This window comes from Paraburkholderia sp. FW306-2-2C-D06C (genome assembly GCF_058781505.1).
This window is the reverse complement of the sequence record NZ_JBYSWU010000016.1, coordinates 13,813-129,155: the sequence shown is the minus strand read 5'-3', so window position 1 is coordinate 129,155 and position 115,343 is coordinate 13,813. Positions and strand designations below refer to the sequence as shown.

Genomic DNA, 115,343 nt, shown 5'->3' with positions numbered 1-115,343 from the left:
AGCAGGGGCGTACAAGGTCGCACGAGGCACCTCCCATGGCACTTTCGTTACACGGCATTGCATTGCGCTACTTCGTCGAAGTCGCGCGTACCGGCTCGATCAGCGACGCATCCGCGCGGCTGCATGTGGCCGTCTCCGCGATCAGCCGGCAGATTGCCCGGCTCGAAGGCGAGCTTGGCGCAGCGCTGTTCGAACGGCGGCCGCGCGGCATGGCGCTCTCAGAAGCCGGTGAGCGGCTGCTTGCCTACGCGAAGCGCAGCCTGCTCGAGGCCGAGCATGTGATCAAGGAGATCGGCGGCCTCGAGGCTTTGCACGGGAGCATGATCAAGGTAGCCAGTTCGGAGGGTTTCGCCGCGGACTTCCTGCCTGCCGCGATGGCCGGCTTCCGGCGCAGCTATCCTGGGATCGACTTCACGCTGTCCGTGATGTCGCCGGGCGAGGCGACCCGCCGGGTGCGCGACGGCGACGCCGATCTTGCGCTGACCTTCAGCCTTGCGCCGGAAAAGGGTGTCAAGGTCGAGCATACGGAGCGGGCGCCGGTACTGGCGCTGCTGCGGGCCGATCATCCGCTGGCCGCGCGCGCAAAGGTGTCGCTCGCCGACTTGCGCCGCTATCCAGTGGTACTGCCCGAGCCGGGCACGACGATTCGCCAGTTGATCGACATCACTTGCGCGCTCGAAGGCGTGCTGCTGGAACCCGATCTCGTGTGCAACAACAGTGGCGCGATGTACCGTTACGCGCAGAAGTCCGGCGCGATCATGTTCACGGGTTTGCTGTCGGTGCGAGACCGTTACGCGGACGACGGTTTTGTCGTGATGCCGCTGACGCATCCGCAGATGCGCCAGCGCAGCATTCAGGTGCAGACGATGGCGGGGCGCGAGTTGCCGCCGTCGGTCAGAGCATTCCGCGACCATCTGATCGCGGAGATCGGCGCACCGAAGCCGGCCGATGCCGCGACGCCGAAGCCAGCTCGAAGGCGCGCAAAAGACTGATTGTCAGTGATTGTCAGCATGGATTGGGGCGTTTGAAACGAAGCCCGGATGCCACGGCGAGCGGGCGGGACGATTGAAGATTTGACGGCGGGCTTGATTGCGGACTTGACGGGCGGAGTTGGCGGCGGGCGGCCGATTGGAAGGCAAATCTCCCTGCCGGAAGGCAAATCACGACCTAAACTGTGGGGACGGGGCGGGCTGTGTCGGTTGGACTGCGCGGCGAGTGATGCTGCGGTGCACACCGGTGGTACGATTCAGCCGAAAAATGGAGAGGGGTACGCAGTTGATACGGCGTGCCGTCCACAACAGAACGATAGGACTCAGGAAATCGAATGGCGCAACAAAAAACCAACCCAAAACTTGAACAGGCGCTGACGCGCGGGGATCTTGCAATTCGCCAGGCCAATTCGGCGCGGGCGACTGCGTTGCTGCGTGCGTTGGGCAAGATGATCGTGGACGCGTCGGCGACGATCGGCGTGGAAGCGTTCACGCTGATTCCTGACGGCGACAAGATTTACGATCCCGCCGATGGGTTGTGGCCGCAGGAATTGCTGGTGTCTCTCGACGGTCCTGTCGAGGATGCGGATCCTGACGAGGTTCGCACCGTGAGGTTGATTGCCGACGATCCTGGCACGGTGTTTCGCGTTGAGTGGCAACGGGCCGATGGGAAGATTGGACGTCAGGATGGCGGGCCGTTCGCGACGGTGGCGTTTATTTCCGACGTGGATATTCCCTGGACGGATGACGAGGACTGATTCCTGTTCTTCGGCAACGCCGCATGGTGGCGGCCTGGTGGCGGCCTTTTGGCGGCGTTTTTTATGGCGCCGCGCACGCAAACAAAAAAACCTACTTCATCATCCTTCTTCGAAACAGAACGGCAGAAACAAGAAACCCTGCAACAACATACGCAAGCAGCACAGCAACGTGCAAAACAACCTCCTGAAGAGGCCGCCCAAGCATGGCGGGGCGAATCAGATCGACTGCATGCGCCAGCGGTAAAACTTCAGTAAAACCACGCGCGGCAGAGGGCAACTGCGAAACAGGAAAAAACACCCCGGACAACAGCAGCATCGGCGTCAATACCAACGTCTGATAAAACATAAAAAAATCATACGACGGCGCCAATGCCGTCACCACCATCGCGATACTCGCAAACGCGAGTCCGGTCAGCACGATCACCGGCAACGCCAGCAACATCGACGGAAAACTCGCATACCCCAACGCTCCCGCGACCAGCATGATCGCCACGCCCGACAACATCGACTTGCTGCCGGCCCACATCACTTCGCCCAGCACGATGTCGCCGAGCGTCAGCGGCGTATGCATGATCGCTTCCCACGTGCGCTGCACATGCATTCGCGAGAAGCCGGAATACATCGACTCGAAACTGGCCGACATCATCACGCTCGATGGGACTGTGCCCGCTGCCAGAAATGCAATGTACGACACGCCGTCGACGTGCCCGACCATCAGCCCGAGCCCGAAACCCAGGCCGAATAGATAGATCATCGGATCGGCAAGATTGCCGAACATCGAAGCAATCGCAAGCTTCCTCCACACGAGATAGTTGCGGCGCCATACGGCAATCCAGTTCACGGTGTTCGCGGGCAAAGCGGCGAAAGGTTCCTGCCTGGACGGCGTGTCGTCGGGCGTGTCGTAAGTGCGTGCGTCCATTGCTTGTCTCTTGCGTTGTCTTATAGCTATAGAGGTAGGCGGCCAGCGCCGGTCCCGGCTCGTATCAGTCCTGCATCTCGCGGCCTGTTAGCCGCAGGAAGACATCTTCCAGATTCGCCGGACGATGCAGATAGCGCAAACCGGCGCGCTGCTTCAGACGTGCGTGCACCGGCTGCGCGTCGTTCACGTAGCAGAACAGCGTCTCGCCACTGATCTCGGTTCGCTCGACCAGCGGCGCCAACTCGTCGCGCAACGCAACCGGATCGGCGCCGAAGATTTCGATCACGTCGCAGCCGATCTCGGATGCGATCAGATCGTTCGGCGCGCCTTCAGCGATCTTGCGGCCTTCCTCGATCACGCACAGACGGTGGCAGAGCCGTTCGGCTTCTTCCATGAAGTGCGTGGTCAGCAGGATGGTCTTGCCGCGCGCGAGCAGCGAGCGCAGCCGTTCCCAGATCAGATGGCGCGCTTGCGGATCGAGCCCGGTGGTCGGCTCGTCCATGATCAGCACGTCGGGATCGTTGACGAGCGCGCGAGCCAGCGTGAGGCGCCGCTTCATGCCGCCCGACAGTTCGCTCACGCGCGCATCCGCCTTGCTTTCGAGGCGCGCGAACTCGAGCAGCGACGGCACCATCGCGCGGCATTGCGCGGCGCTCAGGCCAAAGTAGCGGCCGAACACAAGCAGATTTTCGCGGACCGTGAAATCGGGATCGAGATTGTCGAACTGCGGCACCACACCGACGCGCGCTCGCGCCACCCGCGCGCGGCGAGGAATCGGTTCGCCGCACAAGCGGATCGAGCCGGCATCCGGGGCCGCAATGCCCAGCAGCATGCGCAGCGTGGTGGTCTTGCCCGCGCCGTTCGGTCCAAGCAGACCAAAACATTCGCCGACGTTGACATGAAACGACAATCCGTCGACGACCGTCTTCTCGCCGTAGCTTTTTTTGACGTGGTGGAATTCAATGGCGGCTTCAGACATGGATCGAACGAGGCTCCGGGAAAAAACGCGAATGGCCGGTAAGGTCGCTCATTCTATGGCATCGGCAGCCTGGCGTTGATCTGCGCTTCGCCACTCACGCGGCGTTTCTTGCGCTGCCGCATAGCCTCGCACCTGCCTGGGGCGCACTTAGCGTTTTCCATCCCTTGCAACCTGAATTGCGGCGCACCATGATTCATTTACGACCGCGTTCCCCGCGGTAAGGGAGAAAACCATGGCGAGCTACAAAAAAATCCTGCTTTGCTACGACGGCTCGCGCGAGGGCCGCAAAGCGCTGCGCTGTGGCGCCGATCTGGCGCTGGACCTGAAGGCGGAAACGCATCTGTTGTCGGTGGTGGACATGCGCTCGAGCATAGCGCAAAGCGCGGGCCTGCTCACCGACGTGGCCTGCGGCAGCTTCGAGAAGACAGCGCGTGACATCCTGCAGGAAGGGGTGGACTGGCTCACCGAGCGCGGCGTCAACGCGCAAGGACATTTCGCGTTCGGTCATCCCATCGACGAGATTGCCAATCTCGCCAACGAACTGCACGTCGACCTGGTGGTGGTCGGCCACCGTTGCCGCACGGGTCTGTCACGCTGGTGGATGGGCGCGGGAAATACGCCGCTGCTCGACCGGGTCTCGTGCAGCATTCTGGTGGCATGTTCGTCCGCCCAGGAGCAGCAGCAAGCGGCGGCTTGACGCCAGCCCCATGAACCGCGTCGACCGGAAGATCAGTCGTTCAGGTCGACCGCGGCGAACTTCCATGTGAGCAAACCTTCGCGCCGAAAGATCGCCGCGTAGCGCGCGTCGCCCGCGCCGTGCTGATACCTGATGACGAATTCGTTGATGCTGCGATAGCCCGCCGTGGTTTGCGGCGGTTGTGGCGGTGTGGCGCTGTTGCCCGCGTTGTTAGCCGCGCTGTGCGCTGCGGTGTTAGCCGCGTTGTTAGCCGTTTTGCCGTCGGCAGGGGACGCAGGCGCATTTTCCGCGGCAGGCGGCGCGGGCGGCCGCTCGCCCGGTTCGCCACGCGGCGGCATGCCGTTCAGCAACGCGGCTACGCCGTCCGGCGTCGCGTACGCATCTACTAGCGGTCCGATCAGCGCAACGCCGATCATCGCGCCAATGGCGGCAAATGGATTGCCGTTGCCATGTGCGTCGAGCCGGCGCGTCAGCAAGCCGGTGACCTGTTGCTTCAGGCTCTCGCGCAACGCCGGAAAGTCGACATACTGATTGACGGTCTCCGCATCGCGCGCGTCTGCCGCGCGTTTCAGATTGTTCAGCGCGATATATGGCGATGCATAGCCGAATCCCAGGGCGGCCACCACTGCAATCACAATCAGAACAACGATCAGCGGCCGTGCGGCGCTGCGTTTGGTGCGTGTCGAAACTGCCATCGAGTGGAACTCTCTATCAAGGGTGGTCTAACGTGGACCGCGGCCACACGAAAACGATCCCACGCGATGCAATATCTGAAGAGATCTGGAGAGGCGCGCGCAAGGCACCAGCAGGGCAATGACAGGTAAATGACAGGTTAATGACAGGTCAACAGCAGAGCAACTACACGCACGCCCCGCTCCTGATTACTCGAACACCGCCCCGTGCACGTTGGCTTCTTCAGCGATGCAGCGGTCGATCATCCGGCATACGGCGTCTACCGTGCCGACCATGATCAGCCGCGACGGCCCGTGATAGACGCGCACCGGTGCCCGTCGCGCCGGCTCTGCCGTATTCAGCCCTGAATTCAACGACACTCGAGCGAAAGCCGGCAACGACGACGGCAAGCTCGGCGCCCGCGATGCAGGTTCGTCGAACAGCGATGAAGCGCTGGCCGTGGACGCCTCGATCAGCGAACAGGGCACCAGCTTGCGCAGATGGCGCAAACGACCGAACTGGCGAAAAGGCAGCAGGCGGGCAAGGCGTTCCATGAGTCTCTCCAGGCGATTCAACGTAGGGGCAGCGGCGCGTTAGGCGTCGGGCAAGCGTTGGTAGAAGCAGGCGCTCAGAACTCGCCGGGGCGGATCAGCCCAACAGCGATGCCTTCCAGCGCGAAATCCGCACTGCCGGTCTGAACGAAGATGTTTTCGTAATCGGGGTTTTCCGCGATCAGTTCGATGCCGTTTGGCCGACGCTTCAGGCGCTTGACCGTTACGTCGTCGCCGAGCCGCGCGATGATGATCTGGCCGTCTTTCGCTTCGCTTTTCTTTTGCACCGCGAGCAGGTCGCCGTCGAAGATGCCGGCGTCGCGCATCGACAACCCGCGAACCTTCAGCAGGTAGTCCGGTTTGCTCGAGAACAGCGCCGGGTCGCACGCATAGTGCTGCGAGATATGTTCCTGCGCGAGGATCGGGCTGCCGGCCGCGACGCGGCCGATCAGCGGCAGCGACAGCTGCATGATGCTGGGGTGCGGCAACGTGAACTGGTGCGGCGAATCTTCGGGACCCGCCAGCAGACGAATGCCGCGCGACGCACCTGCCGCGAGTTCGATCACACCCTTGCGGGCCAAGGCACGCAGATGTTCTTCGGCCGAATTGGCCGAGCTGAAACCCAGTTCGGCGGCGATCTCCGCGCGGGTGGGCGGAAAGCCGGTACGTTCGATAGCCCGTCGGATCAGATCGAAAACCTGCTGCTGTCGTGCGGTGAGTTTGGTCATGGCGCTACTGTATGTATGAACAGGTGACTGTATTTTTATACAGTATTCGATGCAATTCAAGCTTTACTTTAAGTTCGTCGTCTGGGGTGTCGCTCCGGCGTCGCAAAAGGACGCTTAAACAACCGTTTTCGTGTCGCAACGCCTTATCCAGCTGCCATTACCACTTTTACGTATTAAAGAATGAAGAAACATTATTTTTAATGATGAAAGCCCTTCGATAGACTGGCCTCCGAGTTGACGCGCTGCAGACGCAAAAACAAGACGCCGTAACGGCAACCACAACGCGGAGAAGCTGGATGAACCATCGGGGCACGGGGCTGGCAGGCAAGACCAAAAAACTCATCGCGGCGCTCGCGTTCGGCGCGGCAACCGCTGTCGGCGTGATGGCGCAGGCGCACGCCGCCGACACGACGCTGCTGAACGTGTCGTACGACCCGACGCGTGAACTGTACCAGGACGTCAATCAGGCATTCGGCAAGGAATGGAAGGCCAGGACCGGCGAATCGATCACCTTCAAGCAGTCGCACGGCGGTTCGGGCGCTCAGGCGCGCTCGGTGCTCGACGGTCTGCAGGCGGATGTCGTGACGCTGGCGCTCGCCTACGACATCGACGCGCTGGCTAACAAGGGTTTGCTGGACAAGGGCTGGCAAAAGCGTTTGCCGGACAACGCGTCGCCGTACACGTCGACGATCGTGTTCCTCGTGCGCAAGGGCAACCCGAAGCACATCAAGGATTGGGACGATCTGACCAGGCCGGGCGTGTCGATCGTCACGCCGAATCCGAAGACCTCGGGCGGCGCGCGCTGGAACTATCTGGCCGCATGGGCCTACGCCGAACATCAGCCGGGCGGCAGTGACCAGAAGGCGAAGGAATTCGTCGGCAAGCTCTATAAGAATGCCGGCGTGCTGGATTCGGGGGCGCGCGGCGCAACGACCAGCTTCGTGCAGCGCGGCATCGGCGACGTGCTGATTGCATGGGAAAACGAAGCGTTCCTGTCGCTGAAGGAATTCGGTCCGGACAAGTTTGAAATCGTCGTGCCGTCGGTGAGCATTCTGGCCGAGCCGCCGGTTGCCGTGGTGGACAAGGTGGTCGACAAGCACGGCACGCGCAAGCTGGCCGAAGCGTATTTGAACTTCCTGTATAGCGAGCAGGGTCAGGAGATCGCCGCGAAGAACTTCTACCGTCCGCGTTCGAACAAGGTGCCGGCCGAGCTGACCGCGAAGTTTCCGAAGCTGAAGCTGTACACGGTGGACGATTCGTTCGGCGGCTGGGCGAATGCGCAGAAGACCCACTTTGCCGACGGCGGCGTATTCGATTCGATCTACCAGCCGCAGTAAGACTGCCAATGCCAGAAGCCGCTCAGGCGGCGAGAGGCGGCAACACCTGGCCAGAAAGCGCGCCCAGTGGGCGCGCTTTCTGGCTAGCCGGACGACCGCAAAAGCACGGCAAGCATCAACCCTGAAAGAGTATCCAGCATGACGACGTGGACCTTCCGAAAACCGAGCGCCTTGCCCGGTTTTGGCCTGACACTCGGCATCACGGTGGCGTATCTGAGCCTCGTGGTGCTGATTCCGCTTGCGGCAACTTTTCTGAAAACCGCCACGCTCGACTGGAGCCAGTTCGTGCGCGCGGTGAGCTCGCCGCGCGTGCTCGCGTCGTACCGGCTGACGTTTTTCTCGGCGCTCGGCGGCGCGCTGATCAACGCGGTGTTCGGCTTCCTCGTGGCGTGGGTGCTGGTGCGCTACACGTTCCCATTCAGGCGGCTCGTCGATGCGGTGGTCGATCTGCCGTTCGCGCTGCCGACGTCGGTGGCCGGCATCTCGCTTGCGGCGGTCTATGCCGGCAACGGCTGGATCGGGCAGTTCCTCGAGCCGCTCGGCATCAAGGTCGCCTTTACGCCGGCCGGCGTGCTGATCGCGTTGACCTTCATCGGTTTGCCGTTCGTCGTGCGGACCGTGCAGCCGGTGCTCGAAGAATTCGAGCGCGAGCAGGAAGAAGCGGCCGCGTGCCTCGGCGCGTCGCGCTGGCTGACGTTCCGGCGCGTAGTGCTGCCTGCGGTGTTTCCGGCTCTGCTGACCGGTTTCGCGCTGGCGTTCGCACGGGCGCTCGGCGAGTACGGCTCGGTGATCTTCATCGCCGGCAACGTGCCGATGAAATCGGAAATCACCTCGCTGCTGATCATCACCAAGCTCGAACAATACGACTACGCGGGCGCAACCGCATTGGCGGTGGTGATGCTGGTCGTGTCGTTCCTGATGCTGTTGTTCATCAATACCTTGCAGTGGTATCTGCAGCGGCGCACGAGCCGCGGTGCAGCGGGCCCGGCGCCTGCGGCCGCGAGCGTTACGGCAAGCGGCGCAGGTGTGCAATGAGCCGCGATACTGTGGATACCGTCGCGCTTGCCGCCGCGCCGCGCGCGCCGCGCGAGGTGGCGCGCCGGCCTGATCCGGTCACCGAGCCGCCCGTCGTGCGCTGGCTTCTGACCGGCGTCGCGTTGCTGTTTCTCGCGCTGTTTCTGGTCGTACCGCTGGTCGCCGTGTTCTATCAGGCATTGAACAAGGGCATTGGTTTCTATCTGGAATCGCTCGCCGATCCGGATGCGCTGTCGGCCATCAAACTGACGGTGATTACCGCCGCGATTGCCGTGCCGCTGAACCTCGTGTTCGGCCTTGCCGCGTCATGGTGCATCGCCAGGTTCGAATTCCGCGGCAAGGCGCTCCTGACCACGCTGATCGATCTGCCGTTCTCGGTCTCGCCGGTAATCTCCGGTTTGATCTACGTGCTGATGTTCGGCGCGCAAGGCTGGTTCGGGCCGTGGCTGCAAGCGCATAACGTGCAGATCATCTTCGCGGTGCCCGGCATCGTGCTGGCGACGATCTTCGTCACGTTCCCGTTCGTCGCGCGCGAACTGATTCCGTTGATGCAGGCGCAAGGCAACGACGAAGAAGAAGCCGCGCACGTGCTCGGCGCGTCGGGCTGGCAGATCTTCCGCCGCGTCACCTTGCCGAACGTCAAATGGGGCCTGCTGTACGGCGTGATTCTGTGCAATGCGCGGGCGATGGGCGAGTTCGGCGCGGTGTCGGTGGTGTCCGGCCACATTCGCGGACAAACCGACACGATGCCGCTGCACGTCGAAATTCTCTACAACGAATACAACTTCTCGGCGGCGTTCGCCGTGGCGTCGGTGCTGGCCTTGCTCGCACTCGTGACGCTCGGTCTGAAGCTGCTCGCCGAACGCCATATGTCGGCGGAACTGTCGGACGCGCGCGATGTGCCCGCGTACGCAGGTCCCGCGTACGCAGATCCTGTCACGCAGCCGTCGTCGTCAGCGCCGTCCGTGAAGGCGGCGCATCGGCCCCCGGTCAAGCAAGGAGAGCTGTAATGGGTATCACCGTTCGTAACCTGCAAAAGCGCTTTGGCGATTTCGTCGCGCTCGATAACGTTTCGCTCGACTTTCCGCCGGGCGAACTGGTTGCGCTGCTGGGGCCGTCGGGCTGTGGCAAAACGACCTTGCTGCGCGTGATCGCCGGACTCGAATATGCGGACGGCGGCCAGGTCGTGCTGCAAGGCCAGGACGTCGAGACAGTCGGGGCGCGCGAACGCGAAGTCGGCTTCGTGTTCCAGCATTACGCGCTGTTCCGTCATATGACGGTGTTCGAGAATGTCGCGTTCGGCCTGCGCGTGAAACCGCGCAAGGCACGGCCGTCGGAAGCGGTGATTCGCGAGAAGGTGCATGAACTGCTGAAGCTCGTGCAACTCGACTGGCTTGCGCAACGCTATCCGTCGGAACTGTCGGGTGGTCAGCGGCAGCGGATCGCTCTCGCGCGCGCGTTGGCCGTCGAACCGAAGGTGCTGCTGCTCGACGAACCGTTCGGCGCGCTGGATGCGAAGGTCCGCAAGGAGTTGCGCAGCTGGCTGCGGCGTCTGCACGACGATCTGCATATCTCGACGATTTTCGTCACGCACGATCAGGAAGAAGCGCTCGAAGTGGCCGACCGGATCGTCGTGCTCAATCGCGGGCATGTGGAGCAGGTCGGCAGTCCGCAAGACGTGTACGACCATCCGCAGACCTCGTTCGTCTACGAGTTTCTCGGCGCGGCGAACCGGCTGCACGGCAACGTCGATTCGAGCGGCTTCGTGGTCGACGGCGCGGCGCTGCCGGTTGCGATCAAGGCCGACTTCAGCGGGCCGGCGTTCGCCTATGTGCGTCCGCACGATCTGCAGTTGTATCCTGCGGCAGCAGGCCATCGCGAAGGCATCGTCGTCGATGTGCGGCGCGTGGTGACGCTCGGCGGCTCGGTGCGTGTCGAACTCGCCGGGCGCGAGGGCAATCTGCTCGAAGCGGAACTCGATCGCGAGGCGTGGCGCGATCTGCAACTGGCGGTCGGCGACGGCGTCACCGCGGTGCCGCGTGCGTTGCGCGTTTTCCCCGCGCAGTGAGCGGCCTCGCCTTGAGGAAACCCATTCGATTAACCTAACTCTGGCTGAACCGGAGACATAAAGATGAACTTCCAGCAATTGCGCTTTGTGCGCGAGGCCGTGCGTCAGAACATGAATCTGACTGAGGTGGCGAACGTGCTGTACACGTCGCAGTCGGGCGTATCGAAACAGATCAAGGATCTCGAAGACGAACTCGGCGTCGACATTTTCATCCGGCGCGGCAAGCGTCTGACCGGCCTCACCGAGCCGGGCAAAGCGGTGCATCAGCTGATCGAGCGGATGCTGCTCGACGCGGAAAATCTGCGCCGCGTCGCGCGCCAGTTTGCCGACCAGGACAGCGGCCACCTGGTCGTGGCGACCACTCACACCCAGGCGCGTTACGCGCTGCCGAAGGTGATCCGCCAGTTCACCGAGGTGTTCCCGAAGGTGCACCTGGCGCTGCGCCAGGGCAGCCCGCAGCAGATCGCGCAGATGATCATCAACGGCGAGGCGGACATCGGCATTTCGACCGAAGCGCTCGACCGCTTCCCGGATATCGTCACGTTCCCGTGCTATTCGTGGCATCACATCGTGGTCGTGCCGAAGGACCATCCGCTGGTGGGCCGGCCGAATCTGACGCTCGACGAGATCGCCGAATTCCCGATCGTCACCTACGACCAGGACTTCACGGGCCGCTCGCACATCGACCAGGCGTTCGCGAAAGCGGGGGCATTACCGGACGTAGTGTTGACCGCGATCGACGCGGACGTGATCAAGACCTATGTCGAACTCGGCATGGGCATCGGCGTGGTCGCGGCGATGGCCTACGATCCGAAACGCGACACGGAACTGGTCGCGCTGGATACGCAGCATCTGTTCGAAGCGAGCACGACGCGGGTCGGTTTGCGCAAGGGCGCGTTCCTGCGCGCGTATGCGTACCGGCTGATCGAGATGTTCGCGCCGCAGTTGAGCGAAGCGGAAATCGCCGCGCAGTTGCGCGAAGCGGTTTGACGGGAGCGGGCCGTCGCGGCCCGCTTTGACGTGCGCTTATGTGTGCGCTTAAATGTGTGCTCAGGTGCGAGATTCGGCGCGCGCCTTGATGCGGTCTAAATGAGCATAAAACGAACGGCAATGCGTTTTTAAACGCATTGCGGCGGGCGGCGCATCGCTTACAATCGCCGCCATGAATACTTTGACTTGCTCTTCCGCAACGCCTTCCGACGAAGGCAAGACGCCGCCGCCGTTGCCGCTGTTGCCTTGTATCGCCGTGCTGGCGACCGGCGGCACGATTGCCGGGGCGGCCGCGGACGCCACCAATACGTCCGGCTATCAGGCCGGCGTGGTCGGCGTCGATCAACTGCTGGGCGCGGTGCCGGCCTTGTCCGGCGTCGCGCGCATTCAATCCGAGCAGATTGCCAGCGTCGACAGCAAAGACATGGCGATGCCGCTATGGACCACGCTCGCGCAACGCATCAACACGCTGCTGGCGTCCGACGACATCGACGGCGTGGTGGTGACGCACGGCACTGACACGCTCGAAGAAACCGCCTATCTGCTGCACCTCACGATCAAATCCGCCAAGCCGGTCGTGCTGACCGCGGCGATGCGCCCGGCATCGGCGCTCTCCGCCGACGGCCCGCTGAATCTGCTCAACGCGGTGACGGTCGCCGCGCATGAGGCGTCGCGCGGGCAGGGCGTGCTGGTCGCGTTCAACAACAGGATTCACAGCGCACGCGACGTGGTCAAGACGAGCACTTACGCCGTCGATGCGTTCCATTCGCCGGAGATCGGCGCGCTTGGCTGGGTGCAGGACGGCCGTGTCGAATTCCAGCGCAGCGTGGTGCGCCCGCACACGGTCGCGACCGAATTCGTGATCGGCGCGAAGTGGCCGCATGTGGAGATCGTCGCGAGTTATGCGGGCGTATCGCGGATCGCCGTGGATGCGCTGGTCGCCGCCGGCGTGCGTGGCATCGTGGTGGCGGGCACGGGCAACGGCTCGATTCACGCGTCGATGCAGCAGGCTTTGGCCGATGCGGCTTCGCAAGGGGTCGCGGTGGTGCGTTCGTCGCGTGTCGGCTCAGGCCATGTGATGCGCAACGGCGCAGCCGCGGACGATGCGCTGGGTTTCGTCAGCGCGGGGTCGCTGAATCCCTACAAGGCGCGCGTGCTGCTGATGCTGGCGCTGGCCGCGGGCGGCACGGGTGCGGTGGCATTGCAGAAGGTGTTCGATACGTATTGACGCGGCGCTGACCAGGTCGCGCGTATGACGTCAAGCGAATGACGGCTCAATGAAAACGCAGCGCTCGCGGCATCTGCCCTGAGCGCCGCGTTGTCGTTTCCGCGTACGGCGATTGAATTGCCAGATTATTGAACCGGCGGAATCGCCAGTGCCTGACACGGTGGGGAAGAGGGCGGGTAGGTGCAAGCAGGCGGCGTGCATGAAACAGCCGCTGGGAGAAATTGGCGGCAAAAGCCTGTAAATGAGCCTGTACATGAGCCTGTAAATGAAATCCGACAGCCGGACACCCGACGACGACGTCTGACCGACCAAGGCTTCCCCGGCGCCGCCGGGTGCCGCTGCGGACCCCACTTGCCGCTCTCAGCCCAGAGCGGCACGATTTGCCCGGTCCGCCGCGCATGCCGCACGACTGACCGGGCGCCCCACCTGCGGTCGCCGTGACGATGACGATGCAACGGTCACGGCAACCTGTATGACATGCTTCATGTTGTGCTTCATGTCGTCTTTATGCGCTGCGTATGACGCTCGCTGCAGACTCCCCAATTGGCCTGTCGCGATTCGCTCCGATACGGCGGGTCGCATCTGCGACCCGTGCAACCGGCCTTTGCAGCAATGCGCGTCAAGCAGCCTTCGCTTCGCTGTCCGGCGCTTGCGCGACTTCGTAGTTCGCCATGATTTCGAGTGCGCGCACCATCGCCGAGTGATCCCATGCCTTGCCGCCGTTCGCGGCGCACACGCTGAACAGTTGCTGCGCGCTCGCCGTATGCGGCAGGGCGATGCCCAGCTTGCGCGCGCCGTCGAGCGCAAGGTTCAGATCCTTCTGGTGCAGTTCGATGCGAAAGCCCGGGTTGAAGGTGCGCCGGGTCATGCGTTCGCCGTGCACTTCGAGAATCCGCGACGAAGCGAAGCCGCCCATCAATGCCTTGCGCACGCGTTCCGGATCGGCGCCCGAACGCGAAGCGAACAGCAGCGCTTCCGCGACCGCTTCGATGTTCAGCGCGACGATGATCTGGTTCGCGACCTTGCACGTTTGACCCGCACCGTTGTCGCCGATCAGCGAGATGTTCTTGCCCATCAACTCGAACAGCGGCAAGGCCAGCGCGAAGGCTTTTTCCGGACCGCCGACCATGATCGTGAGCGACGCTTCACGTGCGCCGACTTCACCGCCGGATACCGGCGCGTCGAGGTAGTCGACGCCGAGCGCGTTGATCTTCTTCGCGAACGCCTGCGTGTCGAGCGGCGAGATCGAGCTCATGTCGATCACCAGCTTGCCCTTCGTGAGACCGGCGGCGACGCCGTCGTCGGCGAACAGCACGTTGGCGACGTCAGGCGTGTCCGGCACCATGATGATGACGATATCGGCGGCTTGCGCGACGGCGGTTGAATTGGCGACCACGCTGGTCGTCTTGCCCAGATCTTCCGGCACCGGATACGCGCCGTTCACGAACAGCGAGTGACCGCCCTTGATGAGGTTGCGCGCCATGTGCGCGCCCATGATGCCGAGGCCGATGAAACCGATCTTTGCCATGTTTCTGAATCTCCAGTGTTGTTGGGGTGGTGTGCCTGAGTCCGGCCAGACGGTCGACAACGCAGTCGGCCAATCGGTCGATCAGGCGGGGGCGTGGGCTGCGCCGCGGGTTTGCCCGGCCACGCTCTGCACCCAGCCGAGGCCGGCCGTGGTGGTCGTGCGCGGCTTGTATTCGCAACCGACGTAACCGTCATAGCCGAGCGAGTCGAGCAGATCGAACAGGAACGGGTAGTTGATTTCGCCGGTGCCCGGCTCGTTGCGGCCCGGATTGTCGGCGAGCTGGATGTGCGCGATCTGCGGCAGGTTCTTTTTGATCGTTGCCGCTAGCTCGCCTTCCATCCGTTGCATGTGATAGATGTCGTATTGCAGGAACAGATTGTCCGAACCTACTTCACGAATCACGTCGAGGCCTTCGCCCGAACGGTTCAGCGCGAAGCCCGGGATGTCGTACGAATTGCACGGCTCGACCAGCAGCTTGATGCCGGCCTTTTTCAGTTCTCCCGCGGCGAAGCGCAGGTTGTCGACGATCGTCGTGCGCGCCTTGTCCGCCTCCACGCCCGCGGTCGGGATGCCGACGAGGCAGTTCAGTTGCGGCACCTTCAGCGCCGTCGCGTATTCGATCGCGCGGCCGACGCCTTGCTGGAACTCGCCCACGCGATCCGGCAAACACGCGATGCCGCGTTCACCGGCTTCCCAGTTGCCCGCGGGCAGGTTGTGCAGCACGAGCTTCAAGCGGTTTTGTTGCAGGCGCTCGCTCAATTCGGCGATCTGATACGGATACGGAAACAGGAATTCGACGGCGTCGAAGCCCGCGTCGGCTGCCGCGGCAAAGCGGTCGAGGAACGGTACTTCGTTGAACAGCATGGTTAGATTCGCTGCAAATTTCGGCATGGTGCGTAGATCTCGCTGGTCGGTCAGTGGAGTAACTTCATGAGGCGCTTCAGCGGCGTTCAGCCGCTGCGCTGCTTAACGTTGCTGAACGTTGCGGAAGGTTGCTGAACCGCGCTCATGTGCTGCAAAGTCAGGAAGCTCAGTCGAGCATGCTGATCGCGGTCGGCGCGTCGGCGTGCTTTTCGGCCAGCTCCTCGAACTCGTTGATCGCGTCGATCTCTGTGCCCATCGAAATATTGGTCACGCGCTCGAGAATCACTTCGACGATCACCGGCACGTTGAACTCGGACAACATCGATTGCGCTTTCAACAACGCCGGCTTGAGTTCTTCCGGCTTGAACACGCGGATCGCCTTGCAACCCAGGCCTTCGGCGACGGCCACGTGATCCACGCCGTAGCCGTTCGTTTCCGGCGAGTTGATGTTCTCGAAGCCGAGCTGCACGCAGAAGTCCATGTCGAACGCGCGCTGTGCCTGGCGGATCAGGCCGAGGTACGAGTTGTTCACCACCACGTGCACGTACGGCAGCTTGAATTGCGCGCCCGCGGCGAGCTCTTCGATCATGAACTGGAAGTCGTAGTCGCCCGACAGCGCGACGATCGGACGTTGCGGATCAGCTGCACGCACGCCGAGCGCTGCCGGAATCGTCCAGCCGAGCGGGCCTGCCTGGCCGCAGTTGATCCAGTTGCGCGCTTTGTAGACGTGCAGGAATTGCGCGCCGGCGATCTGCGACAAACCAATCGTGCTCACGTAGCAGGTATCGCGGCCGAACACCTGGTTCATCTCTTCGTACACGCGCTGCGGCTTCATCGGCACGTTGTCGAAGTGCGTCTTGCGATGCATCGTGCGCTTGCGTTGCTGGCAGTCTTCGACCCATGCGCTGCGGTCCTTCAGCTTGCCGGCGGCCTTCCATTCCTGCGCCACTTCGACGAACAGTTCGAGCGCGGCCTTGGCGTCCGACACGATGCCCAGATCCGGACCGAACACACGACCGATCTGCGTCGGCTCGATATCGACGTGCACGAACTTACGGCCCTTGGTATACACCTCGATGCTGCCCGTGTGACGGTTCGCCCAGCGGTTGCCGATGCCGAGCACGAAGTCGGAGGCGAGCATCGTCGCGTTGCCGTAGCGGTGCGAGGTTTGCAAGCCGACCATGCCGGCCATCAGCGGATGGTCGTCGGGAATCGCGCCCCACGACATCAGCGTCGGGATTACCGGCACGCCGACGGTTTCGGCGAATTGCACGAGCAGGTCTTCCGCGGCTGCGTTGAGCACGCCGCCGCCGGAGACGATCAGCGGCTTGTCCGAATCGTTGAGCAGCGTGAGCGCGGCTTCGATCTGCTTTTTCGTCGCTTTCGGCTTGTACACCGGCAGCGGTTCATAGGTGTCGATGTCGAACTCGATCTCGGCGAGCTGCACGTCGATCGGCAGGTCGATCAGCACCGGACCCGGGCGGCCCGAACGCATCAGGTGGAACGCCTGCTGGAAGACGCGCGGCACCAGCGCCGGTTCGCGTACGGTGACGGCCCACTTGGTGACGGGCTTGGCGATCGATTCGATATCGACGGCCTGGAAGTCTTCCTTATACAGACGCGCGCGCGGCGCCTGGCCCGTGATCGCCAGAATTGGAATCGAGTCGGCCTGAGCGGAGTACAAACCGGTGATCATGTCGGTGCCGGCGGGGCCCGACGTGCCGATACACACGCCGATGTTGCCGGGCCGGGCGCGCGTATAGCCTTCGGCCATGTGCGAAGCGCCTTCGACGTGACGCGCCAGTACGTGGCTGATGTTGTCTGCCTTGCGCATGGCCGAGTAGAACGGGTTGATGGCTGCGCCCGGAACGCCGAATGCGGTGTCGATGCCTTCTTTTTCGAGCACCAGCACGGCTGCGTCGACGGCTCTCATCTTGGCCATGAATGTCTCCTGAATGTCTGGGGATGGGCTAAATAGGGTGTTGAATGCACTTTAGGGCCCACCTGAAGGTTTGATAAGATCAGTCCAGGTCGCTTATTTCGAAACAAAAAGTATGGAATGCCCGTGGGCTTTGGCTTCAGCGCGCGGCAGCACCCGAAAGACCGGCAGGAGACAGAAATGGACCGCTTCAAACAGATCGAAACCTTTGTGCGCGTCGCGGACGCGGGCAGCCTCGCCGCTGCCGCGCTGGAAGAGGGCGTGTCGCCGGTGATTCTCGGACGCCGCATCGACGCGCTCGAAAAGCGCCTGGGCGTCAAGCTGATGTACCGCTCGACGCGGCGCCTCGTGGTCAGCGAGGACGGCGCGGCGTTTCTGGAGCGCTGCCGCGGCTTGCTCACCGAATGGGATCAGGCGGAAAACGAATTGAGCGCGGGGCGGCGCGCGATCAATGGCCATCTGATCGTGTCGGCGCCGGCCGCGTTCGGGCGCAAGCACGTTGCGCCGCTCGCACCGGCCTTTCTCGCCGACAAGCCGGAACTCCAGGTGTCGTTCAATCTGACCGACCGGGTCGTGGATCTGGTGCGCGAGGGCTACGACCTGTCGATCCGCATCGGCGGCGCGGTCGATCCGAATTTCGTCGCGGTGAAGCTGGCGTCGAACCGCCGTGTGGTGTGCGGCACGCCGGAATACTTCCGCAAATACGGCAAGCCGAAAACGCTCGAGGACCTGCCGCACCACAACTGCCTCGCGTTCAACCTGCAAGGCGGCCAGAACCGCGGCTGGTACTTCCGCCGCAACGGCAAGCTGGCGACGGTGCGGGTGGGCGGCACGCTCGATTGCAACGACGGCGAGCTGCTGCATCGCTGGGTGTCCGAAGGGCTCGGGCTCGGCTGGCGCTCCACGTGGGAAATCCAGCAGCAGCTGGCGCGCGGCGAACTCGAAACCGTGCTCGACGAGTTCGCGTTGCCCGATTACGACATTCTCGCGGTCTATCCGCAGCAGCGTTATGTGCCGGCCAAGGTGCGCTACTTCATCGATTACCTGAAAGAGGTGTACGCCAGCAAGGATTACTGGAACCGCGCGACCTATTAGCGGCGCGGGAGCGTTTGCAGCCTCGGGCGCTCCTCGTGAGGCGTGGGCGGGGACCGGCGAGCGCCATCCCATTCCTTTTTCGCATTTTTCTGGCGGGGCGGGAATAAACTCGGAGCGTGGCCGGTCTTGTGGTGAGAGACGGTCATCACGCGTCAGCCAACCTGGTCACATCGCCTGGCCGCAATGCCCTGGAGGGCCGAGGTGGTCCAAACCGATTCACATGCCGTTCGCGCGCGCGACGATGCCGATGCCGACGCGATGAGGAGCCGCCGTTTCCAGCAACTGGCGCTGCCGCACCTCGACGCGGCGTATAACCTTGCGCGCTGGTTGTGCGGCAACTCCAACGATGCTGACGACGTCGTGCAGGAAGCGTTCATGCGCGCGTTCCGTTTCTTCGACACCTTCCGCGGCGAAACGGCCCGGCCGTGGCTGCTGGCGATCGTGCGCCGCACCTGGTACACGGAATGGCGGCGGCGTGCGTCGTCGCATGAAGTCGTCGAGTTCGACGACAGTATGGACGACGCCACCTTCGACGGCTGGAGCGCCGGCGGCGCCGATCCGCAGACACTGCTGATCCGCAACGAGGACGCGAAGCTGGTGCACGAAGCGCTGGCGCAGTTGCCGGTCGAATACCGCGAGGTGCTGATCCTGCGCGAACTGGAAGAGATGGGTTATCGCGAGATCGCGATGGTGGCCGACGTGCCGATCGGCACGGTGATGTCGCGGCTTGCGCGAGGGCGCCGCAAACTGGCCGCGCTGCTGACGGCGCTGCAAGGCGGCGGCCAGCCGGTGTCTGGCCTTCCGGCGTCCGCGCCGTCCGCGCACGGGGCGCCGCGGCCACCGCCGCATGCATGTCAGGCCGATCCGAACGACAGCGCCCCCGCCGCAGGCGAGGGCGGGACCGAGCCGGGCGGGCCGCCGCGCGCTGCCATGTCAGCCGCGCGCGCAGCACCGACGGCTTCCGTATCACCGCTCCGGGCGGTCTCCAACGCCCGGCCGTCCAATGCCCCCGGCGCGAGTGCCGCCGGCCTCACTCAGGAGACGCCAGATGGACTGTAACGAAGCGCGGCCGCTCCTCGATGCGAGCGCCGACCGCGAACTGCCGGCACCGGACGCATTGCGCGTCCAGCAACACATCGACGGCTGCGACGCCTGCCGGCGCGAAAGCGAAAGCCTGCGCGCGTTGAGCGAGTCGCTGCGCGCAGCGCCGTATCACCGCGCACCGGACTGGCTGCGCGACCGGATCGTCGCATCGCTGCCGGCCACCGACAATACCGTCTCCGCGACCGCGGCCCGCAAGCCGGCACCGCGCAAACCGCGCTGGCTAGCCAGGCTGCATGGCTGGCTGGATAGCCGGCGTGGTCCGCAAGGCGGCTTGGGCCGGCCGGTGCAGGCGGGCGCTCCGGGGCGTCTGATCGCGCAAGGCTGGCTGGTGGCGCTGGTCGTCGCCCTATGTGCGGTGGCGGCGGGCGTCACGATGAGTCTGCGCCGTCCGGCGGAGTTCGCGCCGTTCGCCGACGAATTGGTCGAAAGCCATGTGCGCGCGCAGTTGTCCGGCCACGACATCGATGTGATTTCGACCGACCGGCATACGGTCAAGCCCTGGTTCAACGGCCGGCTCGACTATTCGCCACCGGTCGAGGATCTGGCCGCGAGCGGTTTCGCGCTGGAAGGCGGGCGGCTCGACTACATCGCGCATCAGCGGGTAGCGGTGCTGGTGTACCGCTATCGCAAGCATGTGATCGACGTGTACGTGTTTCCCGAGGGCGGCGCGGCGGCCGCGGGCCTGCGCGGCAACGGGCCGGCTTCGCCGGCGCCGACCCGCGAAGGCTATGCGATCGCCCACTGGAACGCGGAGGGCATGACCTGGTGGGCGATTACCGACGCCGCGCCCGATGCGTTGAGCGGGCTGGAAACCGCGTTGAAGGCGCGTCTGCAAGGCGGCAGCGAGCGCACGGAAGGCGGCTGAGACGGTGGAAAAGGCGGCAAAAGGCGGAAAAAGGACGCAAAAGGACGCCGGGAGGGACGCCGGAAGGGCGCCAGAAAGACCGCGGGCGAGCTTCGGACTTGCCGGCCGCCTTGGGCCGCCGCTGCCCGCCACCGCCTAAACCCTTGAAAACACACCCGAATCACGCGTCGCATTAACGGGATATCTTGCAACCCGGCCCCAATCGGGTTACACTCTTTGGCTTCTCGCTTGCCACACCGGTTCCGACGCCCGGGTGGCTTTAATCCACAAGGAGTGTGTATGCGTCATTATGAAATCGTCTTTATCGTGCATCCCGATCAGAGCGAGCAAGTGCCCGCCATGATCGAGCGTTACAAGAGCACGATCACGTCGCACGGTGGTCAGATCCATCGCATCGAAGACTGGGGCCGTCGCCAACTGGCCTACATGATCGAGAAACTCGCGAAGGCTCACTACGTCTGCATGAACATCGAATGCGACCAAACCACGCTCGACGAGCTGGAACACGCATTCAAGTTCAACGACGCTGTTCTGCGTCACCTGATCGTCAAGATGAAGAAGGCCGAAACCGGCCCGTCGCCGATGATGAAGGAAGTGCAGCGCGAAGAAGCCAAGAAGTCGGCCGCTACGCAGCCGTCCGAAGCGCAGGCTTAAGACACACTATTTAAGCTACCAGACCAAGCGTCGTTCTCGCCAAAGGGTACATGAACCGGCTGCAACTCACAGCCAGCGTCGTCGAACGCGAACCGGTGCGGTATACCCCCGCCGGCGTTCCGATTGCAGGCTGCACGTTGCACCACCGTACGGAAGTCGTCGAAGCCGGCATTGCCCGGCAAGTCGAACTGACCATGCCGGCGGTAGCCGCGGGCGAGGCGAGCGGTAAGCTGGAAAGCTGTCCGATGGGCGTGGAAACGCTCTTCACAGGCTTCCTGGCAAAGAAACACCGCAACGCAAGAACTCTGGTATTTCACATCACAGCATTGCAGGACATTGGAAAGGACTGAACATGGCCCGCCCGACTGGTAAGAAATTCGACAAGCGTCGTCAGCAACAAAATCCGCTCTTCAAGCGCAAGAAGTTCTGCCGTTTCACGGCCGCAGGCGTCGAGTACATCGACTACAAGGACCTCGATACGCTGAAGGACTTCATCGGCGAAAACGGCAAGATCACGCCGGCGCGTCTCACGGGTACGAAGTCGCACTATCAACGCCAGCTGGATACGGCAATCAAGCGCGCACGTTTTCTCGCGCTGGTGCCGTACACCGACCAGCACAAGGCCTAACCCGACGACGCGATAAGGAGCATCCGAATGCAAATCATTCTTCTGGAAAAAGTCGTCAATCTGGGTAACCTGGGCGATATCGTGAAGGTCAAGGACGGTTACGCACGTAACTTCCTGATCCCGAACAAGCAAGCTCGCCGTGCAACGAAGGAAGCCCTGGCTGAATTCGAAGTCCGCCGCGCTGAACTCGAAAAAATCGCCGCTGAAAAGCTGGCTGCCGCTCAAGCTCAAGGCGAAAAGCTGGCAGGCTCGACGGTTCAGATCGGCCAGAAGGCCGGCGTCGACGGCCGTCTGTTCGGCTCGGTGACGAACGCCGACATCGCTGACGCACTGGTCAAGCAAGGTTTCACGGTTGAAAAGGCGCAAGTGCGTCTGCCGGAAGGTCCGCTGAAGATCGTTGGCGACCATCCGGTGCAAATCTCGCTGCACACCGACGTGCTCGTCGATGTGACGGTGTCGGTGCTGGGCGAACACGTCTAAGACGACCGCGTCCAGGCATCAGATAGCATCTGCCAGGTTGTTGCTGGCAAAGGGCAGGGGCCGGGTGACCGGCCCCTGCCTTTTTTGTGCCCGGTTTTGGTGCCGGTCCGGCTGCAATGAAGTATCGGTTTTTGATTTCCTCCGCGCGCATTTACCCCGATAATTCCTCCCCATGAACGCACCGTCCAAAGATCCCCAACTCGAGTCGCTGAAAGTCCCGCCGCATTCGATCGAGGCCGAGCAATCGGTGCTGGGCGGCTTGCTGCTCGATAACGCCGCATGGGACCGCATCGCCGACTTCCTGTCGCAGAGCGATTTTTACCGCTACGACCATCGGATCATCTTCGAACACATCGGCAAGCTGATCGCGGCCACGCGTCCGGCCGACGTGATTACGGTCTACGAGGCGCTCGGCACCTCGGGCAAAGCGGATGAGGTCGGTGGTCTTGCCTACCTGAACGCGCTGGCGCAGAACACGCCGAGCGCGGCCAATATTCGTCGTTACGCGGAAATCGTGCGCGATCGCGCGGTGTTGCGCCGTCTCGTGTCGGTGGCCGACGAAATCTCGGCCGACGCGTTCAATCCGCAAGGCAAGGAAGTCCGCCAGTTGCTGGACGAGGCGGAGTCGAAAGTGTTTTCGATCGCCGAAGACGGCGCGCGCGGCACTCAGGGCTTCCTGGAAATCGGGCCGCTGCTGACCGAAGTAGTCGAGCGGATCGATACGCTGTATCACACCGCCAATCCGAGCGACGTGACCGGCACGCCGACCGGTTTTGTCGACCTGGACCGGATGACCTCCGGCATGCACGGCGGCGAATTGATCATCGTCGCGGGCCGGCCGTCGATGGGTAAAACAGCGTTTTCGATGAACGTCGGCGAATACGTGGCGGTCGAGTACGGTCTGCCGGTCGCAGTGTTCTCGATGGAAATGCCGGGCACGCAACTCACCATGCGTATGCTCGGCTCGGTTGGCCGGCTCGACCAGCACCGCATGCGAACCGGGCGTCTGACCGATGAGGATTGGCCGAAGCTCACGCACGCGGTGCAAAAAATGAGCGAGGCGCAGATTTTCATCGATGAAACCGGCGGCCTGAATCCGATGGAATTGCGCTCGCGCGCGCGCCGGCTGTCGCGCCAGTGCGGCAAGCTGGGCCTGATCATCATCGACTATTTGCAGCTGATGAGCGGTTCGTCGTCGGGCGAGAACCGCGCGACCGAAATCTCGGAAATCTCGCGTTCGTTGAAGAGTCTCGCCAAAGAACTCGATGTGCCGGTGATCGCGTTGTCGCAGCTGAACCGGGGCCTGGAGCAGCGTCCGAACAAGCGGCCGATCATGTCGGACCTGCGCGAATCCGGCGCTATCGAGCAGGACGCGGACGTGATCCTGTTCATCTACCGCGACGAGGTCTACAACCCTGACAGCCCGGACAAGGGTACGGCGGAAATCATCATCGGTAAGCAGCGGAATGGTCCGATCGGACCTGTTCGCCTCACGTTCCACGGTCAATTCACGAAGTTCGACAATTTTGCCGGTGCGCAGAATTTCTACGGCGGGGACTGACGCGAGCAGTAAAGCGATATCGGCGCCGGTGTTGTAACGACGCTTTCAAAAGTGCGACATCGATCCCGGAACGGTACAATGTGGCGGTTTTATGTCAGCCATTACGTGGCCAATTTCCGGGATCCCAATGTTCGGTCGTTTCATGCCCACCGAGGGCAAGTTCTTTGAAATTTTCAATGCGCACGCAAAGTGCATCGTCTCGGCGAGCCGCGAACTCGAGCTGCTGATCGACAATCTGCAGGACGCCGAGACTCATAAGCAAAACGTGCAGAAAGCCGAGAAGGCCGCTGACAAGCTCACGCACGAAACCATCGACCTGCTGCACAAGACTTTCATCACGCCGCTGGACCGCGACGAGATCCACAAGCTGATCACCACGATGGACGACATCCTCGATCTGATGGAGGACGTCGCCACCGCTATCTCGCTGTACGACGTGCAGGCGGTGACCTCGGAAGCGAGCCAGCTGGCGCACATCTGCACGGCCACGTCCGAGCGCGTGCAGTTCGCCGTCAGCCTGCTGTCGGACATGAAGCAGGCGAGCCAGATTCTGAAGGCGTGCGAGGAAATCGACCGTCTGGAATCGGAAGCCGACCGCGTGCTGCGCTCGGCGATGTCGAAGCTGTTCCGCGAAGAAGACAACGTCAAGACGCTGATCAAGCTGAAAGCGATTTACGAACTGCTCGAAACGATCACCGACAAGTGTGAGGACGTAGCGAACATCATCGAAGGCATCGTGCTGGAAAACGCATAATGCAATCGATACAACTCGCTATCTGGGCGGTCGCCGCCCTGGTCGCCGTCGCGCTGATTTTCGACTTCATGAACGGCTTCCACGACGCGGCGAATTCGATCGCCACAGTCGTGTCGACCGGCGTGCTGAAACCGCAGCAGGCCGTGGCGTTCGCGGCGGCATTCAACGTCGTCGCGTATTTCGTATTCCATCTGAAAGTGGCGCAGACGGTCGGCAAGGGCACGATCGATCCGGCTATCGTCGATCACTACGTCATTTTCGGCGCGCTGGTCGGCGCGATCGGCTGGAACGTCATCACCTGGCATTACGGCATTCCGTCCAGTTCGTCGCACGCGCTAATCGGCGGGCTGGTGGGCGCGGCGCTCGCCAAGTCGGGCTGGAGTTCGCTCAATCTCGACGGTTTGATGAAGACGGTGGCTTTCATTTTCATCTCACCGCTGCTCGGTTTCGTGCTCGGATCGTTCTTCATGCTGGCGGTGTCGTGGGTCTATTTCCGCACGCCGCCGAGCAAGGTCGACCGGCGTTTCCGGCGCTTGCAACTGCTTTCCGCGGGTTTGTATAGCCTTGGCCACGGCGGCAACGATGCGCAGAAAACCATCGGCATCATCTGGATGCTGCTGATCGCGACCGGCTATGCGTCGTCGATTGCCGATGCGCCGCCGTTGTGGGTGATCGGCGGCTGCTATCTGTCGATGGGTATCGGCACACTGTTCGGCGGCTGGCGGATCGTGCGCACGATGGGACAGAAGATCACCAAGCTGAAGCCGGTGGGCGGTTTTTGCGCGGAGTCGGGCGGGGCGATCACGCTGTTTACCGCATCGTGGCTCGGCATTCCGGTGTCCACCACGCATACGATCACCGGCGCGATCGTCGGTGTCGGCGCTACGCAGAAGCTGAGCGCGGTGCGTTGGGGCGTGGCCGGCAACATTGTCTGGGCGTGGATTCTGACGATTCCGGCCTCCGCGGCGCTCGCCGCGGCAGGCTGGTGGCTCGGCCACCGCTTCCTGTAAGCGCGGGCAAAGCTGTCCGCGCTGTAAAAGCTGTCAAGCGCGCCGCTCAGATCAGCGGCGTGTTGCCTCCATCCATCGGGACGATTGCGCCCGTCACATAGCTCGCACGGCGGCTCGCCAGAAACAGCGCGACGTCGGCGATTTCCTCCGGTTTTGCATAGCGTCCGAGCGGCACTTTCGCCTGGCCGCGCGCCAGTGCGTCCGCGCTGTCGATGCCTTGCTGCGACGCTTCCAGCTTGACCGCTTCCTCGACGCGCTCGGTCAGCGTCGAACCCGGATTGATCGCGTTGATGCGGATGCCGTAGCGCGCATAGTAGTGCGCGAGGCCGACAGTCGCGAGCATCAGCGCCGCATTCGCTGCGCCGCCGGCGATGTGGATATCGCTCGCGATCTTGCCGCCCATACCGATGATATTGACGATCGTGCCGGGCTCCGTGCTTTCCCCGGTCTTTATCCGCGCGGTCATCCGGCGCAGCACTTCCTGCTGCGGATAGATGTACGGGAAATACTTCGCTTCCATGGTCGCCCGGAAAGCGTCGGCGTCGAGCGTTTCCGGGTCGTAGCGGCGGGCCGCGCCGGCGCTGTTGATCAGCACGTCGATCGGGCCGACCGCGGTCGTGACTTCCTCGACGATATCGGCGGCGCTGTGCGGCTCGTGCAGGTCGGCGCGCGTCCGATGCACGTGCAGGCCTTCCTGGCGCAACTCTTCGTAGGCTCGCGCGAGATTGGCGGGGTCGCGCGAGACGATCGCGACCTTGGCGCCTTCCATCGCGAACGCGCGCGCACAGGCGAGTCCGATGCCTTTGCTGCCGCCGGTAATCAGCACCACCTTGTCTTTCAGCCCGAGATCCATCGTCGTTACCCGCTGTCGGAAGAATATCGAAGACGATAGCAGATCGGAGGCGTTACAGCAGGGACGGACGCGGAAGATGGCAACTGCCGCGCGGTCCGCCGCGGCGTCAGAAATTGCCGTTGGCGAAGCGTGCGATGGGGTCGTCGGTGGTTTGCGTGGGTGCGGCGACGCCGCGCGAGGCGGAGGCGCGCATGATCTGCACCCCTTCATTCGCATCCGCCTGCCGTGCCTGCTGTGCCTGGCGTACTGCGACCGACGCAGGTGGGGGCGGTTCGAACGCATCGGCGGCGGCGTCGATCGGGTCTGGAGCGCGGGCGATGGCGGCAGGCGCAGCGGACGCGCGAGTGCCGGTGGCAGTGCCAGCGCGTGGAGCCGGTACTTCTTGAGCTATCGAATTGGCGGGACCGCTGTCCGGCATGCCCGGCTGGGCGGCTTGCTCCGGTGTCGGCGCTACCGCGCCTGCTGCGCGCGCCTGCATTTGCGCGGCGCTCATGCCGGGCGGCGGCGGTTCAAACGGATCGGCTTGCGCTGCCAACGCTGTGTTTGGCGCTACGGCCGGCTGGGTTGCCGCGGTCAACGGAGCACGAGGGGGCGCCGCAATGCGTGTCGCTTGCTGCGGCGCCGGCGCGCCCGCCGCATAGACCGGCGGCTGCGGCACCGCTTTCGCTGCCGGCGCCAGGTTTGCCGCAGTGTTCGCGTACGCCGGCGCGGCCCGCTCCTGCGGCGCCGAAGCCTGATAGCCCGGCGTATCGAACGGCGTTGGTGCCGCGGTCGGCGCCGCCACGCGCCGGATGCCGTCGAAGCGCTTGGCCCAATACGGATTGGTCAGATAGTCGAGCCGCACCGTGCCGCCCGTCGACGGTGCATTGACGAAGCGCAGCTTGCCGACGTAGATGCCGACGTGCGAATGCGGGCGGCCGGTCGTGTTGAAGAAAATCAGATCGCCAGGCGCGATTTCGTCCGGTTCGATCGACTCGCCGCGCCCGCTCATGTCCGCGGTGGTCCGGGGCAAATTCACGGACGCCGCGCGCGACACCACATAGCGAACCAATCCGCTGCAATCGAAGCCGCTATCGGGCGTATTGCCACCCCAGCGGTATGGAATGCCGACCAGACTCATCGCCTGAATCGAGATTTCCTCACGGCCGATGCTGTGATCGACGAAAGTCGGGAAGCCCGCCGGCGGCGTGCGATAAGCGCCGTTCGCCACGGTGACCGAGCTGCCAGACCCGTGCGACGTCTTCTGCGGTGCGTCGGCACAGGCGGCGAGCAGCGAAACGATCAGCAACGAAAAGGCAAGTCGGCGCATGAAGGCGGGCGAGCGGTAAACGTTCGTTTAAAGGCAGAGGATGTCCGGATGGTAGCCGGTCGAACATGGCTCCGGCAAGAATTCTTGACAAATTACTTGAAGTTCGTGCGCTAAGTGTTGTCCGCCGGGAACGCGCGGGCAATAAAAAAAACCGCGTCCGGCGCAAACCGGACGCGGTTTCGAGAGAAACGCTAAATCGTTGAAGCTTAAAGAATTTCAGACGCGTAATCCGCGAGGCGCGAGCGTTCGCCGCGCGCCAGCGTCACGTGCCCGCTGTGCGCCCAGCCCTTGAAACGGTCGACCACGTACGTCAGCCCCGAGCTGCCTTCCGTCAGGTATGGCGTGTCGATCTGCGCGATATTGCCGAGGCAGATGATTTTCGTGCCTGGACCGGCGCGCGTGACCAAAGTCTTCATCTGCTTGGGCGTCAGGTTTTGCGCCTCGTCGATGATCAGATACTTGTCCACGAACGTGCGGCCGCGCATGAAGTTCATGCTCTTGACCTTCAGGCGCGAGCGGATCAGCTCCTGAGTCGCGGCGCGCCCCCATTCGCCGGCGGCGTCGTCGGTTTTCTGCAGCACTTCGAGGTTGTCGTCGAATGCACCCATCCACGGCTGCATCTTTTCCTCTTCCGTGCCTGGCAGAAAGCCGATGTCTTCACCGACCGGCACCGTCGCGCGCGTCACGATGATCTCGTTGTAGCGCTTGTCGTCGAGCACCTGCGCGAGACCTGCGGCCAACGCGACCAAAGTCTTGCCGGTACCGGCCTGACCCAGCAGCGTGACGAAGTCGATTTCCGGATTCATCAACAGGTTCAGCGCGAAATTCTGCTCGCGATTGCGCGCCGTGATACCCCACACGTTGTTCTTGTGGTGGCCGTAGTCGCGCAAGGTTTGCAGGAGCGCCGTCTTGCCGTTCAACTCGCGCACCAGCGCATGAAAGGTCGGCTCGCCGTTCTGCGGTTCCAGATAGACGAACTCGTTGACCAGCATCGACGCGCACAGCGGACCGGTCACGCGGTAATACGTGGTGCCCGTTTTGGTGTCCTGCCAGCTCTCCATGCCCTTCGCGTGCCTGGTCCAGAAATCCTGTGGCAGCGCGCGAATGCCTGAAAACAGCAGATCGCTGTCCTCGAGCACCTGGTCGTTGAAGTAATCCTCGGCGGGCAGGCCGAGCGCATGCGCCTTGATGCGCATATTGATGTCTTTCGACACCAGCACGACCTGGCGGTCCATCCGGTCGCGCTGCAATGCGCGCACGACGCCGAGAATCTGGTTGTCGGCCTTACCTTCCGGCAGACCTTCAACAGGCTCGATGGCGGTGAGCTTGGTCTGGAAGTACAGACGCCCGGATGCCTCGCGGCTGCCCAGACGCGCGAGCGAAATGCCGTCCGACATGTTGCCGGCATTCGCCACCAGCGCGTCCAGCGTGCGGCTCACCTGGCGCGCGTTGCGGGCGACTTCCGACATGCCTTTCTTGTGGTTGTCGAGTTCTTCCAACGTCATCATCGGCAGATAGACGTCGTGTTCCTCGAAACGGAACAGGCAGCTCGGGTCGTGCATCAGCACGTTGGTGTCGAGCACGAAGAGCTTCTGGACTTCGACCTGCTCGGCGGCTGTGCCGCGTTGCTTGCCCGTGCCGCGCGTGCTGGGTGCTACGGCCGCAGGTGCGCTGGCAGCGGGTTGCTTCGCGCTCGGCGTGCGTGCGACAGCCGGCTGCGGCTGTGCAGCGGGTGTGGCGGACTTGGCATGCCCCGCCTCGGCTTGCGGACGGGCGGCAGGCACGGGCTGCAGCAGCGCGGCGGCCTGCTTCGATTTTCGGCCGCCACGCGCCGGTGCGGCTTGCCCGGCAACGGCAGACGCAGCAGCGGATGCGGACGACGCCGGCACGGGCCGCAAAGTGGTCGCGGCATTGGCGGCATGCGCCATCGGCGTGGCGACGTTCGCGCGGCCGTAATCGGCCGACTCTGCGGTGTCCCCTTCGCTCGCCTGTTTCTTCGCGGCGGAGCGCGCCGGCGTGGCGGCTTTGGCCTTGTATTCGTCAGGCGGCAGGAGATTGCCGAGCTTGCTGGGGGGGGTAGGCAAAGGCATGGTTTCCCTCGAAATAATCGGGTCACATATCGTGCGCCGCCTGTCGCATTCTGCCGATGCCAGTGAGTGCGCACGCAGTTTGCGCCCGGAGGCGCGCATTCGGTCTAGAGATGCCGGTTCGCCTGGTCTTCGATCGGCTCCTTAACGGAAGCGCCTGGCCGAGTGAACGAACGGCTGTGCGCAATTAAAAAAGCCGCCGCCCCGGCGTACGGGGCAAGCGGCTCGCCTACGGTTATCGAGTTGCGCCTCACGGCTTCGACGGAACCGGTAAAACGGCCGTGAAGTCTGGCGCAGCTGCGGAAAGAATGGGGTGGACAGGCACTCATTGCAACCCAATATAACGCGCCTCAAAGCGCTTGTACAGCCTCCAGAATGTCATCGACATGCCCCGGCACTTTCACGCCGCGCCACTCCTGACGCAGCACGCCTTCGCCGTCGATGAGGAACGTGGAGCGCTCGATTCCCCGTACTTCTTTGCCATACATTTTCTTCATTTTCATGACATTGAAGAGCGTGCACAGCGCCTCTTCCGGATCCGAGATCAACGGGAACGGCAGTTCGAGCTTCGCCTTGAAATTGTCATGCGAGCGCAGGCTGTCGCGCGACACGCCGAGAATTTCCGCGCCGGCTTTCTTGAACTTCGGATACAGATCGCGGAATTGCAGGCCTTCGGTCGTGCAGCCCGGCGTGTTGTCCTTCGGATAAAAATACAGCACCACCTTTTTGCTCCGCAGCTTGGACAGCGTGATCTCGCCGCCGGTAGCAGGGGCGGTGAAGTCGGGGACGGGTTGGTCGACTGCGATGGGCACGAGGTTCTCCGGTTGTTATGGCCGGCGCCGGATTGTTGCGGCAGCGTCGGCCTGGCATAGAGGCATTCGGGGAGGTCGACCGGTGCGCGGAACATGGACGCGCGGCGGTCGGGTCGGTCAGGGCCGCCTATGATGGCTGGACAATCAACTCGCCGGAGCGGCCTGGAATTTCACCCCATGTAACAGGGTACGATGGCAGCGTGCTGCGGTCTAGCGTGGCGTAGTAGTCGCCCATCGTCGCGAAGCTGTGGCCTTGCGCGCGCCAGCCGTCCAGCAGCTGTTCGAAAATCGGCGCGAGCTTTTGCCCTTCGAGTTCGGCGTGCAGCGTGAACACCTGATCGTGCGGATTGTTTTCGGTGTGCTTCAGCATCCACGCGGCGACGTTGTTCAGATCGACGCCGTCCACGCCGAGCACTTCGTCGAGGGTCGGCAGCGTGGTGGGCATCTGCACATGCGACAGTTGCCGGCCGTCGACTACCGGCAGATACGGCGAGTGGCCGCGCCCGTCGGACGCGTAGCGCATGCCCCACGCGTCGATCTGTTCGAACGCGTGGCCGTTCATCTGCCAGCCGGCCGCGCCGTGCGTGACGGGCGGCGCGCCGAAGATCTCGATGAAGCGGTCATGGCTTTTCTGCATCTGCGCCGCGGTCCATGCGCGGTCGCGCGTGCGCACGTTGTCCTGCCAGTACACGTGATCCCACGTATGAATGCCGCATTCGAAGCCGGCTTCATGGATCGCCCGCATTTCCGCCGACGCCTTCGCGCCGATGTCCGGACCGGGCAGCAGCACCCCGTACATCAGTTGCTTGACGCCATAATGTTCGACCACCGAAGTGCGCGACACCTTCTGCAGAAAGCCCGGCCGCAATACGCGGCGCATCGCCCAACCGGTATGGTCGGGGCCGAGGCTGAAGAGGAAGGTGGCGCGCGCCTTGAAGCGGTCGAAGATACGCGCGAGATTCGGCACGCCTTCGCGGGTGCCGCGCAGCGTGTCGACGTCGATCTTCAGAACGATACGAGGCAAGGATCAGCCCTTATTACTGTTCGACGAGCGCGCGTGCTTCGGCGACGTGGCCGCGGTACGCTTCGAAAATCTTGCGCAGCGCTTCGTCGAAGGTCGACTTCGGCGCCCAGCCGAGTTCCTGCATCGTGTTGTCGATCTTCGGCACGCGGTTTTGCACGTCCTGGTAGCCCGCACCGTAGTACGCGCCCGACGACGTTTCGACCAGTTGCACCTGCTTGGCCGTCTGCGCGTATTCCGGGAATTCGGCGGCCAGCGTCAGCATCTTGTGCGCGAGCTCGCGCACCGAGAAGTTGTTGGTCGGATTGCCGATGTTGTAGATCTTGCCCGTCGCCACGCCGTTCCTGTTCTCGATGATCTTCATCAGTGCGCCGATGCCGTCGTCGATATCCGTGAACGCACGCTTTTGCGCGCCGCCGTCGACGAGGCTGATGTTCTCGCCGCGCACGATATGGCCGAGGAACTGCGTGACCACGCGCGAGCTGCCTTCCTTCGGCGTATAGATCGAGTCGAGGCCCGGGCCGATCCAGTTGAACGGACGGAACAGCGTGAAGTTCAGGCCTTCCATGCCGTAGCCCCAGATCACGCGGTCCATCAGCTGCTTCGAGCACGCGTAAATCCAGCGCGGCTTGTTGATCGGGCCGTACGACAGTTGCGATTCTTCCGGGTCGAACTGCTCGTCCGTGCACATGCCGTAGACCTCGGACGTGGACGGAAACACGAGATGCTTGCCGTACTTGACGGCCGAACGCACGATCGGCAGATTCGCTTCGAAGTCCAGCTCGAACACGCGCAGCGGCTGCTTCACGTACGTGGCGGGCGTAGCGATCGCGACCAGCGGCAGAATCACATCGCACTTCTTGATGTGATATTCGACCCACTCCTTGTTGATCGTGATGTCGCCTTCAAAGAAGTGCATCCGCTCATGATTGACGAGGTCGCCGAGACGTTCGGTCTGCATGTCCATCCCGAAGACTTCCCAATCGGTCGTTTCGAGAATGCGTTTGGACAGGTGATGGCCAATGAAGCCGTTCACACCCAGAATCAGGACTTTTTTCATGAATGACGGGGAGTTTGGATGAGCTGGGCGAATTCGGCCGGGGTGACGACGGTTTCGTTGCCGTCATGCTGGCGCCGCAATTCGTGGATGGCGATCGCGCGGCCGTCGCCGCATATCGCGAAAACGGCATTATCGCTTACGTGCAGGCCCGGGGGCAAATCCGAGCGAAGCGCGCCGGGCGTGGCCAGACGTGCACGGGCGATGATGAAACGCTGGTCGCCGATATCGGTGAACGCGCCGGGATAGGGCGGCGCGACGGCGCGGATCAGGTTGTAGACCTGCTGCGCCGGCTGCGCCCAGTCGATGCGGCCGTCGTCGGGCTTGCGCCCGCCGTAGTAACTGCCGTGCGACAGATCGTTCGGCAGATGCGGCGCTTCGCCCGCCAGCAGGGCCGGCAGCACGCGCCACAGGGTTTGCTCGGCGGCCACCGTGACTTTGTCGAACACTTGCGCGGCGGTGTCGTCGGGCAGGATCGGCACCGGCGTTTGCGCGATGATCGCGCCCGCGTCGGGCTTGGCGGCCATTTCGTGCAGCGTCGCGCCGGTCTCGGTTTCGCCGTTGAGCACCGCCCAGTTGGTCGGCACGCGGCCGCGGTACTTCGGCAGCAGCGAGCCGTGCATGTTGTAAGCGCCCCGTGCGGCGAGCGCCAGCAGGTCGACCGGCAACATGTGGCGGTAGTAGAACGAGAAAATGAAGTCCGGCCGCGCGGCGCTCACCGCGGCGCGCAGTTCGGCGCTCTTCGGATCGGCCGGCGTGACGACCGGAATGCCGTGCCCGGCCGCCACCGAGGCGACGCTGCCGAACCAGATGTTTTCGGTCGGGCTGTCTTCGTGGGTGACGACCAGCGCCACGTCGACGCCGCGTGCGAGCAGCACCTGCAGGCAGCGCACGCCGACGTTGTGATACGCGAATACGACTGCGCGCGGTTTCATGGAGTGGGTCCCTGATCGATCAGCGGCGCGGTTTGCACCGCCTGCACAACGGACTGACGCGGCGCTTCGGTGACGGTGGCTCCGTCGCGCTGTTCGAGAATCGTCTGCACCAGATAACGCGGACGCGCGCGCACCTGCTGATAGATCCGCCCGATGTATTCGCCGAGCAGGCCAAGCGCGAAGATGATCACGCCGAGCAGGAAGAAGGTGATGGCGAACAGCGTGAACACACCTTGCACTTCCGCGCCGATGATGAAGCGGCGAATCAGCAGCAGCACGAACAGCGCCGCGGAACCGAGCGACAGAATCACGCCGATGAACGACAGCCATTGCAACGGCACGACCGAGAAGCCGGTGACCAGGTCGAAATTCAGACGGATCAGGCTATAGAGCGAGTATTTCGATTCGCCGGCAAAACGCTCTTCGTGCGCGACTTCGATTTCGACCGGATTCTGCGCGAAGGTGTACGCGAGCGCCGGAATGAAGGTGTTGATCTCGCCGCAGCGATTGATCGTGTCGATGATGTGCCGGCTGTACGCGCGCAGCATGCAGCCCTGGTCGGTCATCTTGATACGCGTGATGCGCTCGCGCAGGCGGTTCATTGCGCGCGATGCCTTGCGGCGCCACAAGCTGTCCTGGCGTTGCAGGCGAATCGTGCCGACGTAGTCGTAGCCTTCGCGCATCTTCGAGACCAGCTTGCCGATTTCTTCAGGCGGATTCTGCAAGTCGGCGTCGAGCGTGATCACGATCTCGCCGCGCGATTGCTCGAAGCCCGCCAGAATCGCCATGTGCTGGCCGTAGTTGCCGTTCAGCAGAATCACGCGGGTGGTGTCGGGCCGCGCGCGGAACTGCCCGGCGAGCAGGGCGGCGGATTTGTCGCGGCTGCCGTCGTTGATGAAGATCACTTCATAGCCGGTGCCGAGCGCGTCGAGCGCCGGATAGAGGCGCGCGAACAGCGCGGCCAGCCCGGCTTCCTCGTTGTACACCGGGATGATGATCGACACTTCCGGTGCGACGGCGCCATGTTCCGTATAACTCATTTCCGCTTATTTTCCGTATTGTTCGCAAATTTCATTGACCGCGCGGCAGACCCGCTCCACGTCGCCATCGTTCATCAGTGTGAACAGCGGCAGTGTGACGTTGGTGGAGCCGAAGCGCTCCGCATGCGGGAACATCCCTTCCTTGAAGCCGCGCGCACGGTACAGCGAGAACAGGTGGATCGCCGGGTAGTGCACGCCCGAGCCGATGCCGCGCTCTTTCAGCGCGCCCATGAAACCGGCGCGGTCGATCGAGAGTTTCTCGAGCGGCAGCGTGATCTGGAACATGTGCCAGTTGCTGTTTTCGAAGTCGGCAAACGGCAGGCCGATACCCAGCTTCACCGCCGCGCCGCCTTCGAGGCCGGCGAAATAGGCGCGCACGAGCTTCTTGCGCTGCGCAATGAAGCGCTCCAGATGCGGCAACTGGCCGAGGCCGACGCGCGCGGCGACGTCCGTGAGGTTGTACTTGCCGCCGAGCACGTCGCAGTCCATGCCGTCGAAGCCGGTGCGGGTGATGCCTTGCAGCCGGTACTTCTGCGCGAGGATCGCTTCTTCTTCGTTGTTCAGCACCAATGCGCCGCCTTCGATCGAAGTCAGGTTCTTGTTCGCGTGGAAGCTGAACGAGACCATATCGCCGAGCTTGCCGATCCGCTCGCCCTTCCACGTCGAACCGAATGCCTGCGCGGCGTCTTCGATCACACGCAGCTTGTGGGCGCGGGCGATGGCGTAGAGACGGTCCATGTCGACCGGCAGGCCCGACAGGTAAACCGGAATAATCGCCTTGGTGCGCGGTGTGATCGCCTTCTCGAGCAGATTCAGGTCGATATTGCGGGTGACCGGATCGATGTCCACGAACACCGGCGTCGCGCCGACTTCATAGATCACGTTGCTGGTCGCGACCCACGAGGCGGGCGTGGTGATGACTTCGTCGCCTTCGCCCACGCCGGCAATGCGCAGCCCGATTTCGAGCGTCGCCGTGCCCGAGTTGAACGTGCGCACCGGACGGCCGCCGCAGAATTCGGACAGCGCCGCTTCGAACTTCTGGTTCTGCGGGCCGGTGGTGATCCAGCCGGAGCGGAGCACGTCGGCGACGCCCTGGATCGTTTCTTCATCGATTTCGGGTTTGACAAACGGCAAAAACGGGACTGTTGACTGGCTCATGAATGCTTCGCTCGATTGAAAGAGGCGTAACCAGTGGGTGCGAAATGACGTGCAATTGCGAATGTGCAACCGCAAACGTGCGAACTGCGCGCAAACCCAAGGCCACGGCTAAAAAAGGGCGCAACCGCGAAGGATACCGCGGCCATCCTTACGTTTTGCTTAGCCGGCGTCGAGGCTCGCTTACGGCATCTTTGCCGCGAGCATCCTTGCCGCGTGCGCCGGCGCGGCAATAAACGGTAATAAATCGTGCCCGGCATGCTCCGCCGGCCGCGTGGCGCCTAGCTTCGCGCCAGGATGAACACGCCGATCAGGATGATGCCGATTCCCACCAGTTTCTGCACCGATAGCACTTCGCCGAACAGATACCACGCCGCGAACGCGTTGACGATGTAACCGAGCGACAGCATCGGATAGGCAATCGACACATCCACGCGCGACAGTCCGATCACCCACACGGCGACGCTGATCACATAGCAGGCCAGTCCGCCGATGATCGGCGGCTGGGTCGCGAGCCGGGAGGCGATGGGCAGGATATTCGCACGTGTGAATTCGAAGTGTCCAACGGCATTCGTTCCGGCTTTGAGCAGCAACTGCGCGCCGGCGTTCAACGTGACACCGGCGAGAATGCAAAAGAGGGAAATCGGGTTCATCGAACGTTCAGATCCTGATCTGGGGTCATTGTTGTGGTTTGTCTACGGGCGCCATTGCAGCGGGCGTCGATGCAGCGGGCGCCGATGCTGGCTTCATCACCACCACACGGCGCGCATCGCGAGCGATGACCTGCATCGGCAGGTGCTGCGCGAGCAGCTTGTCGTAAGTGGACGGCGGGATCAGCGCGAGCGCGTAGCGATCGGCCTTCCAGCGTTCGATCCAGGCGTCGACCGACGGCACCCACTTCTGCGGTTCGACGGAAATGCCGAAGGCCAGCTCGTCCGGATGCTCGACCATGATCATCGTATGGCCGACGTAGAACGGCAGCGTGTGATCGAGCACGCCGACCGAGTAGAACGGCGTATCCGCCGGCAGTTGGGCGATCTCGGCCTTGATCGGGGGCGCGAGCGGCGCGCCGGAGCTCAGCCGCCCGAACACGTCGTGGCCGGTGCCGGCGATCGTGCCGAGCAGCAGCCACGCCGCGCCGAAGGCGGCGACGGCGCCGAGGATGCCGGCCCGGCTGCGGCGGTTCAGCCACAGCGCCGCCAGCGTCAGCACGAAGCCGACGGCGAGCGCCGCCAGCACCCACGTGCGGTATTCGACATACAGTTCGGTGGGATTGCGCGCGCTGCCGAAGCGCGACAGGAACAGCGCGGCGAATGCCGCCACCACCAGAAACAGCGCGTAGCCGGCCAGGTGGCGGCGCAGCTGGTCGCGCGTGACGAGCGGCAGATACATGCCGATCAGGAGTGCGATGGCGGGGGCGATCGGCAGCGTGTAGGACAGCAGCTTCGAGTGCGACGCGCTGAAGAACAGGAAGATGAACACGATCCACACCAGCATCAGCACGACCGGTGCGAAGCCGTTCGGCTGACGCGGCAGGCGCCATGCGTGGCGAATGCTCTGCACGCTGACCGACAGCCACGGCAGGAACCCGACCAGCAGCACCGGCACGAAGTAGTAGAACGGCCCGGGGCGGTTCTGTTCAGGCGTCAGATAGCGTTTGAATTGCTGGACGATGAAGAAGAAGTTCAGGAACTCCGGATTGCGCTGTTGAACCAGCACGAACCAGGGCGTGACGATCACGAAGAACACGATCAGGCCGCCGATCAGGTGCAGGCGTTTCCAGACTGCCCAGTCGCGCGCGATCAGCGTATACAGCACCAGCACCGCGCCCGGCAGGATCACGCCGACGAGGCCCTTGGACAGCACCGCCAGCGCCATCGACGCCCAGCACAGCCACATCCACCCGCGCACGCTGGCGTTCGGCAGGTTGGGGCGCTGCGCAAGCAGCAGCGCGCACAGCGCGAGCTCCATCCAGAGCGACAGGCCCATGTCGAGCGTATTGAAGTGGCCCATCAGGTTCCAGTACGGCGAGGTCGCCAGCACGAGCGCCGCGAACACGCCAGTCGCCGCGTTGAACACGCGCGCGCCGGTGAAGCCGATCAACAGCACGCCGGCGAAGCCTGTCAGCGCGGTGTAAAGCCGCGCCTGCCATTCGCCGATGCCGAACCACGCGAACGTGAGCGCGTTCGCCCAGGTTTGCAGCGGCGGTTTCTCAAAGTACTTGTAGCCGTTGTAGCGCGGCGTGATCCAGTCGCCGGTGACGAACATCTCGCGCGCCATTTCGGCGTAGCGGCCTTCGTCGCTCGGCAGCAGATGGCGCCAGCCGAGCGGCACGAACCAGATTACGGCGAGGGTCAGCAGGAGCAGCAGGATCGCGGTGCGATTGAGCGGTAGCCGGGACGGCGTATCGTTCATGGATTTCAACCTGTTGGGCGACGCCGCATGGGACGGCGTTGCGATGTTGTTCGGAAATGACGGCTGGTGCTTCAGGGCCGGTGCTGTGGCTGATGGCCTCGTGACAGCAGGGCCCAAGGCGACGCTTGCCGCCGGGCGCCGGCGCGGCACCAATGGCGCGCAGTGTACGTTATCGGCTGTGACGCGGCCAGGGTGTGCGGCGAATTCGGCGGGTTGCCGCAGTTTCCATACGCAGCGGGAGCCCCCGTGCCGGCACGGCATCTGCGCGGCACCCCGCGGCACCCTTACGGCGCTGTTACGCTTCGATCAGCAACGCGGCCGCAACCTTGCGGCCCTCGGCCATCAGAATGTTGTAGGTGCGGCAGGCGGCCTTGAAGTCCATCGTTTCGACGCCGATGCGTTTGGCGGTGAGCGCGGCGGTCAGGCGCGGATGCGGAAAACGCAGCCGTTCGCCGCTGCCGAACACGACCACCTCGGGCGCCGACTCCACCAGCATGGCGAAGTGCTCTGCGCTCAGTTGATCGAACGAGGAGACGGGCCAGGGGATGACGGGCGCATCCGGCAGCACGAGAATGCTGCCCGAATGGCGTACCAGATTGATTTCGACATAGTCGGCGCCGTAGCCGGTGACGGTGTTCAGGGCGCCGCTGGAATCCTGATGTAATTTCAAATTCGTTTTCCGAAGTCGTCGTGAGACATCATGCGTGTTCGCGGCCTGACCAGGCGGATGCCGAACAGGGCGGTTTGACGCGAGTGGGACACGCGAGTGGGACAGAAGCGGCCGAAAAGGCTTGCCGTTGCGGTTGGCGCATTGCGGAAGTCGGCCAAAATCCGCTAAATTATAGCTTTTTAGCCGGAGAGCGGCGCCCCTCGCTTCATGGGTCGCCTCGTGGGCCGCTTCATAGGCGACCTCATGTGCCGATTCATGTGCCGCCACGAGCCGCACGCGAGAGCCGGGCACGGTCGGCTACCCGCCTTCGTTGCGCGCGCTGTTTTGTTCGTTGTTCCGCCCGGCGGCTCGTTGTTTGGCTCGTTGTCTCGCGCGGTCTTTGCCCGGCGGTCGCCCGGCGTGTGTCCAGCGGTTGCCGCAGCGTTTGCCCGGCGGCTTTTCGTTCGGCGGCTTCACCGGTGCGATCTGCCGGTTCTGTGGCCGGATCTGCGCAAAGCCGGCTCAACCCGCGTCTGTCAGCCGTCGCCGGCCGCGCCGCGTCAGCATTCCCCATATCGGCGGATTTGCCCGGCCCGGCGTTTTTTCGCCCCCGCTTGTTTGCCCAAGCCCATCAACCAGGATGAAGTGCCCGCCGTGAAACAGATTCTCAAGTCCAACAAGTTGCTGAACGTCTGCTACGACATTCGCGGGCCCGTCCTCGAACATGCGAAGCGGCTCGAAGAAGAAGGCCATCGCATCATCAAGCTGAACATCGGCAACCTCGCGCCGTTCGGCTTCGACGCGCCGGATGAAATCATTCAGGACATGATCCTGAACCTGCCGGGCTCGTCTGGCTACTCGGATTCCAAGGGTGTGTTCGCCGCGCGCAAGGCGATCATGCATTACACGCAGCAAAAGGGCGTGCACGGCGTCGAACTCGACGACATCTATATCGGCAACGGCGCCTCCGAACTGATCGTGATGGCGATGCAGGGGCTGCTCAACGACGGCGACGAAGTGCTGCTGCCCGCACCGGACTACCCGCTGTGGACCGCGGGCGTGAGCCTGTCGGGCGGCACGCCGGTGCATTACATCTGCGACGAAGCGAACAGCTGGATGCCCGATCTCGACGACATCCGCTCGAAAATCACGCCGAACACCCGTGCGCTCGTGGTCATCAACCCGAACAACCCCACCGGCGCGCTGTATTCGGACGAATTGCTGCTCGGCCTGATCGAGATCGCCCGTCAGCACGGCCTGATCATCTTCGCCGACGAGGTCTACGACAAGATCGTCTACGACGGCAAGGTGCATACGTCGATGGCCGCGTTGTCCGAGGACGTGCTCACCGTCACGTTCAACAGCCTGTCGAAGAGCTACCGTTCATGCGGCTACCGCGCCGGCTGGATGTTCATCTCGGGCCTCACCGGCGAGAACCGCCGTCACGCGAAAGACTACTTCGAAGGGCTCGGCATTCTGGCCTCCATGCGCCTGTGCCCGAACGTGCCCGGCCAGTACGCGATCCAGACCGCGCTCGGCGGCTATCAGAGCATCAACGACCTAATCGTGCCGAACGGCCGCCTGTACAAACAGCGCGAACTCGCGTATGACATGCTGACGGCCATTCCCGGCGTGACCTGCGTGAAGCCCGAAGCGGCGCTCTATATGTTTCCGCGCCTCGATCCGAAGCTGTATCCGATCCATGACGACCAGCAGTTCATCCTCGACCTGCTGCTGGAAGAACGTGTGCTGCTCGTGCAGGGCAGCGGTTTCAACTGGAAGACGCCGGATCACTTCCGCGTCGTGTTCCTGCCGAACGTGGACGATCTCGCGGATTCGATCAACCGGATCGCGCGTTTCCTCGACGGTTACCGTAAGCGTCACACAGCCTAGCGCACAATGTGGCGTACGGCGCGGCACTCACCGCGCCGTACATGGCGCGCCACACCCGACACCCGTTTCCTTTTAATCATCTACTCGAAAACACACGCTGCATGGAACCGATCAAAGTTGGACTGCTGGGCTTCGGCACGGTAGGCAGCGGCACCTTCACGGTACTGCGCCGCAATCAGGAAGAAATCAAACGCCGCGCGGGCCGCGGTATCGAGATTGCGCGCATCGCCGTGCGCAATCCCGCCAAGGCGACCGCGGCGCTCGGCAGCGTTGCCGGCACCGTGGCGCTGACCGATGACTTCAACGCGGTGGTCGACGATCCGTCGATCGATATCGTGGCGGAAATGATCGGCGGCACGGGCGTGGCGCGCGACCTCGTCCTGCGCGCGATCAGGAACCGCAAGCACGTGGTCACGGCCAACAAGGCGCTGCTCGCGGTGCACGGCACGGAGATTTTCGAAGCGGCGCGCGCCAACGGCGTGATGGTGGCGTTCGAAGCGGCGGTGGCGGGCGGCATTCCGATCATCAAGGCGCTGCGCGAAGGGCTCACGGCGAACCGCATTCAGTACATCGCCGGGATTATCAACGGCACGACCAACTACATCCTGTCGGAGATGCGCGACCGCGGTCTCGACTTCGCGACCGCGCTGAAGGCCGCCCAGGAACTGGGCTACGCCGAAGCCGATCCGACTTTCGATATCGAAGGCGTCGACGCCGCGCACAAGGCGACGATCATGAGCGCGATCGCGTTCGGCGTGCCGGTGCAGTTCGACAAGGCTTATGTCGAAGGCATCAGCAAGCTCGCCGCGATCGACATCAAATACGCCGAAGAACTCGGCTATCGCATCAAGCTGCTCGGCATCGCGCGCCGTACCGACAAGGGCATCGAACTGCGCGTGCACCCCACGCTGATTCCGGAAAAGCGCCTGCTGGCGAACGTGGAAGGCGCGATGAACGCGGTCGTCGTGCACGGCGACGCGGTCGGCACGACGCTCTACTACGGCAAGGGCGCGGGCGCGGAGCCGACGGCCTCCGCGGTGGTCGCCGATCTGGTCGACGTGACGCGTCTGCATACAGCCGATCCGGAGCATCGCGTGCCGCATCTGGCGTTCCAGCCGGACAGCCTGTCGAGCACGCCGATCCTGCCGATCGACGAGGTGACGAGCGGTTATTACCTGCGTCTGCGTGTGGCTGACGTGACCGGCGTGCTGGCCGACATCACGCGCATTCTCGCGGACACCGGCATCTCGATCGACGCGCTGTTGCAGAAGGAATCGGAGCAGGTCGACGCGAACGGCAAGGGCGAGACCGACATCATCCTGATCACGCACGAGACGGTCGAAAAGAACGTCAACGCCGCGATCAGAACGATCGAAGCGCTGAAGACCGTTGTCTCGCAAGTTACGAAGCTGCGCATGGAAGCGCTCAACTAGGCCGACATATGAACTACCTCTCCACGCGCGGCGCCGGAGCCGGCGAGCGCCATACGTTTTCCGACATCCTGCTGGGCGGTCTCGCGAAAGACGGCGGCCTGTACCTGCCCGCCGCATATCCGCGCGTTTCCGCTGACGAACTGACGCGCTGGCGCACGCTGCCGTACGCCGATCTCGCCTTCGAGATCCTGTCGAAATTCAGCGACGACATTCCCGCCGAAGATCTGCGCGCGCTGACGCGCAAGACCTACACGGCCGAGACCTACTGCAACGTCCGCGACGACGAAAGCGCCGCACAGATCACGCCGCTGAAGACGCTGGGTGTCGAGAACGGCGCGCCGCTGTCGCTGCTCGAACTGTCGAACGGTCCGACGCTCGCGTTCAAGGACATGGCGATGCAGCTGATCGGCAACCTGTTCGAGTACGCGCTGGCGAGGCACGGCGAGACGCTGAACATTCTCGGCGCGACCTCGGGCGACACCGGCAGCGCGGCCGAATACGCGATGCGCGGCAAGCAGGGCATTCGCGTGTTCATGCTGTCGCCGCACAAGAAGATGAGCGCGTTCCAGACCGCGCAGATGTACAGCTTGCAGGACCCGAACATTTTCAACCTCGCGGTTGAAGGCGTGTTCGATGACTGCCAGGACATCGTCAAGGCTGTGTCGAACGATCACGCGTTCAAGGCGAAGTACAAGATCGGCACGGTCAATTCGATCAACTGGGCGCGCGTCGTGGCGCAGGTCGTGTACTACTTCAAGGGCTACTTTGCCGCGACGAAGTCAAACGACGAGCGCGTGTCGTTCACGGTGCCGTCGGGCAACTTCGGCAATGTTTGCGCGGGTCACATTGCGCGGATGATGGGCTTGCCGATCGAGAAGCTGGTAGTGGCGACGAACGAAAACGACGTGCTGGACGAGTTTTTCCGCACCGGCATTTACCGCGTGCGCAAGGCGGCTGAGACGTATCACACGAGCAGCCCGAGCATGGACATTTCGAAGGCATCGAACTTCGAGCGTTTCGTGTTCGACCTGCTCGGGCGCGATCCGGCGCGGGTGCTGCAACTGTTCCGCGACGTCGAAGAGAAGGGTGGTTTCGATCTGGCGGCGAGCGGCGATTTTGCGCGCGTGAAGGAATTCGGTTTCGTGTCGGGCCGCAGCAGCCACGAAGACCGGGTGGAAGCGATCCGCGACGTATTCGAGCGCTACGACACGATGATCGACACGCACACGGCCGACGGTTTGAAGGTCGCGCGTGAACATTTGCAGCCGGGCATTCCGATGGTCGTGCTGGAGACGGCGCAGCCGATCAAGTTTGGCGAAACGATCCGCGAAGCGCTGCTGCGCGAACCGGAGCGTCCGGCCGCGTTTTCGGGTTTGGAGTCGTTGCCGCAACGTTTCGAGGTGCTGCCGGCGGACGTGCAGCGCGTGAAGGACTTCGTGATGGCGAACACCGGCGATTAAACGGGCGATTAAACGGGCGATTAAACGGGCGATTAAACGGGCGATTAAACGGGCGATTAAGCGGGCGATTAAGCGGACGACTAAACGGACGACTAAACGGGCGACTAAACGGGCGACTAAACGGGCGACTAAAGCCATGAGCATCGGGCGCGACGGGGGGCGCGCTCCCCAGGGCACCCCCATCGACCGCTACAATATTCTTTTAACCTGCGGCTCCGAACCTCGATGTCCACCCCAACGCCCCGCGCTCCGATGCTCTCAACCGCCGACGCCTTGGCGACATTGCTTGGCGCCGCGAGCCCAATCGCCGGTACAGAATCGATCCCGACGCTGGAAGCGCTAAGCCGCGTGCTATCGGAAGACGTCGTCTCGCCACTGGACGTCCCTCCAATGAACACAAGTTCAATGGACGGTTACGCACTAAGCACCGGGGACCTGGCGCATGGCAACCGCCGGTTCCCGGTCTCCCAACGTATCCCGGCGGGCCACGCCCCGGAACCCTTAAAGGCAAACACAGCAGCCCGCATCTTCACGGGCGCAACGGTGCCGCCTGGCGCCGACGCAATCGTGATGCAGGAGCAAACCGAAGCCGCTGGCGACGATGTCACGATCCTGCACAGCCCCAAACCAGGCGAATGGATCACAGCCCAGGGCGCGGACATCCGCAGCGGTTCGATCATCCTGCCCGCGGGCACACGCCTGACACCGCAAGCACTGGGACTCGCCGCCTCGGTCGGTTGCGCGGAATTGCACGTGCGCCGCCGTGTAAAAGTCGCCGTTTTCTTCACCGGAGACGAACTGACGATGCCCGGCGAGCCGCTGAAACCGGGCGCGATCTACAACTCGAACCGCTTTACGCTGCGCGGGCTGCTGGAAAACCTCGGCTGCGAGGTCACGGACTACGGCATCGTCCCGGACAAGCTCGATGCGACCCGAGCGACATTACGCGAGGCCGCCCAGGCGCATGATCTGATTCTGACCTGCGGCGGCGTGTCGGTGGGCGAGGAGGATCACGTGAAACCCGCGGTCGAAGCCGAAGGGCGCCTGTCGATGTGGCAAATCGCGATGAAACCCGGCAAGCCGCTCGCCTTTGGCGCGGTGCGCCGCACGCCGCCGCAAGCCGATGCCGTCACGTCGGACGAAATTTTCTTCATCGGTTTGCCGGGCAACCCGGTGTCGAGCTTCGTCACCTTCCTGCTGTTCGTACGCCCGTTCGTCTTGCGCCTCGCCGGTGTGCGGACAGTCGCGCCGCGCGCGCTGTCGCTGCGCGCCGACTTCACGCAGAACAAGGCCGACCGCCGCAACGAATTCCTGCGCGCACGCGTCAATCCGGCCGGCGGTCTCGATCTGTTCCCGAATCAGAGTTCGGCCGTGCTGACGTCGACGGTATGGGGCGACGGCCTGATCGACAATCCACCGAATCACGCGATCAGCGCCGGCGAGACCGTGCGTTTCATTCCCTTTTCCGAATTGCTGAACTAAGGCCGGCAACGGCCGGTGGCATCCCGATGAAGATTCAACTCAGATATTTTGCAAGTGTGCGCGAAGCGCTCGAGACGGCCGACGAAATGGTCGACCTGCCCGACGGCATCGCCACGGTCGGCGATGTGCGCGCGTGGCTGCGCGTGCGCGGCGGCATCTGGGCCGACACCCTTGCCGAAGGCCGCGCGCTGCGCATGGCGTGCAATCACGTGATGACCGGCGCCGGCACACGCATCACGGAAGGTTGCGAAGTCGCGTTCTTTCCGCCCGTCACCGGCGGCTGAACTGCGCTGAAGAGCCGCTCGACCGCACAGGAGCCTGCCATGCCCGTTCGTGTACAAACGGAAGACTTCGACCTCTCTGCCGAGGTTGCCGCGCTGCGCGCGCTCAATCCGAAGATCGGCGCGGTGGCCTGTTTCGTCGGCACCGTGCGCGATCTGAACGAAGGCAGCGCAGTCGAAACGATGGAGCTCGAACACTATCCGGGCATGACGGAGAAGTCGCTGGAGGCGATTGTCGTGAGCGCGCGAGAGCGTTGGCCGGGGATCGAGGTGCTGATCGTGCATCGGGTCGGCAAGCTCTATCCGCTCGACCAGATCGTGCTGGTGGCGACGACTGCCGCGCATCGCGGCGACGCTTTTGCGTCGTGTGAATTCGTGATGGACTATCTGAAGACCCAGGCGCCGTTCTGGAAGAAAGAGAAGACCGAGGAGGGCGAACGCTGGGTCGATGCGCGCGTCACCGACGACGCCGCGCTCGCCCGTTGGGGCATCGAATCGGCTAACCGGACGGCGGAGTAATCCGCGGCACCGTTCGGATTCGCCGAAGGGCGCGCTTCACGCGCGTCGTTCAATCGTCCTGCGTTTTGCCGATGATCCGGGCCGGAAACGGCTCGCCGCGTGGCCGCGCCGATGCGCGCGGGTCATGTGAGTCGTGCGGCTCATCGTCGCGTGGATGCCGCCTGGGCGCGATGCGCTCCAGCAACGCCTGCTGTTCCGCCGGAATCGTGTAATCCCAGCCGAAGCGGCTCAACTGCAAACTCTGTGCGATGCGCAGCGCCGGCTCCATGAAGCGGATCGCCGCAGCCGGTTCATAGCGCGATTCCACCGTGTCCAGGAACAGATACAGCCAGCGGCTGAAATGTTGCGGCTCGATCCCCTCGAGCGGCTGATGCGCCTGCTGCACGTTGCCGCGGTATTGCTTCGCACCCAGCACAAGGCTCGCCCAGAACGTGCACATCTTTGGCAGATGGTCGTCCCAGCGGCCCGCCAGCGTTGTTTCGAACACGGGACCGAGCAGCGGATCGGCGCGCACGCGGTCGTAAAAACCGTAGACGAGGCCGCGGATATTCGCGTCGGTGGGCGCGGCGGCGCGCTCGACAACCGGCGCTGCGAGGAAGGATGGATTCATGCAATTTCCATAAGATGCCGCCATTCGTCGCGGATCGCCACAGCGCGCCACATGGCGCCACAGACAGTCACGAATGGCCTCAAACTGAGTCGATACGGAAGGAACTAGGCCGCGAATGCCCCGCTTTTCGCATGAATGGCCCAAGCGGGAAACGTTACCATTACTGCCGAAAGACAAATACCGCCAGTCAACGCACAAAAATATGCGTAGCGCCTGCATCTTATGGCGAAGCGACGGCCCCCGGCAACCCTTGCATCGACGCGGTTATCTCCCGGATCGCGGCTTGCGCTCATTGTGGCATTAGTACTTATGAGACTGACCGACTATACGGACTATTCGCTGCGCGTCCTGTTGTATCTCGCCGTTCGCGGCGAGGGATTATCGACGATCCAGGACATTTCCGAGGCCTATGGGATCTCCCGGAATCACCTGATGAAAGTCGTGCAGCAGCTCGGCGAACTCGGCTGGGTCGAGACTGTGCGCGGGCGCAACGGCGGCTTGCGTCTGGCCGAGCAGACCAGCGCGCTGACGGTCGGCGAAATTGTGCGCGCCACCGAAAGCGACTTTGCGTTGGCCGGCTGTTTCCCGGACGAGCACGGCGAGCGCCGCGCCTGCGTCATTACGGCGCAATGCCGTCTGAAAGGGGCGCTCGAAGCGGCGCGTAATGCGTTCTTTGCCGAACTCGACCGTCATACCATCGGCGAAGTCGCGCAGCCGCACGGTCCGCTGGCTGCGGTGCTCGGCCTGAGTACAGCAATTCCGATCGTGCCGATCGCACCGGCCACGCCCGCCGGCGGCGGCGCGGCGCCGGCGGGCTGAAGCCGGCGCGGCAGATCTCGCGCATCAAATGTTAAATAGTTGTCGCTTGATGCAAAAAAGCGCTTGAAACCCGCGCAAAACGCCTCATTTTGGTGGTAATCGAAATTGGAGGTCTCTTGATGAGAATCGACAAACTCACCACTAAATTCCAGGAAGCGCTGGCTGATGCGCAGAGTCTGGCCGTCGGCCACGACAATCAATACATTGAACCGGTCCATGTCCTTTCGGCGCTCGTCGCCCAGCAGGACGGTTCGGCGCGCTCGCTGCTCTCGCGTGCCGGCGTGCATGTCCAGGCGCTGCAAACCGCGTTGAACGACGCGATGACGCGCCTGCCGCAGGTGCAGGGCACCGACGGCAACGTGCAGATCGGCCGCGAGCTGACCGGCTTGCTGAACCAGGCCGACAAGGAAGCACAAAAACTCAACGACACGTTCATTGCGAGCGAAATGTTCCTGCTCGCCATCGCCGACGACAAAGGCGAGGCGGGCCGCCTCGCGCGTCAGCACGGCCTGTCGCGCAAGTCGCTGGAAAGCGCGATTGCCGCGGTGCGCGGCGGCTCGCAGGTGCATAGCCAGGACGCCGAAAGCCAGCGCGAAGCGCTGAAGAAGTACACCATCGATCTGACCGAGCGCGCGCGTGCGGGCAAGCTCGATCCGGTGATCGGCCGCGACGACGAGATCCGCCGTTCGATTCAGATCCTGCAGCGCCGCACCAAGAACAATCCGGTGCTGATCGGCGAGCCGGGCGTGGGAAAGACCGCGATCGTCGAAGGCCTGGCGCAGCGCATCGTCAACGGCGAGGTGCCGGAAACGCTGAAGGGCAAGCGCGTGCTGTCGTTGGACATGGCGGCCTTGCTGGCCGGCGCCAAGTATCGCGGCGAGTTTGAAGAACGCCTGAAGGCCGTCTTGAACGACATCGCGAAAGACGAAGGCCAGACCATCGTCTTCATCGACGAGATTCACACGATGGTCGGTGCGGGCAAAGCGGAAGGCGCAATGGACGCGGGCAATATGCTCAAGCCGGCGCTCTCGCGCGGCGAACTGCATTGCGTCGGCGCCACCACGCTCGACGAATATCGCAAGTACATCGAGAAGGATGCTGCGCTCGAACGCCGTTTCCAGAAGGTGCTGGTCGACGAGCCGACTGTCGAGGCCACCATTGCGATCCTGCGCGGTTTGCAGGAGAAGTACGAGCTGCATCACGGCGTCGATATCACCGACCCGGCGATCGTCGCGGCAGCCGAACTGTCGCATCGCTATATCACGGACCGTTTTCTGCCGGACAAGGCGATCGACCTGATCGACGAAGCCGCTTCGAAGATCAAGATGGAAATCGACTCGAAGCCGGAAGAAATGGACCGGCTCGACCGTCGTTTGATCCAGTTGAAGATCGAACGCGAAGCCGTCAAGAAGGAAAAGGATGAAGCGTCGCAAAAGCGTCTGCAATTGATCGAGGAAGAAATCGAGCGGCTGGATCGCGAATATTCGGACCTCGAAGAAATCTGGACCGCGGAAAAAGCCGCGGTGCAGGGCAGCGCGCAACTGAAGGAAGAGATTGAGAAAACGCGTGCGGAAATCACGCGTTTGCAGCGCGAAGGCAAGCTGGAGAAGGTCGCCGAGTTGCAATACGGCAAGCTGCCGGGGCTCGAGGCTCAACTGAAGGAAGTGACCCAGGCCGAGGCGAAAGAGCAGAACAACCCGACCCGGCCGCGCCTGTTACGCACGCAGGTCGGCGCGGAGGAAATCGCCGAAGTCGTGTCGCGTTCAACCGGCATTCCGGTGTCGCGCATGATGCAGGGCGAGCGCGAAAAGCTGCTGCAGATCGAGGAGAAACTGCACGACCGCGTGGTGGGTCAGGACGAGGCGATCAGCGCGGTCGCCGATGCGATCCGCCGTTCGCGGGCAGGTCTGGCGGATCCGAACCGGCCGTATGGTTCGTTCCTGTTCCTCGGGCCGACCGGCGTGGGCAAGACCGAGCTGTGCAAGGCACTGGCGTCGTTCCTGTTCGATTCGGAGGATCATCTGATCCGCATCGACATGAGCGAATTCATGGAGAAGCATAGCGTCGCGCGTTTGATCGGTGCGCCGCCGGGGTACGTCGGTTACGAGGAAGGCGGTTATCTGACCGAAGCCGTGCGCCGCAAACCGTACAGCGTGATCCTGCTCGACGAAATCGAGAAGGCTCATCCGGACGTGTTCAACGTGCTGCTGCAAGTGCTCGATGACGGCCGCATGACCGACGGCCAGGGCCGTACCGTGGACTTCAAGAACACGGTGATCGTGATGACGTCGAACCTCGGCTCGCAATTGATCCAGTCGATGGTCGGCGAGCCGCAGGAAACGGTGAAGGATGCGGTCTGGGAAGAAGTGAAGCTGCATTTCCGGCCCGAATTCCTTAACCGGATCGACGACGTCGTGGTGTTTCATGCGCTCGACCGCTCGAATATCCAGTCGATCGCGCGGATTCAGTTGCAGCGTCTGCATGAACGGCTTGCCAGGCTCGACATGCAACTGGTGGTGTCGGACGCGGCGCTCGAGCACGTCGGAAAGGTCGGCTACGATCCGCTGTTCGGTGCGCGGCCGTTAAAGCGTGCGATCCAGCAGGAGATCGAAAATCCGGTCGCGAAGCTGATTCTGGCCGGCAAGTTCGGCCCGAAGGATGTGATTCCGGTCGAAGTGGAAGACGGCAAGCTGGTGTTCGAACGCGTCGTGCATTAAGCGACCGGCGTTCGGCAGGGAACGGCTGAGGTGCGGGCCGAATCTGCCAAAGTCCTTTGCCAAACGCATCTGGCAAAATCAAAAGCGGCAACGAAGGTGACTTCGTTGCCGCTTTTTTTCACCCTTTGACGGGCGGTCAGGATGCCTGACGAGCCCGCGCATGAGGTCGACGACGAGGCCGACGACGAGGCCGATGATGGGGCCCGCTTACGCGTTGCCCTTGCCGAACAACGCCGACAGGCCGCCGAGCGCGCCGAGCACGGTCGGCGCATTCAGTTGGCCTTCGGCGGGCACTTCGCCTTCCGGTGTGGCCGCGTTGACGACGTGCGGCAAAATCTGCGACAGGAGTCCGGTGACCTGATCCGGCTGCACGCCGGCTTTCTCCGCGAGGCTGGCGACGGCATCCGAGCCGAGCACGCTGTGCAGTGCATCCGGTGCGATCGGCTGGTTCTCGCCGTTACTGACCCACGACGAAACGACGTCGCCGAGGCCCTTTTCCTTGAAGCGGTCGATCAGGCCGTTCAAGCCGCCCGGCTGGTTATTGACGAATTCGAGTGCGGCGGAAACCAGGGCTTGCTGGCCGCCGCCCTCGGGCGATTTGCCAACCAGGGAACCAATAGTGTCGAGTAGGCTCATGACGGTATCTCTTGAATGCCGACGCGTGCTTGACGGGTCGGCGGGTTGAAAACGCCGCGCGGTTGCGCGGCGCCGGGGAGGCGAGGCGGACGGCGGCGTAAGCGCGGCCATCACGTTGCCGATGCTCAAGCCGATATTACGCGCCGCCGGAGGCCGCAGCAGCCGACGCCGCCTTGCTCTTCTTCGCCTTTTTCTTCGAAGCCTTGGTGCCGGACGCGTCGGCCGGCGCGCTGGCTGCTGCCGCAGTAACCGGTGCCGAAGCCGCTGCCGCATCGGACGCCGCGGCTTTGCTCTTCTTGTTCGACTTCGAGGCTTTCGTGCCCGATGCTGCGGTCGGCGTTGCGGCCGGCGCTGTGGTCGGCGTGGTAGCCGCAGGTGCAGCCGCCGGCGCTGCCTTGGTGCTTGCGGCGCTGGTCGACTTCGCGGCCGGCTTGGCGCCGGTCGGCGGTGCGGACGAGCCGTTGATCGTCAGGCCCGCCGCCTCGAGGTTGGTCACCGATTTGGTGCCGATGCCTTTGACGCGGGCGGCGAGATCGTCAGCGTCCTTGAAGGGGCCGTTCCTGGTGCGTTCGTCGATGATCGCTTTTGCGTGAACCGGGCCGATGCCCTTGACCGATTCGAGCGTGGCCTGGTCGGCGGAATTCACTTCGACGGCCGCCGCGAATCCGGCCGACAGCGACAAAGCCAAAGCAACGCAAAGCATGAGAAGCTTCTTCAGCATGGCAAGCACTCCATTGAGGGCAAAAAAAGTTAGCCGGGAACGGACGACGCATCCTGTCAGCAGGCGCTGCGCTTAAGGATAGGACAAATTGCGCGCCCTTATTTGCGAACGCCGTCGATTTATACCGATCGATTCATGACAAGTAAATCAGTCTCGACAATATTTAAACCTTTTGCCTCGCACATAAGCCGTTGTGCGCTTATCGATCAACGCGTCGCTGAATGACAGCGCAATTCACTTGACTTAGAGTGCACTCGAAGTCCTAACCTGAGTACCGTCATGTCGAAAATGTCGAAAGCACTCACCATCGGCCAGGTCGCGCAAGCGCTGGGCGTCTCGACTCACACGCTGCGCTATTACGAACAGGCCGGTCTGATTCGGGCCGTCGGGCGTACGCAGGCGGGGCATCGCCTGTATTCGCCTGCCGATCTCGACTGGCTGCAGTTCGTGATGCGCCTGAAGGCGACCGGTATGCCGATCGCCGGGATGCAGGCATTCGCCGCATTGCGGGCCGAAGGTCAGCCCACGATACGCGAGCGGCGCGAGATGCTGATGGCGCATCGGGATGAGGTTCTGGCGCGGATCGCCGAGTTGCAGACCAACCTCGGCGTTATCGTCGACAAGATCGCGTACTACGAAGCGGCTGGGCGGCATCCCGCTGGGCAGCATCCCGCTGCACAGCATCCGACACGACAAATCGACGAAACTCAATCGCATTCGGAAAAGGACTCACCATGGAACACGCACAAAACGATCGCTACACCCGAGGCTGGAACAAACTGAAGGAAATCGACGGCTCGGCCGGCGAGCAGGTGATCGCCGCACTCGCGCCGATTGCGCCGGATTTCGGACGCCTGTTGCTCGAATTCGGCTTCGGCGATATTTACAGCCGGCCGCAACTCGATCTGCGCGCGCGAGAGATCGCGACGATTGCCTCACTGGCAACGCTCGGCTGCGCGCAGCCGCAGTTGAAAGTGCATATCGAGGCGGCGCTGAACGTCGGCTGCACGCGCGAGGAGATCGTCGAGGTCTTCATGCAGATGGCGCTCTACGCGGGATTCCCGGCGGCGCTGAACGCGCTGTTCGCGGCGCGGGAGATTTTCGAGCGGCACGATCAGGCATCGAGCGAAGCGCAAGCGGCTTGAGATGACGGCAGGGTAGGGTGGAGCGGCTGCTGGGTGCAGCCGCTTTTTATCTGGAGCCAAATGCAACTAACGGTCAATTTCAGCAGCCAACTTGCACGACGCGCCGGCGGCTAACCCAAAAGCATGGTTTTCCAGGAAGGGGCGCTTTCCTATTCGTGCGGCCATCCGCTTCGCGTCAAGCCGCCGAATCCGCCCTGACCACTGTCTCGACGCGCAAATACCGCTCACTGACAACCCGCCAGTACAGCAGCAAGCCAATACCGGCAATCACCAGGCTCGCCGTATTCGCGACCCAGAACCCTCGCGCGCCCGTCAGCCACTCGGGTATGGCGCCGCTCACATTGAAGCCGAGCAGATAGCCGCCGCCCAGCCCCACGCCCCACAACGCAATCGCATAGATCACGGTCGGCACGATCGCCACCTTGTAGGCGCGCAGCACGAACGCGGTGGTGATCTGCAATGCATCGAACAGGTGATAGCACACGACGATCAGCACCAGCGGCATCGCAGCCGCGGCCACCTGCGCATCCGGCGTGTAGCCTTCGATCACGTACGGTCGCAGCACCAGCACGATCGCGCCGTAGCAGAGCGCAATCGTCACGGCCATCATGATGCCGTGACGCGACAACGTGCGCGCCGCTTCGTGACGATGCGCGCCGAGCGCCTGGGCGACCAGCGTGGACGATGCGATGCCGATCGACAGCGGCGTCATATATAGCACCGCGCCGATGTTGCCCGCGATCTGGTGGCCGGCAAGCGTCGTCGTGCCGAAGCGCGCAATGAAGAGCGCCATGAACGTGTACGAGGTGACTTCGATCAGATACGACAGGCCCATCGGAATGCCGAGCCGCAGCTGCGCCGCCTGGCGCCGCCAGACCGGCCAGCAGAAGCGCGCGAAAATCGCGAGAGGGGTGAACACGTCGACGCGCGTCAACAGCAGCATGCCGACCAGCGCGAGCCCCCAGTTGATCGCGATACTGGCGAGCGCGCAGCCCGGGCCGCCCATCGCCGGCACGCCGAGGCCGCCGAAGATGAACCACGTGTTGAGCGGAAACTTGAGTAGCAGCGCGCCGATCTGCAGGATCATCACGAGCCGCGGTTTGCCGACGGCATTGGTCAGCGAACTGTAGACGCGAAACGCAAGGCTCGCCGGCAAGCCGAACGACAGAATCCGCAGGTAGGCGACCGTGCGTTCGTGCAGCGCGTCAGGTACGCGCGCCAGCCGCAGCATCGGCCCCGGAAAATAGAGAATCAGGAAACCGATCACGGTCAACGCGAGTGCGAGCCATAGCGCCTGTCGAACTTCCTCGCCGATCTCGATGTAGCGGCGCGCGCCGTAGAGTTGCGCGGTGATGGGTTGCAGCGCGGTCAGAATGCCGGTCAGGCCGATGTAGACGGAAATGTAGATCGACGAGCCGAGGCCGAGCGCGGCGAGATCGACGGCCGAATAGCGGCCGACCATCGCCGTATCGATCACTCCGAAGGCGATGATCGCCAACTGGCCGATCAGCACGGGCCACGCGAGCCCGGCGATTTTCCGTACGTCGGCGAACATGCTCAATCCGGCTTCTTGCGCCAGTTGCGGCGTTTGACGACCGGCGGCTTCGGACGGTCGATGCGCACGTACAAGCGGAAGCGTTCGTCACGGTCGGCCACGCGGCGGCCTTCCCACACCAGCTTCCAGACGAAGTCCGACATCGCGCTGGGCTCGCCGAAATCCTGGGTGTCCTGGCGCAGGATCACGTCGCAATCCTGATCGAACGAGAAATGCATGTCGCCGAAATAGGCGAAGGTCGCGATCTGCGCATTGCCGAGGCGCACCGGCGAGATGCAGGTGTAGTCCTCCGGCAGATGGCTCGCGATCTGTTCGGCGACGTCCTTATAGGTCCGGCTGTAGTTGACGACCGGCAGCCACAGCGTCATCAGCAGTACCCACATCAGCGTGGTGCCGGCGCTCGACAGCACCACGCTGCGCCACAAGACTTTCGGATGACGCGCGAGACGCCACTGCACCAGCACGAACCAGCACACGGTCACAGCGACCGCGCACACGAACGACAGAATCTTGAACTGGGGCGCGAAACCCGGCGCGAGCCGCGCGAGATTGCGTGCAAGCGGATGCGGGAAGCCGGTTAGTCCGGCCACGTACACCAGCCAGACGAAACTGCCGAGTATCGTGAAGCTCAGCAGCGCGAACCAGTCGATCGCGTTGATTGCGCCGCGTTTGAGCGTGGGCAGCGCGAACGTGGCCAGTACCGCGAGCGGCGGCAGCAACAGCATGTAAAGCCGGTTCGACTGATGGCTTTGCAGCACGACGAGCACCAGCAGCGGCCCGATCACCGACAGCGGAATCGCCACGTGCGGCGCGCGCCGCAGGCCCGACCAGCTGAGCCACGCCCAGATCGCCAGCGGCCACGCCGGCCATGTGAACAGCGGCAGGTTTTTCAGCGCGTATTTCGCCACCGAGCCGGGCGGCCCGGCAAACGAGCTCACGCTCACGTGCACCCATTGATTCAGGTACCAGACGGCGTCGTCGGGAAACGTGGCGAGCGCCGCGATCGGCCACGCGACCGACAGCGCCAGTGCGACCGGCAAACCGGCCAGCAGCAGCCAGCGCGAACGCGCCTCGCGCACGATCAACGTCATCGCCAGCGTGCCGAGCAGCAATGCGCCGACCAGCACCGGACTGCTGGCGAGCGTCACCAGTCCGAGCGCGAGGCCCCAGATCAGCGCGCCCTGAATCGGCTTGTCGATCATCCGCACGAGCCCGTACACGAGCATCGCGATGCCGACGAACTGCGCCAGTTGCGGCGTGGTTTCGTGGCCGCGTTCGGCGAGGCCGAAGCACGCGAGCAGGATCAGCAGTGCGCCGTCGGCGAGGGTGCGGCCGTAGTCGCGCGGTTCCGGCTCGCCGCCGAACGCATACTTGAACGGCTGGACTTCGGCGCGCCGGCCGAGCAGGTAGGCCGCATACCAGACGAACGCGCAGCCCGCGCAGAACAGCAGGCCGGTGAAGACCCGCGACGCGTTGCTCGCATCGACCCACGGCGCCAGCACGCGGATCGCGCTGGCGCCCAGCCAGTAGCCGAGCGGGCCGTCTTCCGTAAGGTATTTGCCGAGCAGATTCGGCAGCAGCCAATCGTGGGCGCCGCCGTTGGCCATCGTCCACATGACGCCGAAGCCGGCTGCGTCCTCGTTCTTCCACGGGTCGCGGCCGAAGAGGCCAAACGATGCGTAGACGATACAGATGGTCAGCAGCAGCCAGCGCGGCAATGCGCTGGTCGCAGAGGCTGTGAGGCGAACGGCAGGTCTCATGCGGTGTGTGGATATCGGATAAGCGGTGCAGCCGGCACCGGACGGAATGTCCGGTGGAATGGCCGATTCGGAGCATCCGGCATTGTAGTCGTGCGGTGCGAGGCGCGTCACGGCCGGTAATGGCTCGCAACGTCGTCGGGGCGCTGGTAACAATGCCGCTGGAACGGGCGGCGCCGTCAGCGCTATGTACGAGCGCCCGGCATGAGGTGACAAAAAAGGGCAGCTCGCGCTGCCCTTTTTTGCTGCTGCTTCGCAGCCGGCCCATGGCCGGCGACGAGGCGCGTATTACTTCGCTGCTGCCTTGCCGGTAGCGCGCGAGCCGAACTTCTTGTTGAACTTTTCGACGCGGCCAGCCGTGTCCATGATCTTTTGTTGGCCGGTGTAGAACGGATGCGATTCCGACGACACTTCGATCTTGGCGAGCGGGTAAGTCTTGCCGTTGAATTCGGCGGTTTCACGCGTCTGGATGGTCGAGCGCGTCACAAACTTGAAGTCGTTCGACATATCGATGAACAGGACTTCGCGGTAATCCGGGTGAATACCTTCTTTCATGGTCTTTCCTTTAATCTGGCGGTAGCCAACCCGCGTGCAGCCGCGTAAAGAACACATAACGCTAACCGCATCTTGGCGCGAGCCACTTGCCTAGGGTCGAAAAACGGCGATTATGCCAGAAAATCAGACGGTTGGCGAGCTTTCTGCCCCCTGGTTCTGATTGCCCGGGCTGCACGGCGGCCCTTATTGGGCGGGCCTCGGCCATTGTTATGCCGGTGTGAACGCTACGCCCACGCGCGCCGGGTCCTGCCGGTAATAGCGGGCCAGCAGCCGGTACAGCTCCGGGTACTCGGCCTCGAACGCCTGCGGTTTGACGAACAGCGCCTCGCTGCAAACGGCAAAAAATTCCGATGGATGATCGGCCGCGTAAGGATCGATCAGCGAATCACGCTCGAAACGCGCCCAGCGGCGCTCCGGCACTGCGTCGACTTTGGCGCAGAAGTGGTCGTAGGCGTGGTCGAAGACGTCTGCCCACGCCTGTGAATCGAGCGGCGCATGCCAGCGGCGCAAGAGCGGCGGATGGCCGTCCGCTTCGCCGGTCAGCATGTCGATCTTGTGCGCGAATTCATGAATCACGACGTTGTACGCATCCGTGCCGTCCGTCATCTGCGCGTCTTCCCACGACAGCACCACCGGCCCGCCTTCCCACGCTTCGCCGCTCGCATCGTGTTCGACTTCGTGCACCACGCCGTCTTCGTCCTCGACCGTTTTGCGGATCACGAACTCGCCCGGATAGACGATCACGCCGACCCAGCCGCGATACAGGTCGAGGCTCAGGTTCAGCACCGGCAAGCAGGCTTGCGCGGCGATCGCAACGGTCATCGCGTTGGTCAGCTCGAGCTCGTGCGCGGTCGAAAACTTCTTTTGCGCGATGAACAGGCTCGTCAGTTCGCGCAGGCGCACGAGATCCTGCGCGTCGAGGTGCGCGAGGAACGGCAGGCCGTCGAGCGTGGCTTGCCAGAGCGCGTCGTCGATTGCGTACTCGCGCAGCGCGCGGTCGCGGCGGCGCGTGCCGAGCCATTGAGTGAGTTTCGAAAGCATGGCCTGATGAAACCCCTAGTCGATCTGATTTTGCCACGCGGCAAAAATGCCGCCGCATATCGCTATGCCGATCAGGAAGTAAAAACCGTCCAGCGACGTCAAAAAGCTCGCCTGCTGCATGATCGTCCGGCTGATTTCCACCACCGCGAGCGAGTGCGCTTCGGACGGCGAGCGGCCCGCGGCGGCAAAGCTGTTGGTCAGCGCGGCTAGCGAACCCTGGAAGGCTGGATTGTACGGATTCACGAACTCCGCGAGCCGCGTTTGATGCAGCGCCTGCCGATGCTGCTCGACGATGATCACCGAGGCCGTCGCAAACGAGATCGTCAATTGCCGCACGATGTTTTTCAGCCGGTAGCCGTGCGTGAACTCTTCAATAGCGAAGATTCTAAACGTCAGATTGGCAACCGGCAGCACGATGAACAACAGCAGTAAGCCGCGCAGCAGCAGCGGCACGATCAACGCCGCCTCGCCGACGCCCGGCGACATGCGCGTCATCCACGCCGCGGTGAACGCCGCCACCGCGAAGCCCGGCACGATGATCCATTTTTTGCGCGGCAGGAGCTTCGCGTAGCGCAGGTAGACGAACAGCGCGCTGGCTGAAATCAGCGACGTGACGCCGACCAGTTGACCCGTGTTTTCGACCGGATAGCCGAGACCGCTTTCGAGAAAGCGTGAGATCAGATAGCTGAAAACGGTCGAGACGTAATAGTAGAACATGTACAGCACGAGCCCGACCTGGAAGACTTTTTCGCGCAGCGCATGCAGGCGCACGAGCGGAGCCGGATGATGCCATTGGTGGTGGGCAAACCAGCCCAGCGCGACGATCCCCGCGACCGTGAGAAGAATCAGCCCCGGCGACGCGCTGAACAACTGGAAGCGCACTTGCTGCATCACGATTTGCAGTGCACCTTGCGCGAACGCGAAGATGATGTACGGCCAGAAATGTGCCGAACCGCGTTCCTCCGGTAGGCGATTGCCCGAGTCGGGCAGCGCGAGCATGGCCAGCACGGCGAACAGCACGCCCACCGGCGCCGTGCAGGCGAACAGCGCGCGCCAGTCGAAATGCGCGACCAGCTGGCCGCCGATCAACGGCGCGAGCGCGCTGCTCAACACGATCAGTATGAGAAACGCACGTGTCGCCGCCGGCCGTTGTTGCGGCGTGAAGCTCATCTGGATCAGGATGCGGCAGGTGCCCATCATCGGGCCGACAAAGTAGCCTTGAAAGCCGCGCGCGAACGCGAGTTCGATCGACGACTCGCACAGCGCGGCGGCGACCGCGCCGACTGAATAGAGCAGCATGCAGCCGGCCACGTAGCGCCGGTAACCGAAGCGTTCGACCCACCACTGTTGTTGCAGGATGCCGAGCACGGCCGCAACCGCGTACGCGCTCGACGCCCACACGAGTTCGTCGGGCGAAGCATTGATGCCGCCCGCGATGTGGCTGGTGAAGAACGAAAAGATCGAGTTGTCGAAATAGTCGAGGCCGGTGACGACGGCCAATACCCAGGGGAAAAAATCGCCGCGCAGCTTTTCGACGCTGAACAAGGGGACGCGGGACGACGTCGCACTCATGTGGATTCGCCCGGCTTTCTGGGGCGCTTCGCGAGTGGCGGCGTGTTCGTGCTCCCGGCTTTGGCGAGTGCGTTGCGGCGCTGTTCCAGCAGCGTGTCGGCATTCTCGCCGGCGAGACGCCGTTCGAGATAGTCCAGATCGGGGCTCAGTTCGGCTCTGAGCCTTTGCGCTTCCTTGAGTTCACGGCGCATCGCTTCGATGCGCGTGTCGAGCGCGTCGACCTGTTGCGCGATGGCGTCGCGAATCTGCTGCAGCGATTCGTTGGAATAGCGGTGGGTGCCGCCGACCGCTTCGAGCGGACGTTTGAGCATTTCCGTGATGCCGTGCAGCGAGAAACCAAGCGAGCGCAGACGCAAAATCCGGCCGAAGCGCTTGAGGTCTTCTTCGTCGTAAAGCCGGTAGCGGCCCTCGCTGCGCGTGGGCGAGACGAGGCCGCGTTCCTCGTAGTATTTCAGCGTGCGCGGCGTGACGCCGAGGCGTTCGGCGGCGTCGCGCACGGTCAGCAGGGCGGGTGAGTCCTTCGACATAAGCGGCGAGAGGCATGACTGAGTGTTCGCATTATAGCGAAACGTGTACGTTCACGTACATGTTTTCGGGATAGCGTGCAGCGGCGTGCATGCAGTGGCGTGCATTTCTTGCAGGCGAAAAAAAGCCGCTCGTTTGCGGCGAGCGGCTTTCTTACGCGATGCGGCTAGCGCGGGACCAGGTTTTAGCCGCCGCCACCACGACGCATCATGTCGAAGAACTCAGAGTTGCTCTTCGTCTGGCGGATCTTGTCGAGCAGGAATTCCATCGATTCGACTTCGTCCATGTCGTGAATGAACTTGCGCAGCACCCAGATCTTTTGCAGCACTTCGGGCTTGATCAGCAGTTCTTCGCGGCGCGTGCCGGACTTGTTCAGGTTGATCGACGGATAGACGCGCTTTTCAGCAAGGCGGCGTTCCAGGTGCACTTCCATGTTGCCGGTGCCCTTGAATTCTTCGTAGATCACGTCGTCCATGCGGCTGCCGGTTTCGATCAGCGCCGTGCCGATGATGGTGAGCGAGCCGCCTTCTTCGATATTGCGCGCCGCGCCGAAGAAGCGCTTCGGACGTTGCAGCGCGTTCGCGTCGACGCCGCCCGTCAGCACCTTGCCCGAGGCCGGCACCACAGTGTTGTATGCGCGCGCGAGACGCGTGATCGAGTCGAGCAGAATCACCACGTCGTTCTTCATTTCGACGAGGCGCTTGGCTTTTTCGATCACCATTTCGGCGACTTGCACGTGACGCGCAGCCGGTTCGTCGAAGGTGGAGGCGATCACTTCGCCGGCCACCGAACGCTGCATTTCGGTCACTTCTTCCGGGCGTTCGTCGATCAGCAACACGAACAGCACGACATCCGGATGGTTCTGTTTGATCGCATGCGCGATGTGCTGCAGCATCACGGTCTTGCCCGACTTCGGCGACGCGACCAGCAAGCCGCGCTGGCCCTTGCCGATCGGCGCGATCATGTCGATGATGCGGCCCGTGACGTTTTCTTCACCGCGCATTTCACGTTCGAGCAGCAGCACCTTGTTCGGGTGCAGCGGCGTCAGGTTTTCGAACATGATCTTGTGTTTCGAGGCTTCCGGCGGCTGGCCGTTGACCTTGTCCACCTTCACCAGCGCGAAATAGCGTTCGCCGTCTTTAGGCGTGCGCACCTCGCCTTCGATCGTGTCGCCCGTATGCAGGTTGAAGCGGCGGATTTGCGACGGGCTGATGTAGATATCGTCCGTGCTGGCGAGATAGGAGGTTTCCGGGGATCGCAGGAAACCGAAGCCGTCCGGCAGCACTTCGAGCGTGCCGTCGCCGAAGATCGTGTCGCCCGTTTTGGCTCGTTTTTTTAGAATGGCGAACATCAATTCCTGCTTGCGCAGGCGGTTCGCACTTTCGATCTCGAGGCCGTTGGCCATCTCGATCAATTCGGACACGTGCAGAGTCTTAAGCTCGGATAAATGCATACGGAGAACCCGCAGGAGAAGATGCGACGAAATGAAATCTGGGAGGAGAGTGAGCGGAACCGCTCAAGGACTTACACGTCTTTTCGACGTTTTGCGGATTCTAGCATAGCACACGCCAATTTCCGCCAGTGCGGCGGCATGGCATCTTTCTTATTGAGCGTGTTGCCGGCTGACAACACGCTCAAGGCGATGCGCCTCAAGTTTCCGAGGGGTCTCGAGGCGCGCCGACGCGCTCCGCTTTACAGGTTGCCGTCGAGGAACGCGGTGAGTTGCGATTTCGACAGTGCGCCGACTTTCTGCGCGGCGACAGCGCCGTTCTTGAACAGGATCAGCGTGGGGATGCCGCGCACGCCGAACTTGACCGGCGTCGATTGATGCTCGTCGACGTTGATCTTGGCGATTTGCAGGCGATCGGCGTAATCCTTCGCGACTTCGTCGAGGATCGGCGCGATCATCTTGCACGGACCGCACCATTCAGCCCAGAAATCGAGCAGCACGGGTTTATCGGATTTCACGACGTCCTGTTCGAACGATGCGTCGCTAATATGCTTGATTTGTTCGCTCATTGTATGAATACCTCTATCGGTTCGAGGCCCGCCTGAATTGCTCGCCACGATACACCAAAACCTAAGGAAACTTCCGTTCGCTTTGCCGCAATTGGAGTCTGCCGGCACACGCCTGAAAAGGCCAAAAACCATTTCAGGAATGTGCGGAAGGCTCGCGTTTGCGGGTCATCCGTACGGCAGTTTAGCTTAATTCGCTATGCGTTGCCGGGGGTGATAGTACTCATCAAGGGCAGTGGGGCCATTGGCTGCCGGTGAAGTTCCGCTACGTTCCATGCACTGCTACGCACCTTATCTGGTGGCTCGGACGGCAAACACAAGTGGCTCGCGCACGTGCGGCCGGTGCGGTGCCTATATTGAGCGAAGGCCCTGATTCGGCGCTCCGGAGGAGCTTTGGTCGTATTAACAGTCGCGCGACGGGCCAAGCGGTGATAGAATGTTTCGTGACGGGCCTCCTCGCATGGAGGGATGGTCAACCTGGTCAGGTCGGGAACGAAGCAGCCACAGCCGTTTTCCACCAGTGCCGAGGGTCGGGCTCGTCACCTTCCTTTTTCTTCCGCTTTGCTTCCTGTTGTTCTTCCCAGATCCTTTGTTGTTGTCGGCGTGAATTTTGCGCGGCCCATCTATTTTTTTCTATCAGTTCGTTAGCCAATTTCAATGAAGCGACAACACGCGTTCGTGCGCTGTCGATTCGGCTTTGCGCGGCATCGTTACTGATACAATTTCCGGATGACCTATCAAGTTCTCGCACGCAAATGGCGGCCGAAGGATTTCGCTTCGCTCGTCGGACAGGAGCACGTGGTGCGCGCGCTCACGCACGCGCTCGACGGTGGCCGTCTGCATCATGCCTATTTGTTTACCGGCACCCGCGGCGTCGGCAAAACGACGCTGTCGCGCATCTTCGCCAAGGCGCTGAATTGCGAAACCGGTGTGACCTCGACGCCGTGCGGCGTGTGCCGCGCGTGTCGCGAGATCGACGAAGGCCGCTTTGTCGATTATGTCGAGATGGACGCAGCGAGTAATCGCGGCGTCGACGAAATGGCCGCGTTGCTGGAGCGGGCGGTTTATGCGCCGGTCGATGCGCGCTTCAAGGTCTACATGATCGACGAAGTGCACATGCTGACAAACCATGCGTTCAACGCGATGCTGAAGACGCTGGAAGAACCGCCGTCGCACGTCAAGTTCATTCTGGCCACCACTGACCCGCAGAAGATTCCGGTCACGGTGCTCTCGCGCTGTCTGCAGTTCAATCTGAAGCAGATGCCGGCCGGGCACATCGTCTCGCATCTCGAACATATTCTCGGCGAAGAGCAGGTGCCGTTCGACGCCCAGGCGCTGCGCCTGCTCGCGCGCGCGGCCGATGGTTCGATGCGCGACGCGCTCTCGCTGACCGATCAGGCGATTGCCTATTCGGCCAATCAGGTCAGTGAAGATGCGGTACGCGGCATGCTCGGCGCGCTCGATCAGAGCTATTTGATTCGTCTGCTCGGCGCGCTTGCCGACGGCGACGGCGCCGCGGTGCTGGCGGTCGCGGACGAGATGGCGTTACGCAGCCTGTCGTTTTCGACAGCATTGCAGGATCTGGCGAGCTTGCTGCATCGGATCGCGTGGGCGCAATTCGCGCCGTCGTCGGTGCTGGACGAGTGGCCGGAGGCGGGCGATTTGCGTCGTTTTGCCGAAGCGCTGAGCGCCGAGCAGGTGCAGTTGTTTTATCAGATCGCGACGGTCGGCCGAAGCGAGCTGGGTCTCGCTCCCGACGAATATGCCGGCTTCACGATGACGCTGTTGCGCATGCTGGCGTTCGAACCGGCGCCCACCGGCGGTGGCGGCGGGGCGGCGGGTTCAGGCCGCGCGGCGGGACCGTCGAATTCGAGCGGCGCTAAACGCGCCGATACGCCGGCGGTGGCTGCGTCGCCGGCGGCGGCGTCCGCGCGTCCGCCGGCGGTGCGTCCGGCAGATGCGGTTGCGCCGCAAGCTGCATCGATTCCTGCGGCGCCGGCAGCGGGTGCTGCCTCATCAGTGCGCGAGCCGCGCATTGATGAGGCGACAGCAGCGAAGAGCGCTGAGCCTGAGGTAGCGGAGGCGTCGGACAAGCCCGCTGTGGAAAACGCGAGCGTGGCTGATGCGCCAAACGCAGCGGCTGAGGTCCGACCGGTTGACGCCGAAGCCAAGGGCCAGAAGCAACCGGAAGCCGCTCAAGTTACGGCGTCGATGGAGTCGGCATCTGCGGCAAGCGAACCTGCCTCCCAGGCGTCGCAAAGCAATGCGTCCACGCTCGAGGCATCAGACGGCGTAGCGCCGGAATCGTCCGCCCATGTCGTCGCGCAGAACGCCACCCAGCCGGACGCTGTCGAAATGGCCGCGGCGCCGAGCGAAGCGCCGGTGCAGCCCGCTCGCGAAGTAGCAGCCACGCAAGCCGAACAGGCCGCCGAGCCCGTCGGCAACGAACCATCCGCCGCAGACAGCGGCGCCGACGAAGCGCCCGCGCAACCGCCCGCCGCACCGGCCGCCGCACCGGCCGCCGCACCGGCCGCCGCACCGGCCGCCGCACCGGCCGCCGCACCGGCCGCCGCCGCGACGGCAGGCGGCGAGGAAAGTTCGGTGGAGGCCGCAGCCGCAGCCGATATCCCGCCGCGCCGCGCGGGCGGCGCCAGCGCGGCGCTAGACGTCTTGCGCAGCGCCGGTTTGAAGGTCTCATCGGACCGTGGCCGCGCCTCTGCCGCGCCGATCGCCAAGCCTTCCACGCCGAAACCCGCCGCGCCGCGCGTCGTCGTGCCCGTGCCTACGCCGGGCGCCCCGCGCCGCGCGCCGCAGCAGGACACCGCACCCGCCGCGCGGGCGTCTTCGTCGCCGGCGCAAAGCAGCGGCGCGGCGCAGAGCGGCTCGTCGGTCCCGCCGTGGGACGACATGCCGCCCGACGATTACCTGCCGCTCTCGCCAGCGGACGAAGGCTATTACGGCCTGCCGGAAGACAATGATGTGCCTGTGTTCGACAGCGGCCCTGACGACGTCCGCGTAAGCGCCGCGGCGCCGTCCGCGCCCGCGCCGGTGGTCGACAAACGCCCGCTGCCGCCGGCCGTGCCGCTCGACCCGCTGGGCTTCGAAGGCGACTGGCCCGCGCTTGCCGTCGGCCTGCCGCTCAAAGGCATTTCGTACCAGTTGGCATTCAACAGCGAACTGATGGCCCTCGAAGGCGCCACGCTCAAGCTGAACGTGCCGGTGCCGCAGTACGCGGAAGCCTCGCAGGTCGCTAAACTGAAAACCGCGCTCGCCGAAAAGCTCGGCCGGAACGTCGAAGTGCTGGTCGAAGTCGGTCCGGCACGCCGCACCGCGGCCGCGCACGACGCCGCCATGCGCGCCCAGCGTCAGCAGGAAGCGGAGCGCGAGATCGGCGCCGATCCGTTCGTGCAGTCGCTGATCCGCGAGTTTGGCGCGAGCATCGTGCCCGGCTCGATCCGCCCGATTACGCAGGACGCCGGCCCGAACGGCGCGCCGTCCGCTCACTGATTCGCCGCGCCGTGGAGCGCCCGATTTCCGGATTTCACGCTATCAAGAAGGAGCATGTCCATGATGAAAGGCCAACTCGCCGGGCTGATGAAGCAAGCCCAGCAGATGCAGGAAAACATGAAGAAGATGCAGGAGCAACTCGCGCAGATCGAAGTCGAGGGGCAGTCGGGCGCCGGTCTCGTCAAGGTGACGATGACCTGCAAGAACGACGTGCGCCGCGTATCGATCGATCCGAGCCTGCTCGCGGACGACAAGGACATGCTGGAAGACCTCGTCGCCGCTGCGTTCAACGACGCCGTGCGCAAGGCCGAAGCCACCGCCCAGGAAAAGATGGGCGGCATGACCTCGGGTCTGCCGCTGCCGCCGGGCTTCAAGCTGCCGTTCTGAGCGCAGTCGCTGCAAGGCGGGACGAGCGCGGCGGCAGCTGCCGCCGCGGCGTCCGCTGAACGCACGAGTCACGTTCTTTGTGTGCTCGTCCCAGTTCGTCCTGGCTTGTCAGTCAAGCGCGCCCGCCTGATTCGCCTGCGCGCCGACGGAGCCGCATCGCTCCCGCTCTCTGGCAACATGACGGGCAACACCCACTTCGACGCCGCCGATCCGCATGAAACAACCTTCCGCCTTGTCGGCGCTTGTCGAAGCGCTGCGCGCGCTGCCCGGTGTCGGGCCGAAGTCCGCGCAACGCATGGCGTACCACCTGATGCAGCACGACCGCGACGGCGCCGAAAAGCTCGGCCGCTCGCTGCTGTTCGCGACCGAGCATCTGCAGCACTGCGAGAAGTGCAACACCTTTACCGAAGCGCAGATCTGCGAGGTCTGCCTCGATCCTGAGCGCGATCCCACGCTGCTGTGCGTCGTCGAGACGCCCGCCGACCAGATCATGCTCGAACAGACGATGACCTATCGCGGCCTCTATTTCGTACTGATGGGGCGGCTCAGTCCGCTCGACGGCATCGGCCCGAAGGAGATTCATTTCGACCGGCTGGTCAAACGCGCGTCGGACGGCATCGTCAAGGAAGTCGTGCTCGCGACCAATTTCACCAACGAAGGCGAGGCCACCGCGCATTACCTCGGGCAGACGCTCAAGGCGCGCGGGCTTGCCGTAACGCGCCTCGCGCGCGGCGTGCCGGTGGGCGGCGAACTCGAATACGTCGACGCCGGCACGATCGCCCGCGCGATGCTCGACCGGCGCTCGATGTAGCCGAGGCACGTGCTGCGCCCGCCGCGCCGACCAACCGCGCGCACCGCCGCGCACACCTTAAACGACGCCGCCGGAATAGAACAAAGGAGACCCCATGAGCGCCATCCCCGAATCGAGCGCAACCGCCGCGCCCAAAGGCCCGCTCGCCGGCGTCAAGGTGCTCGAACTCGGCACGCTGATCGCCGGCCCGTTCGCCGCGCGCTTTCTCGGCGAGTTCGGCGCCGACGTCATCAAGATCGAAGATCCCAAAGGCGGCGACCCGCTGCGCAAATGGCGCAAGCTCTACCCGGAAGTCGGCGGCACGTCGCTGTGGTGGGCCGTGCAGGCGCGCAACAAGAAATCCGTGACGATCAATCTGAAAGCCGAAGAGGGCAAGGAGATCGTGCGGCGTCTCGCGAAAGAGGCGGATATCGTCGTCGAGAATTTCCGGCCCGGGCTGCTCGAGAAGCTTGGGCTCGGCTACGACGTGTTGTCCGCAGAGAATCCCGGCCTCGTGATGGTGCGTTTGTCCGGCTACGGCCAGACCGGACCGTATCGCGACCGGCCCGGATTCGGCGCGATTGCCGAATCGATGGGCGGCTTGCGCCATATCACAGGCTATCCCGACTTGCCGCCGCCGCGCATCGGCATTTCGATCGGCGACTCGATCGCCGCGCTGCATGGCGTGATCGGCGCGTTGATGGCGTTGCATCACAAGCAGGTGAACGGCGGCAAAGGGCAGGTCGTCGACGTCGCGCTGTACGAGGCCGTGTTCAACATGATGGAAAGCGTGGTGCCGGAATACGGCGTGTACGGCATGGTGCGCGAGCGCACCGGCGCGTCGCTGCCGGGCATCGTGCCGTCGAACACGTATCCGTGCCGCGACGGCAGCATCGTGATCGGCGGCAACAGCGATCCGATTTTCAAACGGCTGATGCTGGCGATCGAACGCGATGATCTGGCGAACGATCCCGCGTTGGCGCACAACGACGGCCGCGTGCCGCGCACTCAGGAAATCGACGGCGCGATCGCCGCGTGGCTCGCCACGCGCACCATCGACGAAGCGCTCGCCGTACTGAATGCCGCCGACGTCCCGGTCGGCCGCATCTACAGCGTTGCCGACATGTTTACCGATCCGCAGTTCATCGCGCGTCAGATGATCCAGCGCTTCAAGTGGCAGGACGGCCAGGAAATCACGTTGCCGGCGGTCACGCCGAAGCTCTCGGAAACGCCCGGCGAAACCCGCTGGCTCGGCCCGGAACTGGGTGAACATACCGATGAAGTCCTGCAATCGCTAGGTTATGATGCAGACCACATTGCACGGTTGCATGCGCAACAGATAGTCTGAGTGAGTGTGGTTCGAGAGCGTTCGCCGCACGTGATTTGCCACCGTTCTGCAGGTCACGCGCCGCAAGCAGAGAGGCAAAGCCAGACGCAGACCAGGGACGTACACCAGGACGCAAGCGCCGCGCCCCCTGAACGCCGCGGCAAAAGACAAAAATGCTGAACAAAAAAGCTGGACAACAAAAGTCGGAGACTACGGACCATGCAACGCAGAACCTTCCTCGCCGGTAGCGCCGCCCTCGCAGGCGTCACGCTTGCGGCCACGCCGCTCGCCTTCGCGCAGGGCAAACCTGAAACCACGAAGGTGGCGATTGCTGTCGGCGGCAAGAATCTGTTCTATTACTTGCCGCTCACCATTGCCGAGCGCCGCAATTACTTCAAGGACGAAGGCCTCGAAGTCGAAATCTCCGATTTCGCCGGTGGCTCGCAAGCGCTGAAGGCGGCGGTCGGCGGCAGCGCGGACGTGGTCTCAGGCGCGTTCGAACACACCTTGCTGCTGCAGGCGCAAAAGCAGTCGTTCCGTGAATTCGTGCTGCAAGGACGCGCGCCGCAGATCGTGCTCGCCGTGTCGAAGAAGGCGATGCCGAACTACAAGTCGATCGCCGATCTGAAGGGTAAGAAAATCGGCGTGACCGCGCCGGGTTCGTCGACCTCGATCATGGCGAGCTTTGTGCTGGCGAAGGCCGGGCTGACCGCGAAAGACGTGTCGTTCATCGGCGTGGGCGCCGGAGCGGGCGCGATCGCCGCGTTGCAGTCGGGCCAGATCGATGCGATCGCCAATCTCGACCCCGTGATGACCAGGCTCGAACGGACCGGCGAGATCCGCGTCGTGTCGGACACGCGCACGCTCGCCGATACTCGCAGCGTATTCGGCGGCGATATGCCGGCAGGGTGCCTGTACGCGTCGCAGAGCTTCATCACGAAGAATCCGAACACCACGCAGGCGTTGACCAACGCGATGGTGCGCGCGCTCAAGTGGTTGCAAACGGCGACCGGCAGCGAGCTGATCAACACGGTGCCGGAAGGCTATCTGCTCGGCGACCGCGCGGTATATCTGGACGCGTGGCAGCACGTGAAGGAGGCGATGTCGCCGGATGGACTGATGCCCGCCGACGGCCCGGCTACCTCGCTGAAAACCTTGCAGGCGTTCGATCCGGCGGTGCAGGGCAAGCCGATCGATCTGTCGAAGACGTGGACCAACGACTTCGTCAAGAAAGCGTTGGCCACCGTCAAGGCGTAAGCCTTTACCTGCGGGGGCAAGGGTGGCCGCGCAGCGCGTTCGCCTTGACCACCGCAGGCGCGATAACAGACAAACCGAAACCGATCTTCGAAGCGAGTCGAATGATGACCGTTGCCGCGCTGGCGCTCGAGAACATCACCTGCACGTTTGCCGCACGCGATAACCGCGCGCAGCGCTACACGGCAGTCAAGGACACCACCTTGCGCATCGCGCCGGGCGAATTCGTTTCGGTGGTCGGTCCGACCGGCTGCGGCAAATCCACTTTGCTGAATGTCGGCGCCGGTTTGCTGGACCCGTCGTCAGGCGTGGTCAACGTATTCGGCGAGCCGCTCAAGGGCATCAACCGACGCGCCGGCTACATGTTCCAGGCCGATGCGCTGATGCCGTGGCGCTCCGCAATCGACAACGTGATGGCCGGCCTCGCCTTCCAGGGTGTGCCGCCGGCCGCAGCGCGCAGCAAAGCTGACGAGTGGCTCAAACGCGTCGGCCTCGGCGGTTTCGGCGACCGCTATCCGCATCAGCTGTCGGGCGGCATGCGCAAGCGCGTCGCGATGGCGCAGACGCTGATTCTCGACCCTGACATCATCCTGATGGACGAGCCGTTTTCCGCGCTCGATATCCAGACGCGTCAGTTGATGGAAAACGAGCTGCTCGACCTGTGGGTCGCCAAACGCAAGGCGGTGCTGTTCATCACGCACGATCTCGACGAAGCGATCGCGATGTCCGATCGCGTGGTGGTGCTCTCAGCCGGACCAGGCACGCGTCCGATCGGCGAGTTTACGATCGACTTGCCGCGTCCGCGCGACGTCGCCGAGATTCGCGCGCATCCGCGTTTCGTCGAGTTGCACGCGCAGATCTGGAGCGTGCTGCGCGACGAGGTGCTCAAGGGTTACCAGCAACAACTCACGGCCGTTTAACCGCGTCCGGGCGGTTGTGTCCTGTAGTTGCGCTTCGCAGTTACGTCAATTAACCGTGTAAGGCAATCGATCCATGTGGAAGACGTTGCGCCCGAACCGGGCGAACCTGGTGATCTGGCAGTGGCTGCTGCTCGTGCTGTGCTTCGTGCTCTGGTACGTGCTGACCAGCCCGACGCTGCTGCCCGCGCTCTATTTCGACGACCCGAACAAGGCCGCGTTCTTCTTCGGCGAGCCGCAGAGGGTGCTGCAGCGGATCTGGGAATGGTTCACGGGCGGCGAGATCTATCTGCATCTGTGGATCACGCTGATCGAAACCGTGCTGGCGTTCACACTCGGCACTGCGCTGGGGCTGGGCGTCGGCCTGTGGCTCGCGCTGTCGCCGCTCGCGAGCGCGCTGTTCGACCCGTACATCAAGGCCGCCAACTCGATGCCGCGCGTGATTCTCGCGCCGATCTTCGGCGTGTGGTTCGGTCTCGGGATCTGGTCGAAGGTCGCGCTGGGCGTCACGCTGGTGTTCTTTATCGTGTTCTTCAACGTCTATCAGGGTGTGAAGGAAGTCAGCCCGGTCGTGCTCGCCAACGCGCGCATGCTCGGTGCGAACCGCAAGCAGTTGCTGCGCTTCGTGTATCTGCCGAGCGCGATGAGCTGGGTGTTTTCGAGCCTGCATACATCGGTGGGGCTCGCGTTCGTCGGTTCGGTGGTCGGCGAGTATCTCGGCTCGGCACGCGGCGTCGGTTATCTGATCTTGCAGGCCGAAGGCACCTTCGATATCAATACCGTGTTCGCCGGGATTCTGGTGCTGACCGCGTTCGCGCTGATTCTCGATGCCATCGTCGGGATCGGCGAGCGGCGTCTGATGAAATGGCAGCCGAAAACGGGCGAGACGGAAAAGCTCTAACGCGGGCACGCGGTCCAGATAACAAAGCGCGCGGTTCGCAAGCCGCGCGCTTTTGTTCGCATCTTCCACAAGTGCTTCGTAAGCGCACCGTGGCGCACCGTGGTCAAGGCGTAATCACCACCTTGCCGATCACGCGGCGCTCCGCCATGTCGCGCAACGCGCGGCCGGTGTCTTCGAGCGAATAGCGCGCCGACACGTAGGGCTTGAGCTTGCCTTCGCCAATCCAGCCGACCATCTGCTCGAACGCGGCATGATTGTGTTGTGGCTCGCGTTTCGCAAAGTCACCCCAGAACACGCCGACGATGCTCGCGCCTTTGAGCAGCGTCAGATTGAGCGGCAGCTTCGGAATCTCGCCGTTCGCGAAGCCGACCACCAGATAGCGCCCGCGCCAGCCGATGCTGCGAAACGCCGGTTCTGCGTACACGCCGCCGACCGGATCGTAGATCACGTCCGGACCTTTGCCGCCGGTGAGCGCCTTGATGCGTTCGCGCAGATCTTCGGTGCTGTAGTTGATGGCGGCGTCGGCGCCGTGCTCCACGCAGACGGCGAGCTTTTCATCGCTCGACGCCGCCGCGATCACGCGTGCGCCGAGCGCCTTGCCGATTTCGACCGCCGCCAGTCCAACGCCGCCTGCCGCGCCCAGAACCAGCATCGTCTCGCCGGCCTTCAACTCGCCCCGGTCGACCACCGCATGGTGCGACGTGCCATAGGCCAGCGTGAACGCGGCTGCCAGCTCGAATTCGACGCCATCGGCAAGCGGCACGCACGCCGCTGCGGGCGCCAGCGCCTGCTCGGCAAAGCAGCCAGAACCGGTGAACGCGACCACGCGCGAACCCGGCTTGAACTGGGTGACCTCCGCGCCGACCGCACGCACGATACCCGCGACTTCGGAGCCCGGCGTAAACGGTAGCGGTGGTTTGAACTGGTATTTGTTCTCGATGATCAAGACGTCGGGAAAATTGACGGCCGCGGCTTTGACGTCGATCACGACGTGACCGGGCGGCGGTTCGAGGTCCGGCAGATTTTCGACGACCAGGCTCTCCGGCGGCCCGTACTGATTACAGCGAATCGCGCGCATCGTGTCTCCTTATCGATCAGGGTCCCCCAAGGGGACTTCCTTCGGGGCGTCGCAAGTAGTCTGAGTGTAAAGCAAGCAGCACGACCGTGCGTTTTTATTGCGTGAGGCCGGCTCGTTGCGTCCCCGATGAGTGCCCGCCGGGTGCTCGACGCGTGCTCGACGCGTGCGCTTTGCATGCGCCGTGCGCGCCGCCTGCCGTGTCGTTCGCGCGTCTTCTTTCCTCGGTTACAATCGCCGCATGCGAATCCTACTCAGCAATGACGACGGTTATCTGGCGCCCGGCCTTGCCGCGCTTTACGAAGCGCTCAAGCCGATCGCGGACGTCACCGTGATGGCCCCCGAGCAGAACTGCAGCGGCGCGTCCAATTCATTGACGCTGTCGCGGCCGCTCTCGGTGCTGCGCTCGGCGAACGGTTTCTATTATGTGAACGGCACGCCCACCGACTCTGTGCACATCGCGCTGACGGGCATGCTGGACCACACGCCGGACCTCGTCGTCTCGGGCATCAACAACGGCCAGAACATGGGCGAGGACACGCTCTATTCGGGCACCGTCGCCGCCGCCACTGAAGGCATCATGTTCGGCGTGCCGGCCATCGCGTTCTCGCTGGTCGACAAGGACTGGGTGCATCTCGAAGACGCGGCTCGCGTCGCTGCGGAGATCGTCGCGCATTACCTCGAGCAGCCGCTGCCGGGGCATCCGTTGCTGAACATCAATATTCCGAACCTGCCATACGAGCAGCTCGGCGGCTGGCACATCACGCGGCTCGGCAAGCGCCACCCGTCGCAGCCGGTGATCCGCCAGACCAACCCGCGCGGCGAACCGATCTACTGGATCGGCCCGTCGGGCAGCGCGCGCGACGCCAGCGAAGGCACCGATTTCCACGCTGTCGCGAACGGCCACGTGTCGATCACGCCGTTGCAGCTCGACCTGACCCACACGCAAATGCTGCCCGCAGCGCGCGACTGGGCGCGCGCCGGCAGCGGCGCTTCATGACCGGCGAGCGCGCAAAGCGCTTTCCGCTCGGTCTCGAGGACCTGGTGCGCGAACCGCGCCGGCCCGAAGGGCGCCCGGGCGAAGTGCGCGCGGCGGCACTCGCCGCAAGTGCTGCGCTCAATGCACGCCAGCAACTGGCGAAGAATTCGCCGCTCGGCTCCGCGGTCAAGCCTAAAGCAAAGTCTCAAGCGAAGCCGCAGACCGGAGCGCAGGCTCAGCCGCAAGCGAAGCCTCAGGTAAAAACCCAGGTAACTACGCAGGTAACGACCCAGGTTAAGCCCCAGGTCCAGCCGCAACCCAAACCACAGGCGAAAGCCGCCGCACAGATTTCGACTGCGCGCGCCGCGCCAAAAGCGGCGCTGCCGGGCAAATCCGCTGCCAAACCCAGCGAGCGCGCCGCCGCACCGAACGTTGCTCTGAACGGCGCATTGGCGCTGACTTCGGAACGGGTTCGCGAACGGATGGTCGAACGCCTGCGAGCGAACGGCGTGACCGATCAGCGCGTGCTGAACGCGATGTCGGTGGTGCCGCGCCACATGTTCGTCGACCCGGGCCTCGCGGCCCAGGCCTATGAAGATGCCGCATTGCCGATCGGCCATCACCAGACGATTTCCAAGCCCTCGGTAGTCGCCCGGATGATCGAGCTGGCCGCAGCGGGCCGTGCGCTGAACAATGTGCTCGAAATCGGCACCGGTTGCGGTTATCAGGCAGCCGTGCTGAGCCAGGTCGCGCGCGATGTCTATTCGATCGAACGCATCAAGCCGTTGTCCGAACGCGCGAAGACGAACTTGCGTCCGCTGCGCATACCGAACATCCGGCTGCACTACGGCGATGGCCGCCTCGGGTTGCCGTCGGCGGCGCCGTTCGATGCGATCGTGATTGCCGCGGCCGGGCTCGATGTACCGCAAGCCTTACTTGAACAACTCGCGATCGGCGGCCGTCTGGTCGCGCCGGTCGGCTCGCAGGACGGCCAGAACCAGGTGCTGACTCTGGTCGAGCGCCTCGGGCCCGCGCAGTGGCGCGAGTCGCGGCTTGATCGCGTTTTCTTTGTACCCTTAAAATCCGGAGTGATTTGACACCGATGAGTATGTTGCGCGCGATGCAAAGAACCAGCCTGAATGTCCCCATGACCGTAACCCAGCGTAGCGTGTGCGTGCTCGCCTTGTCCCTGTTGATGACGGCCTGTGCTTCCCGGCTCGATCAGGCGCCTGTCGTCGATCGCTCCGGTGGCGGCGCGCTCAGTACGCAAACCGCGCAGCAACCGGCTGTGCCGCTCGGACCGCCGCCGCCCGGTTACTACCGCGTGAAGCCGGGCGACACGCTGTATCGGATCGCGTTGGAGAACGGCCAGAACTACCGCGATATCTCGGCGTGGAACAATCTCACCAATCCGAATCAGATCGAAGTCGATCAGTTGCTGCGCGTGGTGCCGCCGGGCGCCAACACCGCCGCGCTGACGCCGGGCGTCACGACCGCGCCGATCGGCGGCGGCGGCGCGGTGCAAAGCGCGCCGCTCGGCAGCACGGCGCCGTCGACGGGCGCAGCAGCAGGCGTCGCAGCGGCGCCGCCCATCTATGGTTCGGGTTCGAACGGCGCCTCGCTGACGCCGCCGGCCAATCAAGGCGCCGCGAGCGACTCGACCTCCGGCGCGTCCGGCAACGTCGCGTTCGCATGGCCGGTGCGCGGCCCGCTGCTCGGCACCTTCAACGACTCGACCAACAAGGGCGTCAATATCGGAGGCGCGTCGGGCGACACAGTCAAGGCTTCGGCGGACGGCCGGGTAGTTTATGCAGGAAATGGGCTGCGTGGTTACGGCAATCTCATTATCATCAAGCATGATGCAACTTATCTCACCGCGTATGCACACAACCGCGCTTTGATGGTAAAAGAGGGGGATGCGGTGACCAAAGGGCAGAAGATCGCTGAGATGGGCAATAGCGATTCCGACCGTGTGATGTTGCATTTCGAAGTTCGCCGGCAGGGTAAACCTGTCGACCCACTGAAGTATTTGCCGCCGCAATAAGCGATACGACCATGCCGAAACCGAAGCGCCGCCCGCCGCAAGCCGAGTCTGAAACGATCAGCCGTGCCACGTCCGCGTTGGTGGACGAAGGTAGCGCTTCGGAAGTCGAAGAAGAGATCGTGGAAGAGCGCGACCTCGACGAGCGCCAGGCCGGCGTGGAAGATGCCGGCGACGCGCGCGAAAGCGCGAGCGAAGCCGTGCCGGACGCGGACGATTTCCGCGCGCTGCTGCAAGCCGAGCTGACGGCCGACACGATCCAGCACTACCTGAACCGTATCAGCGTCAAACCGCTTCTGACCGTCGAAGAAGAGCAGAAGTATTCGCGCCTTGCCAAGGCGGGCGAGTTCGACGCCCGGCAGGTGATGATCGAGCGTAATTTGCGGCTCGTCGTCAGCATTGCGAAGGGCTACCTGAACCGCGGCGTGCCGCTGCTCGATCTGATCGAAGAGGGCAACCTCGGTCTGATGCACGCGATCGAGAAGTTCGATCCCACACGCGGCTTCCGGTTTTCGACGTATGCCACCTGGTGGATTCGCCAGAGCATCGAGCGCGCAATCATGAACCAGGCGCGCACCGTGCGTTTGCCGGTGCACGTGATTCGTGAGCTCAATCAGGTGCTGCGCGCCAAGCGCCATCTGGAAAAAAATTCGATGAATTCGGGCGAAGCGGCAGAGCGCCGCGACGCCAGCATCGACGACATTGCCTATCTGACCGGCAAGACCACCGACGAAGTCACCGACATCCTCGCGTTGAACGAGCACACCGCATCGCTTGACGCGCCGCTCGACCTGGACCCGGCGAGCAGCCTGCTCGATCTGCTGTCCGACGATCAGAGCCAGTCGCCGGACGCCGAGGTGCAGCACCGCGAGCTGGAAACGCTCACACGCGCGTGGCTCGCACGGTTGTCGGACAAGCATCGTCATGTGATCGAGCGGCGGTTCGGGCTGAACCACATCGAGCCGGCCACGCTTGAAGAGCTGGCCGATGAAATGGGCCTCACGCGCGAGCGTGTGCGCCAGATCCAGCAGGAAGCGCTGGTGCGGTTGAAGCGCTTCTTTGCCTCCAACGGTGTGCGCAAGGACGCCGTTCTCTAATTCAATGACACCGATCCTGGTTTTCGACATCGAGACGATTCCCGATGTCGCCGGCATTCGCCGCCTCGAAGATTTGCCCGCCACGCTGAGCGACGCCGAAGTCGCCGAGCACGCGTTCGCCGCGCGTCGCGAAAAGACCGGCAGCGATTTCCTGCCGCATCACCTGCAACGGATCGCGGCGATTTCCTGCGTATTCCGCGACAACAATGGTTTCCGGGTGCGCTCGCTCGGCACGCCGGAAGATGGCGAGGCCGCACTGGTGCAATCGTTTTATCGCGTGATCGAGAAATACACACCGCAGCTCGTATCGTGGAACGGCGGCGGTTTCGACTTGCCGGTGCTGAATTACCGCGCGCTGGTCAATGGCATTCCGGCCTACCGTTTCTGGGATCTCGGCGAGGACGATCGCGAGTTCAAGTGGAACAACTACATCAGCCGCTACCACGCACGTCACACGGATCTGATGGACGTGCTGGCGATGTATCAGGCGCGCGCCAATGCGCCGCTCGACGCGCTCGCCAGGATGTGTGGCTTTCCCGGCAAGATGGGCATGGACGGCAGCCAGGTGTGGCACGCGTATCAGGAAGGCCGCATCGAGGAGATCCGTAACTACTGCGAGACTGACGTCGTCAACACGTATCTGCTGTATTGCCGTTTCCAGCTGGTCCGCGGCGCGTTTTCCGCCGAAGAGTATGCTGACGAGATCACGCTGGTGAAAAACGCGCTCGCGCTGGAGACGGCGCCGCAATGGGCCGAGTACCTGGCAGCGTTCGATAACTAGTCAGTGGGTGAAGCGGTTCGCCGTACGCTAATCGAGAGCGCGGCGCCCAGCACATGCTGCGGTCATGACATCGTGGCCGCGCCAAATCGTTGGCAAAGGCGGAGCTTCGTCTACAATCTCGCCTTTCTCCCAAGTTTGTCAGGAAGTTGCAGGTGTCCCGAACTGCCCCCCATCGTCGCCCGCCGAAGCGCCAGAAGGCGCCCGCTCCGGTGCGTGCGCCCGTCATCACCGGTGACGAGCCGGTCATCGAAATCGTTTCGCTCGATATGGAAGCGCGCGGCGTTGGCCGCACCGAGGGCGAAGGCGGCGCGCCCGGCAAGGTCATCTTCGTCGAAGGCGCATTGCCCGGTGAGCGCGTCAGCTACGCGACTCATCGCAGCAAGCCGAAATACGAGCAGGCCGAGGTCGTCGAGGTGCTGCGCGAAAGCGTGGCCCGCACCACGCCGAAATGCGCGTACTTCAGCATCTGCGGCGGCTGTTCGATGCAGCATCTCGACATCCGCGCGCAGGTGGCGGTCAAGCAGCGCGTGCTCGAAGACAATCTCCAGCATCTCGCCAGGCTTCGCCCGGAAACCGTGTTTCGGCCGATTCACGGGCCGTCCTGGGGTTATCGCTATCGCGCGCGTCTGGCGGTGCACTACCTGCCGGAAAAGGGCGGCATGCGTATCGGCTTTCACGAGAAGAAGAGCAGCTACATCGCCGACATGAAGACTTGCGAGGTGTTGCCGCCGCATGTGTCGGCGATGCTGATGCCGCTGCGCTTCATGGTCCGCAAGCTGTCGATCTACGACCGCATGCCGCAGCTCGAACTCGCGGTCGGCTCGTCGGTCACCGCGCTGGTGGTGCGCAACCTCGAGCCGCTCACGGAAGCCGACGAACAGGTGCTGCGCGACTTCGCCGACGAGCACAAGGTGCAGTTCTGGCTGCAGCCGAAGGGTCCCGACACGGTCACGCCGTTCTATCCGCTCGACGTGGAACTGGACTACACGCTGCCGGAATACAACATCCGGATGCCGTTCAAGCCGACCGACTTCACCCAGGTGAATCACGCGATCAACCGCGTGCTGGTGAGCCGCGCGCTGCGGCTGCTCGCGCCGGCGCGCACGGACCGCGTGCTCGATCTGTTCTGCGGGATCGGCAACTTCACGCTGCCGCTTGCGCGGATTTCGAAGGAGGTGGTCGGCATTGAAGGCAGCGAGGTGCTGACCTCGCGCGCGCTGGCCAATGCCGAACTGAACGGCGTGGCGGGCCATACGTCGTTCGCGTGCCGCAATCTGTTCGAAGTCACCGCCGACGACATGCGCGCGCTCGGCCGTTTCGACAAATTTCTCGTCGATCCGCCGCGCGAAGGCGCGCTGGCCGTGGCGAAGGCGTTGGCCGAGATCGCGCAGAGCGGCAATGGGCCGCTGCCCAAGCGGATTGTCTACGTGTCGTGCAATCCGGCGACGCTCGCGCGCGACGCCGGTCTGCTGGTGCACGAGGCAGGCTATCGGCTGGTCGGCGCGGGCGTGGTGAACATGTTCCCGCACACGTCGCATGTGGAGTCGATTGCGTTGTTCGAGCGGGATTGAGGCAATGGATTGAAGCAGGGGCTTGAAGCGGGAGCTTGAAGCAGGAGCCCCAAACCAGAGCGACGTAGCCGGCACAAACAAAAACGCCACGACTTCGGTCGTGGCGTTTTTGTTTTCAGCGCGTGGCGGGACTTAGAACTGCCACCACGACTTTTCCTTTCCCGGCCTTGCATGCCCGGTGATATACGGGCTGTCGGGGAAGGTGCCGGCCAGCACGCGCTTGGTGTCGTCGGCCAGTTGCGGCTGATTCAGCTTCTCGTACGACAGCATCATGATGTGCAGCGCGTCTTCGATCGACGGTGCGTTCTTGTATTCCTTCAACGCCAACTGTGCGCGGTTGATCGCGGCGACATAGGCGCCACGGCGGTAGTAGTAATCCGCCGCGTGGACTTCGTGCGACGCCAGCGCGTTCACGATGTAACGCATGCGTTGCGCGGCGTCCGGCGCGTACTTGCTGTTCGGATAGCGGTCGACCACGATCTTGAACGCGTCATACGATTCACGCAGCGACTTCGGATCGCGCTCGCTCATGTCCTGGCCGGAGAAGCGGCCGAACAGACCGAGGTCGTCGTTGAAGTGGATCATGCCCTTCAGGTAGTACGCGTAGGCAATGTCCGGATGATCCGGGTGCAGCTGGATGAAGCGGTCGATCGCCTGGTCGGCGGCGGCGTTTTCATTGTCTTTCCAGTTGCAATACGCAACGTTGATCTGCGCTTGCTGGGCGAAGTGGCCGAACGGATCGCGGCCCTCGAGCATCTCGAAATACTTGGCGCACTTGCCGAAGTCGCCACCGGACAGGGCGTCGTTCGCCTCCGTATATAATTTGTTGTTGTTCCACGTAGCCGTTTCGTCGGTCTTTTCCGGCAGGCCGTGACAAGCCGCAACAACGGCGACGGCTGCGGCGCACGCAATGTATCCGGCCACTTTCCGGGCTGCCTTCTTGATGGCCGCCAAATTGATCGCCGCTTTAGTGATGGTGTTCAAGGCTCGCATTTTCCAGTCTAGCTTTACGTCCAGGTGACCCAGACTCAATGACCCGCTCAAATACTCCAGGTACCGCTACCGGCGCCGGGAATAGCAACGAAGATTATAGCTTAAGCGCTGACCCCTCCGACGCGTTGGGCGTCGATTCGCTCGACGACGACCTCGGCAGCGACGCGCTCGCCGCCGCCGGCGAGCCCGGCATTGTGCCGACCGTGGCCGGCCGCGTCGCGGACGAAACGCCGCGCAGCGTCACCGTGCCCGACGAACTGGCCGGCGAGCGCCTCGACAAGGTGCTCGCCCGGGTGTTTCCCGAGTTCTCGCGCAACCGGCTGCAAAGCTGGATCGAGGCGGAGCGCGTGCGGATCGACGGCAAGCCGGCCAGGATCCGTCAGCCGGTGCCGCTCGGCGCGACTATCGAGCTCGTGCCCGATCTGCTGCCCGAACAGCTCGCGTTCACACCCGAGCCGGTTCCGCTCGAGATCGTCTATGAGGACGACACGCTGGTGGTCATCAACAAGCCGGCCGGCATGGTCGTGCATCCGGCCGCCGGCAACTGGAGCGGCACGGTGCTGAACGGTCTGCTGTACCGCTATGGCGCCGCCGCCGCGGGCCTGCCGCGCGCGGGCATCGTGCATCGGCTCGACAAGGAAACCTCCGGTTTGATGGTGGTCGCGCGCACGCTCGAGGCACAGACCGATCTGGTGCGTCAGCTGCAGGCGCGCACGGTCAAGCGCCGCTACCTCGCGCTGGTGTGGGGCAACATGCCCGAAGAAGGCACGATCGACGCGCCGATCGGCCGCGACCCGCGTGAACGCACGCGCATGGCGGTCGTCAAGAGCGCGTCGGGCAAACCGGCGCGCACGCATTTCCGGCGCGTCGAAACGGCGATCTGGCAGCGTCAGCCGGTCACCGCGATTCATTGCGACCTGGAAACCGGCCGCACCCATCAGATTCGCGTGCATTGCGCGCACATCGGCCATCCGCTGCTGGGCGACCCGGTGTACGGGCGCGCACGCGGCAAGCGCTCGGTCACGCCGCTGCCGGACGGCTTCGCGCGCCAGGCGCTGCATGCGTGGCGCCTCGGGCTGATTCATCCGCAAACCGGCCGGACGATGCAATGGCGCGCGGATGTGCCGGAAGACATGGCGGTGCTGTCGGCCGCGCTCGGCCTGGGGCGCGACGAAGCCGGCGAGTTCGACGAGACGTACTATGAGGACGAGGACTACGATGCGTCGCTCGACGAAGACATCGACGAAGACATCGACGAAGACATCGAAGAAGACGGCGCACCCGGCCACGACGACGAAGCCGCTGAACACCACGAGGACGACGAGGACGACCACGCATGAGCTTGCCCGAGCTGACCTTTGCCGATGTTGTGCAACCCGCATGGAACGTATCGCCGCGCGTGCGTGCGCTCGTCACGACGCGCAATGGCGGTGTGAGTGAGCCGCCGTTCGGCCGTTGGCACGACGGCATGGATCAGCCCGGCGGCCTGAACCTCGGCATGAAAGCCGGCGACGATCCCGCCGCGGTCGCCGCCAACCGCGCGCGTCTGCTTGCGCTGGCGGGCGTCGGCGAGGCTGCCTGGCTCGCGCAGATTCACTGCGCCGGCATCGTGCGCGCGGAAGATGTGCTGGCGCAAACTCGCGCGAGCGGCGCGCCGACGCAAGCCGATGCGAGCGTCACCGATCGGCCCGGCACGGTATGCGTCGTGATGGTGGCAGACTGCATGCCGGTGCTGTTGTGCGATGAGGCGGGGCGTGCGGTTGGCGCGGCTCATGCGGGATGGCGCGGCCTCGCGGCAGGCATCGTCGAACAGACCGCGCAGCGCGTCGCGGGTCTGGCCGGCGTCGATGCCGCTTCGCTGCATGCGTACCTCGGTCCGGCGATCGGACCCGACGCTTTCGAGGTGGGTGCAGACGTGCGTGACGCCTTCATGAACGGTGTCGGCGGCGCGCAACGCGATGCCACCGCGGATGCGTTCGTTGCCCATCCGCAAAACGCAGGCAAATACCTGGCCAATCTCGCGGCGCTCGCGCGCTTGCGTTTGCAGCGGCTCGGCATCAGCCGGATTGTCGGCGGCGACCTTTGCACGGTCACGCAACGCGAGCGTTTCTATTCCTATCGCCGCGACCGCGAAACGGGGCGCATGGCCGCGCTGATCTGGCTGGACGATCAGGCGCAGACCATCGCGGACTAGCGAACGAACCGCGTGGCGGCAGCCGGTGCGGCCAGGTGTGCGCTAGCGCGCAGAGCATGTCTGCTGAGATGCGTATGAGGGTTTGTTCGGAGGCGCAGCAGGCTTTTTTGCTGCGCTGCCGGAATTCGTCGGACAAGCGTAAATCTGCCGCGAAAAGCATGGGTACGCGCACGGATGAGCGCGTATAAGCCCATGCCAAATGGGAGCTTTTTCCTTGGTGAGTCCATGTGGCGAACCATGTTCAAAAGCGCGATCTGCTACACAGGGAAAACGATAATTAAAAAAATATCGCACTGCGGCAAAATCGGGAACAAGCATTGACATGCCTTGCAATGGGGAGCAAGAATGTTCCTCACACATGGAGCAGGGCGTGACGAGGTCGCGAGCAATCGCCCACGTGCGCAAGAACCTGCCTCTCAAACCGTCCGCAAGGACTTACCGGTCAAAAGCAGGTATGGCAGCATCATATTCCTCAGCTTCCCCCAGCACGGACTCCTCGACGGAGCATGCGCAGCAGGCCGGTACGGGCGGCGCAACTTCAGCCGCCGGCATGCAGCAGTTATTCGACGCCTGGGTGAACGCATGGCGTTCGCTCGGCACACCGCCCGGCGGCAACGGCGCGCCATTCACCATGCCGCAGATGCCGGTGCAGATGCCGCAAATGCCAGCGTTTCCCGGCATGCCGGACTTCAGCAAAGCAGCCGCTGTCGCATCTATTCCGGCGATGCCGTCGCTGACGTCATTCGCCGGACTCAATGTTCCGGGCGCGGCGATCCCATCGGAGCGTCTGCAAAAGCTGCAAGCCGATTATTCCCGCGAGGCGATGGAGTTGATCCAGCAGGCCGCCGCCTCGACGACGAAAATCCCCGAACTCAAAGACCGCCGTTTCAGTGCCGACGCATGGAGCGCAACGCCGGCCTACGCGTTCACCGCGGCGTGGTATCTGTTGAATGCACGTTATCTGCAGGAACTGGTCGATGCGCTCGAAACCGAACCGAAGATGCGGGAACGCATTCGCTTCGCTGTGCAGCAATGGACCGCGGCAGCATCGCCCAGCAACTTCCTCGCCTTGAATCCGGAAGCGCAAAAGACCTTGCTCGAGAGTCAGGGCGAGAGTTTGCGGCAGGGTGTGATGAACCTGCTCAGCGACTTGCAGCGCGGCAAAATTTCGCAGACTGACGAATCGCGTTTCGTGGTCGGCGACAATCTCGCGAACACCGAAGGCTCGGTCATTTTCGAAAACGATCTGATCCAGTTGATCCAGTACAAGCCGCGTGCAGCCACCGTGCACGAACGGCCACTGTTGATCGTGCCGCCTTGCATCAACAAGTTCTACATTCTCGATCTGCAGCCGGAGAACTCGCTGGTCGCGCATGCGCTCGATTCGGGGCATCAGGTGTTCCTGATCTCGTGGCGCAACGCGGATGCATCCATTGCGCATAAGACGTGGGACGATTACATCGGCGAAGGCGTGCTCACCGCGATCGATACGGTGTGCAAGATCAGCGGCCGCGAGCAGATCAACACGCTCGGCTTCTGTGTCGGCGGCACGATGCTGGCCACGGCGCTGGCGGTGGCAGCCGCGCGCGGCGAACATCCGGCCGCGTCGATGACCTTGCTCACCGCGATGCTCGATTTCTCGGACACGGGCGTGCTCGACATCTTCGTCGACGAAGCGCATGTGCAGATGCGCGAGCAGAGCATTGGCGGCAAGAACGGCGGCGCGCCGGGGCTGATGCGCGGCATCGAGTTCGCCAACACGTTCTCGTTCCTGCGCCCGAACGACCTGGTGTGGAGCTACGTCGTCGACAACTACCTCAAAGGGCGCACGCCGGTGCCGTTCGATCTGCTGTACTGGAACAGCGATTCGACCAGTCTGCCGGGTCCGATGTACGTCTGGTATCTGCGCAATACGTATCTCGAGAACCGTCTGCGCGAGCCGGGTGCGTTGACCACCTGCGGCGAGCCGGTCGACCTGTCGAAGATCGACGTGCCGACCTTCATTTACGGTTCGCGCGAAGACCATATCGTGCCGTGGCAAACGGCGTATGCGTCGGTGCCGTTGCTGACGGGGCCGCTGAAGTTCGTGCTCGGCGCGTCGGGCCATATCGCGGGCGTGATCAATCCGCCGGCGAAGAAAAAGCGCAATTACTGGGTTCTGGAAGGCGACACCAGAACACTGCCGGAAGGCCCGGACGAGTGGCTGGATCAGGCCGCCGAAGTCCCCGGCAGCTGGTGGCCCGAATGGACCGCCTGGCTGGAGCAGTACGGCGGCAAGAAAGTGAAGCCGCGCGCCAAACCGGGCTCGGCCGGGTTTCCAGTCATCGAGCCGGCGCCGGGGCGCTATGTGCGGCGGCGCGAGTAGTGTGTAATGTGAGTCGCCGTGAAGATTTCATTGCGCAGTTCGAAGAGTGATCCGGATGAGCGCGTGATTGAAGCAAGAGCGAAAGAGCAACTAGACTTTTAACTTGACGGGCTGCGGCGCAATTGGCCGGCGTGCCCGGAGGATATGGAAATGACTGATGTTGTGATCGTATCGGCCGCCCGTACGGCAGTAGGCAAATTCGGTGGGTCTCTGGCGAAGATCGCCGCGCCCGATCTTGGCGCCACGGTGATTCGTGCCGTTCTCGAACGGGCCGGTCTGAAGCCCGAGCAGGTCAGCGAAGTGATCATGGGCCAGGTGCTGGCGGCCGGCTCCGGCCAGAACCCGGCGCGTCAGTCGCTGATCAAGGCAGGGCTGCCATCGGCCGTGCCCGGCATGACGATCAACAAGGTGTGCGGCTCGGGGCTGAAGGCGGTGATGCTGGCCGCCAACGCGATCATCGCGGGCGACGCCGACATCGTGGTCGCCGGCGGTCAGGAAAACATGAGCGCGGCGCCGCACGTGCTGCCGGGTTCGCGCGACGGCTTCCGCATGGGCGACGCCAAGCTGATCGACTCGATGGTCGTCGACGGCCTGTGGGACGTGTATAACCAGTACCACATGGGCGTGACGGCGGAGAACGTCGCCAAGGAATACGGCATCACGCGCGAGCAGCAGGACGCGTTCGCGGCGCTGTCGCAGAACAAGGCGGAAGCCGCGCAGAAGTCGGGCCGTTTCGACGACGAAATCGTGCCGGTCGAAATTCCGCAACGCAAGGGCGAGCCGCTGCGTTTCGCCACGGATGAATTCGTGCGTCATGGCGTGACGGCCGAATCGCTCGCGGGCCTGAAGCCGGCGTTCTCGAAGGAAGGCACGGTGACGGCGGCGAACGCGTCGGGTCTGAACGACGGCGCGGCGGCGGTGATCGTGATGTCGGCGAAGAAGGCCGAGGCGCTCGGCCTCACGCCGCTCGCGCGCATCAAGGCCTACGCCAACGCGGGCGTCGATCCGAAAGTGATGGGCATGGGCCCGGTGCCGGCTTCGCGCCGCTGTCTGGAGCGCGCGGGCTGGAGCCCGGCCGATCTCGACCTGATGGAAATCAATGAAGCCTTTGCCGCGCAGGCGCTCGCCGTGCACAAGCAGATGGGCTGGGATACGTCGAAGGTCAACGTGAACGGCGGGGCGATCGCGATCGGCCATCCGATCGGCGCGTCCGGTTGCCGGATTCTCGTCACGCTGCTGCACGAAATGCAGAAGCGCGATGCGAAGAAGGGTCTGGCGTCGCTGTGTATCGGCGGCGGCATGGGCGTCGCGCTGGCGGTCGAGCGTGCGTAAGGCGGTTTCAGGCATGGTTGCCGCGCGCCTCGTTGCAGCGGGCGGCGCGCGGTGAGCAGTGGCCTCGCCGGCCGGTCGCCCGGCGGCAGTGGAGATGAAGCACAAGGCGAGGGATGAGGCAGCCGGTCGGCGCCTCGAAAACGATAACGGAGTGAAGTTTATGACACAGCGAATTGCGTACGTAACGGGCGGCATGGGTGGCATCGGCACGAGCATTTGCCAGCGGCTCCACAAAGAAGGTTTCAAGGTGGTCGCAGGCTGCGGCCCGAACTCGCCGCGCCGTGTGAAGTGGCTCGACGAGCAGAAGGCGCTGGGTTTCGACTTCATCGCGTCCGAAGGCAATGTCGGCGACTGGGATTCGACCAGGGCCGCGTTCGACAAGGTCAAGTCCGAAGTCGGCGAGATCGATGTGCTGGTGAACAACGCCGGCATCACGCGCGACGTCGTGTTCCGCAAGATGACGCACGAAGACTGGACGGCGGTGATCGACACCAACCTGACCAGCCTGTTCAACGTCACCAAGCAGGTGATCGACGGCATGGTTGAGCGCGGCTGGGGCCGGGTCATCAACATTTCGTCGGTGAACGGGCAGAAAGGCCAGTTCGGCCAGACCAACTACTCCACTGCGAAGGCCGGCATTCACGGCTTCACGATGTCTTTGGCGCAGGAAGTGGCCACCAAGGGCGTGACGGTCAACACCGTGTCGCCGGGCTACATCGGCACTGATATGGTCAAGTCGATCCGCCCGGACGTGCTGGAAAAAATCGTCGCAACGATTCCGGTGCGCCGTCTCGGCCAGCCGGACGAAATCGGTTCGATCGTGGCGTGGCTGGCCTCGGACGAATCGGGTTTCTCCACGGGCGCTGATTTTTCGCTGAACGGCGGTTTGCATATGGGCTGAGTCTCGAGCGCGCCGCCCACAAGGCGGCGCGCTTCGGCTCAGATGGTTCCGGCGGCGTCTCGACTGTGCGATTACCCGATCGTGCAGTCGACGGGACGCCGTTTCCGCGCTCAACTCGCGCTCAAAGGCGTTACATGACCACTACTACAAAGAAAACAGCCGAACGACTGATCAAGAAGTATCCGAATCGTCGGCTCTACGATACAGAGACAAGCACGTACATCACGCTGACGGATGTCAAACAGCTCGTGCTGGATCAGGAGGATTTCAAGGTCATCGATGCAAAGAGCAACGAGGATCTGACGCGCGCCATCCTGTTGCAGATCATTCTCGAAGAGGAGAGCGGCGGCTTGCCGATGTTCTCGTCGTCGATGCTGTCGCAGATCATCCGCTTCTACGGCCATGCGATGCAGGGCATGATGGGCACGTATCTGGAAAAGAACATCCAGGCGTTCATCGACATTCAGGCGAAACTCGCCGACCAGTCGAAGAACCTGTACGAAGGCAAGGCGATGAATCCCGAAGTCTGGTCGCAGTTCATGAACATGCAGGCGCCGATGATGCAGGGCATGATGACCAGCTATATCGAGCAGTCGAAGAACATGTTCGTGCAGATGCAGGAGCAGATGCAGAACCAGGCGAAGTCCATGTTCAGCACCTTCCCGTTTACGCCGGGCGGCCCGGTGAATGCGGCCAATGCGCCGGCAAATCCGTCGGCAAATCCGTCGGGCAATCCACAAGGCAATCCGCAAGGCAATCCGCAAGGCAATCCGGAGCCGGAGAAGAAGTAACGGCGCAAGCAACGATGGCGGCGAGGGCGCAGGCGTTCGCTTGGCCGCCGCGCGGCCGGCGGTGGACCGGCGTGCACTCGGCGTGCATGGCGGATTCGATCAGAGCGGCCGGCACGGCGCGCGCAAGCGGAGGGCCGCCGGCGCGGTACAATGATAGGTTGCGTGTGCGGGGCGTTTTGCCGGGGATGATTCTTTAACCCCGTAGTTCCTGCCACACCGTCCCCCAATTCATCCCCATTTGTCGCCATCGCCACCGCTATACGCCGGACCCACCCTATGCCGCAGACCACTTCCCCCGCCGCGCCGACGTCTTCCACGCCGAAGGTCGGCTTCGTCAGCCTCGGCTGCCCCAAAGCGCTTGTCGACTCCGAGCAGATCATCACGCAGTTGCGTGCCGAGGGCTACGAGATCTCCGGCACGTACGACGGCGCGGACCTCGTGGTCGTCAACACCTGCGGCTTCATCGACGAAGCCGTGCAGGAAAGCCTCGACGCGATCGGCGAAGCGCTCCACGAAAACGGCAAAGTGATCGTCACCGGCTGCCTCGGCGCGAAAAAGAGCGCGAGCGGTTCCGGTCTGATCGAAGAAGTGCATCCGAAGGTGCTGGCCGTGACCGGCCCGCACGCGGTCGGCGAAGTGATGCAGGCGGTGCACAACCATCTGCCGAAGCCGCACGATCCGTTCGTCGATCTGGTGCCGGCGGCGGGCGTGAAGCTCACGCCGCGTCACTACGCGTACCTGAAAATTTCCGAAGGCTGCAACCACCGCTGCACGTTCTGCATCATTCCGTCGATGCGCGGCGACCTCGTGTCGCGTCCGCTTGCCGAGGTCATGCTCGAAGCGGAAAACCTGTTCAAGTCCGGCGTGAAGGAACTGCTGGTGATTTCACAGGACACCAGCGCTTATGGCGTCGACGTCAAGTACCGCACGGGTTTCTGGAACGGCAAGCCGATCAAGACGCGGATGACCGATCTGGTCGGCGCGCTCGGCGAACTCGCCGCGCAATACGGCGCATGGGTGCGTCTGCACTATGTGTATCCGTATCCGAGCGTCGACGAAGTGATCCCGATGATGGCCGAAGGTCCGTACAAGGGCCATGTGCTGCCGTATCTCGACGTGCCGTTCCAGCATGCGCACCCTGAAGTGTTGAAGCGCATGAAACGTCCGGCCAACGCCGAGAAGGTGATGGAGCGCGTGAAGGCGTGGCGCGAAATGTGTCCTGATCTGACGATCCGCAGCACTTTCATTGCCGGCTTCCCGGGCGAGACCGAAGAGCAGTTCCAGACGCTGCTCGATTTCATCCGCGAGGCGGAGCTGGATCGGGTCGGCTGCTTTGCGTACTCGCCGGTCGAAGGCGCCACGGCCAACGAACTCGACGGCGCGCTGCCCGACGAAGTGCGTGAGGAACGCCGTGCGCGTTTCATGGAAGTGGCCGAAGAAGTGTCGGCGAAGCGCATCGCGAAGAAGGTCGGCAAGACGCTCAAGGTGCTGGTCGACGAGATCAACGCCGACGGCGGCATTGGCCGCACCGCTGCGGATGCGCCTGAGATCGACGGTGTCGTGTATATCGCGCCCGCCGCCAAAGCGTCGAAGCGTTACAAGGTCGGCGATTTCGTGTCGGTGAAGATCACCGGCGCCGACGGCCACGACCTGTGGGGCGAGGTTTAAGCGATGGCCTTAAGCGTGACTCGTGTGCCGGAAGCCCGGATGCCGGACACCCGGATGCCGGAAGCCCGTACACCGGAGATCCTCGCGCTCGGCGAGGCGATGATCGAATTCAACCAGTCGGCCAAGGATCAGCCGAACTACCTGCAAGGTTTCGGCGGCGACACGTCGAACTTCTGTATCGCGGCGGCGCGGCAGGGCGCGAAGACCGGTTTCGTGTCGGCGGTCGGCGGCGATCATTTCGGGCGTTTGCTGATCGATTTGTGGGAACGCGAGCAGGTGAATACCTCGCTCGTGCGGGTGGACGAGCGCGCATCGACCGGTGTGTATTTTGTCTCGCACGGCCCCAACGGCCACGCGTTCGACTATCTGCGCGCCGGTTCGGCCGCGAGCCGTTATGCGCCGCACGACCTGCCGCTCGATGCGATTGCCGCGGCCAAAGTCATCCATCTATCCGGCATCAGCCTCGCGATCAGCCTGAGCGCCTGCGACGCGGCGCTTGCCGCGATCGAACATGCACGCGCCAACGGCGTGCGCGTGAGCTTCGACACCAACCTGCGCCTGAAGCTGTGGCCGTTGGCCCGGGCGCGTGCGGTGATGCTCGAAGCGATCCGTCAGACCGACATCTGTCTGCCGAGCTGGGACGACGTGACCGAACTCACCGGCTTGACCGGCCGCGACGAGATCGTCGATTTCCTGCTGTCGCACGGTCCGCGCGTGGTCGCGCTCAAGCTCGGCAAGGAAGGCTCGTATATCGCGACGCCCAATGAGCGGCGCGTCGTGCCGGGCCACGTCGTCAACGCGGTCGATGCGACCGGCGCGGGCGACTGCTTCGGCGGCGCGTTCATCGCGCGCATCGTCGCCGGTGACGATCCTTTTGAAGCGGCGCGTTATGCGAACGTCGCCGCGGCGCTGTCGACGCAAGGCTACGGCGCCGTCGCGCCGATCCCTTCGCGGGCGACGGTCGAACACATCCTGGCTGGCTGATCGCTTCGCGCTGCAACACGCGGCCCGCCAAGGCAAGATCATCTTGAGAGACTAAAGAGAGGAGCGAGCGATGCAACGGGACGTAGTGGTGGTAAGCGGCGTGCGTACGGCGATCGGCACCTTTGGCGGCAGTCTGAAGGATTTTCCGCCGACCGATCTCGGCGCCCGCGTGGTGCGTGAAGCGCTGGCGCGCGCCAATGTGTCCGGCGACGAAGTCGGCCATGTGGTGTTCGGCAATGTCGTGCATACCGAACCGAAAGACATGTATCTGGCGCGCGTGGCCGCGATCAACGGCGGCGTCGCGCAACACGCGCCCGCGTTGACGGTGAACCGCCTGTGCGGCTCGGGCTTGCAGGCGATCGTGTCGGCCGCGCAAAGCGTGCTGCTCGGCGACGCCGACATCGCGATCGGCGGCGGCGCGGAAAACATGAGCCGCGCGCCGTACTCGATGCCCGCCGCGCGCTTCGGCCAGCGCATGGGCGATGTGCGCCTCGTCGACATGATGGTCGGCGCGCTGAACGACCCGTTCCAGTCGGTCCATATGGGTGTGACGGCTGAGAACGTCGCGCGCAAATACGACATCTCGCGTGAAGCGCAGGATGCGCTCGCGCTCGAATCGCATCGCCGTGCGGCTCACGCGATCAGCAGCGGCTACTTCAAGGACCAGATCCTGCCGATCACGATTCCTTCGAAGAAGGGCGACGTCGTGTTCGATACGGACGAGCACGCACGCATGAATGCAACGGCGGAAGACTTCTCGAAGCTCAAGCCGGTGTTCGCGAAGGAAAACGGCACGGTGACGGCCGGTAATGCGTCGGGCATCAACGACGCCGCCGCGGCGGTCGTACTGATGGAGCGCGGCGTCGCCGAACAGCGCGGCATCAAGCCGCTGGCGCGGCTGGTTTCGTACGCGCATGCCGGCGTCGATCCGGCTTATATGGGTATCGGCCCGGTTCCAGCCACGCGCAAGGCGCTCGAGCGCGCCGGCCTGACGGTCGCCGATCTCGATGTGATCGAGGCGAACGAGGCGTTTGCCGCTCAGGCGTGCGCGGTCAGCAAGGAACTCGGCCTCGATCCCGCGAAGGTCAATCCGAACGGCTCGGGTATTTCGCTCGGCCACCCGATCGGCGCGACCGGCGCGCTGATTACCGTCAAGGCGCTGTACGAGTTGCAGCGGGTCGGCGGCCGGTATGCGCTGGTGACGATGTGTATCGGCGGCGGGCAGGGTATTGCGGCGGTCTTCGAACGGATCTGAGGCCGGGCGGCAAACTCGCGTCAGACAGGTATCGAGCAGGTATCACGCAGGTATCACGCAGGTATCACGCAACAAGGAAAGGAACGGATGCAGGAATCGAAAGCGATGAAGGGCGCGGCGCGTCGGCGCGGTTGGGCCGGTTGGAAGGGTTGGAAGGGTTGGACAGTCGTGAGCGTTGCCGCATTGCTGTGTGCCGGCGCGGCGGCGTTGATGCCCGCGCAGGCATGGGCGGAAAGCGACGCGGTGAAGGAATTGGCGGCGCCGCCGCCGATTCAGTTGCCGCTCAAGCCGAGCCCCGAATTCGCGAAGTTCCCGCGCTACGCCGGCATGCTGGGCTCACGTCAGATTGTGCTGCGGCTCGGCGCGAAAACCGATGATCCGTCCGGCGTGCACGGCGAGTATCAGTACACGGATAACGGCGAAGTGGTGCTGATCGCCGGCGACCGTGACGGCGACGTGCTCGAAGTCGAAGAGTCGAACGACGGCACGCATATCACCGGGAACTGGGTCGGCAAATTTGCCGCCGACGGTTCGGTCACCGGCGAACGGATGAACGTCGACGATGCCAATCCGCTGGCGTTCGATCTGAAGCCGCTGGCAGCGGGGCAGGCGGTGCCGGCCGCCGCGGCTGTCACGGCGGCGGGCGCTGCTGTGAACAAGGCCGCGGCGGTGCCGCAGCCATCCGCGGGTGTTGCCGCTGCACCGGCCCCGGCGGCCGGAACGGGCGGTCACGCGGTGGGTGGCGTCAGCAACCTGCAAACCGGCGAGTGAAATTCACCATGACCCAATCCAAATCCAAACCCGGTCTGCAAACCCGCATCGTGCGCGCCAAGGATCAGCTCACGCCTGGCTTCGAATCGTTCTCGATGCCGGTCATGCGGGCTTCGACCGTCGTGTTCCCCGATCTCGCGACGATGCGCGCGCTCGACTGGAAAAACGATGCGCAATGGCGCTACGGCCTGCACGCCACGCCGACTTCGCTCGCGCTGGCGCAGCGGCTTGCGACCATCGAAGGCGGCAAGCACGCGTTATTGCAGCCGTCGGGGCTGTCGTCGATTTCGAACGTGTACTTCGGCATTGTCAAAGCCGGCGACGACGTGCTGATTCCCGATAACGTCTACTCGCCGAATCGCGATCACGGCGACTGGCTGGCGCGCGATTTCGGCATCACGGCGCGTTACTACGATCCGATGATCGGCGCGGGCATCGCCGATCTGATCCAGCCCAACACGCGCTTGATCTGGCTGGAAGCGCCGGGTTCGGTCACGATGGAAGTGGCCGACGTGCCCGCCATCACCGCGGTTGCGCGCGCGCGCAACGTCGTCACGGCCATCGACAATACGTGGTCGGCGGGGCTTGGGTTCCGGCCGTTCGACCACGGCGTCGATATCTCGGTGCAGGCGCTGACCAAGTACCAGTCGGGCGGCGGCGATGTGCTGATGGGCGCGACCATCACCGTCGATCGCGAGTTGCATCTGAAGCTGAAGGCCGCGCGCATGCGCATGGGCATCGGCGTCTCCTCGGATGACTGTTCGCTGATTCTGCGCAGCCTGCCGACCCTGCAACTGCGCTTCGAACAGCATGACCGCGCGGCGCTCGGGCTGGCCAGATGGCTGAAGACGCGGCCGGAAATCGCGGCGGTATTGCACCCGGCGCTGCCCGATTGCCCGGGGCATGAATTTTTCAAGCGCGACTTCACGGGCGCGGGCGGCCTGTTTTCCGTTGTGTTCGATGGGCGTTACAGTCCGGCGCAAATCGATACGTTCTGCGAGTCGCTGGAACTGTTTTCGCTCGGTTGGAGCTGGGGCGGCGCGCATAGTCTCGCGATGCCGTACGACGTCGCGTCGATGCGCACCGAAGGGCAATGGCCGCATCGCGGTACGTTAGTGCGGTTTTATATCGGCCTGGAAGAGGAGGCCGATTTGCGCGCGGATATCGAGCACAGTCTGGCTACGCTGGGTTAAACGCCTGAGCGTTTTTGTCGAAGTTCAAGCAAGCCCATCGGGACCTGGTTCCGATGGGCTTTTCCTTGTGTCGATATAGCCAGTAAGCCTAACCATTCGGCCGAATGTTCGATGCCGGATCTCGACGCTACGGTGGGGGCCGTAACCGTCGAACCAGGCGAGAAAGTCCCCGCGGGTCGCCATCGGTGCTTGCCGGAGTTCGCGTGCGAATGGTCGGCGTCACGAGACGCGTCTGTGCGCGCTGAAACTGCAATCGCGCCGGCGACGACGTTCTGTCGGGACCGTGACTCGGACGCATCCAGGCGAGCGCCGCCGACAATGTGACGGTGCTTTGCAACTTTTCTTGCGCAGATCGGTACTCACAGTTCGATGTAACCCGAAAGCGCAATCTGATATTTCATTCGAGGATAAGGATGCTTAAAACGTCACTGACCGTGCTCTCATTCGCTGCCTTTTCCGGCGCGGCTTACGCCTCCTCCACGGTCGAACTGTCGAGTTTGTCCGATGTCGAAGCCGCGCTCGCTCGCGGCGCCAGCGTCTCCGTCGCTGTCGACCTTACCAGGTGTGAACCCGCAGCTGGCACGACTTCTCCCGGCACAGCTCGCGGCGGCCTGAAGATAGGCGCATACCGGATCATTCCGGACGGCACACTCAGTTTTGCTGACGAACACGCAACGGTTGATCGCACCGGCCAGCCGATCTGGCAGTTTCTGCGCTATCAGGTCAAGCCTGACCAGACAGTCGCCTTTACCATGGACGTCTTTTCACTACCTTCGTACACACGCATCGCTTCTCAGATCGGCTACATGTGCGCCATCAATCAGGGTGTAAGTTTCCTCACGGATCACCGTTGATCCAATTGCGTCCCCATAAATGGCCTGGCAAGAACGGATCGGGACGGGGGCGGCTTCACTTGCGCGGAACTTAAGCCATCAGACCGCTACCCAGGACAACGGTATCCCTTATGCTTTCACCGGTGTTATAGCAACCTGTTGCCAGGTGAACCGGTCCCCCTTCGGAGCTAAGTTGGAATCTTCAAATTTTATTCGCCAGCGGCCGGCCTGCGTCGCGCGTTTCAGCTGCGGCATTCTTGCGGCACTCTTCTTCGTCAGCACCAACCCGGAAGCACTGGCAAACGATGCTCATCCATTCGTGCATCCGGGCTTGCTTCACACACAGCAGGACTTCGACCGGATGCGCATCAAGGTCGCGCACGGCGATCAGCCCTGGGTCGCCGGCTGGCAGAAACTCGTCGCCAATCGACACGCGTCGCTGAACTGGAAGCCCAATCCGCAGGCGATCGTGTATCGGGGTGCGGACGGCCACCATGCAGAGAACTATGCAGCGCTCTTCAACGATGCCGCAGCCGCCTACGCGCTGGCCTTGCGATGGAAGATTTCCGGCGACGACGCGTATGCCGGAAAGGCGGTTGAGATTCTGAATGCCTGGTCATCGACCCTGACTGCGATTGACGGCACTTCGGACAAGTTCCTGGCCTCAGGAATCTACGGCTACCAGCTTGCCAACGCCGCCGAGATCCTGCGCACTTATCCTGAATGGCGCCCAGCCGACTTCGGCCGCTTCAAGACGACGATGCTGACGGTCTTCTATCCGATGAACCACGACTTCCTCGTTCGCCACAACGGCGCGAAGACAGACCACTACTGGGCGAACTGGGACCTCGCGAACATGGACTCGATGCTCGCTATCGGCGTGCTCACGGATCGCCGCGACATCTACGACGAGGCCACCGGGTATTTCAGGCACGGCGCCGGCAACGGCGCTATCGGCCATGTCGTGTGGAAAATCTACGATGGCGGAATCGGACAGGTGCAGGAGAGCGGACGTGATCAGGGACACACCATGCTCGACGTAGCGCTGCTCGGTACGTTCTGCCAGATGGCGTGGAATCAGGGAGACGATCTGTTCGGTTATGACCACAATCGTTTTCTGCTAGGCGCTGAATATGCAGCCCGGTACAACCTCGGTCGCGATGTGCCCTATACCACGTACACCAACAGCGATGTCACGCAGATGACGATTTCGGACAAGTCGCGTGGCGATGTGCGGCCGATCTGGGAACTGCTGTACAACCACTACGTTGTGCTCAAGGGCATGAACGCACCTGATGTCGAAGCCTTCGCGAAAAAGGTGCGCGCGGAAGGCGGCGGGGGTGACTACGGCCCCAACAGCGGCGGCTTTGACCAGCTTGGTTACGGAACGCTAACCTTCACCTTGAAGTAGGCCAGTTCGCGGGCAGCCGGTGCGCGCTTTGCCGCAGGGAGGTTTGTCTCGAGAACCGCCACGTCGAAGCCGCACGGGCGCAACAACGCATTGCAGACAAGACGCGCGATCGGAGTGTCACTTCGCCGCCAGGCAAGACCTGACCGGATCGGTCCGATCCGGAATGCAGTTGGTGCCGGTGAAACCCGGCCACGACTGTGCTGCGAATGCCTGATCTATTCCTTGACCCGCTGCAGGGTGACGTCTTCAGGACGGCCGACCCACACCGCAAGTGCCGAGTAGTTATCCATTGATGTGCCGCGCGTATGCTGATGTGAAGCAGCGTGCCGGAGCAGGGACAACCAGTCGTCCACCTTGTTGACGATTCGCAGATGTTGCCCGATGCTTGCGTCGGACAGCGCGTGCCAAAGACCATCCGTGCACAGCAGAAAGGCGTCGCCGTCATGTAGCGACTGAATCGGGCTGACGCAAGGCGTGATGTCGCCGCGTACGCCAAGTGCGCGATCGAGAAGATTCGGGTTGATTCCGTCGAATGGCAGGCCGGCGTCGGCCATGCGTTGCAACAGACTGTGGTCGCGCGTGCGATGGATCAGCAAGCCACGCCGGAAGTGATAGAGCCGGCTGTCGCCGAGGTGTGCCCATTGTGCGGTGCGCGCCATGCGATCGATGAACAGCGCGACGACAGTGGCGCCCATCTTCCGGTTGCGCGGATCGCGCGCCTGTTCGGCCAGAATCGCATCGTTCGCGTCCTTGATGCAAGCCTCGATTGCCGCGGAAGTCATCGGGCGCGCGCTGCCGTGGGCGAGGATATGATTCACTGCGCATTGCGCCGCAACCTCGCCGCCCGGTTCGCCGGCGATGCCGTCGCTAACCACAAAGCATGCGTGCCTCTCTGATACTACGTGGCCGATGACGTCCTGGTTACCCGAGCGGCTTCCAGTGCACGAGAAATAGGCATACGAAATATCCATGCGCCCGCCGCTTCAGCCGCGGCAGCTATTGCGGTACTGCGTGACCTCCGCGTCGTAGGCCGCGAGAAACGCACTGCCGAACACAGCGCTGAAATCGTCCTCGACGGCGAGCAGCGTGTCGCGGTGGAGCTTCACATATTCATCCCATAGCCGGGCCTTGCGCCGCATCGGCACATAACGATCCAGCCACTGCTGCACCGGAGTACGCTGTTCCAGCCGTTCTGGAGCAAAACGCCGGAGCAGTTCGGTGAGTGCCGCGCGCATGCCGGCAACCATGCCGATCTGATGCGCATGCAGATCGTTGAAGGCGTCGCTGACTGCACCTTGTGGCGACATGAACCCTGGAAAAGGCAGGCCGAACATCTGCCTGAGTACTGCGCCACCGTCCGGAAGCAGCTTGAGCGGATTGTTCTCACGGTCGAGCAGCATCGTCATGTCGGCTTTCACTTCGCGCTTGAGAATACTGCGCGACGAGAGCAGCTTCACGGTGCCGTTGGCGAACAGCGCTAGCAACTGTCCTGCGGTGTAGAACTGATCGGTCGTCCACCGGTCACTCGCGGTGTCGAGACCCGCGCCTCGCATAAATGCCATCAGCAAGGGCTGAGCCGATACGTCGAGATGGGGCGCGGCAGGTCCGTCATCGCTCCTGCCGGGCTGCCCGACGGCTCGCACGGTGTCCGGCGTGTCCGGCGTGTCCGGTACGAGCGGGCGGGCGCGTATCGTCTGCGTCCATTCGCCTGCATGGTCCGATGCCGTGTTCTGCACGCCGAATGGGCGATCGCGGCTGCCTGGCGCCGCCTGCGGTAACGGCGCTGCGGATTGCGCAAGGTGGCTCGGAGAAGGTTCAAACAGGGCGTCGCCTGCACTGTCGGCTGGACCAAACAATTCAAGCGGATCGGAAGGAACGTTGCGCAGTTCGTCGAACGCGGTGGCGCGCTGAACCGCATCGCTGCCGCGTTCGCGTGCGCCGGGCTGAGCGCCTGGGTGCGTGCCGCCGCTGAAGCGCGATTCGAGCGTATGCCAGAAATCGTCGCGGCTCTGCGCTGCAGGCGCCTCGCCAGTACCCGCATCCACATTGTCGCGCTCGGCGCGCAACAGGTACGTTCCGATGCGAATCGCATCGCCGGCCTTCAACGCGTGCTCGTCCGCGCATGACAACGGCGTGCTGTTGACCTCGACCACCAATACGCTGCTGAGATTCTTGAGCACGCAGCGATCGCCGTCCATCTGCAGCAGCGCTTGCAGCCGCGAGATCTGCCGCGTTTCGTCGGGTAACACGAGATGATTGTCGACGTTGCGGCCAATGGTGCCGCCGGGTGGCCTGAATACTGCAGTGGTGCCGCGTTGGATAGGGCGGCCGGCGTGTTCAATAACAGTCAATTGCATGATGGACGCTTGACTCGATTATGCAGATTTCCCGGCTTGCATCACGTTGCGCTATGACGATGACGCCGCCGCACGTTGCCGGCGCGCTGCTTCGAATGCCGGCCCCCAGATCGGATGTCCCCGTTCAGCCGCTGACAACGCGAAGCGCGGATCAATATCGAGGATCTTCCGGAATTCGGCACGGCATGCCGATACCCTGCCGGTGACGCAATAGCTGAACGCCATGAGCTTATGAGCCTCGATCTGCGTGGTGCTATCGGACCGGTCGATTTCACTGGCATGACTGAGCAATTGGATCGTGCGCGAGTAATCGCCGCTCGAATAAGCACTGCGCGCGTTCTGAACGGTTTCTGTGGCCGCGCGCTGCTGCGGCGAAACGCTCGAGCAACCGGCAAGGATGGAGGCGGAGAACACCAGCACGGTAGCGATAATGCCAATGAGCTTCATGGAGTCACGCTACCAATGGCAAAACGCGTGTTATCCGGATCAGGAATTTTTTTCAGCATTTCGAAAAACAGCAGGTAGTTTTTTCATGAAATCAAATGGAGCCTAACCCACTCTGGATAGGGTGATATCGACACGTGAAACAGGCAACTGTTAACTATATCTCGCAATTTTCCTATCGCAATGGTGAAAATTCGTAGTCTGTGCGCGAGTGCGGCTTTGGATAATTGTATGCCAGAAAAATTGAATTAAAAACTAATTAGAACAACGATCCAAGTATCAATTTTTGAATAATGGTAAACCAGATGTTGCTATTTGGTTTAAATGTGAATTACGCTGAATCAGATTTTTTATCTGTGCGCACGTGACCGCAAAAAAGTGCGCACGGCGAAGCAATGCCCATTTTCGAGCAGCCTTCCGCCGGCGGACCCGCCCGGTCAAAAACTCCAGGTACCGGCGCGAACGCCTCGGCGCAACCATGCCGTTCTGACGAACGAGAGAGATGATGCAAGTGTCGATTAAACAGGCGCATTGGCCGCTCGTGGGAATCGTGCTGGCCGGCATGCTGCTGGGCAGTTGCGCAGCAACAGAAAAATCGCTGCCGATACCGTACGCGATTTCCTTTGAGGTGGCACCCGACGTGAATCCGGATGGAAGCGCAAGGCCGTCGCCGATCGTTTTGCAGATATTCCGGCTCAAGTCGGCTGCGAGTTTCGACGGAGCCGATTTCTTTTCGCTTCAGAGCAAGACGCAAAGCACACTGGCCGGCGAACTGCTGGGCGTGGACCGGCTGATTCTACGTCCCGGCGAATCGCGCACGGTCCGATATGCGGGCGATCTCGATGCCCGCAATGTCGGTGTGGTCGCGGGCTATCGCGCGCTCGAGCGCAATCGCTGGAAATTGATCGTGCCGTTACCCGCTGCCAAGGAAACGAATCTGCTGAAATTCTGGCAGACCTCGCCTGGAGAAATCCGGCTGTCGATTGCCGTGAGGAACGGCGGAATGCAAATCGTCGACCAGACGGGGGCAAACCGATGAGCACGATCGATTTGCCGCCGAGGGCAGGTGCAGCGCTGCGCCACCGCGTCGTCTGGTCCGAGGGCATGTTCCTGAGACCGCAGCATTTCCAGCAGCTCGAGCGCCATTTCGAACGCTATGTGCAACTGCGCTGCCTGCCCGTTCAGGGGCTGTTCTGGGGGTTCAGCACGCTCGACGTCGACACCGAGGCGCTTGCCCAGGGCAAGGTCGTGCTGCTCGCTGCATCGGGCGTGCTGCCGGATGGCACGCCGTTCGATTTTGCCGGCGGCAGCGACGCCCCCGCGCCGCTCGATATCCGCACCGACGTGACGAACGAGACGATCGTGCTCGCGGTGCCGACGTGGCGCGGCGACAGTGCGCAGGTCTCGTTCGACGAGAACAGTGTGTCGCCGCTGTCGCGTTACGTTGCCACGGAGACCGAAGTCGCCGACGTGAATACGATCGGACTCGGTCCGGCACTGATACAGATCGGCAAGTTGCACTTGCGGCTGATGGCGGAATCGGATCTCTCGTCCGACTGGCAGGCGATGGGGGTGATGCGCATCGTCGAGCGCCGCGCAGACCGTCGCGTGATTGCCGAGCCCGGCTACATTCCGCCGATGCTCGCGGCGCAAACGAGCCCGGTGCTGGCAAGGTACATGAGTGAATTGCACCGGCTGCTCACGCAGCGCGGCGAAACGCTGGCGAGCCGCCTGACGCAGCCGGGCCGCTCCGGGGTGGGCGAAGTGGCGGATTTTCTGCTGCTCGAGCTGATCAACCGCTACGTCGCCGTGACGTGGCATGCGCAGCAGCCGGTTGCGATTCATCCGGAGACGTTGTACCGCGACTGGCTCAAGCTCGCGTGCGATCTCAGCACATTCACGTCGAGCACACACAGTCCGCAGGTGCTCCCCCGTTATGACCACGACGATCTGAGCACGACGTTCGGCGAGCTGATGAGCGAATTGCGCCGCTCGCTCGCGACCATGCTCGAGCAGAACGCGATCCAGATCGAGTTGAAGGATGCGGGCAACGGCGTGCGCGTGGCAATCATGTCGGATACCGAATTGATGCGCGATGCCGGATTTGTGCTGGCGGTGCATGCGGACGTGCCGGCAGATGTCTTGCACACGCGCTTTCCCGCACAGGTGAAGCTCGGCCCCGTCGAGCGGATCCGCGATCTCGTGCAGCTTCAATTGCCGGGCATCGGCGTGCGCGCGTTGCCGGTCGCGCCGCGGCAGATTCCGTATCACGCGGGCTATGCGTACTTCGAGCTCGACAAGAGCGGCGATCTGTGGCGGCAACTCGACCGTTCAGGCGGGCTTGCGCTGCATCTTGCCGGCGAGTTTCCCGGATTGTCGATGGCTTTCTGGGCGATCCGCGGTTGATGCGGACGAGGCGGATGACGGACGGAAACGACTCATGAATCACTGGAATGATGCAGTTGCAGGCACGCCCGGCGGCTTCGTGCATCCGAACCCCGGCGGAGCGCCGCCAATGTCCGACGCTGCCGGTGCGGGCACGGCTTATGGCGGGCCGCTGCCGGAGCGCGTGGCGCCGAGCGGCAGCAACCCGCTCGTCGCGGCGGCCAATCCGTTATTGAGCCTCGTGCCGCAGATTCGCTGGACCGTGCATCACCCGAATCCGCGATGGTTGCGCGAGCATCTTGCATCGGAGGTCCGGCAGTTCGAAATGCGCGCGCAACGCGCGGGAATCGCGCTCGACGTGATCGTCGGGGCACGCTATTGCCTGTGTACCGCGCTCGACGAGGCGGCGTCGCTGACACCGTGGGGCGGCGGCGGGGCATGGTCGGCCGACAGCCTGCTGGTTGCCTTCCATAACGAGACCTGGGGTGGCGAGAAATTCTTCCAGGTGCTCGCGCGTCTTTCGCAACAGCCGCAGCAACACCTCGATCTGATCGAACTGCTGTACTACTGTCTCGCGCTCGGCTTCGAGGGGCGCTACCGTGTGCTCGACAACGGCCGTGGCCAGCTCGACACGTTGATGCACCGCGTCGCGCAGCTGATTCGCCAGGCGCGCGGCGAATACGATGCGCCGCTCTCGCCGCACTGGCGCGACGAGATTCCGGCCGAACGTGCGCGTCGCCTGGCAGTGCCGGTGTGGGCGTGGGCCGCCGTCGCCGGGCTGATCGGATTCGGCGCGTTTGTCGCATTCGACCTGACGCTCGCGCGGCGATCCGATGAAGTGTTCACGGCGATCGACCGCGTACGCGTGCCTCATCTGCAGCAGCAGGCCGTGGCGGCGGCCGTTCATCCCGCCGCCGCGCCGCGTCTTGCGGGGTTTCTCGATCCCGAAGTGCGTGCGGGGCTCGTCTCGGTTCACGACGACGCTGAGCGCAGTGTCGTGACGCTGCACGGCGACGGACTGTTCGAGTCGGGTTCAGCGTCGGTGATCGACCGCTATACGCCCGTGCTTGCGCGAGTGGCCGATGCGCTCGAGCGTGTGCCTGGCAACATCGTTGTCGCGGGCTACTCGGACAACGTGCCGGTGCGCAGCGCGCGTTTCGCGTCGAACTGGGATCTGTCGCAGGCGCGCGCGCAGGCGGTCGCGCAGATGCTCGCGTCGCGCATGACGCAAACAGGCCGTATCCGTGCGGAAGGGCGCGGCGAAATGGACCCGGTCGCCCCGAACGACACGCCGGCCAACCGCGCGCGCAACCGGCGCGTCGAAATAACGTTGCTGACGGCGCCCGCGCATGCAGCGTCCTCCGCGCAGGGAACGCCATGAGCTCGTTCGCTTCATCGCTGCCGTCCCGGCCGTTCCTCGCACGATCTTTCTGGGTGTTCGTCGGGCTCGTCGCGGTTGCCGTGCTCATCTGGGTTGCCGGACCGCTCATCGCCTTCGGCACGTGGCGTCCGCTCGAATCGACCGGTGCGCGCGCGCTGCTGATCTGCGCGCTGTTCGCCGCCTGGGGCCTGCGCCTTGCATACCGTCGCTGGCGCGCGGCACATCTGAACGCCCAGTTGCTGAACCAGTTGCGCGCGAGCGAGCCCGCACCGGCCGATCAAAGCGCGGATCCCGCTCATCTGGCCGAATTGCACCACCGCTTCAACGAAGCCGCGGCACTGTTGAAAAGCATGCGCCTCACCGCCGGCGAGCGCGCACGAGCGGGGCTCGCCGGCTGGATCGAACGCTTTTCGCCGCGCTATCTGTATCAGTTGCCCTGGTATGTCTTTATCGGCGCGCCCGGTTCGGGCAAGACCACGGCACTGGTCAACTCGGGGTTGAGTTTTCCGCTGGCCGAACAGTTCGGCCGCGCCGCGATTCGAGGCGTCGGCGGCACGCGGCATTGCGATTGGTGGTTCACCAACGAAGCGGTGCTGATCGACACGGCCGGACGCTACACCACGCACGAGAGCAATCGCGCGCTGGACGAGCAGGAGTGGCGGGGCTTCGTCGGCCTGCTCAGGAAGTATCGGCCGCGCCAGCCGCTCAATGGCGCGCTGCTGACGATCAGCGTCGCGGACCTGCTCGGCGCCTCCGATACGCAGCGCACCGAGCACGCGATGTCGCTGCGCAAGCGGCTTCAGGAATTGCGTGAACAACTGGGCATCCAGTTTCCCGTCTACGTGCTGGTGACCAAGGCCGACCTGCTCGCCGGCTTCGCCGAGTATTTCGCCGCGCTCGGGCGCGCGCAACGGGCTCAGGTTTGGGGCTTCACTTTCCGGCTCGACGAGACCCGCAAGCCGGACTTCGATCTGCGCGCGGCTTTCGATCGCGAGTACCAGTTGCTGCACCGGCGCCTGAACGACGCGCTGCCGGAGTTGCTGGCGGCTGAATCCGACGTGCGCCAGCGTGAGTTGATCTATTCGTTGCCGCAGCAGTTCGCGTTGCTGCAAGACGTACTCGGACAACTGATCGCAGAGGTGTTCTCGCAGTCGAAGTTCGACTCGCTTCCGCTGTTGCGCGGCGTCTATCTGACGAGCGGGACCCAGGAAGGCACGGTGTTCGACCGCGTGATGGGCGGAATCAAGCGGTTTCTGCAGATCGAGGGCGTGCCGCCCGCCACCCACAGCGGGGCGAACGGGCGCAGTTTTTTCCTGACAGATCTGCTGCAGGCGCTCATCTTCAGCGAGACGTCGCTCGCCGGCATGAACCTGCGGTGGCACAGGCGGCAACGCGTGCTGAGCGTCGCGGGCTATGGCGCGGCGGCCGTGTTGCTGTGCGTCGCGCTTGCGCTGTGGATACGCAGCTACGCGAACAACAGCGACTATCTCCAGCAGATGAGTGAGCGCGTGAGCGTACTCGACAGGCAGTTGCAGCGCACGTCGATTACCGATGCCGCCGGCATGGGGCAGGTGCTGCCGGTGCTCGACGAACTGAGGGGATTGGCGCGAACCGATCGCGTCGATCCCGCGTCGCCGCCGCTTGCGTATCGCTGGGGGCTGTTTCAGGGCGATAAGACGCAGGCAGCGGCGAGCGGCGTCTATCACCGTGCGCTTGACGAGTTGTTGCTGCCGCTCGCGGCACGGCGTCTCGAACAGACGCTGCGGGACGCGCGTCAGGACGATCCCGCGTTCGCCTATGCAGCGCTCAAGGCCTATCTGATGCTCTACGACAGCGCGCACTACGACCCCGCCTTCGTGCAGGCCGTGCTCGACCTCGAATTCGAGCGCTCGTTGCCGCGGCCGCTGGCCGCCGCGCAACGTGCGGCGTTGAGCGCCCATCTGGACAGCCTGTTCGCGGACCGCGTCGTGCTGTCGCCGTTCGCGATGGACGAGCGGCTCGTCGCCGATACGCGCGACCGGTTGCAGCGGCTCACCTTCGCGCAGCGGCTCTATGCGCAGCTCACGCACACGCTGCGGACCAGTACCGCGTCGTATGGCTTCGATGTCGCGCACGCCGCGGGACCGTCGGCCGCGCTGGTGTTCCGGCGGGCGAGCGGCCAGAGCCTGAACGACGGGCTGCCCGGGCTGTACACGTATCGAGGCTACTGGGACGTCTTCGACAAGCGGCTGGACGATTCGATCGATGCATTCGCGGCGGAAGAAAAGTGGGTGCTCAATCTGAAAGAATCCGAAGTGCCGAATCGCGCTGCGGGGGAGTCGTGGTCACGCGATATCCGCTCGCTCTACCTGAATGACTACGTGCGCGAGTGGGATGCGTATCTGGGTGACATCCGTCTGCAAACCGGCGATTCGCTGGCCCAGAGCATTCAGGCCGCGCGGGTGCTGTCGGCGCCGGATTCGCCGCTGACACGGCTCATCGACGCAGCCGCGCGCCAGACTGCACTAACCCGCAGCGAAGCGGGCACGGTTGGCGGGGGACTCGCGGACCGCGCGCAGGACAAGGTGGACAGCGCGCGCCACGCGCTGGCTGGAATCTTTGCCGATGCGGCGGCGAGCGATGGCGCGCCGGTGCCCACCGACAAGCCGGAGGCCGTGGTCGACAACCACTTTGCCGGCTTGCGGCAGTTCGCGCACAGCAGCGAACGCCAGGATTCCGCGCCGATCGACGCCGCGCTGAAACTGATCGACGAGCTTTACACGTACTTGAGCGCGACCGACTCCGCGTTGCGCAGCGGCGGGATGCCGCCGCCGTCCGATGTGCCGGACAAGGTGCGCGCACAGGCTGGCCGCATGCCTGCGCCGTTCAGGCAGATGCTCGGCGAGCTGGCCGATGCCGCGAACGGCAGCGTGGCGTCGCTCGCGCAGCGCAATATCGCCCGCAGCGCGTCGGCCGACATCGGCGACTTTTGCCGTCAGGCGATCGCGGGGCGCTATCCGTTTGCGCACGGCTCGTCGCGTGATGTCGCGCTTGGCGACTTCGCGCAGCTATTCGCGCCGGCCGGACTGATGGACGACTTCTTCCGCAAGAACCTGCAAGGTCACGTCGACACGGCCACTCGCCCGTGGCGGTTCAATACGGCGCCGGGCGATGGCAATGCAGAGGGAAATGCGGCGCCGTTCCTCGCGTCGTTCGAGAAGGCGGCCGTGATCCGCGATGTGTTCTTTGCCGGCGGCGCTCACGATCCCGGCGTGAAGGTGCAGATCAAGCCGCTGGACATGGACCCGGCGATATCCGAGTGGGCGCTCAATGTGGGCGGTCAGAGCGTGCGCTACGCGCACGGTCCGCAAGCGCCGGTCACCGTGCAATGGCCGGCGTCGGGAGGCAGCAACCAGGTTCGGCTGCAGGTCGTCGAGCAGTCGGGTGCGACCGACGGATGGGTGGCGGATGGGCCCTGGGCACTGTATCGCCTGTTCGATCACGCGCGGCTCGAGCAGGGGCACGCACCTGAGGAACTGATCGCCAGCTTTGCGGTGGACGGCAAGCAGTTCAAGGTCGAGCTCACCGCGGATTCGGTGCACAACCCGTTCCGTCTGGGGCAGATGGAGTCGTTCACGTGTCCGGGCAAGTCATGAGGATCGCAGAGGCGAACGGCCACGTGTTGTGGCCCGGCTGGTACGGGAAGGTCCCCGGCGCGGGCGACTTCGTCAACCGCGGGCTGTCCGCGGGGCTCGCCGCATGGTGGGACCGCTGGATTCAGCAGGGGATGGCCGCGCTCCGCCAGGACGCGCCGGACGGACTGAGCCGCTATTTCGCGATTGCGCCAGTGTGGAATTTCGTGATCCCGGCCGGTGCCGGCGCCGACTGTGTTCAGCTCGGCAGCCTCGCACCGAGTTGTGACCGCGTCGGTCGCTATTACCCGGTCATCGCGACGCTTGCACTGGACGCGGCCGGCTATTCGAGCCACACGACCGCGTCGGCTGGCGGTTTTTTCCCGCAGATCGGGGCGGCGCTGCTCGACGCCGTTCGCGATGCACAGGGGCCCGAGGAACTCGATCTGGCGTTGAGCCGCGTACGGCTGCCGCGCGACACAGAGGCCTTCGCGGAACGGAATAGCGTGGTGCAGCCAGGCGGTGTAGCACGCGCGACTGAACACGCGGCAGGCTGGCCCAACCTGGCCGAGTACTTCGACCCGCACGGAATGACGAGCTTCTGGTGGACCTATCAGGCAGACGACGTGCTGCCGAAAACGCACGCGCATACCGGCAGGTTCGATGCGCGGCTGTTTCAGACGCTTTTCGGCGTGCCGTCGCGCGATATGTATTGACGCGGCGGCGACGCGTGGCGGCATTCCTGCGCGTTTGCCCCAGGCAGTATTGACGAGAGGTCGTGGATGATGGACCCGTTGTTTAAAGAGCGCATGACGGCTGCTTCAGATGAGGAGCCGGCCGGCGGATCGCGGCCGCTGCCGATCGGGCACCGGCTTGGCGAATTCGAACTGGACTCGGTGCTGGGGATTGGCGGTTTCGGCATCGTCTATCGGGCGTTCGATCGCACGTTGCAGCGTACGGTCGCCGTCAAGGAATACATGCCTTCGCTGCTCGCGCGGCGTGGCGGCGATTTCACCGTATGCCTGCGCGCGGACCGCTTTGCCCAGGCGTTCGACTCGGGGCGCGCCGCATTCCTGAACGAGGCGAGGCTGCTCGCGCAATTCGATCATCCTGATCTGGTGAAGGTGCTGCAGTTCTGGCAAAGCCATGGCACTGCTTACATGGTGATGCCGTTTTACGAAGGGCAGACGTTGAAGCAGCGCGCGGCGACGCGCGCGCCGATGAGTGAAGCAGAGCTGATGAGCCTGCTTGCCGCATTGCTCGGCGCGCTTGGCACACTGCATCGCGCGCAATGCTTTCACCGCGACATTTCGCTCGACAATGTGCTGATCAGGTCCGACGGCAAACCCGTGCTGCTCGACTTCGGGGCGGCGCGCAAATCGATCGGCGACGCCGTCGACGAAACCTCGGTGATGCTCAAGCCCGGCTATGCGCCGATCGAGCAGTACACGGACGACCCCGCATTCGTGCAAGGGCCGTGGACCGATATCTATTCGCTCGGCGCGCTGGTCCACGCGATGATCGTCGGCGAGCCGCCAAGCGCCGCCGTCGTGCGCAGCATTCAGGATACCTGGCAGCCGCTGGCGTCGCGTGAATTTCCCGGCCGTGAACGATACAGCCGAACGTTTCTGGAGGCGATCGACCATGCATTGCAGTTGCGCATCGCCGACCGTCCGGACTCCGTGGCGGCGTTCGCACAGTTGCTGGGACTGCGCGAAGCGGGTGCGGGGATGTATATCGTCGGCGATCGCTCGCAAGGACCGAGTGCAGCCGCGGCGATGCCGGAAGGCACGCAGCGGGACACGGCTGCCGGCGCCGCGACAGCGGCGCTGCAAGCGGATGAAGCGCGCCCGGGCGTCGATGATTTGCCGGGCGTCCCGCGGCCGTCTTTCGCAGGCGAATCGTCACGCCCGTTACCCCCGTCACGCCCGTCAGACGCGCCTCATAAGGACGACAAAGACCAAAGCGGAGCGGTGATTCACGGTGCGACGGGGCTGCTCAACGACGCGTCGGGCAGCGATGCGCAAGCGAGCCTCATCGCCGGAACACCGGAGGTCCCGCAGAGCCGGCCGGCTGCAGATGGTCAGCAGGATGATCATCGACGCGGCGTCCACGGCACCCCCGACGGCAGCGAGCCGCTTGCCGGTGCACCTGGGCGCAGTGCCGGAACGCAGCGGCGCCCGATCCCGGGCGTCGCGCAGCTTGCTAGCGCGTTGCATACGTTTGTCGCCGCATTGCGGGGATGGGCGTCCGCGCGCGGCGCGCAGCGCGCAGGCGGCCGCCGTCCCTACGCGATTGCGGGTGCGCTGGTCCTGATCGTTGCAGCATGCGTCGGCACGTTCAAATTGCTGCAGTTCGCCATACAGGCCCCGGAACAGCGCTTTGCCGCGACGGCGACGCCTGAGGTTCACGCGCCTGTTGTGGTCGTTCCGGGCGAGCCGGCGCCGCCCCTGGCACAGGCCGCTCCGGTCGAGCCGCCGCGGGCGGCGCAAGCGTCCGGCGCGGGTGGGTCCGCGCCTCGCGAGCCGGTTAAACCGGCGAATGCGGCTGCCGCTCCCGCCACGGCTGCGTCGGCGCCGGACTCGATCGCTGCCGACGCACAGGCGGCATCCGCTGCGATCACGGCCGACGCGCAGGCGGCATCCGCTTCGATCGCAGCCGACGCGCAGACCGCATCCGCTGCCGACGCGTCCGGGCAGAGCGCCGCGCGGGGTGTTGCCGCCGGCGACGATCGCAAGATGGCAAAGCTCGTGGCAGTTCGGCTCCAGGTCTATCCATGGGGCGAAGTCTATGTCGGAGGTGTCAAGCGCGGCGTCAGCCCGCCGCTGAAGACGCTCACGCTTGCGCCCGGTACGTACGACATCGAAATTCGCAACGGCGAGTTGCCGCCGATGCGGCGCACGGTCCGGCTCGATGCCGGCGGCGGACCGGTCAGCATCAGCTACACGTTCGAATGACCGGCGATATCACCTTTCGCGTGGGCGCACGCGCCTTGCGCAGGAAATCATCGACATGATTGAGCGCTTTCTTGCCCCCGTCGATACGAACTCGCGATGCGGGCCCGATCTCGAGTACGACGCCGACTTTCTGCGGCTGCACCAGTGCGCGGCGGGCCGGCCCGAGCAGCAGTACGGCGCGACGGTCATCGCGGCCGAGGCACCGGACTGGACCGAAGTCGAACGCCTCGCGCAGTCGCTGCTCGCGCGCACGAGGGATCTGCGCATCGTGCCGCCGCTGGTGCGTGCGTGGATCGACGCTCGCGGTCTCGAAGGTTACGCGGATGGGCTGACGCTTGTCCGGACATGGCTCGACGATTACTGGGACGATCTGCATCCGGCGCTGTCCGTCGACGGCGAGACCGACCCGGCGCCGCGCATGAACGCGCTCGCCGAACTCGTCGGTGCGCATGCTTGCGCTGGGTCCGCGCGCGAGCAGTCGCTCGCCGGCGCGCTCAGTGTGCGTGAGGCTGCCGACGTGCTCGACGGCCGCGCGCTCGATGCGGCTCACTATCCAGGCGGTTCCGAGCGCCTGAAGCGCGAACTGGAACGATCGCGGGACGAAGGCGGGCGCGAGTGGCTTGCCGCGCATGCCGTGCTCGACGGTCTCGATGCGATTCGCGCCAGCGTGACGGTTCGGCTCGGCCCTCAATGGATGCCCGAGCCGAGCCGTTGCGAACTGGCGCTGCGGCGCATCTGCCTGGAGGTGGGCGAACCGCCGGGAGCCGACGCGCATGACGCTGGTGTTGCGCAACGTGACGCATCCGCGCACGGCGACGCCGATGCCGGCCAGGTTCACCACGCCGATCGCAGCAACGGCAGCAATGGCAGCAATGGCGCATCCGCCGTGCCGCCGCCACACATGTGGCGTGACGTCGAGTTCACGAACCTGGCCGACGTCGCGCTCGTGCTCGACAAGATGTGCCGCTATTTCGAGGACCACGAGCGGAGCCATCCGGCGCCGCTGCTGCTGCGCCGCGTGCAGCGTCTACTGACGCTCGATTTCTACGAGATCGTCAGAGACATTGCGCCGGAAAGTCTGCAACAGGTCGAGCTGTTGAGCGGGCGGCGCACGGATGCGTAGAGCGGGGCGTGCGATGCCGGCGAATGGTCGCATGCCCCTTACCGTTGAACCAGGATCAGCGCACATAGGGTGCGCGGGGAGCATGAGCGAATGTCACGTCAGAAACTTTCATCCAGCGGACAGAAACAGATTGCGCGCAATCGCGCGCCTCGGGTCCAGATCGAATACGACGTCGAACTCTACGGTGCGCAGCAGAAGGTGCAACTGCCGTTCGTGATGGGCGTGCTGGCCGATCTGGCCGGACATCGGGCCACGCCGCTGCCCGATCTCGCTGAGCGCAAGTTCATGGAGATCGACGTCGACAGTTTCGACGAGCGCATGAAGGCGCTCGCCCCGGCGCTGTCGCTCGAGGTGGACAACACGTTGACCGGCGACGGCAAGCTGAAGGTCGACGTCGCGTTTCAAAGCATGGACGACTTCGCGCCGGCGGCGCTCGCGCGTCACGTCGAACCTCTGCGGCGGCTGCTCGAGGCACGCACCGAGCTCGCGAACCTGCTGTCGTATATCGACGGCAAGCGCGGCGCGGAGCAACTGATCGCGCGGGCGCTCGCGAATCCCGCCTTGCTTGCGGCCCTTGCTGGAACGGGTGCGAGCGGCGCGACGCCGCAGGCCGGCGAGGCCCCGCGTCTTGAAGGAGGAGAAGATCATGAATAGGAGTGCACCGACGACACTGACGCAGGTGGTTGAAGCGACGCTGACGGACGAACGGTTTTCCGCGCTGCTCGACGCGGAAGTCAAACCGAAGACCGAGCAGGCGCGCAACGCGGTGCAACGTGCGGTGCGCACGCTCGCCCATCAGGCCCTCGAGAACACGGCCATGCTGTCGTCCGATGCCTACGACGCGATTGCGCAGTTGATCGGCGAAATCGACGGGAAGCTGGGTGAGCAGATCAATCAGATCCTGCACCACCCGGAATTTCAGCAGCTCGAGGGCGCCTGGCGTGGCCTGCATTATCTGGTGAATCACACCGAAACCGACGAGCTGCTGAAAATCCGCGTGCTGCCGGCGAGCAAACGGGAAGTCGCGCGCATGCTCAAGCGCCACAAGGGCGTCGCGTGGGACCAGAGTCCGCTGTTCAAGAAGGTCTATGAAGACGAGTACGGACAGTTGGGCGGCGAGCCGTTCGGCTGCCTGATCGGCGACTACCATTTCGACCATTCCCCACCGGATGTCGAGATGCTCGGCGAGCTCGCGAAAATCTCCGCGGCGGCGCATGCGCCTTTCATCGGCGGGGTGTCTCCCGCGTTGATGCAGATGGAGTCGTGGCAGCAGCTATCGGATCCGCGCGACCTGACGAAGATCTTCCAGAACACCGAATACGCCGCGTGGCGCAGCTTGCGCGAGTCGGAGGATGCGCGCTATCTCGGTCTCGCGATGCCGCGCTTTCTTGCACGCCTGCCGTATGGCGCGCGCACCGATCCCGTCGACGAATTCGACTTCGAGGAGGAGACCGACGGCGCGCGGCATGACCGCTATACGTGGGCCAATGCCGCCTACGCGATGGCCGCGAATATCAACCGTTCGTTCAAGCTGTATGGCTGGTGTTCGTCGATTCGCGGCGTCGAGTCGGGCGGCATCGTCGAAAACCTGCCATGCCACACGTTTCCGACCGACGACGGCGGCATCGACATGAAATGTCCGACCGAGATCGCGATCAGCGACCGGCGTGAAGCGGAACTCGCGAAAAATGGACTGATGCCGCTCGTGCATCGCAAGAACTCCGATATTGCCGCATTCATCGGCGCGCAGTCGCTGCTGAACAGCGCCGAATATCACGATCCCGACGCGTCGGCCAACGCGCGCCTGTCCGGCCGGCTGCCGTATCTGTTCGCGTGCTGCCGCTTCGCGCATTACCTGAAGTGCATTGTGCGCGACAAGATCGGCTCTTTTCATGAGCGCAGCGACATGGAGCGATGGATGAACGACTGGATCATGAACTACGTCGACGGCGACCCCGTGAATTCATCGCAGCAGACCAAGGCGAGCAAGCCGCTCGCGGCCGCCCAGGTCGTCGTCGAGGACGTCGAGGACAACCCTGGCTACTACGCGGCGAAGTTCTTCCTGCGTCCGCACTATCAGCTCGAAGGGTTGACGGTGTCGTTACGGCTCGTTGCAAAGCTGCCGTCGGTCAAGACGGTGGATCGCTGATACGTGGCGCTTATTTCAATTGGAGGGTGTGATGGCGGTGGCAATGTTCATGAAGGTCGGTGGCACGACAGGCGAGTCGGCCGACGAGCAACATCAGGGATGGACCGATATCCAGTCGTTCTCGTGGGGCGCGAGCCAGCCCGCGGCGATGGCAGTGGGCGGTGGTGGCGGCACCGGCAAGGCCAGCTTCAATGATCTGTCCGTGATCGCCTACATGGACAAGGCGGCGCCGGCGATCATCAAGTGCTGCGCGAGCGGCAAGCATCTCGACAAGGTCGAGATTTCCTCGTGCAAGACCGGCGGCACGCAGATCGAGTTCTCACGGGTGACGCTCGAAGAGGTGCTCGTCACCTCCGCGCAGGTTGCCGGCACCGACCCGGCCGACGCGGCGGACCGGCTGCTGATGAGCTATGCGTTTCAGGCCGCGCGCGTCAAGAAGCAGTACTGGGAACAGAACGCGAACGGCGGCAAGGGGGCCGAGGTGACGATGGGGTGGGACATCAAGAAGAACAAGGAAATGTAGCTGGGAGGCAGCGACGATGCTCGAAACCGATGGTCAACCGATGAACCGTCCGCCCGGCTCACGGCGGCACAGCGCGCGCGACCGGCTGCAGCCCGCGCTGCTCGACCGGCTCACCGATGCGGCGCCCCGCGAACGCAAGGAAGCTTTGCCGGCGCACTGGATCGATGAGCGCAAGCTGCGCGCCGCGGTGCTGCGCGACCTGTCCTGGCTGTTCAATACAGCGAACATGCAGGACGGGATCGATCCGGCGGCACATCCGGAAGTGGTGCGTTCGGTTGTCAATTACGGCGTTCCTCCGCTTGCCGGCATGCAGATGTCCAGCATCGACCACGCAGCGCTCGAGCGCTGGATTCGCGATGCGCTCGTGCACTTCGAGCCGCGATTCTGCGCCGACAGCGTCGACGTGCGTTGCGTGACGGATCCGCGCGGGGCGAACCATCAGAACAGGCTGACGCTGGAGATTCACGCAAGGCTGTGGTCGGTGCCGTACCCGCTCGAGATTCTGCTGCTGTCCGATCTCGATCTCGAATCGGGCGTCGTGTCGGTCAGGGAATGCACGGGGGTGTAGCGCATGGACGAGCGATTTCTTGACTACTACAACCGGGAACTGACCTATCTGCGGCAGCTCGGCGCCGAATTCGCACAGCAGTTTCCGAAGATCGCCGGTCGCCTCGGGATGCATGGTATCGACGTCGCCGATCCCTATGTCGAACGGTTGCTCGAAGGATTCTGCTTTCTGACGGCGCGCGTGCAGATGAAGATGGATGCGGAGTTTCCGCGCTTTTCGCAGCGCCTGCTCGACGTCGTCTATCCGAACGCGCTCGCGCCGATGCCGGCGATGGCGATCGTGCAGATGACACCGGATCAGAACGAAGGCAGTCTCGTGCGAGGCTTTGCGGTGCCGGCCGGCACCGCGCTGCAGGCGAAGGTCGCGAGCGGCGAAGTGACGCCGTGCGAATTCCGCACGGCGCATGATCTCGTGCTGTGGCCGCTCGCGATTACCGCGGTGCAGATGACCGGCGTTCCGATTGATCTGCCGGCTGGTGCGCTGAGACGGCGCGCGCGCGCCGCGCTGCGCATCCGGATCGAGGTGACGGCCGGTGCGCTGGCGGACCAGCTGCCGCTGGATCAGCTGACGTTCTACCTGTCGGGCCCGGAGTCTCAGGCTGCGCGGCTTGTCGAGCTGCTGACCGCTCACGTGGCCGGCGCCATCGTGCATGCGCCGGGCGATGCCGCACGCAACGCCGTGGCCCTCGACGCAGATGCGATCGCGCACGAAGGATTCCATCCGTCGCAAGCGATGCTGCCGAACGACGGCCGGATGTTCGAAGGTTACCGGCTCCTTCAGGAATACTTCGCGTTCCCCGCACGCTATCTGTTTTTCAGCGTAAGCGGCCTGCGGCGCGCACTCGCACAATGCGGCGGCAGTGCATTCGAGTTGACGCTGCTGCTCGACCGGGATGACGCGGCGCTCGCATCCGAGGTCGATACGCGGCATCTGGCGTTGAACTGCACACCGGCGGTCAATCTGTTTGCGAAGCGCACCGACCGCATTCCGGTTACGCCGCGCACCCACGAATATCATCTGGTCGTCGACCGCGTGCGGCCGCTCGATCACGAGGTGTACGCGGTGACGCGCGTCACGGGGCATCGCATCGGCGACGCAGGTGATTGCGACTTCCGTCCGTTCTACGCATCGTACGGCGGCGACAGTGGCGAGTCAGGTGCGTACTACTCGATCCGGCGCGAGGGGCGTGTTGCATCCGCGCAGATGCGAGCCAACGGCGCGCGCACCAGCTACCCCGGAACGGAAGTGTTCGTCTCGCTCGTCGACCGGCAGCAGGCACCGTTCGACGAACGCGTGCGGCACCTTTCCGCCGACACCCTGTGTACGAACCGGGATCTGCCGCTCCTGCTGCCGCTCGGCTCGGCGAGCGATTTCACGCCGAAGATCTCCGCGCCGCTCGCGCGCATCAAGGTGTTGCGCGGACCCTCGCGCCCGCGGCCGCCGCTCGCGCAGGACGCGGCGGCGTGGCGGCTCATCAGCCACCTCGGGCTGAACTATCAGCCTTTGACCGATATCGACGATGACGCCGGTGCGCGCGCGCTGCGCGAACTGCTGGGACTGTATGCGCAACAGGGAGACACGGCGACGCGCAAGCAGACCGGGGCACTGCAGCGGCTCGCTTGCGAACCGGTTTATCGCCGGCTGCCGGAGTCTGGCCCGATCGTGTTCGGCCGTGGCGTGCGCGTGACGCTGACCGTCGACGAGCAGGCATTCGCCGGTGATAGCCCCTACCTGCTCGGCGCGGTGCTCGAACAGTTTTTTGCCCGGCATGCGTCGATCAACGCGTTCACCGAGTTCGCGTTGCATTCGGTTCAGCGTGGCGAACTCGCGCAATGGCCCGCACGTGTCGGGCGGAGGCCGGCAATATGACGCACCGCGATCCGCTGGCGAGCGCCGCGGCGCGATACGACGCGTATTGGGCGCGCTTGCGCGCTGCGCCCGAGGAACACGATCTGTTCAATGCACTGCGCTGGCTCGACGCATTGTCCCAGCACGCGGCGCCGCTCGGACGGGCCACGCACCCGCGCGACGAGCCGTTGCGGCTTGGCCAGGAGCCGTCGCTTGCGTTCGCTGCGTCGATGATCGCTGCGGTGCGCGAGGCGGGCGCCGTGCCGCGCGTGACGATTCACGGCTTCGGACTGTTCGGGCCGAACGGGCCCCTGCCACATCATCTGACCGAATACGCCCACGAACGGGCGAATGCGTTCGACGATCGCACGATGTCCGGTTTCGCCGACTGGTTCCATCACCGGCTGATCCTGCTGTTCTATCGCGCGTGGGCCGATGCGCAGCCGGTGGCTGGGCATGACCGGCCGGGGCGATCGCGCTTCGACCGGTATGTCGCGAGTCTGATCGGACGCGCGGTCGACCCCGTCGAGACCCGCGGCCCCGCGCACGCGCAGTATTTCCAGGCAGGCCACTGGGTGCGGCAGACGCGCAATCCGGAAGGCCTCGTCCAGATTCTGCGGCGCGAGTTTGGTGTGCCGGTGCGCATCGTCGAACACGTCGTGCACTGGGCGCTGATCGGCGCACCGCTGCGTACGACGCTGCACGCGACGGCGCCCACGCAACGCCTCGGCGATGGTGCCGTGCTCGGCCGCGCGGTACGCGACGCCCAGTCGCGCTTTCGCATCGTGCTCGGGCCCATGCCGCTCCGTACGTATCGCATGTTCCTGCCCGGCGGTAGAAATGCGGCGCGCGCGGCGCACTGGGTTCGCGAATACATTGGCGCCGAGTTCGCATGGGAGCTGCAACTGGAGCTTGCGCCCGATCATGTACCCGCGCTGACGCTGGGCCGTGCGGAAGGGCTCGGCCGTAGCACATGGCTCGGCACGCGGTGCGGCAGCACGCCGGCGAGCGATGTCGTCATCGATCACGCCACGATCCGGCCGGCGCAGCGCGATACGAAGGATTGCGCTGCCGACGCGCAGCCTTGAGTGAACCAGCTGAACCAGCTGAACCAGCTGAACCAGCTGAACCAGCTGAACCAGCTGAACCAGCTGAACCAGCTGAACCAGCTGAACC

At 63.7% G+C, this 115,343-nt stretch carries 104 protein-coding genes and 1 other RNA gene; 69 read left to right on the top strand and 36 right to left on the bottom strand.

The genetic code is table 11. The features are described from left to right. Positions 1-35 precede the first annotated feature (35 nt). A complete protein-coding gene (locus AC3WLT_RS14990; protein ID WP_492592496.1) occupies positions 36-992 on the top strand; it encodes a LysR family transcriptional regulator in 957 nt (318 codons plus the stop codon). A gap of 332 nt (positions 993-1,324) precedes the next feature. After that, positions 1,325-1,747, top strand: a complete 423-nt coding sequence (locus tag AC3WLT_RS14985) for a hypothetical protein (protein WP_492592495.1) — start codon at positions 1,325-1,327, stop codon at positions 1,745-1,747. A 91-nt stretch (positions 1,748-1,838) separates the two neighbouring features. On the opposite strand, the gene AC3WLT_RS14980 is transcribed toward AC3WLT_RS14985, so the two are convergent. Both AC3WLT_RS14980 and nodI read right to left on the bottom strand, forming a co-directional pair. Further along, the gene (locus tag AC3WLT_RS14980) at positions 1,839-2,666 is read right to left on the bottom strand and encodes an ABC transporter permease (protein ID WP_492592494.1); all 828 of its coding nucleotides are present in this window, start codon (positions 2,664-2,666) and stop codon (positions 1,839-1,841) included. 64 nt (positions 2,667-2,730) lie between these two features. Then, positions 2,731-3,645: a nodulation factor ABC transporter ATP-binding protein NodI gene (gene nodI / locus AC3WLT_RS14975; protein WP_492592493.1), complete on the bottom strand. Its 915-nt coding sequence runs from the start codon at positions 3,643-3,645 to the stop codon at positions 2,731-2,733. Positions 3,646-3,877: 232 nt separating this feature from the next. Here nodI and AC3WLT_RS14970 point away from each other — a divergent pair, with 232 nt between their 5' ends. Continuing rightward, a complete protein-coding gene (locus AC3WLT_RS14970) occupies positions 3,878-4,342 on the top strand; it encodes a universal stress protein (RefSeq protein ID WP_115099786.1) in 465 nt (154 codons plus the stop codon). Positions 4,343-4,374: 32 nt separating this feature from the next. On the opposite strand, the gene AC3WLT_RS14965 is transcribed toward AC3WLT_RS14970, so the two are convergent. The 3 genes from AC3WLT_RS14965 to lexA form a co-directional block, all read right to left on the bottom strand. After that, complete coding sequence (locus AC3WLT_RS14965) at positions 4,375-5,037, bottom strand: DUF2939 domain-containing protein (protein ID WP_492592492.1); 663 nt, start codon at positions 5,035-5,037, stop codon at positions 4,375-4,377. 186 nt (positions 5,038-5,223) lie between these two features. Then, entirely contained in the window at positions 5,224-5,568 is a 345-nt protein-coding gene (locus AC3WLT_RS14960) for a hypothetical protein (RefSeq protein ID WP_492592491.1), read from the bottom strand. 74 nt (positions 5,569-5,642) lie between these two features. Then, positions 5,643-6,293, bottom strand: a complete 651-nt coding sequence (lexA, locus tag AC3WLT_RS14955; RefSeq protein WP_492592490.1) for a transcriptional repressor LexA — start codon at positions 6,291-6,293, stop codon at positions 5,643-5,645. A 296-nt stretch (positions 6,294-6,589) separates the two neighbouring features. On the opposite strand from lexA, the gene AC3WLT_RS14950 reads away from it, so the two are divergent. From AC3WLT_RS14950 to AC3WLT_RS14925, 6 genes are all read left to right on the top strand, one after another. Then, complete coding sequence (locus AC3WLT_RS14950; protein WP_492592489.1) at positions 6,590-7,630, top strand: sulfate ABC transporter substrate-binding protein; 1,041 nt, start codon at positions 6,590-6,592, stop codon at positions 7,628-7,630. Positions 7,631-7,768: 138 nt separating this feature from the next. Further along, positions 7,769-8,665, top strand: a complete 897-nt coding sequence (gene cysT, locus AC3WLT_RS14945; RefSeq protein WP_492592488.1) for a sulfate ABC transporter permease subunit CysT — start codon at positions 7,769-7,771, stop codon at positions 8,663-8,665. Next, positions 8,662-9,675, top strand: coding sequence for a sulfate ABC transporter permease subunit CysW (cysW, locus tag AC3WLT_RS14940; protein ID WP_492592487.1), 1,014 nt, complete (start codon positions 8,662-8,664; stop codon positions 9,673-9,675). Before cysT ends, cysW begins: the two co-directional genes overlap by 4 nt. Then, on the top strand, positions 9,675-10,733 hold the full coding sequence (locus tag AC3WLT_RS14935) for a sulfate/molybdate ABC transporter ATP-binding protein (protein WP_492592486.1): 1,059 nt from the start codon (positions 9,675-9,677) through the stop codon (positions 10,731-10,733). The genes cysW and AC3WLT_RS14935 overlap by 1 nt, the downstream gene beginning before the upstream one ends. A 63-nt stretch (positions 10,734-10,796) precedes the next feature. Beyond that, positions 10,797-11,723 carry a CysB family HTH-type transcriptional regulator gene (locus AC3WLT_RS14930; protein ID WP_492592485.1) on the top strand — a complete coding sequence of 309 codons (927 nt, stop codon included), beginning with the start codon at positions 10,797-10,799 and terminating at the stop codon, positions 11,721-11,723. Positions 11,724-11,895: 172 nt separating this feature from the next. After that, positions 11,896-12,951 carry an asparaginase gene (locus tag AC3WLT_RS14925; RefSeq protein ID WP_492592484.1) on the top strand — a complete coding sequence of 352 codons (1,056 nt, stop codon included), beginning with the start codon at positions 11,896-11,898 and terminating at the stop codon, positions 12,949-12,951. 619 nt (positions 12,952-13,570) lie between these two features. On the opposite strand, the gene AC3WLT_RS14920 is transcribed toward AC3WLT_RS14925, so the two are convergent. The 3 genes from AC3WLT_RS14920 to gcl all read right to left on the bottom strand — a co-directional run bounded on the left by AC3WLT_RS14920 (position 13,571) and on the right by gcl (position 17,285). After that, positions 13,571-14,479: a 2-hydroxy-3-oxopropionate reductase gene (locus tag AC3WLT_RS14920; RefSeq protein ID WP_492592483.1), complete on the bottom strand. Its 909-nt coding sequence runs from the start codon at positions 14,477-14,479 to the stop codon at positions 13,571-13,573. Between the two features lie 81 nt (positions 14,480-14,560). Then, the gene (hyi, locus tag AC3WLT_RS14915; protein WP_492592482.1) at positions 14,561-15,370 is read right to left on the bottom strand and encodes a hydroxypyruvate isomerase; all 810 of its coding nucleotides are present in this window, start codon (positions 15,368-15,370) and stop codon (positions 14,561-14,563) included. Positions 15,371-15,509: 139 nt separating this feature from the next. Beyond that, positions 15,510-17,285 carry a glyoxylate carboligase gene (gcl, locus tag AC3WLT_RS14910; protein ID WP_492592481.1) on the bottom strand — a complete coding sequence of 592 codons (1,776 nt, stop codon included), beginning with the start codon at positions 17,283-17,285 and terminating at the stop codon, positions 15,510-15,512. Positions 17,286-17,462: 177 nt separating this feature from the next. Here gcl and AC3WLT_RS14905 point away from each other — a divergent pair, with 177 nt between their 5' ends. The 10 genes from AC3WLT_RS14905 to AC3WLT_RS14860 all read left to right on the top strand — a co-directional run bounded on the left by AC3WLT_RS14905 (position 17,463) and on the right by AC3WLT_RS14860 (position 25,433). Then, complete coding sequence (locus AC3WLT_RS14905) at positions 17,463-18,377, top strand: LysR family transcriptional regulator (protein WP_492592480.1); 915 nt, start codon at positions 17,463-17,465, stop codon at positions 18,375-18,377. Between the two features lie 201 nt (positions 18,378-18,578). Next, the gene (locus tag AC3WLT_RS14900; RefSeq protein WP_492592479.1) at positions 18,579-19,436 is read left to right on the top strand and encodes an RNA polymerase sigma factor; all 858 of its coding nucleotides are present in this window, start codon (positions 18,579-18,581) and stop codon (positions 19,434-19,436) included. Beyond that, a complete protein-coding gene (locus tag AC3WLT_RS14895; protein ID WP_492592478.1) occupies positions 19,426-20,346 on the top strand; it encodes an anti-sigma factor family protein in 921 nt (306 codons plus the stop codon). The genes AC3WLT_RS14900 and AC3WLT_RS14895 overlap by 11 nt, the downstream gene beginning before the upstream one ends. A gap of 279 nt (positions 20,347-20,625) precedes the next feature. Continuing rightward, complete coding sequence (gene rpsF, locus AC3WLT_RS14890) at positions 20,626-21,000, top strand: 30S ribosomal protein S6 (protein ID WP_006048823.1); 375 nt, start codon at positions 20,626-20,628, stop codon at positions 20,998-21,000. Between the two features lie 50 nt (positions 21,001-21,050). Next, positions 21,051-21,350: a primosomal replication protein N gene (priB, locus tag AC3WLT_RS14885; RefSeq protein ID WP_115099803.1), complete on the top strand. Its 300-nt coding sequence runs from the start codon at positions 21,051-21,053 to the stop codon at positions 21,348-21,350. Between the two features lie 2 nt (positions 21,351-21,352). Beyond that, on the top strand, positions 21,353-21,628 hold the full coding sequence (rpsR, locus tag AC3WLT_RS14880; RefSeq protein WP_492592477.1) for a 30S ribosomal protein S18: 276 nt from the start codon (positions 21,353-21,355) through the stop codon (positions 21,626-21,628). A gap of 27 nt (positions 21,629-21,655) precedes the next feature. Continuing rightward, positions 21,656-22,108, top strand: coding sequence for a 50S ribosomal protein L9 (gene rplI, locus AC3WLT_RS14875; protein ID WP_492592476.1), 453 nt, complete (start codon positions 21,656-21,658; stop codon positions 22,106-22,108). Positions 22,109-22,280: 172 nt separating this feature from the next. Next, entirely contained in the window at positions 22,281-23,669 is a 1,389-nt protein-coding gene (locus AC3WLT_RS14870) for a replicative DNA helicase (RefSeq protein ID WP_492592475.1), read from the top strand. Between the two features lie 127 nt (positions 23,670-23,796). Further along, positions 23,797-24,423, top strand: a complete 627-nt coding sequence (locus AC3WLT_RS14865) for a DUF47 domain-containing protein (protein ID WP_492592474.1) — start codon at positions 23,797-23,799, stop codon at positions 24,421-24,423. Further along, on the top strand, positions 24,423-25,433 hold the full coding sequence (locus AC3WLT_RS14860) for an inorganic phosphate transporter (RefSeq protein ID WP_492592473.1): 1,011 nt from the start codon (positions 24,423-24,425) through the stop codon (positions 25,431-25,433). The genes AC3WLT_RS14865 and AC3WLT_RS14860 overlap by 1 nt, the downstream gene beginning before the upstream one ends. Before the next feature lie 46 nt (positions 25,434-25,479). Here AC3WLT_RS14860 and AC3WLT_RS14855 read toward each other — a convergent pair whose 3' ends face one another. The 12 genes from AC3WLT_RS14855 to AC3WLT_RS14800 all read right to left on the bottom strand — a co-directional run bounded on the left by AC3WLT_RS14855 (position 25,480) and on the right by AC3WLT_RS14800 (position 38,787). Beyond that, a complete protein-coding gene (locus AC3WLT_RS14855; RefSeq protein WP_492592472.1) occupies positions 25,480-26,286 on the bottom strand; it encodes an SDR family NAD(P)-dependent oxidoreductase in 807 nt (268 codons plus the stop codon). A gap of 106 nt (positions 26,287-26,392) precedes the next feature. Further along, positions 26,393-27,595 (bottom strand): C40 family peptidase, encoded by a 1,203-nt coding sequence (locus AC3WLT_RS14850; RefSeq protein ID WP_492592471.1) that lies wholly within the window; start codon positions 27,593-27,595, stop codon positions 26,393-26,395. Positions 27,596-27,801: 206 nt separating this feature from the next. Then, on the bottom strand, positions 27,802-29,685 hold the full coding sequence (locus tag AC3WLT_RS14845) for a PhoH family protein (protein WP_492592470.1): 1,884 nt from the start codon (positions 29,683-29,685) through the stop codon (positions 27,802-27,804). A 347-nt stretch (positions 29,686-30,032) separates the two neighbouring features. Then, positions 30,033-30,494: a peroxiredoxin gene (locus AC3WLT_RS14840; protein ID WP_492592469.1), complete on the bottom strand. Its 462-nt coding sequence runs from the start codon at positions 30,492-30,494 to the stop codon at positions 30,033-30,035. A gap of 127 nt (positions 30,495-30,621) precedes the next feature. Next, positions 30,622-31,518, bottom strand: a complete 897-nt coding sequence (locus tag AC3WLT_RS14835; RefSeq protein ID WP_492592468.1) for a polysaccharide deacetylase family protein — start codon at positions 31,516-31,518, stop codon at positions 30,622-30,624. A gap of 13 nt (positions 31,519-31,531) precedes the next feature. Beyond that, entirely contained in the window at positions 31,532-32,575 is a 1,044-nt protein-coding gene (locus tag AC3WLT_RS14830) for a bifunctional UDP-4-keto-pentose/UDP-xylose synthase (RefSeq protein WP_492592467.1), read from the bottom strand. Further along, a complete protein-coding gene (locus AC3WLT_RS14825; RefSeq protein WP_492592466.1) occupies positions 32,572-33,507 on the bottom strand; it encodes a formyltransferase in 936 nt (311 codons plus the stop codon). The genes AC3WLT_RS14830 and AC3WLT_RS14825 overlap by 4 nt, the downstream gene beginning before the upstream one ends. Further along, positions 33,504-34,547 (bottom strand): glycosyltransferase, encoded by a 1,044-nt coding sequence (locus AC3WLT_RS14820; RefSeq protein WP_492592465.1) that lies wholly within the window; start codon positions 34,545-34,547, stop codon positions 33,504-33,506. Before AC3WLT_RS14820 ends, AC3WLT_RS14825 begins: the two co-directional genes overlap by 4 nt. A gap of 6 nt (positions 34,548-34,553) precedes the next feature. Next, positions 34,554-35,705, bottom strand: coding sequence for a DegT/DnrJ/EryC1/StrS family aminotransferase (locus AC3WLT_RS14815; RefSeq protein WP_492592464.1), 1,152 nt, complete (start codon positions 35,703-35,705; stop codon positions 34,554-34,556). A gap of 278 nt (positions 35,706-35,983) precedes the next feature. After that, positions 35,984-36,355: an SMR family transporter gene (locus AC3WLT_RS14810; protein WP_492592463.1), complete on the bottom strand. Its 372-nt coding sequence runs from the start codon at positions 36,353-36,355 to the stop codon at positions 35,984-35,986. Positions 36,356-36,380: 25 nt separating this feature from the next. Then, complete coding sequence (locus AC3WLT_RS14805) at positions 36,381-38,117, bottom strand: glycosyltransferase family 39 protein (RefSeq protein WP_492592462.1); 1,737 nt, start codon at positions 38,115-38,117, stop codon at positions 36,381-36,383. Between the two features lie 295 nt (positions 38,118-38,412). After that, positions 38,413-38,787 carry an Mth938-like domain-containing protein gene (locus AC3WLT_RS14800; RefSeq protein WP_492592461.1) on the bottom strand — a complete coding sequence of 125 codons (375 nt, stop codon included), beginning with the start codon at positions 38,785-38,787 and terminating at the stop codon, positions 38,413-38,415. Positions 38,788-39,411: 624 nt separating this feature from the next. On the opposite strand from AC3WLT_RS14800, the gene AC3WLT_RS14795 reads away from it, so the two are divergent. The 6 genes from AC3WLT_RS14795 (at position 39,412) to moaE (ending at position 45,834) form a co-directional block, all read left to right on the top strand. After that, positions 39,412-40,659 carry a pyridoxal phosphate-dependent aminotransferase gene (locus AC3WLT_RS14795; RefSeq protein ID WP_492592511.1) on the top strand — a complete coding sequence of 416 codons (1,248 nt, stop codon included), beginning with the start codon at positions 39,412-39,414 and terminating at the stop codon, positions 40,657-40,659. Positions 40,660-40,760: 101 nt separating this feature from the next. Continuing rightward, positions 40,761-42,092: a homoserine dehydrogenase gene (locus tag AC3WLT_RS14790; protein WP_492592460.1), complete on the top strand. Its 1,332-nt coding sequence runs from the start codon at positions 40,761-40,763 to the stop codon at positions 42,090-42,092. A gap of 8 nt (positions 42,093-42,100) precedes the next feature. Further along, entirely contained in the window at positions 42,101-43,552 is a 1,452-nt protein-coding gene (thrC, locus tag AC3WLT_RS14785; RefSeq protein WP_492592459.1) for a threonine synthase, read from the top strand. Between the two features lie 252 nt (positions 43,553-43,804). Continuing rightward, a complete protein-coding gene (locus AC3WLT_RS14780) occupies positions 43,805-45,034 on the top strand; it encodes a molybdopterin molybdotransferase MoeA (protein WP_492592510.1) in 1,230 nt (409 codons plus the stop codon). Positions 45,035-45,060: 26 nt separating this feature from the next. Further along, on the top strand, positions 45,061-45,318 hold the full coding sequence (moaD, locus tag AC3WLT_RS14775) for a molybdopterin converting factor subunit 1 (RefSeq protein ID WP_492592458.1): 258 nt from the start codon (positions 45,061-45,063) through the stop codon (positions 45,316-45,318). A gap of 39 nt (positions 45,319-45,357) precedes the next feature. Then, positions 45,358-45,834: a molybdopterin synthase catalytic subunit MoaE gene (moaE, locus tag AC3WLT_RS14770; RefSeq protein ID WP_492592457.1), complete on the top strand. Its 477-nt coding sequence runs from the start codon at positions 45,358-45,360 to the stop codon at positions 45,832-45,834. 49 nt (positions 45,835-45,883) lie between these two features. Here moaE and AC3WLT_RS14765 read toward each other — a convergent pair whose 3' ends face one another. Next, the gene (locus AC3WLT_RS14765) at positions 45,884-46,444 is read right to left on the bottom strand and encodes a group III truncated hemoglobin (RefSeq protein ID WP_492592456.1); all 561 of its coding nucleotides are present in this window, start codon (positions 46,442-46,444) and stop codon (positions 45,884-45,886) included. Positions 46,445-46,753: 309 nt separating this feature from the next. Between AC3WLT_RS14765 and AC3WLT_RS14760 the strand changes: the two genes are divergently transcribed. After that, the gene (locus tag AC3WLT_RS14760) at positions 46,754-47,263 is read left to right on the top strand and encodes an Rrf2 family transcriptional regulator (RefSeq protein WP_492592455.1); all 510 of its coding nucleotides are present in this window, start codon (positions 46,754-46,756) and stop codon (positions 47,261-47,263) included. A 119-nt stretch (positions 47,264-47,382) separates the two neighbouring features. Continuing rightward, positions 47,383-49,980 (top strand): ATP-dependent chaperone ClpB, encoded by a 2,598-nt coding sequence (gene clpB / locus AC3WLT_RS14755; protein ID WP_492592454.1) that lies wholly within the window; start codon positions 47,383-47,385, stop codon positions 49,978-49,980. A 207-nt stretch (positions 49,981-50,187) separates the two neighbouring features. Here the strand turns inward: clpB and AC3WLT_RS14750 are convergent, their stop codons facing one another. Further along, on the bottom strand, positions 50,188-50,727 hold the full coding sequence (locus AC3WLT_RS14750; protein ID WP_492592509.1) for a YidB family protein: 540 nt from the start codon (positions 50,725-50,727) through the stop codon (positions 50,188-50,190). A gap of 25 nt (positions 50,728-50,752) precedes the next feature. After that, a complete protein-coding gene (locus AC3WLT_RS14745; RefSeq protein WP_492592453.1) occupies positions 50,753-51,337 on the bottom strand; it encodes a ComEA family DNA-binding protein in 585 nt (194 codons plus the stop codon). A gap of 279 nt (positions 51,338-51,616) precedes the next feature. On the opposite strand from AC3WLT_RS14745, the gene AC3WLT_RS14740 reads away from it, so the two are divergent. Together AC3WLT_RS14740 and AC3WLT_RS14735 are read left to right on the top strand one after the other, a co-directional pair. Next, positions 51,617-52,120, top strand: coding sequence for a MerR family transcriptional regulator (locus AC3WLT_RS14740; protein WP_492592452.1), 504 nt, complete (start codon positions 51,617-51,619; stop codon positions 52,118-52,120). Next, positions 52,072-52,482, top strand: coding sequence for a carboxymuconolactone decarboxylase family protein (locus AC3WLT_RS14735; protein ID WP_115099832.1), 411 nt, complete (start codon positions 52,072-52,074; stop codon positions 52,480-52,482). The genes AC3WLT_RS14740 and AC3WLT_RS14735 overlap by 49 nt, the downstream gene beginning before the upstream one ends. Positions 52,483-52,657: 175 nt before the next feature. On the opposite strand, the gene AC3WLT_RS14730 is transcribed toward AC3WLT_RS14735, so the two are convergent. From AC3WLT_RS14730 to trxA, 8 genes are all read right to left on the bottom strand, one after another. Beyond that, positions 52,658-54,037 carry an MATE family efflux transporter gene (locus AC3WLT_RS14730; protein WP_492592451.1) on the bottom strand — a complete coding sequence of 460 codons (1,380 nt, stop codon included), beginning with the start codon at positions 54,035-54,037 and terminating at the stop codon, positions 52,658-52,660. A 2-nt stretch (positions 54,038-54,039) separates the two neighbouring features. Continuing rightward, entirely contained in the window at positions 54,040-55,797 is a 1,758-nt protein-coding gene (locus AC3WLT_RS14725; RefSeq protein ID WP_492592450.1) for an ArnT family glycosyltransferase, read from the bottom strand. A gap of 285 nt (positions 55,798-56,082) precedes the next feature. Further along, complete coding sequence (locus tag AC3WLT_RS14720) at positions 56,083-56,349, bottom strand: type B 50S ribosomal protein L31 (protein WP_042323790.1); 267 nt, start codon at positions 56,347-56,349, stop codon at positions 56,083-56,085. Between the two features lie 207 nt (positions 56,350-56,556). Next, positions 56,557-57,390, bottom strand: coding sequence for a M90 family metallopeptidase (locus tag AC3WLT_RS14715; RefSeq protein ID WP_492592449.1), 834 nt, complete (start codon positions 57,388-57,390; stop codon positions 56,557-56,559). Positions 57,391-57,405: 15 nt separating this feature from the next. Next, positions 57,406-58,962 (bottom strand): MFS transporter, encoded by a 1,557-nt coding sequence (locus tag AC3WLT_RS14710; protein ID WP_492592448.1) that lies wholly within the window; start codon positions 58,960-58,962, stop codon positions 57,406-57,408. After that, a complete protein-coding gene (locus tag AC3WLT_RS14705) occupies positions 58,959-59,489 on the bottom strand; it encodes a MerR family transcriptional regulator (RefSeq protein WP_492592447.1) in 531 nt (176 codons plus the stop codon). Before AC3WLT_RS14705 ends, AC3WLT_RS14710 begins: the two co-directional genes overlap by 4 nt. Positions 59,490-59,671: 182 nt before the next feature. Beyond that, positions 59,672-60,940, bottom strand: coding sequence for a transcription termination factor Rho (rho, locus tag AC3WLT_RS14700; protein WP_492592446.1), 1,269 nt, complete (start codon positions 60,938-60,940; stop codon positions 59,672-59,674). Positions 60,941-61,179: 239 nt separating this feature from the next. After that, positions 61,180-61,506 carry a thioredoxin TrxA gene (gene trxA, locus AC3WLT_RS14695; RefSeq protein ID WP_006048864.1) on the bottom strand — a complete coding sequence of 109 codons (327 nt, stop codon included), beginning with the start codon at positions 61,504-61,506 and terminating at the stop codon, positions 61,180-61,182. 442 nt (positions 61,507-61,948) lie between these two features. Here trxA and ffs point away from each other — a divergent pair. The 8 genes from ffs (at position 61,949) to AC3WLT_RS14655 (ending at position 70,586) form a co-directional block, all read left to right on the top strand. Beyond that, an RNA gene (gene ffs / locus AC3WLT_RS14690) (signal recognition particle sRNA small type) lies at positions 61,949-62,047 on the top strand. 185 nt (positions 62,048-62,232) lie between these two features. Continuing rightward, positions 62,233-65,010 (top strand): DNA polymerase III subunit gamma/tau, encoded by a 2,778-nt coding sequence (gene dnaX / locus AC3WLT_RS14685; protein ID WP_492592445.1) that lies wholly within the window; start codon positions 62,233-62,235, stop codon positions 65,008-65,010. A 60-nt stretch (positions 65,011-65,070) separates the two neighbouring features. Then, positions 65,071-65,397, top strand: coding sequence for a YbaB/EbfC family nucleoid-associated protein (locus AC3WLT_RS14680; protein WP_006048866.1), 327 nt, complete (start codon positions 65,071-65,073; stop codon positions 65,395-65,397). A 214-nt stretch (positions 65,398-65,611) separates the two neighbouring features. After that, on the top strand, positions 65,612-66,208 hold the full coding sequence (gene recR, locus AC3WLT_RS14675; RefSeq protein ID WP_492592444.1) for a recombination mediator RecR: 597 nt from the start codon (positions 65,612-65,614) through the stop codon (positions 66,206-66,208). Between the two features lie 94 nt (positions 66,209-66,302). Further along, on the top strand, positions 66,303-67,535 hold the full coding sequence (locus tag AC3WLT_RS14670; protein WP_492592443.1) for a CaiB/BaiF CoA transferase family protein: 1,233 nt from the start codon (positions 66,303-66,305) through the stop codon (positions 67,533-67,535). 198 nt (positions 67,536-67,733) lie between these two features. Then, the gene (locus AC3WLT_RS14665) at positions 67,734-68,771 is read left to right on the top strand and encodes an ABC transporter substrate-binding protein (RefSeq protein WP_492592442.1); all 1,038 of its coding nucleotides are present in this window, start codon (positions 67,734-67,736) and stop codon (positions 68,769-68,771) included. Positions 68,772-68,875: 104 nt separating this feature from the next. Then, positions 68,876-69,688, top strand: coding sequence for an ABC transporter ATP-binding protein (locus tag AC3WLT_RS14660; protein ID WP_492592508.1), 813 nt, complete (start codon positions 68,876-68,878; stop codon positions 69,686-69,688). 73 nt (positions 69,689-69,761) lie between these two features. After that, positions 69,762-70,586, top strand: coding sequence for an ABC transporter permease (locus tag AC3WLT_RS14655; RefSeq protein ID WP_492592441.1), 825 nt, complete (start codon positions 69,762-69,764; stop codon positions 70,584-70,586). A gap of 103 nt (positions 70,587-70,689) precedes the next feature. On the opposite strand, the gene AC3WLT_RS14650 is transcribed toward AC3WLT_RS14655, so the two are convergent. After that, positions 70,690-71,664 (bottom strand): NADPH:quinone oxidoreductase family protein, encoded by a 975-nt coding sequence (locus tag AC3WLT_RS14650; protein WP_492592440.1) that lies wholly within the window; start codon positions 71,662-71,664, stop codon positions 70,690-70,692. Positions 71,665-71,902: 238 nt separating this feature from the next. Here AC3WLT_RS14650 and surE point away from each other — a divergent pair, with 238 nt between their 5' ends. The 6 genes from surE (at position 71,903) to rlmD (ending at position 78,130) form a co-directional block, all read left to right on the top strand. Further along, positions 71,903-72,661 carry a 5'/3'-nucleotidase SurE gene (surE, locus tag AC3WLT_RS14645; RefSeq protein ID WP_492592439.1) on the top strand — a complete coding sequence of 253 codons (759 nt, stop codon included), beginning with the start codon at positions 71,903-71,905 and terminating at the stop codon, positions 72,659-72,661. Beyond that, positions 72,658-73,737, top strand: a complete 1,080-nt coding sequence (locus tag AC3WLT_RS14640; protein ID WP_492592438.1) for a protein-L-isoaspartate(D-aspartate) O-methyltransferase — start codon at positions 72,658-72,660, stop codon at positions 73,735-73,737. Before surE ends, AC3WLT_RS14640 begins: the two co-directional genes overlap by 4 nt. Before the next feature lie 5 nt (positions 73,738-73,742). Then, the gene (locus AC3WLT_RS14635) at positions 73,743-74,684 is read left to right on the top strand and encodes a peptidoglycan DD-metalloendopeptidase family protein (protein ID WP_492592437.1); all 942 of its coding nucleotides are present in this window, start codon (positions 73,743-73,745) and stop codon (positions 74,682-74,684) included. An 11-nt stretch (positions 74,685-74,695) separates the two neighbouring features. Next, positions 74,696-75,778, top strand: a complete 1,083-nt coding sequence (rpoS, locus tag AC3WLT_RS14630; RefSeq protein WP_492592436.1) for an RNA polymerase sigma factor RpoS — start codon at positions 74,696-74,698, stop codon at positions 75,776-75,778. 4 nt (positions 75,779-75,782) lie between these two features. After that, positions 75,783-76,559, top strand: coding sequence for a 3'-5' exonuclease (locus tag AC3WLT_RS14625; RefSeq protein ID WP_492592435.1), 777 nt, complete (start codon positions 75,783-75,785; stop codon positions 76,557-76,559). A gap of 152 nt (positions 76,560-76,711) precedes the next feature. Continuing rightward, positions 76,712-78,130: a 23S rRNA (uracil(1939)-C(5))-methyltransferase RlmD gene (gene rlmD, locus AC3WLT_RS14620; RefSeq protein WP_492592434.1), complete on the top strand. Its 1,419-nt coding sequence runs from the start codon at positions 76,712-76,714 to the stop codon at positions 78,128-78,130. A gap of 132 nt (positions 78,131-78,262) precedes the next feature. Here rlmD and AC3WLT_RS14615 read toward each other — a convergent pair whose 3' ends face one another. Next, entirely contained in the window at positions 78,263-79,123 is an 861-nt protein-coding gene (locus AC3WLT_RS14615) for an outer membrane protein assembly factor BamD (RefSeq protein ID WP_492592433.1), read from the bottom strand. Positions 79,124-79,161: 38 nt separating this feature from the next. Here AC3WLT_RS14615 and AC3WLT_RS14610 point away from each other — a divergent pair, with 38 nt between their 5' ends. From AC3WLT_RS14610 to AC3WLT_RS14550, 13 genes are all read left to right on the top strand, one after another. After that, positions 79,162-80,463: an RluA family pseudouridine synthase gene (locus tag AC3WLT_RS14610; RefSeq protein ID WP_492592432.1), complete on the top strand. Its 1,302-nt coding sequence runs from the start codon at positions 79,162-79,164 to the stop codon at positions 80,461-80,463. After that, positions 80,460-81,317 (top strand): peptidoglycan editing factor PgeF, encoded by an 858-nt coding sequence (gene pgeF / locus AC3WLT_RS14605; RefSeq protein WP_492592431.1) that lies wholly within the window; start codon positions 80,460-80,462, stop codon positions 81,315-81,317. The genes AC3WLT_RS14610 and pgeF overlap by 4 nt, the downstream gene beginning before the upstream one ends. A 550-nt stretch (positions 81,318-81,867) precedes the next feature. Beyond that, positions 81,868-83,682 (top strand): class I poly(R)-hydroxyalkanoic acid synthase, encoded by a 1,815-nt coding sequence (phaC, locus tag AC3WLT_RS14600; RefSeq protein WP_492592507.1) that lies wholly within the window; start codon positions 81,868-81,870, stop codon positions 83,680-83,682. Between the two features lie 150 nt (positions 83,683-83,832). After that, positions 83,833-85,014, top strand: coding sequence for an acetyl-CoA C-acetyltransferase (locus AC3WLT_RS14595; RefSeq protein WP_492592430.1), 1,182 nt, complete (start codon positions 83,833-83,835; stop codon positions 85,012-85,014). Positions 85,015-85,174: 160 nt separating this feature from the next. Then, positions 85,175-85,915 carry a 3-ketoacyl-ACP reductase gene (locus tag AC3WLT_RS14590; protein WP_492592429.1) on the top strand — a complete coding sequence of 247 codons (741 nt, stop codon included), beginning with the start codon at positions 85,175-85,177 and terminating at the stop codon, positions 85,913-85,915. A gap of 134 nt (positions 85,916-86,049) precedes the next feature. Further along, complete coding sequence (gene phaR / locus AC3WLT_RS14585) at positions 86,050-86,706, top strand: polyhydroxyalkanoate synthesis repressor PhaR (RefSeq protein WP_492592428.1); 657 nt, start codon at positions 86,050-86,052, stop codon at positions 86,704-86,706. Between the two features lie 276 nt (positions 86,707-86,982). Beyond that, on the top strand, positions 86,983-88,374 hold the full coding sequence (gene rimO, locus AC3WLT_RS14580; RefSeq protein ID WP_492592427.1) for a 30S ribosomal protein S12 methylthiotransferase RimO: 1,392 nt from the start codon (positions 86,983-86,985) through the stop codon (positions 88,372-88,374). 54 nt (positions 88,375-88,428) lie between these two features. Continuing rightward, positions 88,429-89,358: a sugar kinase gene (locus tag AC3WLT_RS14575; protein ID WP_492592426.1), complete on the top strand. Its 930-nt coding sequence runs from the start codon at positions 88,429-88,431 to the stop codon at positions 89,356-89,358. 70 nt (positions 89,359-89,428) lie between these two features. Then, positions 89,429-90,613, top strand: coding sequence for a beta-ketothiolase BktB (gene bktB / locus AC3WLT_RS14570; protein WP_492592425.1), 1,185 nt, complete (start codon positions 89,429-89,431; stop codon positions 90,611-90,613). An 87-nt stretch (positions 90,614-90,700) separates the two neighbouring features. Then, entirely contained in the window at positions 90,701-91,384 is a 684-nt protein-coding gene (locus AC3WLT_RS14565; protein WP_492592424.1) for a hypothetical protein, read from the top strand. Positions 91,385-91,392: 8 nt separating this feature from the next. Further along, entirely contained in the window at positions 91,393-92,577 is a 1,185-nt protein-coding gene (locus AC3WLT_RS14560; RefSeq protein ID WP_492592423.1) for a cystathionine beta-lyase, read from the top strand. 413 nt (positions 92,578-92,990) lie between these two features. Beyond that, on the top strand, positions 92,991-93,431 hold the full coding sequence (locus AC3WLT_RS14555; protein WP_492592422.1) for a VirK family protein: 441 nt from the start codon (positions 92,991-92,993) through the stop codon (positions 93,429-93,431). A 19-nt stretch (positions 93,432-93,450) separates the two neighbouring features. Then, complete coding sequence (locus AC3WLT_RS14550) at positions 93,451-94,821, top strand: alginate lyase family protein (protein WP_492592421.1); 1,371 nt, start codon at positions 93,451-93,453, stop codon at positions 94,819-94,821. A gap of 215 nt (positions 94,822-95,036) precedes the next feature. Here the strand turns inward: AC3WLT_RS14550 and AC3WLT_RS14545 are convergent, their stop codons facing one another. The 3 genes from AC3WLT_RS14545 to AC3WLT_RS14535 are packed head-to-tail and all read right to left on the bottom strand — an operon-like array spanning position 95,037 to position 97,625. Continuing rightward, positions 95,037-95,792: a PP2C family protein-serine/threonine phosphatase gene (locus tag AC3WLT_RS14545; protein ID WP_492592420.1), complete on the bottom strand. Its 756-nt coding sequence runs from the start codon at positions 95,790-95,792 to the stop codon at positions 95,037-95,039. 12 nt (positions 95,793-95,804) lie between these two features. After that, positions 95,805-97,178 (bottom strand): type VI secretion system-associated FHA domain protein TagH, encoded by a 1,374-nt coding sequence (gene tagH, locus AC3WLT_RS14540; protein WP_492592419.1) that lies wholly within the window; start codon positions 97,176-97,178, stop codon positions 95,805-95,807. A 51-nt stretch (positions 97,179-97,229) separates the two neighbouring features. After that, positions 97,230-97,625 carry a TssQ family T6SS-associated lipoprotein gene (locus AC3WLT_RS14535; RefSeq protein ID WP_492592418.1) on the bottom strand — a complete coding sequence of 132 codons (396 nt, stop codon included), beginning with the start codon at positions 97,623-97,625 and terminating at the stop codon, positions 97,230-97,232. Positions 97,626-98,127: 502 nt separating this feature from the next. Between AC3WLT_RS14535 and tssJ the strand changes: the two genes are divergently transcribed. The 13 genes from tssJ to tssG all read left to right on the top strand — a co-directional run bounded on the left by tssJ (position 98,128) and on the right by tssG (position 115,255). Beyond that, entirely contained in the window at positions 98,128-98,661 is a 534-nt protein-coding gene (gene tssJ / locus AC3WLT_RS14530; RefSeq protein WP_492592417.1) for a type VI secretion system lipoprotein TssJ, read from the top strand. After that, positions 98,658-100,028: a type VI secretion system baseplate subunit TssK gene (gene tssK, locus AC3WLT_RS14525; protein WP_492592416.1), complete on the top strand. Its 1,371-nt coding sequence runs from the start codon at positions 98,658-98,660 to the stop codon at positions 100,026-100,028. Before tssJ ends, tssK begins: the two co-directional genes overlap by 4 nt. A gap of 34 nt (positions 100,029-100,062) precedes the next feature. Beyond that, the gene (locus tag AC3WLT_RS14520) at positions 100,063-101,388 is read left to right on the top strand and encodes a DotU family type VI secretion system protein (protein WP_492592415.1); all 1,326 of its coding nucleotides are present in this window, start codon (positions 100,063-100,065) and stop codon (positions 101,386-101,388) included. Further along, positions 101,385-105,023 (top strand): type VI secretion system membrane subunit TssM, encoded by a 3,639-nt coding sequence (gene tssM, locus AC3WLT_RS14515; protein WP_492592414.1) that lies wholly within the window; start codon positions 101,385-101,387, stop codon positions 105,021-105,023. Before AC3WLT_RS14520 ends, tssM begins: the two co-directional genes overlap by 4 nt. Further along, positions 105,020-105,715, top strand: coding sequence for a type VI secretion system-associated protein TagF (gene tagF, locus AC3WLT_RS14510; protein ID WP_492592413.1), 696 nt, complete (start codon positions 105,020-105,022; stop codon positions 105,713-105,715). Before tssM ends, tagF begins: the two co-directional genes overlap by 4 nt. A gap of 93 nt (positions 105,716-105,808) precedes the next feature. Further along, positions 105,809-107,956 carry a serine/threonine protein kinase gene (locus AC3WLT_RS14505; protein WP_492592506.1) on the top strand — a complete coding sequence of 716 codons (2,148 nt, stop codon included), beginning with the start codon at positions 105,809-105,811 and terminating at the stop codon, positions 107,954-107,956. Between the two features lie 55 nt (positions 107,957-108,011). Continuing rightward, positions 108,012-109,079, top strand: coding sequence for a type VI secretion system protein TssA (tssA, locus tag AC3WLT_RS14500; RefSeq protein ID WP_492592412.1), 1,068 nt, complete (start codon positions 108,012-108,014; stop codon positions 109,077-109,079). Between the two features lie 90 nt (positions 109,080-109,169). Next, positions 109,170-109,733, top strand: a complete 564-nt coding sequence (gene tssB, locus AC3WLT_RS14495; protein WP_492592411.1) for a type VI secretion system contractile sheath small subunit — start codon at positions 109,170-109,172, stop codon at positions 109,731-109,733. Next, the gene (gene tssC, locus AC3WLT_RS14490) at positions 109,726-111,228 is read left to right on the top strand and encodes a type VI secretion system contractile sheath large subunit (protein ID WP_492592410.1); all 1,503 of its coding nucleotides are present in this window, start codon (positions 109,726-109,728) and stop codon (positions 111,226-111,228) included. The genes tssB and tssC overlap by 8 nt, the downstream gene beginning before the upstream one ends. Positions 111,229-111,259: 31 nt before the next feature. Then, entirely contained in the window at positions 111,260-111,751 is a 492-nt protein-coding gene (locus AC3WLT_RS14485) for an Hcp family type VI secretion system effector (protein WP_492592409.1), read from the top strand. Positions 111,752-111,767: 16 nt separating this feature from the next. Next, positions 111,768-112,319 (top strand): type VI secretion system baseplate subunit TssE, encoded by a 552-nt coding sequence (tssE, locus tag AC3WLT_RS14480; RefSeq protein WP_492592408.1) that lies wholly within the window; start codon positions 111,768-111,770, stop codon positions 112,317-112,319. 3 nt (positions 112,320-112,322) lie between these two features. Next, the gene (tssF, locus tag AC3WLT_RS14475) at positions 112,323-114,188 is read left to right on the top strand and encodes a type VI secretion system baseplate subunit TssF (RefSeq protein WP_492592407.1); all 1,866 of its coding nucleotides are present in this window, start codon (positions 112,323-112,325) and stop codon (positions 114,186-114,188) included. Further along, entirely contained in the window at positions 114,185-115,255 is a 1,071-nt protein-coding gene (gene tssG / locus AC3WLT_RS14470) for a type VI secretion system baseplate subunit TssG (protein ID WP_492592406.1), read from the top strand. The genes tssF and tssG overlap by 4 nt, the downstream gene beginning before the upstream one ends. The last annotated feature ends 88 nt before the right edge of the window (positions 115,256-115,343 follow it).

Coding starts and splice junctions, on each gene's coding strand:
- tssM (WP_492592414.1), top strand. CDS start 101,385: ATGAGCTCGTTCGCTTCATCGCTGCCGTCCCGGCCGTTCCTCGCACGA.
- AC3WLT_RS14950 (WP_492592489.1), top strand. CDS start 6,590: ATGAACCATCGGGGCACGGGGCTGGCAGGCAAGACCAAAAAACTCATC.
- AC3WLT_RS14810 (WP_492592463.1), bottom strand. CDS start 36,355: ATGAACCCGATTTCCCTCTTTTGCATTCTCGCCGGTGTCACGTTGAAC.
- AC3WLT_RS14825 (WP_492592466.1), bottom strand. CDS start 33,507: ATGAAACCGCGCGCAGTCGTATTCGCGTATCACAACGTCGGCGTGCGC.
- bktB (WP_492592425.1), top strand. CDS start 89,429: ATGCAACGGGACGTAGTGGTGGTAAGCGGCGTGCGTACGGCGATCGGC.
- tagF (WP_492592413.1), top strand. CDS start 105,020: ATGAGGATCGCAGAGGCGAACGGCCACGTGTTGTGGCCCGGCTGGTAC.
- AC3WLT_RS14845 (WP_492592470.1), bottom strand. CDS start 29,685: ATGCCTTTGCCTACCCCCCCCAGCAAGCTCGGCAATCTCCTGCCGCCT.
- gcl (WP_492592481.1), bottom strand. CDS start 17,285: ATGGCCAAGATGAGAGCCGTCGACGCAGCCGTGCTGGTGCTCGAAAAA.
- AC3WLT_RS14980 (WP_492592494.1), bottom strand. CDS start 2,666: ATGGACGCACGCACTTACGACACGCCCGACGACACGCCGTCCAGGCAG.
- AC3WLT_RS14765 (WP_492592456.1), bottom strand. CDS start 46,444: ATGAATCCATCCTTCCTCGCAGCGCCGGTTGTCGAGCGCGCCGCCGCG.
- AC3WLT_RS14740 (WP_492592452.1), top strand. CDS start 51,617: ATGTCGAAAATGTCGAAAGCACTCACCATCGGCCAGGTCGCGCAAGCG.
- AC3WLT_RS14870 (WP_492592475.1), top strand. CDS start 22,281: ATGAACGCACCGTCCAAAGATCCCCAACTCGAGTCGCTGAAAGTCCCG.
- AC3WLT_RS14505 (WP_492592506.1), top strand. CDS start 105,809: ATGACGGCTGCTTCAGATGAGGAGCCGGCCGGCGGATCGCGGCCGCTG.
- AC3WLT_RS14865 (WP_492592474.1), top strand. CDS start 23,797: ATGTTCGGTCGTTTCATGCCCACCGAGGGCAAGTTCTTTGAAATTTTC.
- clpB (WP_492592454.1), top strand. CDS start 47,383: ATGAGAATCGACAAACTCACCACTAAATTCCAGGAAGCGCTGGCTGAT.
- rplI (WP_492592476.1), top strand. CDS start 21,656: ATGCAAATCATTCTTCTGGAAAAAGTCGTCAATCTGGGTAACCTGGGC.
- tagH (WP_492592419.1), bottom strand. CDS start 97,178: ATGCAATTGACTGTTATTGAACACGCCGGCCGCCCTATCCAACGCGGC.
- AC3WLT_RS14830 (WP_492592467.1), bottom strand. CDS start 32,575: ATGAAAAAAGTCCTGATTCTGGGTGTGAACGGCTTCATTGGCCATCAC.
- cysW (WP_492592487.1), top strand. CDS start 8,662: ATGAGCCGCGATACTGTGGATACCGTCGCGCTTGCCGCCGCGCCGCGC.
- AC3WLT_RS14665 (WP_492592442.1), top strand. CDS start 67,734: ATGCAACGCAGAACCTTCCTCGCCGGTAGCGCCGCCCTCGCAGGCGTC.
- trxA (WP_006048864.1), bottom strand. CDS start 61,506: ATGAGCGAACAAATCAAGCATATTAGCGACGCATCGTTCGAACAGGAC.
- surE (WP_492592439.1), top strand. CDS start 71,903: ATGCGAATCCTACTCAGCAATGACGACGGTTATCTGGCGCCCGGCCTT.
- AC3WLT_RS14735 (WP_115099832.1), top strand. CDS start 52,072: ATGGAACACGCACAAAACGATCGCTACACCCGAGGCTGGAACAAACTG.
- AC3WLT_RS14710 (WP_492592448.1), bottom strand. CDS start 58,962: ATGAGTGCGACGTCGTCCCGCGTCCCCTTGTTCAGCGTCGAAAAGCTG.
- AC3WLT_RS14640 (WP_492592438.1), top strand. CDS start 72,658: ATGACCGGCGAGCGCGCAAAGCGCTTTCCGCTCGGTCTCGAGGACCTG.
- AC3WLT_RS14730 (WP_492592451.1), bottom strand. CDS start 54,037: ATGTTCGCCGACGTACGGAAAATCGCCGGGCTCGCGTGGCCCGTGCTG.
- AC3WLT_RS14930 (WP_492592485.1), top strand. CDS start 10,797: ATGAACTTCCAGCAATTGCGCTTTGTGCGCGAGGCCGTGCGTCAGAAC.
- rpsR (WP_492592477.1), top strand. CDS start 21,353: ATGGCCCGCCCGACTGGTAAGAAATTCGACAAGCGTCGTCAGCAACAA.
- AC3WLT_RS14485 (WP_492592409.1), top strand. CDS start 111,260: ATGGCGGTGGCAATGTTCATGAAGGTCGGTGGCACGACAGGCGAGTCG.
- cysT (WP_492592488.1), top strand. CDS start 7,769: ATGACGACGTGGACCTTCCGAAAACCGAGCGCCTTGCCCGGTTTTGGC.
- AC3WLT_RS14895 (WP_492592478.1), top strand. CDS start 19,426: ATGGACTGTAACGAAGCGCGGCCGCTCCTCGATGCGAGCGCCGACCGC.
- rho (WP_492592446.1), bottom strand. CDS start 60,940: ATGCATTTATCCGAGCTTAAGACTCTGCACGTGTCCGAATTGATCGAG.
- AC3WLT_RS14715 (WP_492592449.1), bottom strand. CDS start 57,390: ATGCTTTCGAAACTCACTCAATGGCTCGGCACGCGCCGCCGCGACCGC.
- AC3WLT_RS14720 (WP_042323790.1), bottom strand. CDS start 56,349: ATGAAAGAAGGTATTCACCCGGATTACCGCGAAGTCCTGTTCATCGAT.
- recR (WP_492592444.1), top strand. CDS start 65,612: ATGAAACAACCTTCCGCCTTGTCGGCGCTTGTCGAAGCGCTGCGCGCG.
- AC3WLT_RS14555 (WP_492592422.1), top strand. CDS start 92,991: ATGCTTAAAACGTCACTGACCGTGCTCTCATTCGCTGCCTTTTCCGGC.
- AC3WLT_RS14520 (WP_492592415.1), top strand. CDS start 100,063: ATGAATCACTGGAATGATGCAGTTGCAGGCACGCCCGGCGGCTTCGTG.
- AC3WLT_RS14655 (WP_492592441.1), top strand. CDS start 69,762: ATGTGGAAGACGTTGCGCCCGAACCGGGCGAACCTGGTGATCTGGCAG.
- AC3WLT_RS14725 (WP_492592450.1), bottom strand. CDS start 55,797: ATGAGACCTGCCGTTCGCCTCACAGCCTCTGCGACCAGCGCATTGCCG.
- rimO (WP_492592427.1), top strand. CDS start 86,983: ATGCCGCAGACCACTTCCCCCGCCGCGCCGACGTCTTCCACGCCGAAG.
- AC3WLT_RS14790 (WP_492592460.1), top strand. CDS start 40,761: ATGGAACCGATCAAAGTTGGACTGCTGGGCTTCGGCACGGTAGGCAGC.
- priB (WP_115099803.1), top strand. CDS start 21,051: ATGAACCGGCTGCAACTCACAGCCAGCGTCGTCGAACGCGAACCGGTG.
- AC3WLT_RS14610 (WP_492592432.1), top strand. CDS start 79,162: ATGACCCGCTCAAATACTCCAGGTACCGCTACCGGCGCCGGGAATAGC.
- AC3WLT_RS14595 (WP_492592430.1), top strand. CDS start 83,833: ATGACTGATGTTGTGATCGTATCGGCCGCCCGTACGGCAGTAGGCAAA.
- AC3WLT_RS14970 (WP_115099786.1), top strand. CDS start 3,878: ATGGCGAGCTACAAAAAAATCCTGCTTTGCTACGACGGCTCGCGCGAG.
- AC3WLT_RS14820 (WP_492592465.1), bottom strand. CDS start 34,547: ATGAGTTATACGGAACATGGCGCCGTCGCACCGGAAGTGTCGATCATC.
- AC3WLT_RS14575 (WP_492592426.1), top strand. CDS start 88,429: ATGCCGGAAGCCCGTACACCGGAGATCCTCGCGCTCGGCGAGGCGATG.
- AC3WLT_RS14815 (WP_492592464.1), bottom strand. CDS start 35,705: ATGAGCCAGTCAACAGTCCCGTTTTTGCCGTTTGTCAAACCCGAAATC.
- AC3WLT_RS14925 (WP_492592484.1), top strand. CDS start 11,896: ATGAATACTTTGACTTGCTCTTCCGCAACGCCTTCCGACGAAGGCAAG.
- AC3WLT_RS14905 (WP_492592480.1), top strand. CDS start 17,463: ATGGACCGCTTCAAACAGATCGAAACCTTTGTGCGCGTCGCGGACGCG.
- AC3WLT_RS14705 (WP_492592447.1), bottom strand. CDS start 59,489: ATGTCGAAGGACTCACCCGCCCTGCTGACCGTGCGCGACGCCGCCGAA.
- AC3WLT_RS14560 (WP_492592423.1), top strand. CDS start 91,393: ATGACCCAATCCAAATCCAAACCCGGTCTGCAAACCCGCATCGTGCGC.
- AC3WLT_RS14920 (WP_492592483.1), bottom strand. CDS start 14,479: ATGGCAAAGATCGGTTTCATCGGCCTCGGCATCATGGGCGCGCACATG.
- AC3WLT_RS14750 (WP_492592509.1), bottom strand. CDS start 50,727: ATGGCCGCGCTTACGCCGCCGTCCGCCTCGCCTCCCCGGCGCCGCGCA.
- tssA (WP_492592412.1), top strand. CDS start 108,012: ATGATTGAGCGCTTTCTTGCCCCCGTCGATACGAACTCGCGATGCGGG.
- tssE (WP_492592408.1), top strand. CDS start 111,768: ATGCTCGAAACCGATGGTCAACCGATGAACCGTCCGCCCGGCTCACGG.
- AC3WLT_RS14745 (WP_492592453.1), bottom strand. CDS start 51,337: ATGCTGAAGAAGCTTCTCATGCTTTGCGTTGCTTTGGCTTTGTCGCTG.
- AC3WLT_RS14780 (WP_492592510.1), top strand. CDS start 43,805: ATGCTCTCAACCGCCGACGCCTTGGCGACATTGCTTGGCGCCGCGAGC.
- AC3WLT_RS14760 (WP_492592455.1), top strand. CDS start 46,754: ATGAGACTGACCGACTATACGGACTATTCGCTGCGCGTCCTGTTGTAT.
- tssK (WP_492592416.1), top strand. CDS start 98,658: ATGAGCACGATCGATTTGCCGCCGAGGGCAGGTGCAGCGCTGCGCCAC.
- AC3WLT_RS14625 (WP_492592435.1), top strand. CDS start 75,783: ATGACACCGATCCTGGTTTTCGACATCGAGACGATTCCCGATGTCGCC.
- AC3WLT_RS14660 (WP_492592508.1), top strand. CDS start 68,876: ATGACCGTTGCCGCGCTGGCGCTCGAGAACATCACCTGCACGTTTGCC.
- AC3WLT_RS14635 (WP_492592437.1), top strand. CDS start 73,743: ATGAGTATGTTGCGCGCGATGCAAAGAACCAGCCTGAATGTCCCCATG.
- AC3WLT_RS14990 (WP_492592496.1), top strand. CDS start 36: ATGGCACTTTCGTTACACGGCATTGCATTGCGCTACTTCGTCGAAGTC.
- phaC (WP_492592507.1), top strand. CDS start 81,868: ATGCAGCAGTTATTCGACGCCTGGGTGAACGCATGGCGTTCGCTCGGC.
- AC3WLT_RS14545 (WP_492592420.1), bottom strand. CDS start 95,792: ATGGATATTTCGTATGCCTATTTCTCGTGCACTGGAAGCCGCTCGGGT.
- AC3WLT_RS14680 (WP_006048866.1), top strand. CDS start 65,071: ATGATGAAAGGCCAACTCGCCGGGCTGATGAAGCAAGCCCAGCAGATG.
- dnaX (WP_492592445.1), top strand. CDS start 62,233: ATGACCTATCAAGTTCTCGCACGCAAATGGCGGCCGAAGGATTTCGCT.
- AC3WLT_RS14805 (WP_492592462.1), bottom strand. CDS start 38,117: ATGAACGATACGCCGTCCCGGCTACCGCTCAATCGCACCGCGATCCTG.
- AC3WLT_RS14935 (WP_492592486.1), top strand. CDS start 9,675: ATGGGTATCACCGTTCGTAACCTGCAAAAGCGCTTTGGCGATTTCGTC.
- AC3WLT_RS14855 (WP_492592472.1), bottom strand. CDS start 26,286: ATGGATCTCGGGCTGAAAGACAAGGTGGTGCTGATTACCGGCGGCAGC.
- AC3WLT_RS14860 (WP_492592473.1), top strand. CDS start 24,423: ATGCAATCGATACAACTCGCTATCTGGGCGGTCGCCGCCCTGGTCGCC.
- rpoS (WP_492592436.1), top strand. CDS start 74,696: ATGCCGAAACCGAAGCGCCGCCCGCCGCAAGCCGAGTCTGAAACGATC.
- moaE (WP_492592457.1), top strand. CDS start 45,358: ATGCCCGTTCGTGTACAAACGGAAGACTTCGACCTCTCTGCCGAGGTT.
- tssC (WP_492592410.1), top strand. CDS start 109,726: ATGAATAGGAGTGCACCGACGACACTGACGCAGGTGGTTGAAGCGACG.
- AC3WLT_RS14965 (WP_492592492.1), bottom strand. CDS start 5,037: ATGGCAGTTTCGACACGCACCAAACGCAGCGCCGCACGGCCGCTGATC.
- pgeF (WP_492592431.1), top strand. CDS start 80,460: ATGAGCTTGCCCGAGCTGACCTTTGCCGATGTTGTGCAACCCGCATGG.
- moaD (WP_492592458.1), top strand. CDS start 45,061: ATGAAGATTCAACTCAGATATTTTGCAAGTGTGCGCGAAGCGCTCGAG.
- AC3WLT_RS14535 (WP_492592418.1), bottom strand. CDS start 97,625: ATGAAGCTCATTGGCATTATCGCTACCGTGCTGGTGTTCTCCGCCTCC.
- AC3WLT_RS14550 (WP_492592421.1), top strand. CDS start 93,451: ATGGCCTGGCAAGAACGGATCGGGACGGGGGCGGCTTCACTTGCGCGG.
- thrC (WP_492592459.1), top strand. CDS start 42,101: ATGAACTACCTCTCCACGCGCGGCGCCGGAGCCGGCGAGCGCCATACG.
- hyi (WP_492592482.1), bottom strand. CDS start 15,370: ATGCCGAAATTTGCAGCGAATCTAACCATGCTGTTCAACGAAGTACCG.
- AC3WLT_RS14650 (WP_492592440.1), bottom strand. CDS start 71,664: ATGCGCGCGATTCGCTGTAATCAGTACGGGCCGCCGGAGAGCCTGGTC.
- nodI (WP_492592493.1), bottom strand. CDS start 3,645: ATGTCTGAAGCCGCCATTGAATTCCACCACGTCAAAAAAAGCTACGGC.
- tssF (WP_492592407.1), top strand. CDS start 112,323: ATGGACGAGCGATTTCTTGACTACTACAACCGGGAACTGACCTATCTG.
- AC3WLT_RS14850 (WP_492592471.1), bottom strand. CDS start 27,595: ATGCGCCGACTTGCCTTTTCGTTGCTGATCGTTTCGCTGCTCGCCGCC.
- AC3WLT_RS14985 (WP_492592495.1), top strand. CDS start 1,325: ATGGCGCAACAAAAAACCAACCCAAAACTTGAACAGGCGCTGACGCGC.
- tssG (WP_492592406.1), top strand. CDS start 114,185: ATGACGCACCGCGATCCGCTGGCGAGCGCCGCGGCGCGATACGACGCG.
- AC3WLT_RS14590 (WP_492592429.1), top strand. CDS start 85,175: ATGACACAGCGAATTGCGTACGTAACGGGCGGCATGGGTGGCATCGGC.
- phaR (WP_492592428.1), top strand. CDS start 86,050: ATGACCACTACTACAAAGAAAACAGCCGAACGACTGATCAAGAAGTAT.
- tssJ (WP_492592417.1), top strand. CDS start 98,128: ATGCAAGTGTCGATTAAACAGGCGCATTGGCCGCTCGTGGGAATCGTG.
- AC3WLT_RS14615 (WP_492592433.1), bottom strand. CDS start 79,123: ATGCGAGCCTTGAACACCATCACTAAAGCGGCGATCAATTTGGCGGCC.
- lexA (WP_492592490.1), bottom strand. CDS start 6,293: ATGACCAAACTCACCGCACGACAGCAGCAGGTTTTCGATCTGATCCGA.
- AC3WLT_RS14670 (WP_492592443.1), top strand. CDS start 66,303: ATGAGCGCCATCCCCGAATCGAGCGCAACCGCCGCGCCCAAAGGCCCG.
- rpsF (WP_006048823.1), top strand. CDS start 20,626: ATGCGTCATTATGAAATCGTCTTTATCGTGCATCCCGATCAGAGCGAG.
- tssB (WP_492592411.1), top strand. CDS start 109,170: ATGTCACGTCAGAAACTTTCATCCAGCGGACAGAAACAGATTGCGCGC.
- AC3WLT_RS14960 (WP_492592491.1), bottom strand. CDS start 5,568: ATGGAACGCCTTGCCCGCCTGCTGCCTTTTCGCCAGTTCGGTCGTTTG.
- AC3WLT_RS14565 (WP_492592424.1), top strand. CDS start 90,701: ATGCAGGAATCGAAAGCGATGAAGGGCGCGGCGCGTCGGCGCGGTTGG.